General features: G+C 63.1%; 101 protein-coding genes and 1 pseudogene (2 of these 102 only partly in view). 51 read left to right on the plus strand and 51 right to left on the minus strand.

What is annotated here, in order from left to right:
• The 7 genes from hutG to hutC all read right to left on the minus strand — a co-directional run.
• Positions 1-200, minus strand: the 5' portion of a protein-coding gene (gene hutG, locus HU738_RS07010) for an N-formylglutamate deformylase (protein ID WP_186601746.1). 604 nt of this gene lie to the left of the window's left edge; only the first 200 of its 804 coding nucleotides appear in the window; the start codon lies at positions 198-200; its stop codon lies off the left edge, out of view.
• A gap of 10 nt (positions 201-210) precedes the next feature.
• Positions 211-1,416 (minus strand): imidazolonepropionase, encoded by a 1,206-nt coding sequence (gene hutI / locus HU738_RS07015; RefSeq protein WP_186601748.1) that lies wholly within the window; start codon positions 1,414-1,416, stop codon positions 211-213.
• Between the two features lie 15 nt (positions 1,417-1,431).
• Positions 1,432-2,823 carry an amino acid permease gene (locus HU738_RS07020; protein WP_186601750.1) on the minus strand — a complete coding sequence of 464 codons (1,392 nt, stop codon included), beginning with the start codon at positions 2,821-2,823 and terminating at the stop codon, positions 1,432-1,434.
• A gap of 104 nt (positions 2,824-2,927) precedes the next feature.
• Positions 2,928-4,460 carry a histidine ammonia-lyase gene (hutH, locus tag HU738_RS07025; protein WP_176508149.1) on the minus strand — a complete coding sequence of 511 codons (1,533 nt, stop codon included), beginning with the start codon at positions 4,458-4,460 and terminating at the stop codon, positions 2,928-2,930.
• Positions 4,461-4,530: 70 nt separating this feature from the next.
• On the minus strand, positions 4,531-6,204 hold the full coding sequence (gene hutU, locus HU738_RS07030) for a urocanate hydratase (protein WP_186601752.1): 1,674 nt from the start codon (positions 6,202-6,204) through the stop codon (positions 4,531-4,533).
• Positions 6,205-6,461: 257 nt separating this feature from the next.
• Positions 6,462-7,031 (minus strand): HutD/Ves family protein, encoded by a 570-nt coding sequence (locus tag HU738_RS07035; RefSeq protein WP_186601754.1) that lies wholly within the window; start codon positions 7,029-7,031, stop codon positions 6,462-6,464.
• Positions 7,028-7,738: a histidine utilization transcriptional repressor HutC gene (hutC, locus tag HU738_RS07040; protein ID WP_177408507.1), complete on the minus strand. Its 711-nt coding sequence runs from the start codon at positions 7,736-7,738 to the stop codon at positions 7,028-7,030. The genes HU738_RS07035 and hutC overlap by 4 nt, the downstream gene beginning before the upstream one ends.
• A 145-nt stretch (positions 7,739-7,883) precedes the next feature.
• Here hutC and HU738_RS07045 point away from each other — a divergent pair, with 145 nt between their 5' ends.
• Positions 7,884-9,248, plus strand: a complete 1,365-nt coding sequence (locus HU738_RS07045; RefSeq protein WP_186601756.1) for a formimidoylglutamate deiminase — start codon at positions 7,884-7,886, stop codon at positions 9,246-9,248.
• A gap of 35 nt (positions 9,249-9,283) precedes the next feature.
• Here HU738_RS07045 and HU738_RS07050 read toward each other — a convergent pair whose 3' ends face one another.
• Both HU738_RS07050 and bamE read right to left on the minus strand, forming a co-directional pair.
• Positions 9,284-9,856 carry a lipocalin family protein gene (locus HU738_RS07050; protein ID WP_186601758.1) on the minus strand — a complete coding sequence of 191 codons (573 nt, stop codon included), beginning with the start codon at positions 9,854-9,856 and terminating at the stop codon, positions 9,284-9,286.
• Complete coding sequence (gene bamE / locus HU738_RS07055) at positions 9,853-10,107, minus strand: outer membrane protein assembly factor BamE domain-containing protein (protein ID WP_027921036.1); 255 nt, start codon at positions 10,105-10,107, stop codon at positions 9,853-9,855. The genes HU738_RS07050 and bamE overlap by 4 nt, the downstream gene beginning before the upstream one ends.
• A gap of 224 nt (positions 10,108-10,331) precedes the next feature.
• Here bamE and HU738_RS26325 point away from each other — a divergent pair.
• Both HU738_RS26325 and HU738_RS26330 read left to right on the plus strand, forming a co-directional pair.
• Positions 10,332-11,369, plus strand: a pseudogene (locus HU738_RS26325) (HAMP domain-containing protein); the annotation flags it as partial.
• Positions 11,370-11,498: 129 nt separating this feature from the next.
• Complete coding sequence (locus HU738_RS26330; RefSeq protein ID WP_409519845.1) at positions 11,499-12,224, plus strand: methyl-accepting chemotaxis protein; 726 nt, start codon at positions 11,499-11,501, stop codon at positions 12,222-12,224.
• 33 nt (positions 12,225-12,257) lie between these two features.
• On the opposite strand, the gene HU738_RS07065 is transcribed toward HU738_RS26330, so the two are convergent.
• The 3 genes from HU738_RS07065 to HU738_RS07075 form a co-directional block, all read right to left on the minus strand.
• Positions 12,258-12,854, minus strand: coding sequence for a DUF924 family protein (locus HU738_RS07065; protein ID WP_176508144.1), 597 nt, complete (start codon positions 12,852-12,854; stop codon positions 12,258-12,260).
• A gap of 3 nt (positions 12,855-12,857) precedes the next feature.
• Entirely contained in the window at positions 12,858-13,868 is a 1,011-nt protein-coding gene (locus HU738_RS07070) for a class 1 fructose-bisphosphatase (RefSeq protein WP_016712457.1), read from the minus strand.
• A 255-nt stretch (positions 13,869-14,123) separates the two neighbouring features.
• Positions 14,124-16,574 carry a glycogen/starch/alpha-glucan phosphorylase gene (locus HU738_RS07075; protein ID WP_186601761.1) on the minus strand — a complete coding sequence of 817 codons (2,451 nt, stop codon included), beginning with the start codon at positions 16,572-16,574 and terminating at the stop codon, positions 14,124-14,126.
• A gap of 184 nt (positions 16,575-16,758) precedes the next feature.
• On the opposite strand from HU738_RS07075, the gene HU738_RS07080 reads away from it, so the two are divergent.
• Positions 16,759-17,163 (plus strand): YkgJ family cysteine cluster protein, encoded by a 405-nt coding sequence (locus tag HU738_RS07080; RefSeq protein WP_003249225.1) that lies wholly within the window; start codon positions 16,759-16,761, stop codon positions 17,161-17,163.
• Between the two features lie 173 nt (positions 17,164-17,336).
• Here HU738_RS07080 and HU738_RS07085 read toward each other — a convergent pair whose 3' ends face one another.
• Positions 17,337-17,909, minus strand: a complete 573-nt coding sequence (locus HU738_RS07085; protein WP_186601762.1) for a YjaZ family protein — start codon at positions 17,907-17,909, stop codon at positions 17,337-17,339.
• Between the two features lie 548 nt (positions 17,910-18,457).
• Here HU738_RS07085 and HU738_RS07090 point away from each other — a divergent pair.
• On the plus strand, positions 18,458-18,739 hold the full coding sequence (locus HU738_RS07090; protein ID WP_152955594.1) for a hypothetical protein: 282 nt from the start codon (positions 18,458-18,460) through the stop codon (positions 18,737-18,739).
• Positions 18,740-18,779: 40 nt separating this feature from the next.
• A complete protein-coding gene (locus HU738_RS07095; RefSeq protein ID WP_152955593.1) occupies positions 18,780-19,040 on the plus strand; it encodes a DUF3077 domain-containing protein in 261 nt (86 codons plus the stop codon).
• A gap of 9 nt (positions 19,041-19,049) precedes the next feature.
• Here the strand turns inward: HU738_RS07095 and HU738_RS07100 are convergent, their stop codons facing one another.
• From HU738_RS07100 to thiI, 4 genes are all read right to left on the minus strand, one after another.
• The gene (locus tag HU738_RS07100) at positions 19,050-20,474 is read right to left on the minus strand and encodes a PhoPQ-activated pathogenicity-related family protein (protein ID WP_186601763.1); all 1,425 of its coding nucleotides are present in this window, start codon (positions 20,472-20,474) and stop codon (positions 19,050-19,052) included.
• A 121-nt stretch (positions 20,475-20,595) separates the two neighbouring features.
• Positions 20,596-22,020 carry a PhoPQ-activated protein PqaA family protein gene (locus HU738_RS07105; protein ID WP_186601764.1) on the minus strand — a complete coding sequence of 475 codons (1,425 nt, stop codon included), beginning with the start codon at positions 22,018-22,020 and terminating at the stop codon, positions 20,596-20,598.
• Between the two features lie 124 nt (positions 22,021-22,144).
• Entirely contained in the window at positions 22,145-23,965 is a 1,821-nt protein-coding gene (gene typA, locus HU738_RS07110) for a translational GTPase TypA (protein ID WP_054884261.1), read from the minus strand.
• A gap of 127 nt (positions 23,966-24,092) precedes the next feature.
• The gene (thiI, locus tag HU738_RS07115; RefSeq protein WP_186601765.1) at positions 24,093-25,547 is read right to left on the minus strand and encodes a tRNA uracil 4-sulfurtransferase ThiI; all 1,455 of its coding nucleotides are present in this window, start codon (positions 25,545-25,547) and stop codon (positions 24,093-24,095) included.
• Between the two features lie 471 nt (positions 25,548-26,018).
• On the opposite strand from thiI, the gene glnA reads away from it, so the two are divergent.
• The 4 genes from glnA to ntrC all read left to right on the plus strand — a co-directional run bounded on the left by glnA (position 26,019) and on the right by ntrC (position 30,898).
• Complete coding sequence (gene glnA / locus HU738_RS07120) at positions 26,019-27,425, plus strand: type I glutamate--ammonia ligase (RefSeq protein WP_054884259.1); 1,407 nt, start codon at positions 26,019-26,021, stop codon at positions 27,423-27,425.
• Positions 27,426-27,577: 152 nt separating this feature from the next.
• On the plus strand, positions 27,578-28,114 hold the full coding sequence (locus tag HU738_RS07125; RefSeq protein WP_186601766.1) for a chorismate mutase: 537 nt from the start codon (positions 27,578-27,580) through the stop codon (positions 28,112-28,114).
• Between the two features lie 265 nt (positions 28,115-28,379).
• Positions 28,380-29,465 carry a nitrogen regulation protein NR(II) gene (gene glnL, locus HU738_RS07130; protein WP_060509823.1) on the plus strand — a complete coding sequence of 362 codons (1,086 nt, stop codon included), beginning with the start codon at positions 28,380-28,382 and terminating at the stop codon, positions 29,463-29,465.
• Entirely contained in the window at positions 29,462-30,898 is a 1,437-nt protein-coding gene (gene ntrC / locus HU738_RS07135) for a nitrogen regulation protein NR(I) (protein ID WP_054884256.1), read from the plus strand. The genes glnL and ntrC overlap by 4 nt, the downstream gene beginning before the upstream one ends.
• Positions 30,899-31,340: 442 nt before the next feature.
• Here the strand turns inward: ntrC and HU738_RS07140 are convergent, their stop codons facing one another.
• Entirely contained in the window at positions 31,341-31,778 is a 438-nt protein-coding gene (locus HU738_RS07140; protein ID WP_099814486.1) for a hypothetical protein, read from the minus strand.
• On the opposite strand from HU738_RS07140, the gene trmL reads away from it, so the two are divergent.
• Positions 31,777-32,238, plus strand: coding sequence for a tRNA (uridine(34)/cytosine(34)/5-carboxymethylaminomethyluridine(34)-2'-O)-methyltransferase TrmL (gene trmL, locus HU738_RS07145; RefSeq protein ID WP_054884254.1), 462 nt, complete (start codon positions 31,777-31,779; stop codon positions 32,236-32,238). The two genes, HU738_RS07140 and trmL, sit on opposite strands and share 2 nt — an antisense overlap.
• Positions 32,239-32,312: 74 nt before the next feature.
• On the opposite strand, the gene secB is transcribed toward trmL, so the two are convergent.
• The 3 genes from secB to HU738_RS07160 are packed head-to-tail and all read right to left on the minus strand — an operon-like array spanning position 32,313 to position 33,508.
• Complete coding sequence (gene secB, locus HU738_RS07150; protein WP_054884253.1) at positions 32,313-32,798, minus strand: protein-export chaperone SecB; 486 nt, start codon at positions 32,796-32,798, stop codon at positions 32,313-32,315.
• Positions 32,799-32,838: 40 nt separating this feature from the next.
• Positions 32,839-33,093, minus strand: coding sequence for a glutaredoxin 3 (grxC, locus tag HU738_RS07155; RefSeq protein WP_054884252.1), 255 nt, complete (start codon positions 33,091-33,093; stop codon positions 32,839-32,841).
• Between the two features lies 1 nt (position 33,094).
• A complete protein-coding gene (locus tag HU738_RS07160) occupies positions 33,095-33,508 on the minus strand; it encodes a rhodanese-like domain-containing protein (protein WP_054884251.1) in 414 nt (137 codons plus the stop codon).
• Positions 33,509-33,714: 206 nt separating this feature from the next.
• Between HU738_RS07160 and gpmI the strand changes: the two genes are divergently transcribed.
• The 5 genes from gpmI to HU738_RS07185 all read left to right on the plus strand — a co-directional run bounded on the left by gpmI (position 33,715) and on the right by HU738_RS07185 (position 40,354).
• On the plus strand, positions 33,715-35,250 hold the full coding sequence (gpmI, locus tag HU738_RS07165; protein ID WP_186601767.1) for a 2,3-bisphosphoglycerate-independent phosphoglycerate mutase: 1,536 nt from the start codon (positions 33,715-33,717) through the stop codon (positions 35,248-35,250).
• 141 nt (positions 35,251-35,391) lie between these two features.
• A complete protein-coding gene (locus HU738_RS07170) occupies positions 35,392-36,687 on the plus strand; it encodes a murein hydrolase activator EnvC family protein (protein WP_176508136.1) in 1,296 nt (431 codons plus the stop codon).
• A gap of 79 nt (positions 36,688-36,766) precedes the next feature.
• A complete protein-coding gene (locus tag HU738_RS07175; protein WP_176508135.1) occupies positions 36,767-38,101 on the plus strand; it encodes a S41 family peptidase in 1,335 nt (444 codons plus the stop codon).
• An 8-nt stretch (positions 38,102-38,109) separates the two neighbouring features.
• Positions 38,110-38,877, plus strand: a complete 768-nt coding sequence (locus HU738_RS07180) for a divergent polysaccharide deacetylase family protein (protein WP_186601768.1) — start codon at positions 38,110-38,112, stop codon at positions 38,875-38,877.
• Between the two features lie 79 nt (positions 38,878-38,956).
• Positions 38,957-40,354 carry a trypsin-like peptidase domain-containing protein gene (locus tag HU738_RS07185; RefSeq protein WP_186601770.1) on the plus strand — a complete coding sequence of 466 codons (1,398 nt, stop codon included), beginning with the start codon at positions 38,957-38,959 and terminating at the stop codon, positions 40,352-40,354.
• A 132-nt stretch (positions 40,355-40,486) separates the two neighbouring features.
• Here HU738_RS07185 and HU738_RS07190 read toward each other — a convergent pair whose 3' ends face one another.
• A complete protein-coding gene (locus HU738_RS07190; RefSeq protein WP_367616160.1) occupies positions 40,487-42,433 on the minus strand; it encodes a BCCT family transporter in 1,947 nt (648 codons plus the stop codon).
• 533 nt (positions 42,434-42,966) lie between these two features.
• Between HU738_RS07190 and betI the strand changes: the two genes are divergently transcribed.
• From betI to trxC, 7 genes are all read left to right on the plus strand, one after another.
• Entirely contained in the window at positions 42,967-43,623 is a 657-nt protein-coding gene (betI, locus tag HU738_RS07195) for a transcriptional regulator BetI (protein ID WP_176508131.1), read from the plus strand.
• A gap of 37 nt (positions 43,624-43,660) precedes the next feature.
• Complete coding sequence (gene betB, locus HU738_RS07200; protein WP_186601774.1) at positions 43,661-45,133, plus strand: betaine-aldehyde dehydrogenase; 1,473 nt, start codon at positions 43,661-43,663, stop codon at positions 45,131-45,133.
• Positions 45,134-45,209: 76 nt separating this feature from the next.
• Positions 45,210-46,907 (plus strand): choline dehydrogenase, encoded by a 1,698-nt coding sequence (gene betA, locus HU738_RS07205; RefSeq protein WP_186601776.1) that lies wholly within the window; start codon positions 45,210-45,212, stop codon positions 46,905-46,907.
• 263 nt (positions 46,908-47,170) lie between these two features.
• Positions 47,171-48,913: a potassium/proton antiporter gene (locus HU738_RS07210; protein ID WP_186601778.1), complete on the plus strand. Its 1,743-nt coding sequence runs from the start codon at positions 47,171-47,173 to the stop codon at positions 48,911-48,913.
• 35 nt (positions 48,914-48,948) lie between these two features.
• On the plus strand, positions 48,949-52,257 hold the full coding sequence (mscK, locus tag HU738_RS07215) for a mechanosensitive channel MscK (protein WP_186601780.1): 3,309 nt from the start codon (positions 48,949-48,951) through the stop codon (positions 52,255-52,257).
• 45 nt (positions 52,258-52,302) lie between these two features.
• Positions 52,303-53,763 (plus strand): protein adenylyltransferase SelO, encoded by a 1,461-nt coding sequence (gene selO / locus HU738_RS07220; RefSeq protein ID WP_186601782.1) that lies wholly within the window; start codon positions 52,303-52,305, stop codon positions 53,761-53,763.
• A gap of 15 nt (positions 53,764-53,778) precedes the next feature.
• A complete protein-coding gene (trxC, locus tag HU738_RS07225) occupies positions 53,779-54,213 on the plus strand; it encodes a thioredoxin TrxC (RefSeq protein ID WP_176508125.1) in 435 nt (144 codons plus the stop codon).
• 90 nt (positions 54,214-54,303) lie between these two features.
• On the opposite strand, the gene HU738_RS07230 is transcribed toward trxC, so the two are convergent.
• Both HU738_RS07230 and HU738_RS07235 read right to left on the minus strand, forming a co-directional pair.
• Positions 54,304-55,077 carry a ParA family protein gene (locus HU738_RS07230; protein ID WP_186601784.1) on the minus strand — a complete coding sequence of 258 codons (774 nt, stop codon included), beginning with the start codon at positions 55,075-55,077 and terminating at the stop codon, positions 54,304-54,306.
• Positions 55,078-55,171: 94 nt separating this feature from the next.
• Entirely contained in the window at positions 55,172-56,071 is a 900-nt protein-coding gene (locus tag HU738_RS07235) for a LysR family transcriptional regulator (protein WP_186601786.1), read from the minus strand.
• Positions 56,072-56,235: 164 nt separating this feature from the next.
• Between HU738_RS07235 and HU738_RS07240 the strand changes: the two genes are divergently transcribed.
• Positions 56,236-57,423: an MFS transporter gene (locus HU738_RS07240; protein WP_189660547.1), complete on the plus strand. Its 1,188-nt coding sequence runs from the start codon at positions 56,236-56,238 to the stop codon at positions 57,421-57,423.
• A gap of 32 nt (positions 57,424-57,455) precedes the next feature.
• On the opposite strand, the gene hemE is transcribed toward HU738_RS07240, so the two are convergent.
• The 10 genes from hemE to pilM form a co-directional block, all read right to left on the minus strand.
• A complete protein-coding gene (hemE, locus tag HU738_RS07245; protein ID WP_186601790.1) occupies positions 57,456-58,520 on the minus strand; it encodes a uroporphyrinogen decarboxylase in 1,065 nt (354 codons plus the stop codon).
• A gap of 151 nt (positions 58,521-58,671) precedes the next feature.
• Positions 58,672-60,090: an FAD-dependent oxidoreductase gene (locus HU738_RS07250; RefSeq protein WP_186601792.1), complete on the minus strand. Its 1,419-nt coding sequence runs from the start codon at positions 60,088-60,090 to the stop codon at positions 58,672-58,674.
• Positions 60,091-60,196: 106 nt separating this feature from the next.
• Positions 60,197-64,642 carry a glutamate synthase large subunit gene (gene gltB, locus HU738_RS07255; protein ID WP_186601793.1) on the minus strand — a complete coding sequence of 1,482 codons (4,446 nt, stop codon included), beginning with the start codon at positions 64,640-64,642 and terminating at the stop codon, positions 60,197-60,199.
• A gap of 374 nt (positions 64,643-65,016) precedes the next feature.
• A complete protein-coding gene (locus HU738_RS07260) occupies positions 65,017-66,633 on the minus strand; it encodes an AAA family ATPase (protein WP_186601796.1) in 1,617 nt (538 codons plus the stop codon).
• Positions 66,634-66,648: 15 nt separating this feature from the next.
• Complete coding sequence (gene aroB / locus HU738_RS07265) at positions 66,649-67,746, minus strand: 3-dehydroquinate synthase (protein WP_176508117.1); 1,098 nt, start codon at positions 67,744-67,746, stop codon at positions 66,649-66,651.
• 94 nt (positions 67,747-67,840) lie between these two features.
• Positions 67,841-68,359 carry a shikimate kinase AroK gene (gene aroK / locus HU738_RS07270; protein ID WP_054884228.1) on the minus strand — a complete coding sequence of 173 codons (519 nt, stop codon included), beginning with the start codon at positions 68,357-68,359 and terminating at the stop codon, positions 67,841-67,843.
• Positions 68,360-68,363: 4 nt separating this feature from the next.
• A complete protein-coding gene (locus HU738_RS07275; protein WP_176508219.1) occupies positions 68,364-69,611 on the minus strand; it encodes a type IV pilus secretin PilQ in 1,248 nt (415 codons plus the stop codon).
• Complete coding sequence (locus tag HU738_RS07280) at positions 69,556-70,575, minus strand: pilus assembly protein PilP (RefSeq protein ID WP_186601798.1); 1,020 nt, start codon at positions 70,573-70,575, stop codon at positions 69,556-69,558. Before HU738_RS07280 ends, HU738_RS07275 begins: the two co-directional genes overlap by 56 nt.
• Positions 70,572-71,108: a PilN domain-containing protein gene (locus HU738_RS07285; protein ID WP_186601800.1), complete on the minus strand. Its 537-nt coding sequence runs from the start codon at positions 71,106-71,108 to the stop codon at positions 70,572-70,574. The genes HU738_RS07280 and HU738_RS07285 overlap by 4 nt, the downstream gene beginning before the upstream one ends.
• On the minus strand, positions 71,108-71,959 hold the full coding sequence (pilM, locus tag HU738_RS07290; RefSeq protein ID WP_186601802.1) for a type IV pilus biogenesis protein PilM: 852 nt from the start codon (positions 71,957-71,959) through the stop codon (positions 71,108-71,110). Before pilM ends, HU738_RS07285 begins: the two co-directional genes overlap by 1 nt.
• A gap of 176 nt (positions 71,960-72,135) precedes the next feature.
• On the opposite strand from pilM, the gene HU738_RS07295 reads away from it, so the two are divergent.
• A complete protein-coding gene (locus HU738_RS07295; RefSeq protein WP_186601804.1) occupies positions 72,136-74,589 on the plus strand; it encodes a penicillin-binding protein 1A in 2,454 nt (817 codons plus the stop codon).
• A 146-nt stretch (positions 74,590-74,735) separates the two neighbouring features.
• Here HU738_RS07295 and HU738_RS07300 read toward each other — a convergent pair whose 3' ends face one another.
• From HU738_RS07300 to rpmE, 3 genes are all read right to left on the minus strand, one after another.
• Positions 74,736-76,004 (minus strand): malic enzyme-like NAD(P)-binding protein, encoded by a 1,269-nt coding sequence (locus tag HU738_RS07300; RefSeq protein WP_186601806.1) that lies wholly within the window; start codon positions 76,002-76,004, stop codon positions 74,736-74,738.
• 179 nt (positions 76,005-76,183) lie between these two features.
• Positions 76,184-77,005: a thermonuclease family protein gene (locus tag HU738_RS07305; protein WP_186601808.1), complete on the minus strand. Its 822-nt coding sequence runs from the start codon at positions 77,003-77,005 to the stop codon at positions 76,184-76,186.
• 2 nt (positions 77,006-77,007) lie between these two features.
• Positions 77,008-77,223, minus strand: coding sequence for a 50S ribosomal protein L31 (gene rpmE / locus HU738_RS07310; RefSeq protein WP_027920990.1), 216 nt, complete (start codon positions 77,221-77,223; stop codon positions 77,008-77,010).
• A 167-nt stretch (positions 77,224-77,390) separates the two neighbouring features.
• On the opposite strand from rpmE, the gene HU738_RS07315 reads away from it, so the two are divergent.
• The 3 genes from HU738_RS07315 (at position 77,391) to HU738_RS07325 (ending at position 82,158) form a co-directional block, all read left to right on the plus strand.
• Complete coding sequence (locus HU738_RS07315) at positions 77,391-79,610, plus strand: primosomal protein N' (protein WP_186601810.1); 2,220 nt, start codon at positions 77,391-77,393, stop codon at positions 79,608-79,610.
• A 108-nt stretch (positions 79,611-79,718) separates the two neighbouring features.
• Positions 79,719-81,455, plus strand: a complete 1,737-nt coding sequence (gene argS / locus HU738_RS07320; RefSeq protein ID WP_176508110.1) for an arginine--tRNA ligase — start codon at positions 79,719-79,721, stop codon at positions 81,453-81,455.
• 1 nt (position 81,456) lies between these two features.
• Entirely contained in the window at positions 81,457-82,158 is a 702-nt protein-coding gene (locus HU738_RS07325; protein WP_176508109.1) for an SPOR domain-containing protein, read from the plus strand.
• Between the two features lie 41 nt (positions 82,159-82,199).
• Here the strand turns inward: HU738_RS07325 and HU738_RS07330 are convergent, their stop codons facing one another.
• Positions 82,200-82,634 carry an NINE protein gene (locus tag HU738_RS07330; protein WP_186601812.1) on the minus strand — a complete coding sequence of 145 codons (435 nt, stop codon included), beginning with the start codon at positions 82,632-82,634 and terminating at the stop codon, positions 82,200-82,202.
• A 165-nt stretch (positions 82,635-82,799) separates the two neighbouring features.
• Here HU738_RS07330 and HU738_RS07335 point away from each other — a divergent pair, with 165 nt between their 5' ends.
• Positions 82,800-83,429: a C40 family peptidase gene (locus HU738_RS07335; protein ID WP_176508107.1), complete on the plus strand. Its 630-nt coding sequence runs from the start codon at positions 82,800-82,802 to the stop codon at positions 83,427-83,429.
• Positions 83,430-83,494: 65 nt separating this feature from the next.
• On the opposite strand, the gene HU738_RS07340 is transcribed toward HU738_RS07335, so the two are convergent.
• Complete coding sequence (locus HU738_RS07340) at positions 83,495-84,493, minus strand: type IV pilus twitching motility protein PilT (RefSeq protein WP_186601814.1); 999 nt, start codon at positions 84,491-84,493, stop codon at positions 83,495-83,497.
• 66 nt (positions 84,494-84,559) lie between these two features.
• Here HU738_RS07340 and HU738_RS07345 point away from each other — a divergent pair, with 66 nt between their 5' ends.
• From HU738_RS07345 to HU738_RS07385, 9 genes are all read left to right on the plus strand, one after another.
• Positions 84,560-85,246, plus strand: a complete 687-nt coding sequence (locus tag HU738_RS07345) for a YggS family pyridoxal phosphate-dependent enzyme (protein ID WP_186601816.1) — start codon at positions 84,560-84,562, stop codon at positions 85,244-85,246.
• Between the two features lie 38 nt (positions 85,247-85,284).
• Complete coding sequence (gene proC, locus HU738_RS07350; protein WP_186601818.1) at positions 85,285-86,103, plus strand: pyrroline-5-carboxylate reductase; 819 nt, start codon at positions 85,285-85,287, stop codon at positions 86,101-86,103.
• A gap of 10 nt (positions 86,104-86,113) precedes the next feature.
• Positions 86,114-86,704, plus strand: coding sequence for a YggT family protein (locus tag HU738_RS07355; protein ID WP_027920981.1), 591 nt, complete (start codon positions 86,114-86,116; stop codon positions 86,702-86,704).
• 98 nt (positions 86,705-86,802) lie between these two features.
• Positions 86,803-87,942, plus strand: coding sequence for a homoserine O-succinyltransferase MetX (gene metX / locus HU738_RS07360; RefSeq protein WP_176508103.1), 1,140 nt, complete (start codon positions 86,803-86,805; stop codon positions 87,940-87,942).
• A gap of 7 nt (positions 87,943-87,949) precedes the next feature.
• Entirely contained in the window at positions 87,950-88,570 is a 621-nt protein-coding gene (metW, locus tag HU738_RS07365; RefSeq protein WP_054884211.1) for a methionine biosynthesis protein MetW, read from the plus strand.
• Positions 88,571-88,592: 22 nt separating this feature from the next.
• On the plus strand, positions 88,593-89,027 hold the full coding sequence (locus tag HU738_RS07370; protein WP_176508102.1) for a DUF4426 domain-containing protein: 435 nt from the start codon (positions 88,593-88,595) through the stop codon (positions 89,025-89,027).
• Positions 89,024-89,620 (plus strand): RdgB/HAM1 family non-canonical purine NTP pyrophosphatase, encoded by a 597-nt coding sequence (gene rdgB, locus HU738_RS07375; RefSeq protein WP_186601820.1) that lies wholly within the window; start codon positions 89,024-89,026, stop codon positions 89,618-89,620. The genes HU738_RS07370 and rdgB overlap by 4 nt, the downstream gene beginning before the upstream one ends.
• The gene (gene hemW / locus HU738_RS07380; protein WP_186601821.1) at positions 89,617-90,792 is read left to right on the plus strand and encodes a radical SAM family heme chaperone HemW; all 1,176 of its coding nucleotides are present in this window, start codon (positions 89,617-89,619) and stop codon (positions 90,790-90,792) included. Before rdgB ends, hemW begins: the two co-directional genes overlap by 4 nt.
• Before the next feature lie 9 nt (positions 90,793-90,801).
• On the plus strand, positions 90,802-91,128 hold the full coding sequence (locus HU738_RS07385) for a DUF3392 family protein (RefSeq protein WP_186601822.1): 327 nt from the start codon (positions 90,802-90,804) through the stop codon (positions 91,126-91,128).
• Positions 91,129-91,757: 629 nt separating this feature from the next.
• On the opposite strand, the gene trmB is transcribed toward HU738_RS07385, so the two are convergent.
• The 4 genes from trmB to HU738_RS07405 all read right to left on the minus strand — a co-directional run bounded on the left by trmB (position 91,758) and on the right by HU738_RS07405 (position 94,030).
• Positions 91,758-92,480: a tRNA (guanosine(46)-N7)-methyltransferase TrmB gene (gene trmB, locus HU738_RS07390; RefSeq protein WP_186601823.1), complete on the minus strand. Its 723-nt coding sequence runs from the start codon at positions 92,478-92,480 to the stop codon at positions 91,758-91,760.
• Positions 92,481-92,489: 9 nt separating this feature from the next.
• Positions 92,490-93,302 (minus strand): thiazole synthase, encoded by an 813-nt coding sequence (locus tag HU738_RS07395; protein WP_027920973.1) that lies wholly within the window; start codon positions 93,300-93,302, stop codon positions 92,490-92,492.
• A gap of 52 nt (positions 93,303-93,354) precedes the next feature.
• The gene (gene thiS / locus HU738_RS07400; RefSeq protein WP_186601824.1) at positions 93,355-93,555 is read right to left on the minus strand and encodes a sulfur carrier protein ThiS; all 201 of its coding nucleotides are present in this window, start codon (positions 93,553-93,555) and stop codon (positions 93,355-93,357) included.
• A 103-nt stretch (positions 93,556-93,658) separates the two neighbouring features.
• The gene (locus HU738_RS07405; RefSeq protein ID WP_186601825.1) at positions 93,659-94,030 is read right to left on the minus strand and encodes a DUF423 domain-containing protein; all 372 of its coding nucleotides are present in this window, start codon (positions 94,028-94,030) and stop codon (positions 93,659-93,661) included.
• Between the two features lie 64 nt (positions 94,031-94,094).
• Between HU738_RS07405 and mtgA the strand changes: the two genes are divergently transcribed.
• Entirely contained in the window at positions 94,095-94,805 is a 711-nt protein-coding gene (gene mtgA, locus HU738_RS07410) for a monofunctional biosynthetic peptidoglycan transglycosylase (protein WP_176508218.1), read from the plus strand.
• Between the two features lie 61 nt (positions 94,806-94,866).
• Here mtgA and rpoH read toward each other — a convergent pair whose 3' ends face one another.
• The 4 genes from rpoH to ftsY form a co-directional block, all read right to left on the minus strand.
• Positions 94,867-95,721, minus strand: coding sequence for an RNA polymerase sigma factor RpoH (gene rpoH / locus HU738_RS07415; protein ID WP_054884203.1), 855 nt, complete (start codon positions 95,719-95,721; stop codon positions 94,867-94,869).
• A 111-nt stretch (positions 95,722-95,832) separates the two neighbouring features.
• Entirely contained in the window at positions 95,833-96,861 is a 1,029-nt protein-coding gene (ftsX, locus tag HU738_RS07420) for a permease-like cell division protein FtsX (RefSeq protein ID WP_186601826.1), read from the minus strand.
• Positions 96,858-97,529, minus strand: coding sequence for a cell division ATP-binding protein FtsE (gene ftsE / locus HU738_RS07425; RefSeq protein WP_009684915.1), 672 nt, complete (start codon positions 97,527-97,529; stop codon positions 96,858-96,860). Before ftsE ends, ftsX begins: the two co-directional genes overlap by 4 nt.
• Positions 97,530-97,531: 2 nt before the next feature.
• On the minus strand, positions 97,532-99,049 hold the full coding sequence (ftsY, locus tag HU738_RS07430; protein ID WP_186601827.1) for a signal recognition particle-docking protein FtsY: 1,518 nt from the start codon (positions 99,047-99,049) through the stop codon (positions 97,532-97,534).
• A 232-nt stretch (positions 99,050-99,281) separates the two neighbouring features.
• Between ftsY and HU738_RS07435 the strand changes: the two genes are divergently transcribed.
• The 6 genes from HU738_RS07435 to HU738_RS07460 all read left to right on the plus strand — a co-directional run bounded on the left by HU738_RS07435 (position 99,282) and on the right by HU738_RS07460 (position 106,527).
• Positions 99,282-100,637, plus strand: a complete 1,356-nt coding sequence (locus HU738_RS07435; RefSeq protein ID WP_186601829.1) for a M16 family metallopeptidase — start codon at positions 99,282-99,284, stop codon at positions 100,635-100,637.
• Positions 100,630-102,114: a M16 family metallopeptidase gene (locus HU738_RS07440; RefSeq protein WP_186601831.1), complete on the plus strand. Its 1,485-nt coding sequence runs from the start codon at positions 100,630-100,632 to the stop codon at positions 102,112-102,114. The genes HU738_RS07435 and HU738_RS07440 overlap by 8 nt, the downstream gene beginning before the upstream one ends.
• Positions 102,114-102,716 (plus strand): 16S rRNA (guanine(966)-N(2))-methyltransferase RsmD, encoded by a 603-nt coding sequence (rsmD, locus tag HU738_RS07445; protein WP_186601833.1) that lies wholly within the window; start codon positions 102,114-102,116, stop codon positions 102,714-102,716. Before HU738_RS07440 ends, rsmD begins: the two co-directional genes overlap by 1 nt.
• A gap of 93 nt (positions 102,717-102,809) precedes the next feature.
• On the plus strand, positions 102,810-104,111 hold the full coding sequence (locus HU738_RS07450; protein WP_186601834.1) for a M16 family metallopeptidase: 1,302 nt from the start codon (positions 102,810-102,812) through the stop codon (positions 104,109-104,111).
• Positions 104,104-105,474 (plus strand): M16 family metallopeptidase, encoded by a 1,371-nt coding sequence (locus tag HU738_RS07455; protein ID WP_186601836.1) that lies wholly within the window; start codon positions 104,104-104,106, stop codon positions 105,472-105,474. Before HU738_RS07450 ends, HU738_RS07455 begins: the two co-directional genes overlap by 8 nt.
• Before the next feature lie 60 nt (positions 105,475-105,534).
• On the plus strand, positions 105,535-106,527 hold the full coding sequence (locus tag HU738_RS07460) for a hydrolase (protein WP_186601838.1): 993 nt from the start codon (positions 105,535-105,537) through the stop codon (positions 106,525-106,527).
• Here HU738_RS07460 and HU738_RS07465 read toward each other — a convergent pair whose 3' ends face one another.
• Both HU738_RS07465 and HU738_RS07470 read right to left on the minus strand, forming a co-directional pair.
• Positions 106,528-107,382, minus strand: coding sequence for a sulfurtransferase (locus HU738_RS07465; protein ID WP_186601840.1), 855 nt, complete (start codon positions 107,380-107,382; stop codon positions 106,528-106,530). It abuts the gene before it with no gap.
• A gap of 34 nt (positions 107,383-107,416) precedes the next feature.
• Complete coding sequence (locus HU738_RS07470) at positions 107,417-108,082, minus strand: TetR/AcrR family transcriptional regulator (protein WP_176507610.1); 666 nt, start codon at positions 108,080-108,082, stop codon at positions 107,417-107,419.
• Between the two features lie 151 nt (positions 108,083-108,233).
• Between HU738_RS07470 and HU738_RS07475 the strand changes: the two genes are divergently transcribed.
• From HU738_RS07475 to HU738_RS07495, 5 genes are all read left to right on the plus strand, one after another.
• Positions 108,234-109,664 (plus strand): coniferyl aldehyde dehydrogenase, encoded by a 1,431-nt coding sequence (locus HU738_RS07475; protein WP_186601842.1) that lies wholly within the window; start codon positions 108,234-108,236, stop codon positions 109,662-109,664.
• Entirely contained in the window at positions 109,664-110,149 is a 486-nt protein-coding gene (locus tag HU738_RS07480; RefSeq protein WP_186601844.1) for a twin-arginine translocation pathway signal protein, read from the plus strand. Before HU738_RS07475 ends, HU738_RS07480 begins: the two co-directional genes overlap by 1 nt.
• A gap of 17 nt (positions 110,150-110,166) precedes the next feature.
• Complete coding sequence (locus tag HU738_RS07485; protein WP_186601846.1) at positions 110,167-111,765, plus strand: GMC family oxidoreductase; 1,599 nt, start codon at positions 110,167-110,169, stop codon at positions 111,763-111,765.
• Between the two features lie 111 nt (positions 111,766-111,876).
• Entirely contained in the window at positions 111,877-112,356 is a 480-nt protein-coding gene (gene coaD, locus HU738_RS07490; protein ID WP_014861498.1) for a pantetheine-phosphate adenylyltransferase, read from the plus strand.
• Between the two features lie 108 nt (positions 112,357-112,464).
• A complete protein-coding gene (locus HU738_RS07495) occupies positions 112,465-112,716 on the plus strand; it encodes a YfhL family 4Fe-4S dicluster ferredoxin (RefSeq protein ID WP_054885521.1) in 252 nt (83 codons plus the stop codon).
• A gap of 10 nt (positions 112,717-112,726) precedes the next feature.
• Here HU738_RS07495 and mutM read toward each other — a convergent pair whose 3' ends face one another.
• Positions 112,727-113,539, minus strand: coding sequence for a bifunctional DNA-formamidopyrimidine glycosylase/DNA-(apurinic or apyrimidinic site) lyase (gene mutM, locus HU738_RS07500; protein ID WP_186601848.1), 813 nt, complete (start codon positions 113,537-113,539; stop codon positions 112,727-112,729).
• Between the two features lie 3 nt (positions 113,540-113,542).
• Complete coding sequence (locus tag HU738_RS07505; protein ID WP_186601961.1) at positions 113,543-114,361, minus strand: HDOD domain-containing protein; 819 nt, start codon at positions 114,359-114,361, stop codon at positions 113,543-113,545.
• A gap of 201 nt (positions 114,362-114,562) precedes the next feature.
• Here HU738_RS07505 and HU738_RS07510 point away from each other — a divergent pair, with 201 nt between their 5' ends.
• Positions 114,563-115,343: the 5' portion of a class I SAM-dependent rRNA methyltransferase gene (locus HU738_RS07510; RefSeq protein WP_186601850.1), read on the plus strand. 416 nt of this gene lie beyond the right edge of the window; only the first 781 of its 1,197 coding nucleotides appear in the window; it begins with the start codon at positions 114,563-114,565; its stop codon lies off the right edge, out of view.

A 115,343-nucleotide genomic window follows, 5' to 3' on the forward strand; every position in this document is an offset into this window, starting at 1 on the left:
GAATACTCCGCCGCCACCACGCTGGCGCCCAGCTCACGAGCGAAATCGTACAGGCGCGGAATGTGCCAGTCAGTGTCGGGCAGGCTACGGGCCTGCTCGACCAGGCCACGGTCCACGGCCGGGGTCAGCTTGAGGCCGGCATGGGGCATGCTGATCAGCAGCGGCAGGCGGCCCTGGTGAAAACTCAATACCTTGTCCATCGTGCCTCGCTCAGTTCAGTATTTCGTGGCCCTTGCGCACCACGCGCTTGGGCAGGTCGCCGCCGAGCCAGTAGGCCAGGTCGGCGGGGCGGGCGATCTGCCAGGCGACGAAGTCGGCGACCTTGCCGATCTCCAGCGAACCGTGGCTGTCACCCAGGCCGAGTGCCGTGGCGGCGTGCAGCGTGACGCCGGCCAGGGCTTCTTCCGGAGTCATGCGGAACAGCGTGCAACCCATGTTCAGCATCAGGCGCAGCGACAACCCCGGCGAGGTACCTGGGTTGAGGTCACTGGCCAGGGCAATCTTCACGCCGTGACGACGCAGGGCATCCATCGGTGGCAGCTGGGTTTCGCGCAGGAAGTAGAAAGCGCCCGGCAGCAGCACGGCGACGGTGCCGGCCTTGGCCATGGCGATGGCGTCTTCCTCGGTCATGAACTCCAAGTGATCGGCCGATAGCGCCTGGTAGCGCGCCGCCAGGCTGGAGCCGTGCAGCGAAGACAACTGCTCGGCATGCAGCTTCACCGGCAAGCCCAGTTCGCGCGCCTTGATGAACACCTTTTCGACTTGCGCCGGGGAGAACGCCAGGTGTTCGCAGAACGCATCCACCGCGTCCACCAGGCCTTCGGCGGCCAAAGCCGGCAGCATCTCGTCACAGATATGCGCGATGTAGTCATCCGCCCTGCCTGCATATTCCGGAGGCAAGGCGTGGGCAGCCAGGCAGGTGGTGCGCACTGCCAGCGGCAGCTCGTCGGCCAGGCGCCGGGCCACGCGCAGCATCTTGCGCTCGTTGGCCAGGTCCAGACCGTAGCCGGATTTGACCTCAATGGTCGTGACACCATCGCGCATCAACGCCTGAACCCGCTGGCGAGCGCTGGCGAACAGCTCGTCCTCGCTGGCCGCACGGGTGGCACGCACGGTGCTGGCGATACCACCGCCCTTGGCGGCGATTTCGGCATAGCTCATGCCTTGCAGGCGCTGTTCGAACTCACCGCTGCGGTTGCCGCCGAACACCGCATGAGTGTGGCAGTCGATCAGCCCTGGGGTGACCCAGGCGCCGCCCAGGTCCACCGTGCGGTCAAGCGCGAATGGCTGCAGCTCGGCGCGGGGGCCGATCCATTCGATCAGCCCGGCGCTGGTGACAATGGCCGCGTCCTCGATGATCGAGTAACGGCCATCGGACAGGGTTGCCGCGTGGCAGTGCTGCCAGAGGGTTCTCATATGCGATCTCCTTGACTAGCGGTGCAGCTCGACCGGCACGTGCTTGCCTGCGCGCGGCTTGCACCACAGCAGGTAGGACGCCACCAGGAACACCACCCAGACCACCCCGACCAGCAAGGCCGCCTGGGTATCGGGGAAGTAACCGAGCACACCGAAAATGAACACCATGAAGGCAATGGCCATGGCCGGACCGTAAGGCCAGAACGGTACCGGAAACTTCAGCTGGGCCGTCTCTTCAGCGCTCATGCTGCGGCGCATGGCCACCTGGGTGACCAGGATCATCAGCCACACCCACACGGTCGCGAAGGTGGCGATGGAGGCAATCAGCAGGAACACGTTTTCCGGGATCAGGTAGTTGAGCAGCACACCGACCAGCAGCGCTGCGCCCATCACGACCACGGTCATCCATGGCACGCCGTGCTTCGACAACTGGCCGAAGCTGCGCGGCGCATGGCCTTGCTGGGCCAGGCCGTACATCATGCGGCCGGCGCCGAAGATATCGCTGTTGATGGCCGAGATCGCCGCCGAGATCACCACGATGTTCAGCACGGCAGCGGCCGAGCCAATACCGAGGTGGCTGAAGATCTGCACGAACGGGCTGCCTTCGCTGCCGATCTGCGGCCACGGGTACAGGCACATCAGCACGAACAGGGTCAGCACATAGAACAGCAGGATGCGCAGGGGCACGGCATTGATCGCTTTGGGGATGACGCGCTGCGGGTCCTTGGCTTCACCGGCGGTGACGCCGATGATTTCGATGCCACCGAAGGCGAACATCACCACGGCGAACGAGGCGATCAGGCCGCCGATGCCATTGGGCATGAAGCCGCCATGTTCGAACAGGTTGCTGATGCCGGCAGCGTGTTCGCCGCTCACCTGGCTGAAACCGAAGGCCATGATGCCGAGGCCGGCCAGGATCATCGCCACGATGGCGCCGACCTTGAGCAGCGACAGCCAGAACTCCATTTCGCCGAATACCTTGACGTTGCACAGGTTGAGGCCGCCGATCACGAAGACGATGCCCAGCACCCAGATCCAGCGGGCCACTTCCGGGAACCAGAAGCCCATGTAGATGCCGAAGGCGGTGATGTCGGCGATGGCCACGATGACCATTTCGAAGGCGTAGGTCCAACCGAGGATGAAGCCGGCCATGGGGCCGAGGTAGGTGGTGGCGTAGTGGCCGAAAGAACCGGCCACCGGGTTGTGCACGGCCATTTCGCCGAGGGCGCGCATGACCATGTATACCGCAGCGCCGCCAATCAGGTAGGCCAGCAGCACAGCCGGGCCGGCCATCTGGATCGCCGAGGCGGAGCCGTAGAACAGGCCGGTACCGATGGCGGAGCCAAGGGCCATGAAACGGATGTGGCGGGCCGTTAGCCCGCGCTTGAGACCTTGAGCTTGTTGCATGTCACGTCCTTAAATTGTTTTTGTGGTCGTGAGATCGAAGGGGGCTGCCTTGCAGCCTGCGCGGGCGTGCCCGCGAAAGGGCCGCAAGGCGGCCCCGGGGGGCATCACAGGCTAGGCAGCACACCCGCAGGCAGCAGCCCGGTCAGGCAGCCCTTGGCCAGCAGCTCGACAGCTGCCTCGATGTCCGGTGCAAAGAAGCGGTCACGGTCATAGTGCGGCACTTCCCGGCGCAGCGCCTGACGCGCCTGCTCAAGCTTCGCCGAAGTCTTCAGGCCTTTGCGCAGGTCCAGCCCCTGACACGCACCCAGCCATTCGATGGCCAGCACGCCACGGGTGTTCTCGGCCATTTCCCACAGGCGCTTGCCAGCGGCCGGGGCCATCGACACGTGGTCTTCCTGGTTGGCCGAGGTCGGCAGGCTATCGACACTGTGCGGGTGCGACAAGGCTTTGTTCTCGCTGGCCAGGGCGGCAGCGGTGACCTGAGCGATCATGAAGCCGGAGTTGACCCCGCCATTTTCCACCAGGAACGGCGGCAGCTGGGACATGTGCTTGTCCATCATCAGCGAGATGCGGCGCTCGCTCAGCGAACCGATTTCGGCGATCGCCAGGGCGATGTTGTCGGCGGCCATGGCGACCGGCTCAGCGTGGAAGTTGCCACCGGAAATCACGTCGCCTTCGGCGGCGAACACCAACGGGTTGTCCGACACGGCGTTGGCTTCGATGCCCAGCACCTCGGCAGCCTGGCGGATCTGGGTCAGGCAGGCGCCCATGACCTGTGGCTGGCAGCGCAGCGAGTACGGGTCCTGGACCTTGTCACAGTTCTTGTGCGACAGCGACACTTCGCTGGAGTCGCCGAGCAGGTCACGGAAGCAGGCAGCGGTGTCGATCTGCCCACGCTGGCCGCGCACTTCGTGGATACGCGCATCGAACGGCGAACGCGAACCCAGCGCTGCTTCGACGCTCAGCCCACCGCAGGCGATGGCGGCGGCATACAGGTCTTCAGCCTGGAACAGGCCGCGCAGGGCATACGCGGTGGACGCCTGGGTGCCGTTGAGCAAGGCCAGGCCTTCTTTGGCGGCGAGGGTCAGCGGCTCGAGGCCGGCAACAGCCAGGGCTTCGGTAGCCGACAGCCACTGGCCCTGGTGACGGGCCTTGCCTTCGCCCAGCAGCACCAGCGACATGTGCGCCAGCGGTGCCAGGTCGCCAGAAGCGCCAACCGAGCCTTTGAGCGGGATGTGCGGGTAGACTTCGGCGTTGACCAGGGCGATCAGCGCATCGATGACCTTGCGGCGGATACCGGAGAATCCACGGCTCAGGCTGTTGATCTTGAGGACCATGATCAGCCGCACCAGGGCGTCATCCAGCGGCGCGCCAATACCGGCGGCGTGGGACAGCACCAGCGAGCGCTGCAGGTTTTCCAGGTCGTGGCTGGCGATGCGGGTCGAAGCCAGCAGGCCAAAACCGGTGTTGATGCCGTAGGCGGTACGGTCTTCGGCAATGATCTGCTCGACACAGGCGACGCTGGCGTCGATGGCCGGCGCGGCACTGGCGTCCAGCTGCAGGCGCACCGGCGCGGCGTGGATGGCACGCAGCTGGGCCAGGGTCAGGGTACCGGGCTTGAGGGTCAGTACGGTCACTTCGCTACTCCAATTCTGTCAGGGGCCCGCAGGCCCCTCTTCTTGTTCAGTATCACTCAAAGCGCAGCGATCAGCCCGTGATCATCGGCAGGTCGAGGCCCTGCTCCTTGGCGCAGTCGATGGCGATGTCGTAACCGGCATCGGCGTGGCGCATCACGCCGGTCCCCGGGTCGTTGGTCAGCACCCGAGCGATACGCTCGGCGGCTTCATCGGTGCCATCGCAGACGATGACCATGCCCGAGTGCTGGGAGAAGCCCATGCCTACGCCACCGCCGTGGTGCAGCGATACCCAGGTGGCGCCGCCTGCGGTGTTGAGCAGGGCGTTGAGCAGCGGCCAGTCGGAGACGGCATCGGAGCCATCGCGCATGGCTTCGGTTTCGCGGTTGGGGCTGGACACCGAGCCGGAGTCCAGGTGGTCACGGCCGATGACCACGGGTGCCGACAGCTCGCCGCTGCGGACCATTTCGTTGAAGGCCAGGCCCAGCTTGGCGCGCAGGCCCAGGCCAACCCAGCAGATACGTGCCGGCAGGCCCTGGAAGCTGATGCGCTCGCGAGCCATGTCCAGCCAGCGGTGCAGGTGGGCGTCGTCCGGGATCAGTTCCTTGACCTTGGCGTCGGTCTTGTAGATGTCTTCAGCGTCGCCGGACAGCGCCGCCCAGCGGAACGGGCCGATGCCACGGCAGAACAGCGGACGGATGTAGGCCGGGACGAAGCCTGGGAAATCGAAGGCGTTGGCTACGCCCTCTTCCTTGGCCATCTGGCGGATGTTGTTGCCGTAGTCGAAGGTCGGGATGCCTTGCTTCTGGAAGTCGAGCATGGCCTGTACGTGCACGGCCATCGACTGTTTGGCAGCCTTGACCACAGCAGCCGGCTCGGTCTGCGCGCGGTCGCGGTACTGCTCCCAGGTCCAGCCGGCAGGCAGGTAGCCGTTCAGTGGATCGTGGGCGCTGGTCTGGTCGGTGACCATGTCCGGGCGCACGCCACGCTTGACCAGCTCTGGCAGGATTTCGGCGGCGTTGCCGTGCAGGGCGATGGAGATCGCCTTGCCTTCGGCGGTGTACCTGGCGATGCGGGCCAGGGCGTCGTCGAGGTCAGTTGCCTGCTCGTCGACATAGCGGGTTTCCAGGCGGAAGTCGATGCGGCTCTGCTGGCACTCGATGTTCAGCGAGCAGGCACCGGCCAGGGTTGCGGCCAATGGCTGGGCACCGCCCATGCCGCCGAGGCCGGCGGTCAGCACCCACTTGCCTTTCAGGCTGCCGCCGTAGTGCTGGCGACCGGCTTCGACGAAGGTTTCGTAGGTGCCCTGGACGATGCCCTGGCTGCCGATGTAGATCCAGCTGCCGGCGGTCATCTGGCCGTACATGGCCAGGCCCTTGGCGTCCAGTTCGTTGAAGTGCTCCCAGTTGGCCCAGTGCGGTACCAGGTTGGAGTTGGCGATCAGTACACGCGGCGCGTTGCTGTGGGTCTTGAACACGCCGACCGGCTTGCCCGACTGCACCAGCAGGGTTTCGTCGTCTTCCAGGCGGGTCAGGGTCTCGACGATCTTGTCGTAGCACTCCCAGTTGCGTGCGGCGCGGCCGATGCCGCCATACACCACCAGCTCTTTCGGGTTTTCCGCGACCTGAGGGTCGAGGTTATTCATCAGCATGCGCAGTGGCGCTTCGGTCAGCCAGCTCTTGGCGGTCAGCTTGTTGCCACGGGGGGCACGGATTTCAACGTCACGGTATTTGTTGTTGTCGGTCACGGGAAGGTCCTCGGCGGTTGTCCGCGGGCAGGTGTGTCGTGGTCAATATACAAACACATCTTTACTTGTATGTACAAGCATGGACAAGCAAAATTGTCGGACGATTCCGCTAAACGGCCGAAAAAGCCAGGGCCGCTGCGCAGCCCTTTCGCGACACAAGGCCGCTCCCACAGGTACAGCGCCAGCCTGAGCCATCGCGCTGTACTTGTGGGAGCGGCCTTGTGTCGCGAAAGGGTCGCGAAGCGGCCCCAGCTATTTCAATTTCGAATAAGCTCGATCAGGCAAAACCGCCCCTGCACATCCAGCCCCAGCAACCCGTCATTGCCATCCAGCCGCAAGCAGTCGTACAGCCCCAACTGGTGCGTCTCCCCTGCCATCGCCACTTCAACCTGGTTGCTCGCAGCAAACAGCAACACCGTCGACGCCGAGCTGTACAAGCGGCTGGTGCCGTCGAACCACTGCAAGCGCGCCCGATAGCGCTGCGGTGCATAGATCAGGTTGAAGTCGCGGATCGGCCCACCGAGCAGTTTGCAGCTGACCTGGCTCTCGCCGCTGAAAGCGAACGCATCGAACGGCAACAATGGCCGGGTGGCCTGATCGTCGACCAGCAAACGCATGCCATCTCCCTGCAGCACGGTGATGATCCGCTGGTAGCCGGCAAACACGGAAAACCCACCCGACTCCTCGATATCGGCAATCGACAGGCGCCAACCGAAGCCATCGAGCCCCTCGCCGTTATCGCGGGTAATCTCTTCGGTGAAACCACCACCGTTCTTCCACGGCATGCGCGGGTAATCCTGCGCACGCAGCAACTGCAACTGGGTCATTTACTGAAACGTCCTTCAAGGCGGTGACGGGAACCGGGGTGGATCAGCCGCGCGGCAGTCACGGGCTGACGACCCGACCAAGTGCGACGACGGATCAGCAGGCACGGTTCGCCGCGCTCGATCTGCAGAAGGCGGCACTCTTCGGGCTCGGCGAGAATCGCCTCGACCACGTGCTCGCCCTCGGTCAGCGGCGCCACCTGGGACAGGTAGGCGTACGGCGTCTGCCGGGTGAAATCCTGCTTGAGGTATTCCGGGGCGATGGCGGCGTTGACGTAGCGGTCCTCGATCTGCACCGGCACGCCATTCTCGTAATGCACGATCAACGAGTGGAACACCCGCTGCCCTTCACGCATGTCCAGGGCCAGGGCGCGCTCGGAACCAGCGGCCTCTTCGGCCAGCTTGATCACCTGGCAGCTATGCTGGTGGCCACGGCCGGCGATCTCGTCGGCGATGTTGTTGACTTCGAACAGCGCCGAGCGGGTCTTGGGCTCGGCGACGAAGGTGCCTACGCCCTGCATCCGCACCAGCAGGCCTTCAGCGGTGAGTTCACGCAGGGCGCGGTTGATGGTCATGCGGCTGAAGCCCAGCTCGCTGACCAATTCGCTCTCTGAAGGTACCCGGTGATGCGGCGGCCAGCTGCCGTTTTCGATCTGCTGGATGATCATCTGCTTGACCCGGGCATACAGCGGCGCCGGGCCCTCGCCCATCTGGGCAACCAGCGCGGAGACAGGAGGTGTCGGCACGGCGTTGAGTCCTTAGGCAATGGAATGAGCGGTAGCTTGCCGCAGTTTACCCGGCAGGCAAACGCCTGTATATGTATATACAAGTTAAACAATAACAGGATTTTTGCCGATGTCCGCCTATTTTGCCGAACGCGCCCTGCTACCGACGGGTTGGGCCAGTAACGTCCGCTTCGAAGTATCCAGTGACGGCTTGCTCAGCCGCATCGAAGCCGACGCCTCGGCCGAAGGCGCCGAGCGCCTGGCCGGGCCGTTGCTGCCCGGCATGCCCAACCTGCACTCGCATGCGTTCCAGCGCGCCATGGCGGGGCTGGCGGAAGTCGCGGGCAACCCCAACGACAGCTTCTGGACCTGGCGCGAGCTGATGTATCGCCTGGTCGGCAAGATCACCCCGGAGCAGCTGCAGGTCATCGCCCGCCAGCTGTACATCGAGATGCTCAAGGCCGGCTACACCTCGGTGGCCGAGTTCCACTACGTGCACCATGACCAGGCAGGCAAAGCCTACGCCGACCCGGCCGAGCTGTCCCGACGCATCAGTGCAGCTGCGTCCAGCAGCGGCATCGGCCTGACTTTGCTACCCGTGCTTTACAGCCATGCCGGTTTTGGCGGCCAGGCGCCGAACGAAGGGCAGCGGCGCTTCATCAACTCCACCGAACAGTACCTGCAGCTGCAGGCGCAACTGGCGCCAATTTTGGCAGCGCAACCTGCGCAGCAGCTGGGCCTGTGCTTCCACTCGCTGCGCGCGGTCACGCCCGGCCAGATCGCCGAGGTACTGGCTGCCGGCAACCCGCAGTGCCCGATTCATATCCACATCGCCGAACAGCAGAAGGAAGTCGACGACTGCCTGGCCTGGAGCGGGTTGCGGCCGCTGCAATGGCTGTATGAACACGTTGATGTGGACCGCCGCTGGTGCCTGGTGCACGCCACCCACGCCGAGGCCGACGAAGTCACGGCCATGGCACGCAGTGGCGCGGTGGCCGGGCTGTGCCTGACCACCGAAGCCAACCTGGGCGATGGCATTTTCCCGGCCGTGGAGTTCCTCGCCCAGGGCGGGCGCATGGGCATCGGTTCGGACAGCCATGTGTCGCTGAGCGTGGTCGAAGAGCTGCGTTGGCTGGAATACGGCCAACGTCTGCGGGATCAGCGGCGCAACCGGCTATACCGTGGCGACCAGCCGATGGTCGGGCGCACGCTGTATGACGCAGCACTGGTCGGCGGCGCGCAGGCGCTGGGGCAGCCGATTGGCGAACTGGCGGTCGGCAAGCGCGCCGACTGGCTGGTGCTGGATGGGCAAGACCCGTACATCGCCATGGCCGAGGGTGACGGGATTCTCAACCGCTGGCTGTTCGCGGGCGGCGACCGTCAGGTACGCGATGTGATGGTCAATGGTCAGTGGGTGGTGCGTCAGGGGCAACATGCCCATGAAGAGCAGAGCCGGCAGGCGTTTGCCGCAGTACTGCGAACGCTACTGGGTTGAATGCAGAGGGGGCCGCAACAGCGGCCCCCTTCATCTCAATGCATCTGCACGATCTGCTTGTCCGGGGTACGCCAGATCAAGCGGCTGGTGTCATAGCCCTGCTGGCGGGCCTTGGACATCAGGCTCTCACGCTCCCACACCGGCAGGGTCGGCGTGCGCGACAGGATCCACAGGTACTTGCGGTCCGGGCTGCCGACGATCGCGGTACGGTAGCGGTCGTCCACGTACAGGATCCAGTACTCGCCCTTGGCCACGCCTGGGACCAGGCGGGTGAACCAGTTGTCGAACTCCACCCACAGCCTGTCGGTATGCCCCGGCTCCTGGATGTAGGCGTGCCCCTCGGCGCGCAGCCACTCATCGCCCATCGTGCGGCAGCGGTTGAGCACACCGTAGGAGCCATCGGGCTTGAGGTTGTAATGCGCTTCGGACTGCGCACAATCGGCCTGGTACTTCATCGGCAGGCGCGCCAGTTCATACCATTTGCCCTGATAGCGCTTGAGGTCGACATCACCCGCCGTCTTCGGCGCCAGCGGATCGTTGGCGGAAGTGGCACAACCACCCAGCAGCATCACCAGGCACAGCCCCAGCAGAACGTGCAAACGCCTCATTTGAGGCCCTGCCCGGAGTAGATCAGTACCTTGTCGGCCGCGTATTGCACGCTGATGAAGCTCTTCTCGTCCCCCCAGGTACAGCTGCTCATGCCCAGTGCGCCAGAGCACTCGGTGGGCGTGCCGAGCAGTTGCTCGACCTCGGCCTTGTTCATACCGGCCTTGAGCTTGGAATAGTTTTCCTGATTGATCTTGCTGCACGCGGTCAGGACGACGCACAAGGACAACAGGGCGAGGGAACGCAACGACATGAAGGGACACTCCTGGGAAATAGACACAGGCGAGTGGCCTGCAGTGACCTTCGACGGGAAAATCCCTCCCTGGTTCCCTGCTAACACCGCTTTCGTCGTACACCGTTGGTCGGCTGGCCCTGCGCAAACGATTAATGTTTCAGCCCACCGCGACGACACAGCGAGCACGCTGTGGCGCATTGCCACAGTCCCCTCCTACGCCTTGCCTTGTGCAGACCAGAAAAATGACCAAGAACCTCAAGTTCAGCCACAAGATCCTGCTGGCCGCCGCCCTCGTGGTGGCCGTTGCCTTCACCTGTTTCGTGCTGTTCAACGACTACCGACAACGCCAGTCCCTGCGCAGCGACACGCAGACCACGCTGCAGGACCTGGGCAGCCTCACCGCCGGCAACATCCGCAACTGGCTCGACAGCCGGATCCAGCTGCTCGACTCGCTGGCCCAGCAAGTTGCGGTCGATGGGCCAGGCAAAGCCAGCCTGGACCGCAGCCTGGCCTTGCCGGTCTACGGCAAGAACTTCCAGCTCACCTATTTCGGCGGCCAGGACGGCAGCATGCAGTCGGTGCCGGTGGGCAACCGCGCCGCCGACTACGACCCGCGGGTGCGGGGCTGGTACAAGGCGGCCCTTGCCAGCGGCCAGACCATCGTCACCGAGCCGTACATCTCGGCCTCGGCCGGCAAGCTGGTGATCACCCTGGCCACCCCGGTGCAGCAAGCCGGCAGGCTGATCGGCGTCAGCGGCGCCGACACCGACCTGCAGACCATCAGCAACCTGATCAACGCCCTGAACTTCGACGGCCAGGGCCATGCTTTCATCGTCAATGGCGAAGGCAAGATCCTCATCCACCCGCAAGCCGACCTGGCCCTGAAAACCCTGGCCGATGTCTACCCGCAGGACACGCCGCGAATCGGCAGCGGCCTCAAGGAAGTCGAAGTCGACGGCCACAAGCAGTTCATCAGCTTCACCCATGTCGATGGCGTGCCGTCGGCAGACTGGTACGTGGCCCTGGTGCTCGACCAGGAGGCAGCGTTCGCCATGCTGGGTGAGCTGCGCACCTCGGCCATCATTGCCACCTTGATCGCGGTGGTGGCGATCATCGCCCTGCTCGGCCTGCTGATCCGCGTGCTGATGGCCCCATTGCACCTGATGGGCCGCGCCATGCATGACATCGCCGAAGGCGAAGGCGACCTGACCCGGCGCCTGACCATCCACGCCCAGGATGAATTCGGCAGCCTTGGCCAATCGTTCAACCGCTTCGTCGAACGTATTCACGAGTCGATCCGCGAAGTGGCCTCGGCCACCGGCCAGGTCAACGCCGTGGCGGCCCAGGTGGTGAGCGCTTCGAATGCCTCGATCAACAACGCCGACCAGCAGTCCAGCCGCACCAACAGCGTGGCGGCAGCCATCAATCAGCTGGGCGCCGCCGCCCAGGAAATCGCCCAGAACGCCGCGCTGGCCTCGCAACACTCCAGCGAAGCCCGTGGCCTGGCCGAGGATGGCCAGCAGGTGGTCGGGCGCACCATCGATGTGATGAACCAATTGTCGGCACGGATCAGCGACTCGTGTGGCAACATCGAGACGCTCAATGCCCACACCGCCAACATCGGCCAGATCCTCGATGTGATCAGCGGTATTTCCCAGCAGACCAACCTGCTGGCGCTAAACGCCGCGATTGAAGCGGCCCGCGCCGGCGAGGCAGGACGTGGTTTTGCCGTGGTTGCCGATGAAGTTCGCAACCTCGCGCACCGTACCCAGGAGTCGGCACAGCAGGTTCAGCGCCTGATCGAAGAGCTGCAGGCCGGCGCGCAAGTGGCGGTCAGCACCATGAACCAGAGCCGCGCGCACAGCGACCACAGCGTGGGCATTGCCAACCAGGCCGGCGAGCGGCTGGGCAGCGTGACCCAGCGCATTGGCGAAATCGATGGCATGAACCAGTCGGTGGCCACCGCCACCGAAGAGCAGACGGCCGTGGTCGAGTCGATCAATGTCGACATCAACGAGATCAATACGTTGAACCAGGAAGGGGTGCAGAACCTGCAGAGCACCTTGCGTGCCTGCACCGACCTTGAGCATCAGGTCGAGCGGTTGAAGCATCTGGTGGGCAGTTTCAGGATCTGAAAATGTTGGGGCTGCGTTGCAGCCCCACTGGCACTAGAACCTGGACCCAGGCTCCAGCAAAAAATCCATCTCTTCGCTGGTGCTCGGCCGCCCCAGCACCAGGTTGCGGTGCGGGAAGCGGCCGAAACGGGCAATCACCCGCTGGTGCTGTTCGGCATAGTCGAGGAAGCCTTCGAACAGCCGGCGGTGACCTTCCGGCTGCTCTTCCAGCAGCACCTGGTAGCGCTCGACGCACAGGTTTTGCCAGTCCAGCACCTCGGCATGCTCCAGCACCAGCAGCACGAATACCCGCTGGATCGGCAGCAACTGGTAATCCCAGTTCTTCTGCAGCCCCTGCATGGCCACTACCTGGGCACGCCGATCGCCTTCGAAGGCGCGCGGCGTGTCGCGGTAGAGCATGCGTGGCAGCTGATCCAGCAGGATCAGCAGGCCAAGCCAGCCCTGTGGGCTCTGCTGCCACTCGTCGAGCCCACCCGCCAGGGCCTGCTCGACCAGCTCGCCAAACAGCGCCTGGGCTTCGGCATCGTGATGCTTGCCGAACCACAGCGTGCTCTTCTCGTCAGCCACGGCCTGGGGACTGGTGCCCCAACCGAACCACCACTCCAGCAACGGCTGCCAAGGTGCGAGCATGACTTACTCCTTGTGGTAGGCGGTGACGCGCTCGACCTCTTCCTTCGAGCCGAGGATCACCGACACACGCTGGTGCAGGCTCTCTGGCTTGATGTCGAGGATGCGATCGTAACCGTTGGTGGAGGCGCCGCCGGCCTGCTCGATGATGAACGACATCGGGTTGGCTTCGTACATCAGGCGCAGCTTGCCCGGCTTGCTCGGCTCACGGGCATCGCGCGGGTACATGAACAGACCGCCACGGGTCAGGATACGGTGCACGTCGGCCACCATCGAGGCGATCCAGCGCATGTTGTAGTTCTTCTTCAGCGGGCCGGTCTCGCCAGCCAGGAGTTCACCTACGTAGCGCTGCACCGGTGCTTCCCAGTGACGCTGGTTGGACATGTTGATGGCGAACTCGGCGGTGCTTTCCGGCACGCGGATGTTCTCGTGGGTCAGGACGAAGCTGCCCAGTTCGCGGTCCAAAGTGAAGCCCTTGACGCCGTTGCCCAGGGTCAGGATCAGCATGGTCTGCGGGCCATAGATGGCATAACCGGCGGCGACCTGCTGGGTGCCTGGCTGCAGGAAGGCGTTCTCGTTCAGGGTTTCGTTCTGGCTCAGGTACTCGTTAGGGCAACGCAGTACCGAGAAGATGGTGCCGACCGACACGTTGACGTCGATGTTGGACGAACCGTCCAGCGGGTCGAAGACCAGCAGGTAGGCGCCTTTCGGGTACTTGCCCGGGATCTGGTAGGCGTTGTCCATTTCCTCGGACGCCATGCCGGCCAGGTGGCCGCCCCACTCGTTGGCTTCGAGCAGGATATCGTTGGAGATCACGTCCAGTTTCTTCTGGACTTCGCCCTGCACGTTTTCCGTGCCCATGCTGCCCAGCACGCCGCCGAGGGCGCCCTTGGACACGTGATGGCTGATTTCCTTGCACGCACGCGCCACCACTTCGATCAGGAAGCGCAGATCGGCAGGGGTATTGTTGCTGCGGGTCTGCTCAATCAGATAGCGACTCAGGGTAACGCGGGACATGTATGGCTCCGAAAGGATAGGGGGTGAAAAACCCCCGCAGTTTACAGGGAGAGTTGCAGCCTAGCGAGCAAAGAGACTCGCCTGGGCTGTCAGACGGCACATTAGGTCGGTAGTTCAGCCGGCGCCAGGCCGATGGTCGGGGCCGGCCCCATTCGCGGGTAAACCCGCTTCCACAGGGAACTGCGCAGCTCTCCAAGCCCGTGAAGATCCCTGTAGGAGCGGGTTTACCCGCGAAGAGGCCAGGACAGGCTTACATCAATCCAAGGCCTTCCAGATCTCGGTGGCATATTCGCGGATGGTCCGGTCCGAGGAGAACCAGCCCATCCGCGCCGTGTTCAGCACCGCCATGCGCCACCATTCCTGAGGTGTATGCCACAGCTCCTCGACCCGCCGCTGGGCATCCCAGTAGGCATCGAAGTCGGCGCACACGAGGAAGCGGTCATAGGCCACCAACCCGTCGATCAGCCCGGCATAGCGCGAGGGATCATCCGGCGAGAACACCCCGCTGCGAATCGCCTGCAGCACATCGTTCAGGCGACTGGACGCGGCAATCGCCGCATTCGCACCGAAGTCCCCCGCCTTGCGCCGCGCCTCCACCTGCTGCGCGGTAAGGCCGAAGATGAACATGTTGTCCGCCCCCACCTGCTCGCACATCTCGACGTTGGCACCGTCGAGCGTACCGATGGTCAATGCGCCGTTGAGGCCGAACTTCATGTTGCTGGTGCCGGACGCTTCGTAGCCGGCGGTGGAGATCTGCTCCGAGAGATCCGCCGCCGGCATGATGCTTTCGGCCAGGCTGACGTTGTAGTTGGGCAGGAACACCACCTTGAGCAGGCCGCGCACGGTCGGGTCGTTGTTCACCACCCGGGCGATGTCGTTGGCCAGCTTGATGATCAGCTTGGCCTGGTGGTAACTGGCCGCCGCCTTGCCGGCGAAAATCTTCACCCGCGGTACCCAGTGAGTAGCGGGGTCGTTGCGCATGGCCTGGTACAGCGCCACGGTGTGCAGCAGGTTGAGCAACTGGCGCTTGTATTCGTGGATGCGCTTGACCTGAACATCGAACAGCGCCTCCGGGTTGACCGTGACGCCGACGCGGTCCTGGATGATGCTGGCCAGGGCACGCTTGCTGTGCAGTCGCTGGGCGGCGAACTGTTTGCGGAAGCCCGCCTTGTCGGCGAATGGCACCAGCCCGGCCAGGCGGCCCTCAGGGTCGTCCTTGAGCTCCGGCCCGAGCGCCTCGACCAGCATCTCGGTCAACTGCGGGTTGGACTGGTACAGCCAGCGTCGGAAGGTGATGCCATTGGTCTTGTTGTTGATCCGCTGCGGGTAGAGCTTGTGCAGATCGGCGAACACCGTGCTCTTCATCAGTTTGCTGTGCAACGCCGATACGCCGTTGACGCTGTGTGAGCCGAGAAATGCCAGGTTGCCCATGCGCACCCGACGGCCGTTGTCCTCTTCGATCAGCGAGACTGCGCGCAGCACGTCGAAATCGTGCAGGCCTTTGGCGCGCAGGCTATCGATATGGTAGGCATTGATCAGGTAGATGATCTGCATATGCCGGGGCAACATGCGCTCCACCAACGCCACTGGCCAGGTTTCCAAGGCTTCAGGCAACAGCGTGTGGTTGGTGTAGGCAAGGGTGCCGACCGTCAGCTCCCAAGCGGTATCCCAGGGAATTTCGTGCTGGTCGACCAGCAGGCGCATCAGCTCGGCCACGGCGATCGACGGGTGAGTGTCATTGAGCTGGATGGCTGCCGCATCCGGCAGGTTGAGCAGGTTGTCATGCATGTTGAGGTGGCGACGCAGCAGGTCCTGCAGCGAGGCCGACACGAAGAAGTACTCCTGGCGCAGGCGCAGCTCCTGGCCGGCCTCGGTGCTATCGGCCGGGTACAACACCCGCGATATGCTCTCGGCCCGCGCGACTTCGGCGACCGCGCCGAGGTGGTCACCGGCATTGAAGCGCTCCAGGTGCAGCTCTTCCAGCGCCCGCGCCCGCCACAGGCGCAGGGTGTTGACACTGGCTCCCCGCCAGCCGACCACGGGCGTGTCGTAGGCCACGGCCCGCACCGTCTCGCCCGGCCACCACACCTGGCGTTGCTGGCCATGGGTATCGTGCACCGTTTCGACACTACCGCCGAAACTGATCGGGTAAATCACCTCGGCGCGCTCGAACTCCCAGGGGTTACCGAAGTCCAGCCAGTTCTCGGTCTGCTCCTGCTGCCAGCCATCGACCAGCGCCTGGCGGAACAGCCCGTGTTCGTAGCGAATGCCGTAGCCATGGGCGGCGATGCCCAGGGTCGACATGCTCTCCATGAAGCAGGCCGCCAGACGGCCGAGGCCGCCATTGCCCAGCGCGGCATCCGGCTCGAGCAGGCGAATGCGCTCCAGGTCAACGTTCAGGCCTTCGAGCGCATCGCGGGCGATGTCCAGCAAGCCGAGGTTGCTCAGGCTGTCGTAGAGCAGACGGCCGATGAGAAATTCCAGGGAAAGGTAGTAGACCCGCTTCTGGCTACGTCGGTAGGCCCGGCGAGTGTGGTCCATCCAGTGGTCGACCATGTGATCGCGCGCGGCCAGGGCGATGGCTTCGAACCAGTCATGGTCGAAGGCATGCTCTGGGTCCTTGCCGACCGCGTAGGTCAGCTTATCCAGTACAGCAGCGCGAAATTCCGCGACTTCGGCGTCACGAGCTTCAGGTTCCTGGGACATGGGGCATCCTCGGGCAAGTTGACGAAAGCGGAGGCAGATTGATCAGCCTAGACGCTTCGACCAAGAGCGACAGCCAGTGTTCGTGGTTTTCATGAACCTTTGCGCATTCGCTCAAAAGGTTGTTCAAAAATTGAGCAATTCCGGTATGATCGCGCCCCCGAGACCGTGATACACCCCCATAACGATGAAAACGACCCTGATCGCCGCAGCCGAAGTCGACCGCCTGGAGACCTGGCAGCGCTATACCAGCAACATGTGCCATGGCTGCCATTCGACCTGTTGCACCCTGCCGGTGGAGGTGAAGATCAAGGATCTGATCCGCATTGGCGTAGTGGACGAGTTCGAGAAAGACGAACCGCCGAAGAACGTGGCCAAGCGCTTGCAGAAGGAAGGCATCATCGAGCGCTTCAACCAGAAGTCGGGGATCTTCACCCTGACCCGGATGAGCAACGATGACTGCATGTACCTGGATCGCAAGAGCCGGCTGTGCACCATTTATGACAAGCGGCCGGATACCTGCCGGAATCATCCGAAGGTCGGGCCGCGGCCGGGGTATTGTGCTTACAAGCCGAAGGTGGTCGGGCGTTGACGGTCTCGCCAGGACTCAATAGACTTTCACCTGTCTCGATGTACACGGAGCTTCAGTCAGGAAGTGTCTAGACGCCGCCACCTGGTTCCGGCCGTGCCGGTTGATGGGATTACTCCCTAAGGGCATCCGCGATACGACCCCCTTCATTGGGGGTTTCGTATTTTTACAGACTGCTATCGCCTTACAGGCCGCTGAATCGGCTCATTTCTCAGCTTCTTCAGTATCAGCAACCAGCCTTTGATCTTTTCGTGCCGTTTCAGCGCCGTAGGCCGATTCGAAGGATGGCCACGGTCACGCACGTAAGCGCTTTCGACATAGAGTTTCAGACTACGGGGCGAGTCTCGACGCAAGTTGAAATACACCTCATATCGGCTGCCTTCCGGATACCCGAATTGATTACCCTCGATGGTCAACCAGTTGCTATGCCCAGTAAACAGGCACTGCCGCTCAGGCAAAGAAGCAATAATCGAAGGCAACTGAACTGACAGCTTGTGACGGTTAGGGCAGAAGGCACGACGAATTCCTCGATGATCGATCAGCAAGTGATCGTGCCCCAAATGATCGAAGTCCAGTTCAGTACCTTGCTTGGGGCCATAGCTGACGCAGTGACTTGAGTACTCGACCGCCAGCGCTACTTCCCCCATTCCCTGACCAGCCAGGCCCGGGATCTTCAACTGATGTGAGATTGGGCGCAAATGGAGCAGACTCAGCGAACTGCCTGCGACCTCGATTTGGCCACGAGCCAAGTGTTACTTCCACCCCTTGCCCTTCATTTTCTGCCTCAATCAAGTGCCAACAGGCAGCGTACTGAGGCCATCGGCTATTGCCAAAGACAGCTTGGTAAGTAATTGAGTAGTAAGAAACATGCTGTAACCGACACTGGAAATATCGGTCTTCTAGAATGCCCAAAATCTAAGCTATAAACCTCCCAGCCAAAGCAACTGAAAAACTGTTCATCTAAGCACCAAGAAACTTTCCCACTCTTGATGCAGATAATTCCTACAAATATTGGCTGGCGACTTCAGGCCTCGGGAAATACCCTACAAACCCTGTCGACTCGCGTCTGATTGTTAGTGGAAACCTGTCCCCCTAGGCTGTCCAGGTCGCTGAATGGTTCAGCGATCGGGTGTGGAAACCCGGCAATTCATGAGAACTGCGACTGTCGTCATGGCGGTTGTACGCGGAAGGCCGCAAGGCCTGCCGGGGTTCTCATGCCTGGTTTTCCACTCCGTGTACAACCGCCACCCTTTCGTGTGGAAACGAACGGGTGAGGTCAATGACATGAGAGCCAGCCATGAAAAAGATCGTCCCCGACCCACCCCACCACTTCGACCTCCCAGACGGCACGACCCTCACCCACGCCATCTGCGAAAACCTCGTCCCTCTCGACCACGTCGTGGTCAACATCACCCACTACCTGATGATCGCCTACAACCACAGCCACCGCGCCCTCGATGGCATAGAGGATGACCGCACGCGGGAGACGCTGGTGAATGGCTTGCGGGCCATGCAGTTGGCCTGGGGGCAGGCGGATGCCTTGTCGCTCGCCTTGGAGCGTGCCGGCAGCACGCATTGATGTTCGCCGCTTCCACCACAAGACTCAGGGAGAGAAATCAATGACCGACAACAACCAGACCACCCCCGGCAAAACCTGCTTCTACCAGGGCGAAGAGCACAAACAACCCCTGTTCCAGGTCTGCGCAGGCATCCCTTGCCAGGACGCCCGCGACCAAGCCTCCGAACTGCTAGGCTGCGTGCGCGACCTGACCCTCACTGCCGTCATGGACAACGACCCGCAACTGATCTGGGCCGCGCATTACCTCAGCGCATTGGCCAAAGCCCTGCTGGACGACGCCGAACTGGGCATGCCGCACTGAGCCAGCTGCTCACGCACCGCCCGCCGGGAAGCTGCGGCAAGCACCACCGTGATCGGTCGGCGGATGCTCGGGGTATGCCTGCGGCAGCACGCTGACCGGGCTGGTGGCGACGAAGCCATCAGCGAACTTTGCCTCGACGAACTGCGCCTGCCATCCCGTCGCGGGCGCCGTGCGTTGCAGGGTGAAGTGCTGCTGGGGCACCAGCGTCTCGGACTGGTAGCGCACCCCGCAGGCATAGCGGAAGTCGCGATCCTGCCTGTTGCTTGCCGTCCATACCCTGACCGCCACGGGAGGCTCGGAGAAGTGGAAAGCCATCTGCCCTTGCTGCCCGCCCGCCGACACCTGCACGCTCGGCAGCGGTTTGCCATCGCGCAGGCGCGTCACCGCCGGCACCAGGGTACTGACCACCTGCTGACGCACCCCGCCATGGTCCGAGTTAGGCAACACTCTCAGGCTCGTCTGGCCCGGCAGGCGCTGCTGATAATCGGTGACCGGGTCCGGCGCGAAGAAGTCATCGCCGCTGGCAGACACCAGGTACTTGGGAATCGTCAAGCGCTGCCCCTCCTCGTTCAGGTACTGCATCGGGTCCATCATCGCCATCAGCCGCTCGAATGCCGGGGTGCCCAGTTGTTGCAGCACCCCAGCCTGCTGATAGGAACCCAGGGCCAGGGGCCAGTGACCACCATAGCGTTTACGTAATCCAGCCAGCATGTCCGAGGTGTCCGCTACATCGATTACAGCAGGCACGATGGCCATCACCCGGTCATCGGCCAACGCTGTGAGCCAAGCACTCCAGCCGCGCTTGGAGGCTCCGGTAATGATGAAGCGGTCCACCGTGAGCCCCTGCTTTGTCAGCTCCTGCTCAGCCAGGTCCATCGCCCGGCTCGCTGCAGCAGCCATCGGTACATGCAGCGGCAATTCCGGCGCGGCCCCACGAAGCGAATGCGCCCAGGTATGGGCCACGGCGTCGTCCTCGCGCAAAGGCTTGTCGACATCGCTGAAAGTCACGTACTGGTTGGGCGCATCGCTCATCATCACGACAGCCATCTGCGACTTGAGAGCGACTTCACGCAACGCTTCGCGGGAATAGTCCGGGGTCTGCGCCGGCCCATGCCTCACGCCGTTGTTCACCACCAGCAAGGCTTTACCAGGCACGGCATTGCGCGGTATGTGCAGCTCGACATCGTGCTCCCAGCGACGCGGTTCAACCACCGGCACTGGATCCCACACCTGCGAAACCATCTGCAGGCGACGAAATTCGTAGCCAGGTTCGGAGGCTTGTTCGAGCAGTCGAGCCTCCAGAGGTGCCTGGCGGACATTTTCGATATGGCAGCGGGCGACTTCCTGAGGACGCAGGCCGCTGCAATCCTGCTGGGCGCTGGCATGAACACTGGCCACAAGGCAGGGAATGACTAGCGCAAATCGGAACTTCATGGGCGTGCTTCCTTTTGAATGAAGCACGTCACGCTAGGCAGGGCATGGCACCCGCGCAAGGCATGAACAGCCCTGAAAGAGGCAGCCTACAACACCTTCAGAGTTCAGCCACACCCTGTTCCTAGTCCGCAGGAACACTCCGGCACGCCCCGCCAAGGTCTGCCGGCGGATGATCCGGGAAGGTTTGCGGCCAGACACTGACCGGGCTGGTAGCGATGAAACCGTCAGCGAAGGTGGCCTCGATGAACTGCGCCTGCCAACCCGCGCTGGGTGCAGTTCGCTGCACGGTAAGCCGCCGCTTCGGCTTGATCGTCCGGGACTCGTAGCGCACCCCACAGGCATAGCGGAAGTCCCGATCCCGACTGTTGCTGGCCGTCCACACTTTGACGGTCGATGGCCGCTCGGAAAATCTGACCTGCATCGTTCCTGCGCGCTCATCGGCGAACAGCTGCACCTTCGGCAGCGCCTTGCCCATACGCAGGCGCTTCACCACAGGCACCAGCGTACTGACCACCGTCTCACGCACTCCGGCATGGTCCGAATTCGGCAATACCCTCAGGCTGGTCTGCCCCGGCAGGCGCTGCTGGTAATCGGTAACCGGGTCGGGGGCGAAGAAATCATCGCCACTGGCGGATACCAGGTACTTGGGGATCGCCAGACGCTGGCCAGGCTCATCGAGGTACTGCATCGGATCGATCATGGCTGCCAGGCGCGCAAATCCCGGACTGTCCAGCTGCTTCAAGACCCCAGCCTGCTGATAAGGCAGCAACGCCAGGGGCCAGCGGCCACCGTAGCGCTGACGCAAGCCGGCCAGCATGGCGGCGGTATCCTCCACCTCGATCACGTTGGGAACGATGGCCATCACCCGGTCATCGGCCAGCGCCGTCAACCATGCCCCCCAACCACGCTTGGAGCCGCCCGTGATGATGAACCGGTCGACCTTGTGCCCGATCTTTTTCAACTGATCCTGCGCAAGGTCCATCGCACGGCTGGCCGCAGCGGCCATCGGCACCTGCAAGGGCAGCTCAGGCGCGGCAGCCTGGTCATTCAGCGCATGCGCCCAGGTATGGGCGACAGCTTCATCTTCACGCAGGGGTTTCTGGACGTCACTGAAGGTCAGCGCCTGATTGGGCACATCGCTGACCATCACCACCGCGATGCCTGCCTTCAGGGCCACCTCACGCAATATCTCGCGGGTATAGCTCGGGGGCTGCGCCGCACCAAAGCGCACGCCATTGTTCACGACCAGCAACGCCTTGCCGGGCGCGGCATGGCGGGGCACGTGCAACTCGACATCGTGCTTCCATTCACGCGGCTGCACGACCGGGGCCGGCGCCCATTGCTGGGAGGTCATGTGAAACGCCAGGAAGCGATAGTCAGGCGATGACGTCTGCTCGAACAACTGGGCATCCAGTGGCGTCTGTCGAACATTGCCGATGTGGCACCTGACCACTTCCTGTGGCCGCAGGCCGGCGCAGTCCTGCTGGCCGCTGGCATGGAAACTGGCGAACAGACAGGAGATCGCGAATAGCCAGCGAACATTCATGAAGCGCTCTTCCTTGAGAACCAAAGCTCCCCAGCCTAGACACCACTTGGCCAGGCCGCCAGCGGCATAAACAAAAACGCCCCCGGCCTTTCGACCGGGGGCGTTTCATTCAGCCTGAGCTAACTCAGTTCTTGGCTTTCTTGGCAGCGCGGGTACGCTCGCCTTCGTCCAGGATCTTCTTGCGCAGGCGGATCGACTTAGGCGTGACTTCGCACAGCTCGTCGTCCTGGATGAATTCCAGGGCCTGTTCGAGGGTGTGGCGAACTGGTGGAACCAGGGCGATGACTTCGTCTTTGCCCGAAGCACGCATGTTGTCGAGCTTCTTGCCTTTGGTCGGGTTCACGCCCAGGTCGTTGTCACGGCTGTTCAGGCCGATGATCTGACCGTTGTAGATCTCCTGGCCGTGCTCAACGAACAGCTTGCCGCGAGCCTGCAGGGTTTCCAGCGAATAGGTCAGTGCCTTGCCAGTCTCGACCGAAACCAGAACACCGTTCAGACGGCCGGACATCTGGCCCGACTTCATGGTGTCGTAGCGATCGAAGATCGAGGTCAGGATGCCTGCACCGTTGGTCAGGGTCAGGAACTGGTTACGGAAACCGATCAGACCACGGGCTGGAATGTTGTACTCCAGGCGAACACGGCCCTTGCCATCCGGCACCATGTTGGTCAGGTCGCCCTTACGCAGACCCATCTCTTCCATGACCTTGCCCTGGGATTCTTCAGGGATGTCGATGGTGACGTTCTCGAACGGCTCCTGCTTGACGCCGTCGACTTCGCGGATGATCACTTCAGGACGGCCCACGGCCATCTCGAAGCCTTCACGGCGCATGGTTTCGATCAGCACGGACAGGTGCAGCTCACCACGGCCCGATACCTTGAACTTGTCAGGGGAATCGGTTTCCTGAACGCGCAGCGCAACGTTGTACAGCAGCTCCTTGTCCAGACGGTCCTTGATGTTACGGCTGGTGACGAACTTGCCTTCCTTGCCGCAGAACGGCGAGTCGTTGACCTGGAAGGTCATCGAAACGGTTGGCTCGTCAACGGTCAGCGGCTTCATCGCTTCTACCGCATCCGGGGCGCACAGGGTGTCGGAGATGAACAGCTCGTCGAAACCGCTGATGCAGACGATGTCGCCAGCCTGGGCTTCTTCGACGTCGACGCGGTGCAGGCCGTGGTGGCCCATCAGCTTGAGGATACGGCCGTTACGCTTCTTGCCGTTGGTGTCGATGGCGACAACAGGGGTGTTCGGCTTGATGCGACCACGGGCGATACGGCCAACACCGATAACGCCGAGGAAGCTGTTGTAGTCCAGTGCCGAGATCTGCATCTGGAACGGGCCGTCACGGTCAACGGAAGGCGCCGGTACGTTGTCGACGATCGACTGGTACAGGGCGGTCATGTCTTCGCCCATGGCGGTGTGGTCCAGGCCGGCGATACCGTTCAGGGCCGAGGCGTAGACGACTTTGAAGTCCAGCTGTTCGTCGGTGGCACCGAGGTTGTCGAACAGGTCGAAGATCTGGTCCAGAACCCAGTCAGGACGCGCGCCTGGACGGTCGACCTTGTTGATCACGACGATCGGCTTCAGGCCGGCTTCGAAGGCCTTCTTGGTCACGAAGCGGGTTTGCGGCATCGGGCCGTCCTGGGCGTCGACCAGCAGCAGCACGGAGTCGACCATCGACATGACACGCTCAACCTCGCCACCGAAGTCGGCGTGGCCGGGGGTGTCGACGATGTTGATGTGGTAGCCGTTCCAGTTGATGGCGGTGTTTTTCGCCAGAATGGTAATACCGCGCTCTTTTTCCTGGTCGTTGGAGTCCATGACGCGCTCGTCGTTGAGCTCGTTACGCTCCAGGGTGCCGGACTGACGCAGGAGTTTGTCGACCAGGGTGGTTTTACCATGGTCAACGTGGGCGATGATGGCGATGTTACGCAGATTTTCGATCACAACTGTATCTCGATCAGAGGATTCGGTTGCCGCCAGTGTAGGCGGCGAATATGTACGGTTTGCGGCTCAGCGGGCCCGAGGGTCGGGAGGGCGATGGCGGATACTGCCGCCATACAGCCCTGGCGTCTTATGTCGGACGATAAACACGCACATTGGCATGTCCCTCACTGAGCAGGTGGTGTGCGTGCAAACGGCTCATCACACCTTTGTCGCAATACAGCAGGTACTGGCGCGTAGGGTCCAGGTGTTTGAACTTGCTGTTGATCGCGTAGAACGGCATGGCCTGGATTTCGATACCTTCCAGTGCCAGAGGTTCGTCTTCCTGGGCATCGGGGTGGCGAATGTCGATGACGATCTGGCCAGGCAGCGCCTCGGTCACTTCCTCGACCTCGATGTCCTTGCCCAGCTCATCGATCACGTGGTCGATGGAGATGAACTTGGCACGCTCCAGGGCACGCTCCAGTACGGCCATGTCGAACTGCTTTTCTTCGTGCTCCATGCGGTGGCGCTTGGCATGGGTGGTCGGGTTCACCGAGATCACGCCGCAGTATTCCGGCATGTGCTTGGCGAAGTCGGCGGTGCCGATTTCGGTGGCCTGGTCGATGATGTCCTGCTTGTGGCTGGCCAGCAATGGACGCAGCACCAGCTTGTCGGTGGCCGAGTCGATGATCGACAGGTTCGGCAGGGTCTGGCTGGAGACCTGGGAGATCGCCTCACCGGTGACCAGGGCATCGATCTGCAGGCGGTCGGCCATGTGCGCGGCGCCACGCAGCATCATGCGCTTGAGCGTCACACCCATGTAGCTGTTGTCGACCTTGTTGAGGATCTCGCCGACCACTTCTTCGAAGGGCACGCTGATGAACAGCACGCGCTGGCTGCTGCCGTACTTTTTCCACAGGTAGTGGGCGACTTCCATCACGCCCAGCTCGTGGGCACGGCCGCCGAGGTTGAAGAAGCAGAAGTGGGTCATCAGGCCACGGCGCATCATCTGGTAGGCCGCCACGGTGGAGTCGAAACCACCGGACATCAGCACCAAGGTCTGCTCCAGCGCGCCCAGCGGGTAGCCGCCGATGCCGTTGTGCTGGTTGTGGATCACATACAGGCGCTGATCGCGAATCTCGATGCGCACCACGACTTCAGGCGTCTTCAGGTCGATGCCGGCTGCGCCGCACTGCTGGCGCAGCTGGCTGCCGACGTAGCGGTCGACGTCCATCGAAGTGAAGTCGTGATGACCGCCGCGCTTGCAGCGCACCGAGAAGCGCTTGCCGGCCAGCAGGTGGCCGAAGTGGTGCTTGCACTTGGCGACGATATCGTCGAAGTCACCCAGCGGGTATTCCTCGACCTGCAGGAAGTGGGTGATGCCTGGCGTGCAGGTGAGGCGCTCGATCATCTCGCGCTGGACCTTCTCGTCCTCGACGCGGGTGACCACTTCGAGATTGTCCCAGACACCATCGACCGCGAGCTCTGGATCAAGGTCCTTGAGCACGTTGCGGATGTTCTTGCCGAGCTGGCGGATGAAGCGCTTGCGCACCGGCCGGCTCTTGATGGTGATTTCTGGGAAGACTTTGACGATAAGTTTCATTGGGTTAACAGCGCGCGCAAGGCCTGCCGAAAATGAGGGGCGCGAATTATAGCGGAAATTGCTCAGGATTTGACCAACTTTTGATCAGAAGCTTTGAGATAAATGTGGGAGGCAGGATTTGCAGCGCCTGTGCCGGCCTCATCGCGGATAAATCCGCTCCTACAGGGACTGCACAGCTGGTAGGCGCGGATTTATCCGCGACGAGGCCCTCAAAACATGCACACCCTCCATGCCATGCACTCATTTGGTGCTCTACACTCGATTCATGCCTCGTAAGGGTGCACCTTTTCCCGCAGACAGCCCGGCAAATGCCCGCAGACGCCCCTTTTTATCCAGCCCTCGCCATTTTCGGGCACTGGCATGCAATTTGCTCCCTTGTGAGGCAGGTAAGCTTGGCCGACTATCCGCGCCCGGCAACACCCTTTTTCCAGAGCAGCGGCCCACCGCGCTCTAGACCCTCCGGAGGACAACATGTCGAAGTCGGTTCAACTCATCAAAGATCATGACGTCAAGTGGATTGATCTGCGTTTCACGGACACCAAAGGCACTCAGCATCACGTGACCATGCCGGCGCGTGATGGCCTGGACGAAGACTTCTTCGAAGTCGGCAAGATGTTCGACGGTTCCTCCATTGCTGGCTGGAAAGGCATCGAAGCTTCCGACATGATCCTGATGCCGGTCGACGAGACCGCTGTTCTGGACCCGTTCACCGAAGAGCCGACCCTGATCATCACCTGTGACATCGTCGACCCGTCGAGCATGCAGGGCTACGATCGCGACCCACGTGCGATCGCCAAGCGCGCCGAAGAGTACCTGAAGAGCACCGGCATCGGTGACACCGTATTCGCTGGCCCTGAGCCAGAATTCTTCATCTTCGACGAAGTAAAGTTCCAGTCGGACATCTCCGGTTCGATGTTCAAGATCTTCTCCGAGCAAGGCTCGTGGATGACTGGCGCTGACGTGGAAGGCGGCAACAAAGGCCACCGTCCAGGCGTGAAAGGCGGCTACTTCCCGGTTCCGCCGTTCGACCACGACCACGAAATCCGTACCGCCATGTGCAACGCTCTGGAAGAAATGGGCCAGACCGTTGAAGTTCACCACCACGAAGTGGCGACTGCCGGCCAGAACGAAATCGGCGTCAAGTTCAACACCCTGGTGAAGAAAGCCGACGAAGTTCAGGCCCTGAAATATGTCGTGCACAACGTTGCCGACGCTTACGGCCGTACCGCCACCTTCATGCCGAAGCCACTGTACGGCGACAACGGCTCGGGCATGCACGTGCACATGTCGATCTGGAAAGACGGCAAGAACACCTTCGCCGGCGAAGGCTATGCCGGCCTGTCCGACACCGCCCTGTACTTCATCGGCGGTATCATCAAGCACGGTAAGGCCCTGAACGGCTTCACCAACCCGTCGACCAACTCGTACAAGCGTCTGGTCCCAGGCTTCGAAGCCCCGGTAATGCTGGCCTACTCGGCTCGCAACCGTTCCGCCTCGATCCGTATTCCTTACGTCGGCAGCCCGAAAGCCCGTCGTATCGAAGCCCGCTTCCCGGATCCATCGGCCAACCCGTACCTGGCCTTCGCGGCCCTGCTGATGGCTGGCCTGGACGGTATCCAGAACAAGATCCACCCTGGCGACGCTGCCGACAAGAACCTGTACGACCTGCCGCCAGAAGAAGCCAAGGACATCCCGCAGGTTTGCGGCAGCCTGAAAGAAGCTCTGGAAGAGCTGGACAAAGGCCGTGCGTTCCTGACCAAGGGCGGCGTGTTCTCCGACGACTTCATCGATGCCTTCATCGAGCTGAAGAGCGAAGAAGAAATCAAGGTCCGCACTTTCGTACACCCGCTGGAATACGAGCTGTACTACAGCTGCTGATCTGATCGGCGCCTGGCGCCGATCTGAATCACCGAAAACGGCCTTCTTCTGAAGGCCGTTTTTTGTTTTACGCCCATCTGTTTCAGACGCTTCCTACAAGCGGGGCCCGTCTGACTGCGCACAATCACATCTCCGACAATAAGGAGATTGCCATGCGCCCCCTACCCTTCGCGCTTAGCTTCGCCATCACGCTAGCCGGCTGCAGCGCCCCCTCACAACCTGAATTCAACCCTTTGCTTTCGGCAATCGGGCAGCGCCTGGACTTGGCATACGCCGTGGCCGTGCACAAATGGGACAATGGCGTGCCAGTCGAGGCCCCCATGCGAGAACAAGAGGTTCTGCAGCAGGTTCAAGCTACAGCGCATGACTACGGCTTGCCTCCCGAAAGGGCAGCGGCCTTTTTCAGCGACCAGATCGAAGCCAACAAGATGATCCAGTACGGCCTGATCGACCGCTGGACTGCGCTGGGGAAGCGGCCCCCTCAGCAAGCCAGAGACCTTGCCGATGAACTGCGCCCGCGCCTGGACATGCTCCAGGCGACATTGCTGTTCGAGCTGGGCAACCTGGACCGCAAGCCGATGAACGACTGCCCTCGTCAATTGACCGAAGCATTGAACGGGCACGCCGGCGACCCGCTCCGGCACATGGCCCTGGTCCGCGCAACCGCACAATTGTGCGTAGGACGTTGACCCCAGCAATGCTCTATATTGGTGCATAAGCGTATCGAGCGCTTCTATCTGCAGCCCAAAACAGGTCACTTGAAACGATAAATCAGGGCAATCTGATCCGAATAAGCGCAATTCCAGGTCTTTATCAGGCAATTCCGCTTCTTTTCGGAGCCTTGGTTTGTTTCTTGCATTTTCCTGTGCAGAGACTGGCATCCGCGGATCCGCCGCCTGCCCGGCCATGGCCGTGCCTTGCCTGACAAGCGCCAAAAGAGGTCAACGACGCCTTATGACCATCAGCGATGCACAGCACCGTCTGCTTCTGGACAACCTGACCACCGCCACGCTCCTGCTCAACAGCGAGCTGCGGCTGGAGTACATGAACCCTGCGGCGGAAATGCTCCTGGCCGTGAGTGGCCAGCGCAGCCACGGGCAGTTCATCAGTGAATTGTTCACTGAATCGACCGAGGCGCTCAACTCGCTGCGCCAGGCGGTGGAACAGGCGCACCCGTTCACCAAGCGTGAAGCGCAACTGACCTCGCTGACCGGGCAGGCCATCACCGTCGACTATGCGGTGACACCGATCCTGCACCAGGGCAATACCTTGCTGCTGTTGGAAGTTCACCCGCGTGATCGCCTGCTGCGCATCACCAAGGAAGAGGCCCAGCTGAGCAAGCAGGAAACCACCAAGATGCTGGTGCGCGGCCTGGCCCACGAGATCAAGAACCCGCTCGGCGGTATCCGTGGTGCAGCACAGCTACTGGCCCGCGAGCTGCCTGAAGAGGGCCTGCGCGACTACACCAACGTGATCATCGAAGAGGCCGACCGCCTGCGCAACCTGGTCGACCGCATGCTCGGCTCGAACAAGTTGCCGTCGCTGGCCATGACCAACATCCACGAAGTACTGGAGCGGGTCTGCAGCCTGGTCGAAGCCGAAAGCCAGGGCTGCATCACATTGGTGCGCGACTACGACCCGAGCCTGCCAGACGTATTGATCGACCGCGAGCAGATGATCCAGGCCGTACTGAACATCGTGCGCAATGCGATGCAGGCGATCAGCTCGCAGAACGAGCTGCGCCTGGGCCGCATCACCCTGCGCAGCCGCGCCGTACGCCAGTTCACCATCGGCCATGTGCGCCATCGCCTGGCGGCACGTATCGAGATCATCGACAACGGCCCGGGCATCCCCGCAGAACTGCAAGACACCCTTTTTTATCCCATGGTCAGCGGGCGCCCGGACGGTACCGGGCTCGGCCTGGCCATCACCCAGAACATCATCAGCCAGCATCAGGGCCTGATCGAGTGTGAAAGCCACGCAGGGCACACCGCCTTCTCGATCTTCCTGCCCCTGGAACAAGGAGCCACCGCCTCATGAGCCGAAGTGAAACCGTATGGATCGTCGATGATGATCGCTCCATCCGCTGGGTCCTGGAAAAAGCCCTGCAGCAGGAAGGCATGACCACCCAGAGCTTCGACAGCGCCGATGGCGTCATGGGCCGCCTGGCCCGCCAGCAGCCGGATGTGATCATTTCCGATATTCGCATGCCCGGCGCCAGCGGCCTCGACCTGCTGGCGCAGATTCGCGAACAGCATCCGCGCCTGCCGGTCATCATCATGACCGCGCATTCCGACCTGGACAGCGCCGTGGCGTCCTACCAGGGCGGTGCTTTCGAATACCTGCCCAAGCCGTTCGACGTCGATGAGGCGGTGTCGCTGGTCAAGCGCGCCAACCAGCACGCCCAGGAACAGCAGGGCCTCGATGTTCCCCAGGCCTTGGCCCGCACCCCGGAAATCATCGGCGAAGCGCCGGCGATGCAGGAAGTGTTCCGCGCCATCGGCCGCCTGAGCCACTCCAACATCACCGTATTGATCAACGGCGAATCCGGCACCGGTAAAGAGTTGGTGGCGCACGCCCTGCACCGTCACAGCCCGCGCGCTGCTTCGCCGTTCATCGCCCTGAACATGGCCGCCATTCCCAAGGACCTGATGGAGTCGGAGCTGTTCGGCCACGAGAAAGGCGCCTTTACCGGCGCCGCCAACCTGCGCCGCGGTCGCTTCGAACAGGCCGACGGCGGCACCTTGTTCCTCGATGAGATCGGTGACATGCCCGCCGATACCCAGACCCGCCTGCTACGGGTTCTGGCCGATGGCGAGTTCTATCGCGTTGGCGGCCACGTGCCGGTGAAGGTCGATGTCCGCATCATTGCAGCGACCCACCAGAACCTGGAGTCGCTGGTCACGGCCGGCAAGTTCCGTGAGGACTTGTTCCACCGCCTGAACGTGATCCGCATCCATATCCCGCGCCTGGCCGACCGCCGCGAGGACATCCCGGCGCTGGCCCGCCACTTCCTCGGCCGTGCCGCTCAGGAACTGGCCGTCGAGCCGAAGCTGCTCAAGCCGGAAACCGAAGAGTTCATCCGCAACCTGCCGTGGCCAGGCAACGTGCGCCAGCTGGAAAACACCTGCCGCTGGATCACCGTGATGGCGTCCAGCCGCGAAGTGCTGATCGGCGACCTGCCGCCGGAGCTGCTGAACCTGCCGCAAGACGCAGCGCCAGTCACCAACTGGGAGCAGGCGCTACGCCAGTGGGCGGATCAGGCGCTGGCGCGCGGGCAGTCGAACCTGCTCGACAGCGCGGTTCCCAGCTTCGAGCGAATCATGATCGAGACCGCGCTCAAGCACACCGCCGGTCGCCGGCGTGATGCTGCGGTGCTGCTGGGTTGGGGCCGCAACACCCTGACCCGCAAGATCAAGGAACTGGGGATGAATGTGGACGGTGGGGATGACGATGAGGGTGAGGATCACTGACCTGCTGCGCCACCTGTAACACCCCTGGGGCTGCTTCGCAGCCCTTTCGCGGCTGAAGGCCGCTCCTACAGGAATTCGTGATCGCCTGTTGAAGCGGCCTTCAGCCGCGAAAGGGTCGCAAAGCGGCCCCAGCCCTATCTGCTCCATGCACCGATCCTGTGCCCGATGCACCTCGCAAAGGCACAAATCCCCCGAAATTCTGACCAAATCCCCCTCAAAGTCCAGTATTCGCGGGCTTTGCGAAACTGGCACGCCCCCTGCAATAGCTCATACATACCCAGTTTCGGGGGCCCTGGTACAGGCAGGCCGGGTGACCCCTCTTTTATTCGCAGTAACGCCAGTTTTGGGGACCTCGGTACAGGCAGGCCGGGCCATCCCCCCTTTAATTCGCTGTAAACCCTTTTGGGGACCTTGGTACAGGCAGGCCGAGATATCCCCTCTTTTATTCGTGCAGTTTCACCTGCACCCGCCAACGTCCAGCGTCCTCTGCACCGGCCCATTCGCCGTGCAGGGGACGCGCGGCAATCACCGTCAGCAACAACCCCTTGTCGCTCTTCTGCAACCGCCAGCCGACCGGCTTGCCTTGCAGGTCCAGCTGACCACGCTGCGCCTTGCCCTCGGCCTCGAACAGCAGTGCCACGGTGCCTTCGACGTTTTCGCCATGCAGCTTGGGCGCTTCGTTGAACCACAGGTTCAGGCCATCCTGCACCACTTCGACCTGCTCCAGCACCCGTTCTTCAGGGGCAGTCAGACGGCCAATCATCAGCCCCAGCAAAACCCCGAACAGCGCCAGGGAAAGCAGCATGCGCGGCCAGGCCTTCGAACGCAGGTCGGGTTCAGGGGTAGAATGCTCGTCATCTTCACGTTTGGAGCCGTGCATGTTTCACGTCATCCTTTTTCAACCAGAAATTCCGCCGAATACCGGCAATATCATCCGCCTCTGCGCCAACAGCGGTTGCGCCCTGCACCTGATCGAGCCGATCAGCTTCGAACTGGACGACAAGCGCCTGCGCCGTGCCGGGCTGGATTACCACGAGTATGCCACGCTCAAGCGCCACGAAAGCCTGGCCGGATGCCTGGAAAGCCTGGGCAATCCGCGGCTGTTCGCCTTTACCACCAAAGGCTCGCACCCGTTCCATGAAGTGGCCTATCAGCCCGGCGATGCGTTTCTGTTCGGGCCTGAGAGCCGCGGGTTGCCAGCCGAGGTGCTGGACAGCCTGCCCGCCGAACAACGCCTGCGCCTGCCCATGCGGCCGGGGTGCCGCAGCCTGAACCTGTCCAATACCGTGGCGGTTACCGTTTATGAGGCCTGGCGGCAGAACGGGTTTGCCGGGAGCTGACCTTTAACCCGCGAGCAGGCCGGTACAGGCAACAAAAAAGCGCCCCGAGAGGCGCTTTTTCGATACCGGCAGAATTACTGCACGGTCGGCGTTTCGCCAGCTTCCTGCATGCGCTGCAGCTCTTGCGCGTACAGGGCGTCGAAGTTGACCGGCGACAGCATCAGGGCCGGGAACGAACCGCGGGTCACCAGGCTGTCCAGGGTCTCACGGGCATACGGGAACAGGATGTTCGGGCAGAACGCGCCGAGCGTGTGGCTCATCGACGAAGCGTCGAGGTTCTTGATCAGGAAGATGCCGGCCTGCTGAACTTCAGCGATGAAGGCCACTTCGTCGCCGTTCTTGACGGTCACCGACAGGGTAAGCACCACTTCATGGAAGTCGCCTTCCAGGGCTTTCTGCTTGGTGTTCAGGTCCAGCGCAACGCTCGGCTCCCACTGCTGACGGAAGATCTGCGGGCTTTTCGGGGCTTCGAACGACAGGTCGCGCACGTAGATGCGCTGCATGGAGAACTGAGGGCTGTTGTCTTCTGCAGCAGCGCCGTTGGTCTGTTGGTCAGTCATGGCAGATCCTTAATCCTAATGTTTTTGAATGCAGTGCAAATCAGACTGCCAGCAGCGCGTCGAGCTTGCCGGCGCGCTCCAGGGCGTAGAGGTCATCGCATCCACCGACGTGGGTGCTGCCGATCCAGATCTGCGGCACCGACGTACGGCCGGCCTTCTGGCTCATTTCGGCGCGCACCTGCGGCTTGCCATCGACCTTGATCTCTTCGAAGGCAACGCCTTTGCTCTGAAGCAGGTGCTTGGCGCGCATGCAGTAGGGGCAGTAGTCGCTGGAATAGACGATGACGGGCTTCATATCACTTCACCAAAGGCAGGTTATCGGCTTTCCAGCTGGAAACGCCACCGCTCAGCTTGGCGGCAGTGTAACCAGCCTTGAGCAGCTCGCCGCAGACCGCGCCGGACTGCTGGCCCATCGCGTCGACGACGATCAGGGTCTTCTCTTTGTGCTTTTCGAGCTCGGTCATGCGGTTGGCGAGCTTGTCCTGCGGGATGTTCAACGCACCGACGATGTGGCCGGCGGAATATTCCTTGGACGGGCGAATGTCGATGACCAGTGCCTTGTCGGCATTGACCAGCGCGGTCAGCTGGCCGTTGCTCAGGCTCTGGCCGCCACGGCGCAGTTCATTGACGAGCAGTGCAACCAGCAGAACCACGAAGATCGCCACCAGGATGTAGTGATCTGTCGCGAATTGAATCAGGTGAGCAACCATCAGCGGTGTTCCAGGCGATTGAAAATGCCGGCCAGTATACACACCCCCCCAGTGCCACCAAAGCCCGATGGGCCGGAGGTAAAGGTACCTTCATGTTACCGGGTTGCCCGCGCCGGTCGGGTGACAGGACGATTATTCGCCGTTGATGGCGCATTTGCCCTAAAATGCGTGTCTTTATCATCTTTGAACAACCGTGAGTTTGATTGATGACGAGCACGCCCAAACCTCTGGTCCTGATCATCCTGGATGGATTCGGCCACAGCGAAAGCCCCGAATACAACGCCATCTATGCCGCCAGCACACCGGTCTATGACCGCCTGCGCGCCACCCAGCCGCATGGCCTGATTTCCGGGTCGGGGATGGATGTCGGCCTGCCGGACGGGCAGATGGGCAACTCCGAGGTCGGGCACATGAACCTTGGCGCGGGCCGCGTCGTCTACCAGGACTTCACCCGGGTCACCAAAGCCATCCGCGATGGCGAGTTCTTCGAGAACCCGGTGCTCACCGGGGCGGTGGACAAGGCTGCTGGCGCCGGCAAGGCCGTGCACATCCTCGGCCTGCTGTCCGACGGTGGCGTGCACAGCCACCAGGACCACCTCGTCGCCATGGCCGAACTGGCCGCGCAGCGTGGCGCCGAGAAGATCTACCTGCACGCCTTCCTCGATGGCCGCGACACCCCGCCACGCAGCGCCCAGTCGTCGATCGAACTGCTCGACGCGACCTTCGCCAAGCTCGGCAAGGGCCGTATCGCGAGCCTGATCGGCCGCTACTTCGCGATGGACCGCGACAACCGCTGGGACCGCGTCAGCGCCGCTTACAACCTGATCGTCGACAGCGTTGCCGAATACACCGCCGACACCGCGCTGGCGGGCCTGGAAGCAGCCTATGCCCGCGAGGAGAACGACGAATTCGTCAAGGCCACGCGCATTGGCGAGGCGGTGAAGGTTGAAGACGGCGATGCGGTAATCTTCATGAACTTCCGCGCCGACCGCGCCCGCGAACTGTCGCGTGCCTTCGTCGAGCCGGACTTCAACGAGTTCCCGCGCGCACGCCTGCCGAACATGGCGGCCTACATCGGCCTGACCCAGTATTCGGCAAAAATCGCCGCGCCGGCAGCCTATGCACCGTCCAGCCTGGACAACGTGCTGGGCGAGTACCTGGCAAAAAACGGCAAGACCCAGCTGCGCATCGCTGAAACCGAGAAGTATGCACACGTCACCTTCTTCTTCTCCGGTGGCCGCGAAGAGCCGTTCGAAGGCGAAGAGCGCATCCTGATCCCGTCGCCGAAGGTCGCCACCTACGACCTGCAGCCCGAGATGAACGCTCCTGAAGTGACCGACCGCATCGTCGAAGCCATCGAGCAGCAGCGCTTTGACGTGATCGTGGCCAACTACGCCAACGGCGACATGGTCGGCCACACCGGCGTGTTCGAGGCTGCGGTGAAAGCCGTCGAGGCCCTAGATAACTGTGTCGGGCGCATCGTCGAGGCGCTGGACAAGGTGGGTGGCGAGGCCCTGATCACCGCCGACCATGGCAACGTCGAGCAGATGGAAGATGCGTGCACCGGCCAGGCGCACACCGCCCACACCAGCGAGCCGGTGCCGTTCATCTACGTCGGCAAGCGCAAGGTGCGGGTCCGCGAAGGCGGCGTACTGGCCGACGTGGCGCCGACCATGCTGAAACTACTGGGCCTGGAAAAACCGGCAGAAATGACCGGCACCTCGATCCTGGTCGACGCCTGATTCAGTGTCCCGGGGCCGCCTGGCAGCCCCTTTGCACATGAATTCCGGACAAACGCCCCGCTGCCCCGGCAGCGAGGCGTTTTTTTTGCCTGCCCGCACGGGCATACTAGGCCAGTCTCCATCCCCGGTACGCCAAACCCCATGCTACGCGCCCTGATCCTATTAGCCCTGTCCTGCCTGCTCAGCCCGGCATTCGCCGATGAGCGCGCGCAGACCCAGCAGCAACTGGACGCCACCCGCCAGGACATTGCCGAGCTCAAGAAGACGCTGAGCAAGCTCCAGGAAGAAAAAGCCGGTGTGCAAAAAGACCTCAAGGCCACCGAGACCGACATCGGCAACCTGGAGAAGCAGGTGGAGGCCCTGCAGCAAGAACTAAAAAAGACCGAGGGCGAGCTGGAGCGCCTTGATACCGAGAAAAAAAAACTCCAGAGCGCCCGCGTTGAACAACAGCGGCTGATTGCCATTCAGGCCCGTTCGGCCTACCAGAACAACGGCCGCGAGGAATACCTCAAGCTGCTGCTCAACCAGCAGAACCCTGAGAAGTTCGCCCGCACCCTCACCTATTACGACTACCTGAGCAAGGCGCGCCTCGACCAGCTCAAGGCCTTCAATGAAACGTTGCGCCAGCTGGCCAACGTCGAGCAGGACATTTCCCGTCAGCAGGAACAACTGCTGGCGCAGCGCGCCGACCTCGACACGCGCCGCCAGGCGCTGGATGCCGAGCGCAGCAAGCGCCAGCAGGTATTGGCCAAGCTCAACAGCGACGTGAAAGATGGCGACCAGAAGCTGCAGGCCCGCCAACAGGACCAGGCGGACCTGGCCAAGGTGCTCAAGACCATCGAGGAAACCCTGGCACGCCAGGCCCGCGAAGCCGAAGAAGCGCGCAAGAAAGCCCTGCTCGCCCAGCAGGAAGCCGAGAAACGCCGCCAGCAGGAGGCCCTGGCCGCCCGTGCGGACAGCGAAGACAGCGAGCCACCGAAAAAGGCCCGCACTACCCTCGGCCCACTGGTTTCCAGTGACGGCGCCAGCTACGGCGGTGCATTTTCTGCAGCCCGGGGAAAACTTCCCTGGCCGGTCAATGGTCGATTGCTGGCACGCTTCGGTGACGCCCGCGGCAGCGATGCCCGGGCCAAGTGGGACGGCGTGATGATCAGCGCCAGCCCCGGCACCCAGGTACGCGCAGTGCACGGCGGACGGGTGGTGTTTGCCGACTGGTTGCGTGGCGCTGGACTTCTGGTCATTCTCGACCATGGTAATGGTTACCTGAGCCTGTACGGCCACAACCAGAGCCTGCTCAAGAGCGCCGGCGACATCGTCAAGGCCGGCGAAGCCATTTCCACCGTTGGCGACAGCGGTGGCCAGGACAGCGCAGGCTTGTACTTCGCCATCCGCCAGCAGGGCCGGCCGACCGACCCTTCGCAGTGGTGCCGCGGCTGACACATTACATACGGCGTGGCGCCAGGCGCTGCGCCGATGCTCCGCAGGGAGCGCTTACAGGATCAGGAGTTCGTTCGACATGCTGCACTCGCCTCGCCTCACCCAGCTGGCCCTGACCATCGCCCTGGCGATTGGTGCGCCCCTGGCCAGCGCCGCGGAGCCGGCGAAAGCATCGCCAGCCAAGACTGCCGCAGTGCCCGCCACCGAGGTGACCGCCAAGGCACCGCTGCCGCTGGAAGAGCTGCGCACCTTTGCCGAGGTCATGGACCGTATCAAGGCGGCCTATGTCGAACCTGTGGACGACAAGACCCTGCTGGAGAACGCCATCAAGGGCATGCTCAGCAACCTTGACCCCCACTCGGCCTACCTCGGGCCTGAAGACTTCCAGGAGCTGCAGGAAAGCACCAGTGGCGAATTCGGTGGCCTCGGCATCGAAGTGGGCCAGGAGGACGGCAATATCAAGGTGGTATCGCCTATCGATGACACCCCGGCATCGCGAGCCGGCGTGCAGGCCGGGGACCTGATCGTCAAGATCAACGGCGCCCCGACCCGCGGCCAGACCATGACCGAAGCGGTCGACAAGATGCGTGGCAAGGTGGGCGAGAAGATCACCCTGACCCTGGTGCGCGATGGCGGCAGCCCGTTCGACGTAACCCTTGCCCGCGCGGTAATCCAGGTCAAGAGCGTGAAGAGCCAGCTGCTGGAAAGCGGTTATGGCTACATCCGCATCACCCAGTTCCAGGTCAAGACCGGTGACGAGGTCGGCAAGGCCCTGGCCAAGCTGCGCAAGGACAACGGCAAGAAACTGCGCGGGGTGATCCTTGACCTGCGCAACAACCCCGGCGGCGTGCTGCAATCGGCAGTGGAAGTGGCCGACCACTTCCTGACCAAGGGCCTGATCGTCTACACCAAGGGCCGCATCGCCAATTCCGAACTGCGCTTCTCCGCCGACCCGGCCGACGCCAGCGAAGGGGTGCCACTGGTGGTGTTGATCAACGGCGGCAGCGCTTCGGCCTCGGAAATCGTCGCCGGCGCCCTGCAGGACCAGAAACGCGCCGTGCTGATGGGTACCGACAGCTTTGGCAAGGGCTCGGTACAGACCGTGCTGCCGCTGGCCAATGACCGCGCACTGAAGCTCACCACTGCGTTGTACTACACGCCCAACGGCCGCTCGATCCAGGCCCAGGGCATCGTCCCCGACATTGAAGTGCGCCCAGCCAAGTTGACTGCCGATGCCAACGACAACGATACCTTCAAGGAAGCCGACCTGCAGGGTCACCTGGGCAACGGCAACGGTGGCGCCGACCGCCCGACCGGCAGCACCAAGCGCCAGGAACGCCCGCAGGACAGCGACTACCAGCTGAGCCAGGCGCTGAGCCTGCTCAAGGGCCTGAACATCACCAAGGGCGACTGACCCAGCCCATGCGTTATCTGCTGTATCTGTTGGTCTGCCTGATGGCCGGGGTCGCACAAGCGGCACCGGCCGGCAAGGCCTACATGAGCATCATCATCGACGACCTGGGCCAAAGCGCCGAGCGTGACAGCCGCACCCTCGCCCTGCCGGGGCCAGTGACCATGGCGATCATGCCCGACACCCCACACGCCACCGATTTCGCCCGCCAGGCCCACAAGGCCGGCAAGACGGTGATCCTGCACATGCCCATGGACCCGGCCACCGGACCCTATGCCTGGCACCCCGGCATCCCCCTGGACGAACTGGCCCGACGCCTCGAGGCTGCCCTGGCCAAGGTGCCGTATGCCGCCGGTATCAACAACCACATGGGCAGCCGCATGACCGCCCAGCGTGAGCCGATGGCCTGGCTGATGGGCGAATTGCAGCGTCGACACCTGTTCTTCGTCGACAGCCGCACCAGCGCGGCCACGGTCGCTGCGGCCGAAGCCCAGGCCCAGGGGCTGGCGCATGTATCGCGGGATGTATTTCTCGACGACGTACGCACCCCCGAGGCAATTACCGGGCAACTGCAGCAAGGCATTGCGCTGGCTCGCAAGCAAGGCTCGGCCGTGCTGATCGGGCATCCTTACCCGCAGACGCTGGATGTGCTTGAGCGCGAATTGCCAAGGCTGAAGAGCCAAGGCATCGAGTTGATCAGGCTCAAGCAGATGATTGCCGTGCGCAGCAACCTGGCAATGCCGGGTCACGGCAAGAACGGGCGCTACACCAACCGCTAGATAAGCCCGTCACCTATATACCGCCACACGCCTCGCCAGCCCCCTCATGCTTCGTCCCTCCCTATCGAGGAGGTACGACATGCGAAACTCAACGCGATTGGCAACATTGGGCCTGATGCTGCTCAGCCAGCTGGCTGACGCCGAAGACAGCTTGCCCACTGCACCGCTTACCCTTTACAACAATGCCGGCCAGAACGCTCAGTGGAGCGGTGTCGGCCGGCTGCTCTGGAAGAACCGGCTGTGCATCGGCACCCTGCTGGACAGCCGCGATGCCACCCTTGCCAGCAGCGGGCCTGCCTACGTGCTCACTGCCGGTCACTGCGCAGGCGGCGTCAATGGCAAAATCATCGTCAACCAGCCAATGACCGGCAGTATTGCATTCAATTATTTTGCCGATACCCAGGACCAGCGCCGTACCGTGCGTGTGAAGCAGATGGTATGGAGCAGCATGCAAGGTGCCGACCTGGCCCTGCTGGAGCTGGATGCCACACTCGAAGAGTTGCTGGCGCAAGGCATCACACCGGTCAAGATCGGCCCATCCCCCACATCGGCGAACGCGGTAAAGGTAATCGGCGAACCCAGTTCGCTCGGCCAAGGGCTGCGCCTGTCAACCTGCACGGAGCGCTTCCATAGCTTCTCCAGTGTCAACAACTGGGTGTGGCGAAACGTCAGGCGCAACGATTGCCAAGGCCTCGATGAAGGGGCGTCCGGCAGCCCAGTCGTCGACAGCGCCACTCACCGCCTGATCAGCGTCGTCAACAGCTTGCATGACAATGAGGTAGGCGCGATCCCCATCCACCGTGTGCAGGGATGCTTCAGGGCCGGGCAGGCAGACCTGGAGCTGGACGATTGCCAACTGCTGCCAGGCTTTCAACTGACGCCGCAGGGCAGTAGTTTCAAGACCATCGTCAAAGCCCGCACCCTGCCCGATGGCTCGCTTGAACAACCACGCTGGGGCTTCGAGTTCCTGATCGACACCCCACGCTACCGCTACAAGACCAGCACCGATGCGCTCGCCTGTGAAGACCCGGTTGGCTACAGCGGCACGATTGCTGCTGATGCGGCAAGAATTGACGACCCCATCGGCGCCACGCCTGGAACGCACTACCTGTGCCTCGTTGGTGTGCAGTCCCCTGATCAATCGGCTTCCCGAGCGCTCATGGCCAATAGCCTGAGCCTTGCAGTCGAGCTGCTGCCACCCGGCCGGCCCAAGGCTGAGGTGAGCACCGAACGGCTGCCGAACGGAGACATCCAGGTAAACTGGCTGCGAGCTGCCGATATCGTGTTCTATCGGGTAAAGCGCGGCCCGGCGGCCACTACCCATTGCGATGATCATTCCGGTTATCGCCTGCTGCGCAGCCAGAGCGTGGTGATAGCACACGCGTCGTTACCCTTGAAACTGTGCAGCGTTGCCATTGACGTCATACGCCAGAGCTCCGAGTTTCGCACCGACTTGCTCGAGGCCAACACCCCCTGACAGCCCCATGGCCGCGGCTGCGCTTGTGCAGGGAAGCACAGACGCAGCAGGCGGCGCCCCCCGCGACATAATGCTCGGGCACAAAAAAGGCCCTGCTCCGCGGAGCAAGGCCTTCAGTTCAGCGCAACGCTATCAGCTGTAGACACGCCCCAACAGCTGCCGGTGGCTTTCGAACTGATCCAGCACATCCCGCACGATCTGCTCCGGCGCGAAGCCCATCAGGTCGTACTCCTGGCTACCATCATGCAGATACACCTCGGCACGGTAGAAGCGCTGGCGCACTTCCGGCTCGCCTTCCACCGGCGCCTCGCTCGGCGCGGCCATGTAGCCGTCCAGGCTCACTTCGTAAACGAACGGGTTGCCCTCGTCCATCATCACCCGCAGGCCCATCATGTTGCGCGATTGGCCAACACGGGTTTCCACTTCGAAGCCCAGGGTCTGCAACTGCGCGGCGGCTTCTTTCAGCGCCGGGCTGACGTGCTTGTCCATGAAGCGCTGTACCACGGCCTGGGTCGGCTGCAGTTCCAGCTGGGTCAGACGCTCGGAGAAGCCGCGGCGACCACGGGCGGCCAGCTCGGCACGCTCCTGCTCGACGGCCACGTCCTGCTTCATGGCCTTGTACAGGCCGAACATGAACAGCACCAGCACTACCGAGAACGGCAGGCCCGCCAGCACCACCATGGTCTGCATGGCTTCGAAGTTACCGGCGAACAGCAGGCCGATGGTAACCAGGGTGATGACCACCGACCAGAACACCACCATCCAGTGCGGGGCGTCTTCGTCAACCTTGCCGCCTTTGCAGGACAGGTTGGCCATCATCACCGCGCCGGAGTCGGCCGGGGTGAGGAACAGCACGAAGCCAACGAATACCGCCACACCGATCACGATCTTGGCCGCCGGGAAGTATTCCAGCAGCTGGTAGATCGACATCGAGGGCTGTTCAAGCGCGGTCTTGCCCAGCTCGACCGCGCCCTGGTTGATGACCAGGTCCAGCGCGGTGTTACCGAAGATCGACAGCCAGGCCAGGGTGAAGCCCAGCGGGATCAGCAGCACGCCGCTGACCAGCTGGCGCACGGTGCGGCCCTTGGAGATACGGGCAATGAACATGCCGACGAACGGGCCCCAGGAGATCCACCAGGCCCAGTAGAACACGGTCCACAGGCCCAGCCAGCGCTCGGACTTGCCGGCTTCGCCTTCGTATACATAGAGGTCGAAGGTCTTCAGCACGATACCGTTGAGGTAGTCGCCGATGTTCTGCACGAAGCCGTTGAGCAGGTGCAAGGTTTCGCCGCCCAGCAGGACGAAGATCAGCAGGCCGCTGAACAGCATGATGTTCAGGTTGGACAGGCGACGAATGCCGTTCTCTACACCCGATACCGCCGCCACGGTGGCCACGCCAGCCATGACCAGAATCACCACCAGCAGGTTGGTCTTGCTATGGTCCATGCCGAACAGGTATTCCAGGCCGGAGGACACCTGCATCGAACCTATCCCTAAGTTGGTCACCAGGCCCAGCAGGGTGACGAACATGCCGAAGATGTCCACGGCATTGCCCGCAGCGCCTTTGACCCAGCGCTCACCCACCAGCGGATAAAGCGCCGAGCGCAGGGCCAACGGTTGATTGTGGCGGTAGGCGAAGTAACCCACGGCCAGGCCGACCAGGGCGTAGATCGCCCAGCCATGCAGGCCCCAGTGCAGGAAGGTCAGCTGCAGGCCCTGGCGCGCGGCTTCGAGGCTGGCAGAGGTGCCTTCTGGCGGGTTGAAATAGTGGTCCAGCGGCTCGGACGCGCCGAAGTACAGCAGCGAAATGCCGATACCAGAGGAGAACAGCATGCCGGCCCAGGCGCCGTAGCTGAAGTCAGGCTGGTCGTCCTTGCCGCCAAGCTTGAGCTTGCCGTAGCCGGAGAAGGCCAGGTAGACGACGAACAGCAGGTAACCGCCGATCACCAGCATGTAGTACCAGCCGAAGGTGCGCGTCAGCCATTTCTGGGCTACGCCCAGCACCTGGCCGGCAGTTTCAGGTACAGCGATCAACAAGGCAGTCAGAACGAGGATCATCAGCGCGGAGGTGAAGAACACCACGCGGTTGACCCGGACCCTCTCGGCGGGGGGCTTGGTAAGTGAGGCAGAACTCATTGCACGAATGCTCCGGGCAGTACGGCTTTGGAGGCTAATCAGTCTTTTCCCGAGCAATTGGTGGAATTCCGCCACTGCATCAGGTGTTATAAAAGCACCCTGGAAACCGCGATCCCGAATCGATACGTTGCAAAAAACAGACAGGTGGCCTGCTGCAAATGCCACGCCCTCCACTGGGGTGCGCGCATTCGTCACAGATCACCCCGCCCGCTCCAAGGGCCTGTCGCAGGCCAGTGACCGTACGGCAGAATCTGCATTTCGCCTCGCTCATGCCCGTCAACGCCTTGTATTCCGGGGGTTACGCGATTTCCTGGGGTGTCAATCCGTGCCTTCTCGACCGCCTGAAAGACTGTCAATGGCACAAATTGTCGCAGAGCTTATTCTTTATTGATTGAACGTTCAATCAAAACAAAATAGACTGGCCTTCGCCGAGTCAGCCGCCTGTCGTCTGCTCGCAGGCCTGAGGAGATAGCAAGATGCCCAAGGTCGGTATGCAACCCATCCGCCGCCAGCAGTTGATCGAAGCCACATTGCAGGCGGTCGATCAGGTCGGACTGGGTGACGCCAGCATTGCGCTGATTGCCCGTTTGGCCGGAGTGTCGAACGGCATCATCAGTCACTACTTTCGGGACAAGAACGGCCTGATCGCAGCGACGATGGGTTACATCATGAACATGCTCAACGAAGGCGTTAGAGCACGTCGCCAGGCACTGACGGACGACAGCCCGCGCGCCCACCTGAAAGTGATCATCGAGGGCAACTTCGATGCCAGCCAGGTGAACGGCCCGGCAATGAAAACCTGGTTGGCCTTCTGGGCTTCCAGCATGCACCAGCCCGATTTGCACAGGTTGCAGCGGATCAACGATCACCGCCTGTATTCCAACCTGTGCTGCCAGTTCCGCCGCGCCCTGCCGCTCTACCATGCGCGCAAGGCAGCCCGCGGCCTGGCAGCCCTGATCGACGGCCTGTGGCTGCGTGGTGCCCTGTCGGGAGATGCATTCGACACCGACCAGGCGATACGGATTGCATACGAATACATGGATCTACAACTGGCTAAACAGCACACCCTGGACACAGACGACCAGGCCGCTGATCAAGCGCGCACGGCCCTTGCCCACCCGGCAGGAGCGTGACGCGCAGCCAACCACACACTGCACTTGCGAGGACACTATGGCCCGTTTCGGAACGCAAAAACTCTACATTGATGGCGCTTACGTCGACGCTGGCAGCGATGCCACCTTCGAGGCCATCAACCCGGCTACCGGCGAAGTCCTCGCCCACGTGCAACGTGCCACCCAGGCCGACGTCGAGAAGGCTGTGGAAAGCGCCGAGCGCGGCCAGAAGGTCTGGGCCGCGATGACCGCCATGCAGCGTTCGCGCATCCTGCGCCGCGCCGTCGACATCCTGCGCGAGCGCAACGATGAACTGGCCATGCTGGAAACCCTGGACACCGGCAAGTCGTACTCGGAAACCCGCTATGTCGACATCGTCACCGGCGCCGACGTGCTGGAGTACTACGCTGGCCTGGTACCGGCCATCGAAGGCGAGCAGATCCCCCTGCGCGAATCGTCCTTCGTCTACACCCGCCGCGAGCCGCTGGGCGTAACCGTCGGTATCGGCGCGTGGAACTACCCGATCCAGATCGCCCTGTGGAAATCCGCCCCGGCCCTGGCCGCTGGCAACGCGATGATCTTCAAGCCGTCGGAAGTCACTTCGCTGACCACCCTGAAACTGGCCGAGATCTACACCGAAGCCGGCCTGCCGAATGGCGTGTTCAACGTCCTGACCGGCAGCGGCCGCGAAGTCGGCACCTGGCTGACCGAGCACCCACGCATCGAGAAAGTCTCCTTCACTGGCGGCACCACCACCGGCAAGAAGGTCATGGCCAGCGCCTCGAGCTCGTCGCTCAAGGAAGTCACCATGGAACTGGGCGGCAAGTCGCCATTGATCATTTGCGCCGACGCCGACCTGGACAAGGCCGCCGACATCGCCATGATGGCCAACTTCTACAGCTCCGGTCAGGTCTGCACCAACGGCACCCGCGTGTTCATCCCGGCGACGATGAAAGCAGCCTTCGAAGCCAAGATCGCCGAGCGCGTTGCCCGCATCCGCGTTGGCAACCCGGAAGACGAGAACACCAACTTCGGCCCGCTGGTCAGCTTCCAGCACATGGAAAGCGTGCTCGGCTACATCGCCAAAGGTAAAGAAGAAGGTGCCCGCGTGCTGTGCGGCGGCGAGCGCCTGACTGCCGGTGATTTCGCCAAAGGCGCCTTCGTGGCCCCGACCGTGTTCACCGACTGCACCGACGACATGACCATCGTCAAGGAAGAGATCTTCGGCCCGGTGATGAGCATCCTCACCTACGAAACCGAAGAAGAAGTCATCCGCCGCGCCAACGACACCGACTACGGCCTGGCCGCCGGTGTCTGCACCAACGACATCTCCCGTGCCCACCGCATCATCCACCAGCTGGAAGCCGGTATCTGCTGGATCAATGCCTGGGGCGAATCGCCAGCCGAAATGCCGGTTGGCGGCTACAAGCAGTCGGGCGTCGGCCGTGAGAACGGCGTCAGCTCGCTGGCTCAATACACGCGCATCAAGTCGGTCCAGGTCGAGCTGGGCGGCTACAACTCGGTCTTCTAAGGCCCTGTCCCGCCACGCCCGTGCCACCGCGCGGGCGTTTCCGCTCCCTGATCACCGCCAACACGAGGGTACTTTCATGTCCCAAGAATTCGATTACATCATCGTCGGAGCAGGCTCCGCCGGTAACACCCTGGCGACTCGCCTGACCGAAGACGCCGGCGTCACCGTACTGCTGCTGGAAGCCGGTGGCCCCGACTACCGCTTCGACTTCCGCACCCAGATGCCGGCCGCCCTGGCCTTCCCGCTGCAGGGCCGTCGCTACAACTGGGCCTACGAGACCGACCCGGAGCCGCACATGAACGGCCGCCGCATGGAGTGTGGCCGTGGCAAGGGCCTGGGTGGCTCGTCGCTGATCAACGGCATGTGCTACATCCGTGGCAACGCCATGGACTTCGACGGCTGGGCGAAACTGCCAGGCCTGGAAGACTGGACCTACCTCGACTGCCTGCCGTATTTCCGCAAAGCCGAAACCCGCGACATCGGCCCGAACGACTATCACGGCGGCGAAGGCCCGGTCAGCGTGACCACGCCAAAGGCCGGTAACAACCCGCTGTTCCACGCCATGGTCGAAGCCGGCGTGCAAGCCGGCTACCCGCGCACCGAAGACCTCAACGGCTACCAGCAGGAAGGCTTCGGTCCGATGGACCGCACCGTCACCAAGCAGGGCCGCCGTTCCAGCACCGCCCGTGGCTACCTGGACCAGGCCAAAAAGCGCCCGAACCTGACCATCGTCACTCACGCCCTGACTGACCGCGTACTGTTCGACGGCAAGCGCGCCATTGGCGTGACTTACCTGGTCGGCGACAGCGAAGAGCGCGTCGAAGCCCGCGCCCGCAAGGAAGTGATCGTAAGCTCCGGCGCCATTGCTTCGCCGCAGCTGCTGCAACGTTCCGGCGTTGGCCCGCGCGCCCTGCTCGAAAGCCTCGACATTCCGGTGGTACACGACCTGCCAGGCGTCGGCGAAAACCTGCAGGACCACCTTGAGCTGTACCTGCAGTACGCTTGCACCCAGCCGGTGTCGCTGTACCCGTCGCTGCTGTGGTGGAACCAGCCGGCCATCGGCGCCGAGTGGATGTTCAACGGTACCGGTATCGGCGCCAGCAACCAGTTCGAGGCGGGTGGTTTCATCCGCACCCGTCCGGAGTTCGAATGGCCGAACATCCAGTACCACTTCCTGCCGGTCGCGATTAACTACAACGGCTCCAATGGCGTGAAAGAGCACGGGTTCCAGGCGCACATGGGCTCGATGCGCTCGCCAAGCCGTGGCCGCATCCAGCTCAAGTCGAAGGACCCGCGCCAGCACCCGAGCATCCTGTTCAACTACATGGCCACCGAGCAGGACTGGCAGGAGTTCCGTGACGGCATCCGCCTGACCCGTGAAATCATGGCCCAGCCGGCGCTGGACCCGTACCGCGGTCGCGAGATCAGCCCGGGTGAGCACGTGCAGACGGATGAAGAGCTGGACAAGTTCATCCGCGAACACGCCGAAACCGCCTTCCATCCGTCCTGCTCGTGCAAGATGGGCACCGACGAGATGGCCGTGGTCGACGGCGAAGGCCGCGTGCACGGCATGAAGGGCCTGCGCGTGGTCGATGCCTCGATCATGCCGATCATCATCACCGGCAACCTCAATGCCACCACGATCATGATCGCCGAGAAAATTTCGGACAAGATTCGCAACCGCAAGCCGCTGCCGCGCAGCACCGCCAAGTACTACGTGGCCAACGGTGCACCGGTCAAAGGCAAGCCAATGCGTGAAGTGAAGCAGGCGTAAGCCTGCCCTGGCCCCTTCGCGGCTAAAGCCGCTCCCACAGGTAGCGCATCGCCCTTGGCCCTTGCGAACCCCTGCAGGAGCGGATTCACCCGCGAACGGGCCCGCATCGGCAACACCACAAAAGGCACCCTCCGAGGTGCCTTTTGCACATCTGCAGAAACGCTTTACAGCCTGCCAATTCATCAGGTTAGAATCAGTTGGCACGCGACTTGCCAAGTCAAGGAGCCAAGCCCCCTTCCCGCGATATCCCGGAGTACCTGCCTTTGGATGCAAGCACCATCAACAGCCTGTTCTTGATCGGCGCATTGCTGGTGGGCGCAAGCATCCTGGTCAGCTCGCTGTCATCGCGCCTGGGCATCCCCATTCTGGTCATCATTCTCGCCGTCGGCATGGTCGCCGGAGTCGATGGTGGCGGCATCATCTTCAACAACTACCCGACCGCCTACCTAGTGGGCAACCTGGCATTGGCCGTGATCCTCCTTGACGGCGGCCTGCGCACGCGGGTAGCGAGCTTTCGCGTGGCATTGTGGCCGGCGCTGTCCCTGGCCACCATCGGCGTGATGATCACCACTGCGCTAACCGGCATGGTAGCTGCCTGGCTGTTCAACCTCAGCCTGATCCAGGGCCTGCTGATCGGCGCCATCGTCGGCTCCACCGACGCCGCCGCGGTGTTTTCGCTGCTCGGCGGCAAAGGCCTGAACGAGCGGGTTACCGCCACCCTGGAAATCGAATCGGGCAGCAACGACCCGATGGCGGTGTTCCTCACCGTCACCCTGATCGACATGATCGCCAGCGGCCAGACTGGCTTGCACTGGAGCCTGCTGGGCCACTTGCTGCGCGAGTTCGGTATTGGCGGCCTGCTTGGCCTGGGTGGCGGCTGGCTGATGCTGCAGCTGGTCAACCGCATCAACCTGGCCGGCGGCCTGTACCCGATCCTGGTGGTCGCCGGCGGCCTGGTGGTGTTCTCGCTGACCAATGCCCTGCACGGCAGCGGCTTCCTTGCCGTATACCTGTGCGGCCTGGTGCTGGGCAACAAGCCAATCCGCAGCCGCCACGGCATCCTGCACATGCTCGACGGCATGGCCTGGCTGGCCCAGATCGGCATGTTCCTGGTGCTGGGGCTGCTGGTCACGCCCCACGACCTGCTACCGATCGCCCTGCCGGCGCTGGGCCTGGCGTTGTGGATGATCCTGGTGGCGCGCCCTCTGTCGGTAGTCGCCAGCCTGCTGCCGTTCAAGGCCTTCCATGGTCGTGAAAAAGGCTTCATTTCCTGGGTTGGCCTGCGCGGCGCGGTGCCGATCATTCTGGCAGTATTCCCGCTGATGGCCGGCCTGCCTGACGCCCAGCTGTTCTTCAACCTGGCGTTCTTCATCGTGCTGGTGTCGCTGCTGGTGCAAGGCACCAGCCTGCCGTGGATGGCCAAGCTGCTGAAGGTCACCGTACCGCCAGACCCGGCGCCGATTTCCCGCTCGGCCCTGGAAGTGCACATCACCAGCGAGTGGGAGCTGTTCGTCTACCGCCTGGGTGCGGAAAAATGGTGCATCGGCGCCGCCCTGCGCGAGCTCAAGATGCCCGAAGGCACGCGTATCGCCGCGCTGTTCCGGGGCGAACAACTGCTGCACCCCTCCGGCAGTACGGTACTGGAGGTAGGCGACATGCTCTGCGTGATCGGCCACGAACATAACCTTCCGGCGCTGGGCAAGCTGTTCAGCCAGGCACCGCAGCGCGGTCTGGACCTGCGTTTCTTTGGCGACTTCGTGCTCGAAGGCGATGCCGAACTGGGCGCGGTGGCCGCACTTTATGGCCTCAAACTGGACGGCCTGGACGCGAAAATGCCGCTGGCGCAGTTCATCCGACAGAAGGTCGGAGGCGCTCCAGTAGTAGGCGACCAGGTCGAATGGCACGGCACGATCTGGACCGTGGCGACCATGGACGGGAACAAGATCCAGAAAGTCGGCGTCAGATTCCCCGAAGGAACGCGACCCGGACCAGGATTGTTCCTCTAAACTCCGTTTCTGCCTGATCCACAAGTAGTCTGCCTATGTCCCTGCGCGTGTACCTTCGCACAGCCCTGCTGGGGTTGTGCCTGTCCATTTCTTTCGCGGTCAACGCGGCAGAAGCCCCGACCACCGCCAGCATCCAGAACAGCCTCGACAAGATCGCCGAGCGCAAGCTGCCCGAGGCCGACCAGAAGGCCCTGCAGCAGGTGCTCGAGCAGACCTTGAACCTGCTCAACAGCAAGGAAGACAGCGAGAAGAAGCTTGCCGCGCTCAAGCAGCAGTTGGCCAGCGCCCCCAAGGAAACCAGCGACAGCCAGAAGGAACTGGCCAAGCTCAAGCAAAGCAAGCCCCAGCCGGTTGCCCAGCGCTATGCCAGCCTGAGCGTGCCACAGCTCGAGCAGATGCTCAGCGAACGCAACACCCAGCAGGGAGATTTGCAGAAGGCGCTGTCCGAAGCCAACAGCCTGATCATCAACTCGCAGACCCGCCCCGAACGGGCCCAGGCCGAGATCAGCAACAACCAGACCCGCACCCAGCAGATCAACAGCAGCCTCAAGAGCGGCAAGGACGGCGGCAAGCCGATCAATGCCGACCAGCGTAACCAGCTCAATGCCGAACTGGCCTCGCTCAACGCGCTGACCCTGCTACGCCGCCAGGAGCTGGCCGGCAATGGCCTGCTGCAAGACCTCGGCAACGCCCGTCATGACCTGCTGATCGAACGCGCCGCGCGTCTGGAGCAGGAAATCCAGGACCTGCAGACGCTGATCAACGAAAAACGCCTGGCCCAGTCCCAGGAAGCCGTTACCCAGCAGTCGATCGAAGCGCAAAAGGCCGGCGGCAGCAGCCTGCTGGCCACCGAGAGCGCGGCCAACCTGAAGCTCTCCGACTATCTGCTGAAAAGCACCGACCGCCTCAACGAGCTGACCCAACAGAACCTGCGCACCAAGCAGCAGCTCGACAGCCTGACCCAGGCCGACCAAGCACTGGATGAGCAGATCAACGTGCTCAAGGGCAGCCTGCTGCTGTCGAAGATCCTCTACAAGCAGAAGCAAGCACTGCCGCACCTGAAGCTCGACCGCGACCTGGCCGACCAGATCGCCGATATCCGCCTCTACCAGTTCGAGATCAACCAGCAGCGCGAGCAGATGAGCAACCCGGTGACCTACGTCGACAAGCTGCTGGCCAGCCAGCCGCAGGAAGACGTCACGCCGCAACTGCGCAAGGCCCTGCTGGAAGTGGCGATCACCCGCAGCGACCTGCTCGAACGCCTGAACCGCGAGCTGTCGGCACTGCTCAACGAATCGATCACCCTGCAGCTCAACCAGAAGCAGCTGCTGGGCACCGCTCAGGGCCTGCGCAACACCCTCGACGAACAGATGTTCTGGATCCCCAGCAACAAGCCGCTGGACTGGGACTGGCTGCGCCTGGTGCCGGAACGCTTCCCTGAACAGGTTGCCAGCCTGCCCTGGGGTTCGGGCATCAAGGAACTGGCCGACGGCCTGAGCCAGCGGCCGCTGCTGTTCCTGCCGCTGCTGCTGGCGATCGGCGCCCTGCTGTGGCGGCGCAAGTACCTCTACCAGCGGCTGGTCAAGGTGCACCAGGACATCGGCCACTTCCGCCGTGACAGCCAGTGGCACACCCCCCAGGCCATCCTGATCAACATCCTCCTGGCGATGCCGGTGAGCCTGGGCCTGGCGCTGTGCAGCTATGCCCTGCAGATCGACGCCCGCGGGCAGAACGCCAACCTCGGCGCGGCGCTGTGGCAACTGGCCCAGGCCTGGTTGGTGTTCTACACCGCCTACCGCATCCTCGCGCCGGGCGGCGTGGCGGAAGTCCACTTCCGCTGGCACAAGCCGCAGGTCGAATTCCTGCGCGGCTGGGTACGCCGGTTGGGTACCGTGGTGCTGGCGCTGGTTGGCGTGGTGGCAGTCGCCGAGCACCAGCCTTCGGCCCTGGCCGACGACGTGCTCGGCATCGGCGTGGTACTGACCTGCTACGCACTGATGGCCTGGCTGCTCAGCCGTCTGCTGCTGAGCAGCCCGGCGCACCGCGACACGTCGCTGTTCCGCAGGGCTGTCGGGGTGGCCTTCACCGCACTGCCAATCGCGCTGTTCGTGGCCGTGTGCTTCGGCTACTACTACACCGCACTGAAACTGACCGACCGGCTGATCTATACCCTCTACCTGCTGCTGTTCTGGCTGGTCATCGAGGCCGCCTTTGTCCGTGGCCTGTCGGTCGCTGCGCGGCGCCTGGCCTACCAGCGCGCGCTGAGCAAGCGCCAGGCTGCCAAGGAAGGGCTGGATGGCGAAGTCATCACCGAAGAGCCGACCCTGGACATCGAACAGGTCAACCAGCAGTCGCTGCGCCTGATCCGCCTGGCCCTGCTCGGCGGTTTCATCGCTGGCCTGTACTGGGTCTGGTCGGACCTGATCTCGGTATTTGCCTACCTCAACAATTTCGTCCTGTACGAGTACACCAGCGGTACCGGGGCCGCCGCCAGCATGGTGCCGATCAGCCTCGGCGACCTGCTCGGAGCGCTGGTGATCGTCGGCATCACCTTCGCCCTGGCGGGCAACTTGCCGGGCCTGCTGGAAGTGCTGGTGCTGTCGCGCCTGAACCTGGCCCAGGGCAGCGCCTACGCCACCACCACGCTGCTGTCGTACACCATCGTCGGTATCGGCATCGTCAGCACCCTGTCGACCCTCGGGGTGAGCTGGGACAAGCTGCAGTGGCTGGTAGCAGCGCTGTCGGTGGGCCTGGGCTTCGGCATGCAGGAGATCTTCGCCAACTTCATCTCCGGCATCATGATCCTGTTCGAGCGCCCCGTGCGGATCGGCGACACCATCACCATCGGCAACCTGTCCGGCACCGTGAGCAAGATCCGCATCCGCGCCACCACCATCACCGACTTCGACCGCAAGGACATCATCGTCCCCAACAAGACCTTCATCACCGGCCAGCTGATCAACTGGTCGCTGACCGACACGGTCACGCGGGTGACGCTGAAGCTGGGCATCGACTACGGTTCCGACCTCGACCTGGTACGCGACCTGCTGCTCAAGGGTGCCCACGAGAACCCGCGCGTGCTCAAGGACCCGGAACCGATCGTGTACTTCCTGAACTTCGGCGAGAGCTCGCTGGACCACGAACTGCGCATGCACGTACGTGACCTCGGTGACCGCAACCCGACGCTGGACGAGATCAACCGCTACATCAACCGCGAGTTCAAGGCCCACAACATCAAGATCTCGGTACGCCAGGTCGAGGTGTTCCTGATGGACCCGAAAGGCGGCAAGCAGCAGCTGATCCCGACGGAGCAACCTAAACCGGATGGCACTGCACCGGCCTGAGTGGGCTCGAATGCTTTATTCTGTGCTGAATCCCAGGAGCAGCCCGTGAAAGCCCTCGACCAACTCACCTTCGACAACCGCTTCGCCCGCCTGGGCGATGCGTTCTCCACCCAGGTCCTGCCCGAGCCGATCGCCGAGCCGCGCCTGGTGGTGGCGAGCGAGGCGGCCATGAGCCTGCTCGACCTTGCGCCGGACCAGGCCGATCTGCCGTTGTTTGCCGAGCTTTTCAGCGGTCACAAGCTGTGGCAAGAGGCCGACCCGCGGGCGATGGTCTATTCCGGCCACCAGTTCGGTTCCTACAACCCGCGCCTTGGCGACGGCCGCGGCCTGCTGCTGGCCGAAGTGCTGAATGACCAGGGCGAGCACTGGGACCTGCACCTCAAGGGCGCCGGCCAGACGCCCTATTCACGCATGGGCGACGGCCGCGCCGTGCTACGCTCGTCAATCCGCGAGTTCCTCGCTTCAGAGGCCCTGCACGCGCTGGGCATCCCCACCAGCCGGGCACTGTGCGTGATCGGCTCAAGCACCCCGGTGTGGCGCGAAACCCGCGAGAACGCGGCAATGCTCACCCGCCTGGCGCAGAGCCATGTGCGTTTCGGGCATTTTGAGTACTTCTACTACACCAAGCAACCGGAACAGCAACGTGTGCTGCTCGACCACGTGCTGGAGCAGCACTACAGCGAATGCCGCGATGCCGAGCAGCCTTACCTGGCCATGTTCCGCACCATCGTCGAGCGCAACGCCGAGCTGATCGCCCGCTGGCAAGCCTACGGCTTCTGCCACGGGGTGATGAACACCGACAACATGTCGATCCTCGGTATCACCTTCGATTTCGGTCCTTACGCCTTCCTCGACGATTTCGACGCCAACTTCATCTGCAACCACTCCGACGACCGTGGCCGCTACAGCTATGCCAACCAGGTGCCGATCGCCCATTGGAACCTCAGCGCCCTGGCCCAGGCCCTGACCACGGTGATCGAGGTGGAGCCGCTGAAGGAAGCGCTGGGCCTGTTCCTGCCGCTGTATCAGGCACACTACCTCGACCTGATGCGTCGGCGCCTGGGTCTGACCACCGCCGAAGACGACGACATGGCGTTGGTCGAGCGCCTGCTGCAGCGCATGCAGAGCGGCGGCGTGGACTACAACCAGTTCTTCCGCACATTGGGTGACCAGACCGTGGCCGAAGCGCTGAAGCGCGTGCGCGATGATTTCATCGACCTTGCCGGGTTCGATGCCTGGGGCGCGGACTACCTGGCCCGCTGCGAGCGCGAGGCGGGCAATGCCGAAGGCCGTCGTGAGCGGATGCATGCTGTGAACCCACTGTACGTGCTGCGCAACTACCTGGCGCAGAACGCCATCGAAGCGGCCGAAGCGGGGGATTACAGTGAAGTGCGCCGCCTGCATCGGGTGCTGAGCAAACCGTTCGAGGAGCAGGCCGGCATGCAGGCCTATGCCGAGCGCCCGCCTGAGTGGGGCAAGCACCTGGAAATCAGCTGCTCTTCATAATCTCAAGGAGCCAACATGCCCGACCCATTGGTAATCCCCTGCCCCCACTGCAACGGCCTCAACCGCCTGCCGGCGGCGCGCCTGGGTGACGCGCCGAAATGCGGCCGCTGCAAACAGGATGTGCTGCTGAGCCAGCCTTTCGAACTCAGCGAAGCCAACTACACCAGCCAGATCAAGGGCGACCTGCCGTTGCTGATCGACGTCTGGGCCGACTGGTGCGGCCCCTGCAAGTCCTTTGCCCCGACCTTCGAACAGGCTGCCCGCCAACTCAGCGGCCGCTGCCGCCTGGCCAAGCTGGACAGCGAAGCCAATCGCAACCTCGCCGGGCAACTGGGCATCCGCTCGATTCCCAGCCTGATCCTGTTCAGGAACGGCCGCGAAATCAGCCGCCAGGCCGGGGCGTTTCCGCTGCAGTCGTTGCTGGAGTGGTTGCGTAGCCAGGGGGTTTAGAGGGGGATTCAGGTGCATGCCTTGGGTCAGGTAGCGCCTATGAGATCGAGCGCGGCGCGGGCGGCGCTCGATCATAGGCGCTGAAGAAATTCAGCCATTCTCCTCCAGCAAATCATGCAACTCGACAAACTGCTGCGTCAGCTTGTGCCGTGGCTCCAGGTGAATCAGCGGCAGGCTGGCGTGGTGCGACTCGCGCATCTTCACCGAGCTGCCCAGGTACACCGGTAGCACCGGCAGCCCTTCGGCCAGCAGCTCGTCAAGCATCTGCTGCGGCAGGCTGGCGCGGGACTGGAACTGGTTGACCACGATGCCTTCGACCACCAGGTCTTCGTTGTGGTCGTCCTTGAGTTCCTCGATTTCAGCCAGCAGGCCATACAGCGCCTGACGCGAAAAGCTGTCGCAATCGAAGGGAATCAGTACACGATCAGCAGCAATCAATGCGGAAACCGCATAGAAATTGAGCGCGGGTGGTGTATCGATGTAGATCCGCTCGTAGTCCTCGTCCAGCTCGTCGAGCAACTTACGCAGCTTGTTGATCTTGTGCTTGGCTTCCAGCTTGGGTTGCAGTTCGGCCAGCTCACCTGTGGCGGTGACCACATGCAGGTTGTCGAACGGGGTCTCGTAGATGTCGACCTTGTTCTTCTTGCTGAACGGTCCGCTGGACAAGCTCTGCTTGAAGAAATCGGCAATGCCCATGGGGATCTCGTCGCCAGTCAAGCCGGTCAGGTACTGGGTCGAGTTGGCTTGGGCATCAAGGTCGATCAGCAAGGTCCGATAACCTTCGCTGGCACTCACAGCCGCCAGGTTGCAAGCGATGCTCGACTTGCCCACGCCACCTTTCTGATTGAACACCACGCGCCGCATGATTGACCTCCGTGTATCAACGAATGCCCGAGTATGTGGCGGCTCAGCGGCAATGACCAGTGCCATTTGCCCATTCGCTGGCACCGCCCAAACATCACCCTTGGCCAGCCATCAGCCCCGTCAGCAACTCGGCAAACGCCCGAGCCATCGCCGAACTGCCGCGCTCGCGCTGCACCAGCCACACTGCCGACATCGCCCCTTCATCCAGCAGTGTGCGGTACACCACGCCTTCGATGCGCATGCGCTGGAACGATGCCGGCAGCACCGAGACCCCAAGCCCCGCCGACACCAGGCCAATGATGGTCATCGCTTCCCCCGCTTCCTGGGCGAAATGTGGGCTGAACCCGGCCTGGCGCGCCAGGCTCAACAACTGCGCATGCAGCCCGCTGCCATAGCTGCGCGGGAAGAACACGAACGGTTCATGGGCCAGGGCAGCCATGTGCACGCCCTGTTCCGTGCCTTTGGCCAACGGGTGAGAGGCATTGATCACCGCCACCAGCGGCTCGCGAAACAGCTCGGTGGCTACCAGCCCTTCCGGCAACGGCATCGGGCGCATCAGCCCAACCTCGATGGTTTCGTCGAACACCCCCTCGGCGACGTCCCGGCTGCTCATTTCCTTGAGGTTGAGGTGCACGGCGGGGAAGCGTTGGCGAAAGGCATGAATGGCCTTGGGGATCTTCGACGTGAACGGCGCCGACGAGGTGAAGCCAATTTTCATCTCGCCCAGTTCACCCAACTGTGCACGCCGCGCCACATCGGCGGCCTTCTCCACCTGCGCCAGTACCTGGCGCGCTTCTTCGAGGAACAGCCGGCCCGCCTCGCTCAGCTCGACCCGACGATTGGTCCGCTCGAACAGACGAGCGCCCAGCTCCTGCTCCAGCGCCTGAATTTGCTGGCTCAATGGCGGCTGGGAGATGCCCAGTTGCTGGGCCGCTCGGCCGAAGTGCAGCTCTTCGGCAACAGCGATGAAGTAACGCAGATGGCGCAGTTCCATGATCAGGCCCTATCAGGTCGCTAAACGTCTTAAATAGGTCGAACAATATATTGGATGTAATCATTAGCCAGCTATATGCTTTTTTCATTGCGTCAGAGGTACCGCCCGTGAAAACTGCTGTAGCCCCCCGTAGTGCCAGCCCAGAACCTGCCCCCCTGAACGAGATGTGGATCGAAAAAGGCACCCCCGCCTTCATGAAGACCGTGCTGGCCCTGTTCAGCGGCGGCTTCGCCACGTTCGCCCTGCTGTACTGCGTACAGCCAATGATGCCGCTGCTGTCGAAGGAGTTTTCCATCAATGCGGCGCAGAGCAGCCTGGTGCTGTCGGTATCGACTGCGATGCTGGCCTTCGGCCTGTTGATCACCGGTCCGATCTCCGACCGCATCGGCCGCAAGCCGGTGATGGTCTTTGCCCTGGCCTGCGCCGCCCTGTCGACCTTGGCCAGCGCGGTGATGCCGAGCTGGGAACTGGTACTGGCCACCCGCGCCCTGGTGGGCCTGTCCCTGAGCGGCCTGGCGGCGGTGGCAATGACTTACCTCAGCGAAGAAATCCACCCGCAGCACATCGGCCTGGCCATGGGCCTGTACATCGGCGGCAACGCCATTGGAGGGATGAGCGGGCGGCTGATTACCGGGGTACTGATCGACTTCGTCAGCTGGCACACGGCGATGCTGACCATCGGCGGCCTGGCCCTGGTGGCGGCGCTGGTGTTCTGGAAGGTACTGCCGGAGTCGCGCAACTTCCGCCCTCAGCTGATGAGCCCGCGTAGCCTGCTGGACGGTTTCGTCATGCACTTCAAGGATGCCGGGCTGCCTTGGCTATTCCTCGAAGCCTTCTTGCTGATGGGTGCCTTCGTCACCCTGTTCAACTACATCGGTTACCGCCTGCTGGCCGAGCCTTACCACATGAATCAGGCGCTGGTCGGCTTGCTGTCGGTGGTGTACCTGTCGGGTATCTACAGCTCGGCACAGGTCGGCGCACTGGCTGACAAGCTGGGCCGGCGCAAGGTGTTCTGGGCCAGTATCGTGGTAATGGCGGGCGGCCTGCTGATGACCCTGGCTACCCCGCTGGCGCTGGTGATCGTTGGCATGCTGGTGTTCACCTTCGGCTTCTTCGGGGCGCATTCGGTGGCCAGCAGCTGGATCGGCCGCCGGGCGCTGAAGGCCAAGGGGCAGGCTTCGTCGCTGTACCTGTTCAGCTATTACGCAGGGTCCAGCGTGGCGGGTACTGCGGGCGGGGTGTTCTGGCACCAGTGGGGCTGGAATGGCATCGGCCTGTTCATTGGCAGCCTGCTGGCGGTGGCGTTGCTGGTGGCACTGCACCTGAGCAGACTGGCGCCCAAGTCCGCTTGAAGTCGGGGCCGCAAAGCGGCCCCGATTTGCGCTTACGGGTGATACTGCGCCGACAGCTCGTGCACGGCGTTGATGAACACACCGGCATGTTCCGGGTCGACTTCCGGTGTAATGCCGTGGCCGAGGTTGAACACGTGGCCAGTGCCCTTGCCATAGCTGGCCAGGATACGCGCCACTTCCTGGCGGATGGCTTCGGGCTTGGCGTACAGCACGGTCGGGTCCATGTTGCCTTGCAGCGCAACTTTGTCGCCGACGCGGCGGCGAGCGTCGCCGATCTCACAGGTCCAGTCCAGGCCCAGCGCGTCGGCACCGGCTTCGGCGATGCTTTCCAGCCACAGGCCGCCGTTCTTGGTGAACAGAATCACCGGCACTTTGCGCCCTTCGTGCTCGCGGATCAGGCCGCTGACGATCTTGCGCATGTAGGCCAGGGAGAACTCCTGGTAGGCCGCCGCCGACAGGTTGCCGCCCCAGGTGTCGAAGATCTGCACCGCCTGGGCACCCGCGAGGATCTGGCCATTGAGGTAGCTGGTAACCGACTGCGCCAGCTTGTCCAGCAGCAGGTGCAGGGCTTGCGGGTTGTCGTAGGCCATGGCCTTGGTCTTGCGGAAGTCCTTTGACGAGCCGCCTTCGACCATGTAGGTGGCCAGGGTCCAGGGGCTGCCGGAGAAACCGATCAGCGGCACGCGGCCGTTGAGCTCGCGACGGATGGTGCTGACCGCGTCCATCACATAGCCGAGGTCTTTCTGTGGGTCAGGGATCGGCAGCGCTTCGATGTCGGCCGGGGTGGTGATGGTCTTCTTGAAGCGCGGGCCTTCGCCGGTTTCAAAGTACAGGCCAAGGCCCATGGCGTCGGGGATGGTGAGGATGTCCGAGAACAGGATCGCCGCATCAAGCGGGTAGCGGTCCAGCGGCTGCAGGGTCACCTCGCAGGCGAACTGCGGGTTCATGCACAGGCTCATGAAATCGCCGGCCTTGGCGCGGCTGGCGCGGTACTCCGGCAGGTAGCGGCCGGCCTGGCGCATCATCCAGACAGGGGTGACGTCAACGGGTTGCTTGAGCAGCGCACGCAGGAAACGATCGTTCTTCAGGGCAGTCATGTCGGCATCCGGAAAAATAGTGCGGGCATTTTCTCAGACGCCAGCGCAAAAGGCACGGTCAAGGCCATGCGTTTTGTCTATTGGGTGCCACAGATCAAACGATTTTGTATACAAAAATGCACTGGGGCCGCAAAGCGGCCCCAGCAATCGATCAGACTTCGAGGTAGTCCAGGATCCCTTCGGCAGCGTTGCGGCCTTCGAAGATCGCCGTCACCACCAGGTCCGAACCGCGCACCATGTCGCCACCGGCGAACACTTTCGGGTTGCTGGTCTGATGCTTGAACTTGGCTTTCTCCGGCGCCACCACACGGCCCTGGCTATCCAGCTGGATGCCATGCTGCTCGAACCACGGTGCCGGGCTCGGGCGGAAGCCGAAGGCGATGACCACGGCGTCAGCCGGCAGGATCTCTTCGGAGCCTGGGATCGGCTCGGGGCTACGACGGCCACGGGCATCCGGCTCGCCCAAGCGGGTCTCGACCACCTTCACGCCTTCGACCTTGTCCTCGCCGACGATGGCGATGGGCTGGCGGTTGTAGAGGAACTTCACGCCTTCTTCCTTGGCGTTCTTCACCTCTTTGCGCGAACCCGGCATGTTGGCTTCGTCACGGCGATAGGCGCAGGTCACCGACTTGGCACCCTGGCGGATCGACGTGCGGTTGCAGTCCATCGCGGTGTCGCCACCGCCGAGCACCACGACCTTCTTGCCCTGCATGTCGACGAAGTCTTCCGGCGACTTTTCGAAGCCGAGGTTACGGTTGACGTTGGCGATCAGGAAGTCCAGCGCATCGTGGACGCCTGGCAGATCTTCACCCGGGAAACCACCCTTCATGTAGGTGTAGGTGCCCATGCCCATGAACACGGCGTCGTATTCGGCGAGCAACTGTTCCATGGTGATGTCCTTGCCCACTTCGGTGTTCAGGCGGAACTCGATGCCCATGCCGGTAAAGACTTCGCGGCGATTGCTCAATACGGTCTTTTCCAGCTTGAACTCCGGGATGCCGAAGGTCAGCAGGCCACCGATTTCCGGGTTCTTGTCGAACACCACCGGGGTCACGCCACCCCGCACCAGCACGTCGGCGCAGCCCAGACCAGCCGGGCCGGCACCAATGATGGCAACGCGCTTGCCGGTTGGCTTGACCTTGGACATGTCCGGGCGCCAGCCCATGGCAAATGCCGTGTCGGTGATGTATTTCTCCACCGAACCGATGGTCACAGCGCCGAACCCATCATTCAGGGTGCAGGCCCCCTCGCACAGACGGTCCTGCGGGCACACACGGCCGCACACTTCCGGCAGGGTGTTGGTCTGGTGCGACAGTTCGGCCGCGGCCAGGATATTGCCTTCGGCGACCAGCTTCAGCCAGTTGGGGATGAAGTTGTGTACCGGGCACTTCCACTCGCAATACGGGTTGCCGCAGCCCAGGCAGCGGTGCGCCTGCTCCACGGACTGCTGCGGCTTGAACGGTTCGTAGATCTCCACGAACTCCTTCTTGCGCTGGCGCAGCAGCTTCTTCTTGGGGTCCTTGCGGCCCACTTCGATGAACTGGAAGTCGTTGTTCAGACGTTCAGCCATTTTTCAAAACCTCTTTACCGCAGTTGCCAGCCTCAGGCTGCAAGCTGCAAGACGATCACTTGAGCACGACAGGCCCCGCGCACGGGGCCGTCACTTGCAGCTGTTCTTACTGCGGGTTGGCACGGGTGCTGGACAGCAGTTGCTTGAGGTTGGCCGCCTTCGGCTTGACCAGCCAGAAGCGCCGCACGTAGTCGTCCAGGTTCTCGAAGAGCTCACGCCCCCACTCGCTGCCGGTCTCTTCCACGTATTCGCCAAGGACCCGCGCCAGGTGGCTGCGGTAGGCTTCCATCGCCTCACCACTGATGCGCTGGATTTCCACCAGCTCGTGGTTGAGCTTGTCGACGAAGCTGTTGTCCATGTCGAGCACGTAGGCGAAGCCGCCAGTCATGCCAGAACCGAAGTTGTAACCGGTCTTGCCCAGAACGCAGACAAAGCCACCGGTCATGTATTCACAGCAGTGATCGCCAGTACCCTCGACAACAGCGTGGGCGCCGGAGTTACGCACAGCGAAGCGCTCGCCTGCGGTACCTGCGGCGAACAGCTTGCCGCCGGTGGCGCCGTACAGGCAGGTGTTGCCGACGATGGCGCTGTGCTGGGTGGCGAACGGGCTGCCGGCTGGCGGCACGATGGTCACCTTGCCACCGGTCATGCCTTTGCCGACGTAGTCGTTGGCGTCACCTTCCAGGTGCAGGTTCAGGCCACCGGCGTTCCACACGCCGAAGCTCTGGCCAGCGGTACCTTTGAAGCGGAAGGTCACCGGCTTGTCGGCCATGCCCTGGTTGCCGTACAGCTTGGCGATTTCGCCAGAGATACGGGCACCAATGGAACGGTCGCAGTTGCAGATGTCGAGGCTGAACTCACCACCGGCCTGGTCGCGGATTGCCGGCAGGGCCATCTCGACCATCTTCTCGGCCAGCTCGCCCTTGTCGAACGGCGGGTTGTTGTCGACTTCGCAGAACTGCGGCTTGTCAGCCGGAATGTGCGAGCTGCCCAGCAGCGGGGTCAGGTCCAGGTACTGCTGGCGCTCGGTGTCGCCTGGCAGCACGTCGAGCAGGTCAGTACGGCCGATCAGCTCGCCGAGGCTGCGCACGCCCAGCTTGGCCAGCCACTCACGGGTCTCCTCGGCGACGAAGGTGAAGAAGTTGATCACCATGTCGACGGTGCCGATGTAATGGTCCTTGCGCAGCTTCTCGTTCTGCGTGGCCACGCCGGTGGCGCAGTTGTTCAGGTGGCAGATGCGCAGGTACTTGCAACCCAGGGCGATCATTGGCGCGGTGCCGAAGCCGAAGCTCTCGGCGCCGAGGATGGCTGCCTTGATCACGTCCAGGCCGGTCTTCAAGCCGCCGTCGGTCTGCACCCGCACCTTGCCGCGCAGGTCGTTGCCGCGCAGGGTCTGGTGGGTTTCGGCCAGGCCCAGCTCCCACGGGGCGCCAGCGTACTTGATCGAGGTCAGCGGCGAAGCACCGGTACCACCGTCGTAACCGGAGATGGTGATCAGGTCGGCATAGGCCTTGGCCACACCGGCGGCGATGGTGCCAACGCCGGCCTCAGCCACCAGCTTGACCGAAACCAGGGCCTGCGGGTTGACCTGCTTGAGGTCATAGATCAACTGGGCCAGGTCTTCGATCGAATAGATGTCGTGGTGCGGCGGCGGCGAGATCAGGGTCACGCCCGGTACCGCATAGCGCAGCTTGGCGATCAGGCCATTGACCTTGCCGCCTGGCAGCTGGCCGCCCTCACCGGGCTTGGCGCCCTGGGCAACCTTGATCTGCAGCACTTCGGCGTTGACCAGGTACTCCGGGGTCACGCCAAAGCGGCCGGTGGCCACCTGCTTGATCTTGGAACTGCGGACGGTGCCGTAGCGCGACGGGTCTTCACCGCCCTCACCGGAGTTGGAGCGAGCACCCAGGCGGTTCATTGCCTCGGCCAGGGCTTCGTGGGCTTCCGGCGACAGCGCACCCAGCGAGATACCGGCGGAGTCGAAGCGCTTGAGGATGGCCTCCAGCGGCTCGACCTGGTCCAGCGGCAAGGCCTGGTCGGCCACTTTCACCTTCAGCAGGTCGCGGATCATCGACACCGGACGCTGGTCGACCAGCGTGGTGTATTCCTTGAACTTGGCGTAGTCGCCTTGCTGCACGGCGGCCTGCAAGGTGTTGACCACATCCGGGTTGTAGGCGTGGTATTCGCCACCGTGGACGAACTTCAAAAGGCCACCTTGCTGGATCGGCTTGCGCGCGCTCCAGGCTTCGGCTGCCAGCAGCTTCTGGTCGCCTTCGAGGTCGACGAAGCGCGCACCCTTGATGCGGCTGGACACGCCCTTGAAGCTCAGGCCGACCACTTCCTCGGCCAGGCCCACGGCTTCGAACAGCTGGGCGCCACGGTACGAGGCGATGGTGGAGATGCCCATCTTCGACAGGATCTTCAGCAGGCCCTTGGAGATGCCTTTGCGGTAGTACTTGAAGACTTCGTCCAGATCACCGAGCACTTCGCCGGTGCGGATCAGGTCGGCCAGCACTTCGTAGGCCAGGTACGGGTACACGGCCGAAGCACCGAAGCCCAGCAGCACGGCGAAGTGGTGCGGGTCACGGGCAGTGGCGGTCTCCACGAGGATGTTGCTGTCGCAACGCAGGCCCTGCTCGGTCAGGCGGTGGTGCACGGCACCCACGGCCAGCGACGCATGCACCGGCAGCTTGCCCGGGGCGATGTAGCGGTCGCTCAGTACCAGCTGGGTCTTACCGCTGCGCACGGCTTCTTCCGCCTGGTCGGCGATGTTGCGGATGGCCGCTTCCAGGCCGACGCTCTCGTCATAGTTGAGGTCGATCAGCTGACGGTCGAAGCCCTCGCGCTCCAGGTTCATCAGCGAACGCCACTTGGCGGGCGAGATGACCGGCGAGCTGAGGATCACCCGCGAAGCGTGCTCCGGGGACTCCTGGAAGATGTTGCGCTCGGCGCCAAGGCAGATTTCCAGGGACATGACGATCGCTTCGCGCAACGGGTCGATCGGCGGGTTGGTCACCTGGGCGAACTGTTGGCGGAAGAAGTCGTATGGCGAACGCACGCGCTGCGAAAGCACCGCCATCGGCGTGTCGTCACCCATCGAGCCGACCGCTTCCTGGCCCTGCTCGCCGAGTGGGCGCAGCACCTGGTCACGCTCTTCGAAGGTGACCTGGAACATCTTCATGTACTGCTTGAGCTGGTCAGCGTCGTAACTGGCCACGCCCTGGTCGTCGGTCAGGGTCGCCTGGATGCGCAGGGCGTGCTGACGCAGCCAGCGCTTGTACGGGTGGCGCGACTTCAGACGGTTGTCGATGGCGTCGGTGTCGAGGATCTGGCCGGTCTCGGTGTCCACGGCAAGGATCTGGCCGGGGCCGACACGGCCCTTGGCCAGGACTTCCTCAGGCTTGTAACCCCACACGCCGATTTCCGAGGCGATGGTGATGTAGCCATTGGTCGTCGTCACCCAGCGCGCCGGGCGCAGCCCGTTGCGGTCGAGCAGGCACACCGCATGGCGGCCTTCGGTCATGACGATACCGGCCGGGCCATCCCACGGTTCCATGTGCATGGAGTTGTATTCGTAGAAGGCGCGCAGGTCGGCGTCCATGGTCTCGACGTTTTGCCAGGCTGGCGGAACCAGCATGCGTACGCCGCGGAACAGGTCGATGCCACCGGTGACCATCAGCTCCAGCATGTTGTCCATGCTCGAAGAGTCGGAACCGACGCGGTTGACCAGTGGACCCAGCTCTTCGAGGTCAGGGATCAGGTCATTGGCGAACTTGGTGCGACGGGCCATGGCCCAGTTGCGGTTGCCGGTGATGGTATTGATCTCGCCGTTGTGGGCGAGGAAGCGGAACGGCTGCGCCAGCGGCCATTTCGGCAGGGTGTTGGTGGAGAAGCGCTGGTGGAACACGCAGATCGCGGTTTGCAGGCGCTCGTCACCCAGGTCTGGATAGAACGCCGCGAGATCGCGCGGCATCATCAGGCCTTTGTAGATGATGGTCTTGTGCGAGAAGCTGCAGATGTAGTGGTCGGCGTCGTGGGCGTTGGCCACCGACGAGCGGCGACGAGCACTGAACAGCTTGATGGCGAATTCCTGATCGCTCAGGCCTTCACCACCGATGAATACCTGCTCGATCTGCGGCAGGCGCTCCAGGGCCAGGCGGCCAAGCACGCTGGTGTCGATCGGAACCTTGCGCCAGCCGAACAGCTTCAGGCCGGCCGCGACGATTTCGCGGTCCATGTTGGCGCGGGCAGCCTCGGCTTTGACCGGGTCCTGGTTGAAGAACACCATGCCGACAGCGTACTGCCTGGGCAGCTCGACGGCGAATTGTTGCTGGGCCACGGCCCGCAGAAACTGATCGGGCTTCTGCATGAGCAGACCGCAACCGTCACCGGTCTTGCCGTCGGCGTTGATACCGCCGCGGTGGGTCATGCAGGTCAGTGCCTGCATGGCGGTTTGCAGAAGGTGGTGACTCGGCTCGCCCGTCATATGGGCGATCAGGCCAAAACCACAGTTGTCCTTGAATTCTTCGGGATGGTACAGACCTGTTTTCATAGACACTTTCTCACCAGGTTCACCTCTCAACCGGAGGTAAATCTCTTTTATGTACAACCACTTACCATCCACGCCGATCAAACGCCAGCTTTTTTGCGGTGGCCATGGAAAACCATTGTTGCACAGCGACAGTCATACCCACAAATTTTCATGTCTCACCATTGAAAATTTATGTCGCAATTTTGAATGTTTTTACGCCATGCGCCGTGATAGCGGCTTGGCTTGAGTCTGAAGCGTTTCAGCCAGGTCTGCAACAGAGGCTTGTGGCCGGCAGGCTGGGACAGAAAAGCCTGCCGCGCTCAGGCGCAGCAGGCTAGTCGAATGTCGTTAATCGCTCAGCAACTGGGCGGCGGGGTGATGCCGCCCGGAAGGTATCAGCGGGCCGAGGCCAGCTCTTGTTGGACGCTAGCGACGGTACGTGGCCAAGGTTTACCAGCCTGGACCTTCGCTGGCAAGTTCTTGATTGCCGCAACCGCTGCGTCGCGGCTGGCAAAGTTGCCGTAGGTGACCACGTAGAGCGGTTTACCCTGCAGGTTTTTCTTGAAGTAGCGATAGTCGCCACCCTGTTCCTTGACGAAGGCCTGGGCCGACGCTTCGGAGCTGGTGCCGAGGATTTGCACCACGTAGTTGCCGGGTTTCTGCCCCGAATACCATCCACCACTGCCGCTGGCGCTGGCGACCGGTTTTTCCACCGGTTTGGCGGCTGGCTTGGCAACAGCGACCTGAGTTGGTGCCGGGGCCGGCTTGGCAGGCGCAACCGGCTTGACGGGCTGAGTGGCAACAGGCTTCGGCGCAGGCGCAACCGGCTGCACAGGCGTGGCCTGGGCCATGCTCGGCGCCGGGCCGGCAGGCACGCCCTGTGGCGGTGCGATCGTGGTCACGGTCGGCGGATTGCCAGGCTGCAAGGCGGTGTTGCCCGCCGGGCCACCTTCCTCGCCATCACCCATGCCGGCAGCTTGCGCCAGCGGCTCGCGCATCACGGGCTGGGACTGACCGACCAGCGGCAGCGGCATCGGCTGCGACTGGCCGGAGAATTCGATGGCCGGGCTGCCGTTGTTCGACTGGGCAGCGCCTGGCTGGCCCTCGCCCAGCGGCAGCTGGGCCTGGGCTACAGGTGCGTCGGCTGGTGCCTTGTCGCCTTTCTTGGGCATCAGAACTGCAGCACCTACGGCGACCACGACGACAGCGGACAGCGCGAGTACGTGTTTCTTAGGCATTTTGAACCCCATGGATGGTCGCTTGACCGTGGTACGGCTGGCGATCATGGCTTCGATCAAAGTATCGCGGGCGACCTGGTTGATGTTGCCAGGCCATCCGTCGGAGTTTTCATGAATATCGACCAGCTGTTCACGGGTGAACACCTCGATGCCCCGGCCAGCGCCTTCCAGGCGTTGCTCCAGGTACTCGCGGGTTTCTTCCTCGTTGTAGGGGGCGAGTTCAATGATATGGAAGCGCTCTTCCTCGACTTGAATCTCGTCCAACCCGGCAATCAGCGATGGCTCGCCGAACAGGAACACGTGCGGGCGCCCTTCCGGTAGCCCTGCCGCCAGTTCCAGCAACGCTTGGAGTGCCGACTCGTCGAGTTGTTCCGCATCATCCACCAGCAGATAGACTTCCTGACCGGTCAGTGCCAGCTGCACCACCTTGTTCAGGATCACCTGCACCTCAGGCTGAGCCACTTCAAGCGTTTGCGCCACCTGGCCGAGCACGCTGGCAGCGTCGCTGGCGCCACGGGCCGACACCACTACGCTCAGCACCGTCTGCTTGTTGGTGCTGGCCACCAGGGCCTGGCGCAGCAGGGTCTTGCCGCTGCCCACCGGGCCGGTAACCACCAGCATCAGCTGGCTGTAGCGGGCCAGGTGATGCAGTTGGCCCAGCACCGGCTTGCGCTGGGCGGGGAAGAACTTGAAGCCGGGCACACGCGGGGCGAACGGATCGTGGCTCAACTGGTAATGTTCGAGGAACGCCTCATCGGCATGCAAACTGGTCATTACGCTGTCACAACCTCAAAGCTGGGCCACGATCGCGCGGTAATCCGCCGACAGCGTGGCCTGAAGAATCTCTTTCGGATAGTCGTCGGTGATCACGGCCTCGCCCAGCTGGCGCAGCAGCACCAGCCGCAGGCGGCCATCGAGCACCTTCTTGTCGACCGCCATATGCTCCATGAAATGCGCCGGGGTCATTTCCTGTGGTGGCACCACCGGCAAACCTGCGTCCTGCAGCAGGCGGATTGCCCGATCACGCTCGGCCTGGTCGATCCAGCCCAGGCGCATGGACATTTCCAGGGCCATGACCGTGCCTGCGGCCACGGCTTCACCGTGCAGCCAGACGCCATAGCCCATGTGCGTTTCGATGGCATGGCCAAAGGTGTGCCCCAGGTTCAGCGTGGCACGCACGCCCGATTCACGCTCGTCGGCGCCGACAACGGCTGCCTTGGCCGCGCAGGAGCGACGGATCGCTTCGGTCAGGGCAGCGGGTTCGAGGGCGCGCAGGGCCTGGATATTGTCTTCGAGCCAGCCTAGGAATGGCTTGTCGCAGATCAGGCCGTACTTGATCACTTCGGCCAGGCCCGCCGATAGCTCGCGTGCGGGCAGGGTCTTGAGGCTGGTGGTATCGATCAGTACCGCGTTGGGCTGATAGAAAGCACCGACCATGTTCTTGCCCAACGGGTGGTTGATGCCGGTCTTGCCCCCCACCGAGGAGTCAACCTGAGACAGCAGGGTGGTGGGCACCTGGATGAAATCGACGCCACGCTGGTAGCAGGCTGCAGCGAAGCCGGCCATGTCACCGATCACGCCGCCGCCGAGGGCGACCACGGTAGTACGGCGGTCATGCCGCGCCGTCAGCAAACCGTCAAAGATCAGTTGCAGGGTTTCCCAGTTTTTATGGGCTTCGCCGTCCGGCAGGATCACCGGCAGCACCGAGTAGGCGCCAAGGGTCTTGCTCAAGCGTTGGAGATACAGAGGCGCGACGGTTTCGTTGGAAACGATGGCGACCTGCCGCCCGCGGATATGCGGCGCCAGCAGTTCGGCCTGGTCCAGAAGGCCTTCGCCAATGTAGATCGGGTAGCTACGCTCGCCGAGGTCGACCTTAAGTGTCTGCATGTATCCCCACAATGTTCTTGGGCGCGGCGCCGGCTGTTCGACCCGCGCGGTAACGTTGAACCTCGCCTCGGCGCTGGCCGAGAATAGTCCCCGCTTAGCGGGGCGGCAACTGCTGCAGGCGCTCCAGAATATCGAGCACCACCATGCGCGGCGGCCGTTCGTCGGTTTCCACCACCAGGTCGGCGATTTCGCGATAAAGCGGGTCGCGCGCCTCCAGCAAGGCGCGCAGGGTCGCCTCGGGGTTGGCCGTGCGCAGCAACGGGCGATTGCGATCGCGCGCGGTGCGCCCGACCTGCTGCTCCACCGAGGCGTGCAGGTAAATGACCCGGCCGCCCCTGTGCAGGGCCTGGCGGTTCTCCGCACGCATGACTGCACCGCCACCGGTCGCCACGACCACGCCGTCGAGCGCGCAGAGCTCGGCGATCATCGCCTGCTCACGGTCACGGAAGCCCGGTTCGCCTTCTTTGTCGAAGATCCACGGGATATTGGCACCGGTCCGCAGTTCGATTTCCTTGTCGGAATCTTTGAACAGCAGGCGCAGCTCTTTGGCCAACAGGCGCCCGATGGTGCTTTTACCAGCGCCCATGGGCCCTACAAGTATCAAATTTCGCACAGAATCAACGACTCACAGCAATCGCCTGGTCACTCATGATACGCGGAGTCAGGAAGACCAGCAGCTCGGATTTTTTCTCTTGTAATGCATCGCGTCGAAACAGCCGCCCAACATACGGCAGATCGCCGAAAAATGGCACCTTGTCGACCACATTGTTTTGCGTGGTCGAGTACACGCCACCGATGACGATGGTTTCACCGTCCGCCACACGGACCTTGGCATTCACCTCGTTCTTGCGAATCGGCGGCACGTCGTTCAGGGCATTGACGAAGTCAGGCTCGTCCTTGGTCACCTTGACGGTCATGATGACCTTGCCGTCCGGGGTGATTTGCGGCGTGACCTCCAGCGACAGCGAGGCCTCACGAAAGGCGACCGAGGTAGCGCCACTTTTGCTGGTCTCCTGATAGGGCACCTCGGTGCCCTTGAGAATCCTCGCGGTTTCCTTGTCAGCCGTCACCACCTTGGGCTGGGAGATGATTTCACCGTTGCCGCTCTTTTCCATTGCGCTGAGTTCCAGGTCCAGCAGCAGGCCTCCGCGCAACAGGCCGACGCCGATGCCGGCACTACCTCGCTCCACGCCCAGGTCGACGAACAGGTCCTTGCCCAATTGCGGCGCTTCCCCATACAGCTGCCGCCCCCAACGCACGCCCAGGCCTTTTTCATAGTCGACGTTGGCCTCCACGATGCGCGCCTCGATCTCCACCTGCCGCACCGGCACGTCCAGCTGAGCGACCAACTGCCGCAAGTCGGCAAGGCGATCCGCAGGCTGGTGGGCGACCAAGGTGTTGGTGCGAGCGTCGACGCTCAGGCTGCCACGGCCCGTGAGAATGCCATCGTCCGTCAGGGTTGCCAGCAACAGCTCCGCCAGGTCGGCAGCCTGGGCGTGATGGATCGGCAGCAGCTCACGTTGCAAGGGTTGCAGCTGCGCATCCAGCTCTTGCCCGATACGGGCTTCGCGGGACTGTTCGGCCAACTCGGCGGCTGGCGCCACCAGCAGCACATTCCCTTCCTCGCGCCGAGCCAGCCCTTTGCTACGAAGGACCAGCTCCAGCGCCTGGTCCCATGGGACTTCGTGCAAGCGCAGGGTAACATTGCCCTGCACCGTGTCGCTGGCCACCAGGTTGATCCCGGCGAAGTCCGCCAGCACCTGAAGCACCGAGCGTACCTCGACATCCTGAAAATTCAGCGAGATGGGCTCACCCCGATAGGGCGCTGCCATGCACAACTGACTGGTGAGTAGCGCCACCGTCATCCATTTCAACAGCCATTTCACCACCGTCCCTGGCCTCCACCGTCACGCTCTTCCTGAGCGTCAGCATTACCGTGCGCTCACGCCACACGCCCCCGAGGAAAAGCCGCTCACGCACGTTCAGCTGGCGCTCGCCGACTTCCACCACAACACCTCCATCGCGCCCCAGTCGATCACCGGAGCGCACGCGATACAAGCGGCCTGCCGCAGACAGCAACGCTTCGCGCTGCGGCCCCCGCTGCAGGCTGCCGACCATCTGCAGCTGAGCCAGCGGCACGCTGGCAAGCCCCGCCTGGGCAATGCGCGTAGCCCATTCGGAAAACGGATCGAGAACCACCGGCAACGGCTCTCCTCGAGCAGGTGTATCAGCCAAGGTTAAAGGTTCAGGCACGTCACCATCGGCTTGATAAGCATGCACGCGCATGCCAAGGCGCAACAGCCCGGGCCTGTCCTCGGCAGGTGCCAGCCACAAGGCTTCGGCGCGCAACAGACGAACCTGGCCGAGCCAGTCGTCCAACCACATCCGCAGCCCCGAATAGCGCCCAACGACCTGCACGTCCAGTGATGTCTGGCAATAACCGGGCTGGTGGTTTACCTGATCAAGTACATCGAGTCGTTCGAAATGCAGGCCATGCGCATGCCCCGAGGCTGCCAGCTGGTCCAGCAAATCGCTCATGTCGGCCCCGGCGGCAAGGCGCCAGCGAGCATCCTGCAAGAGCTGCCGTGCAGCATCGAGGCCCTCGCGCATCCGTGACAACGCCAGCACTTCGGCAGCCCTGGTCTCATGCACCTGAAGCAGGCGAACTTGCCTGGCGTGCTCTTCCTCCTGAAGCTGCAACCAGTACGGCAAACGAAACAGGCAACCGAACCCCACCACGATAAGGCCTACGGCGAATGGCAGCGTGCGGCGAACGAGCTGCGAACGCTCGATGAGGGCCAGCCATTCACCTTTCTGCAGAATATTCACGACCAGAGCGCCGACAGGCGGGCCAACAATATGAACGTGTCGCCACCCGGCTCGCTCTTCAGGCTTTTGAGCTCCAGTTCACGCAGCACACCGGAACGTTCCAGTTCACGCATCAGCTGGGCCACGACTGCGCCGGAGGCAGCCACGCCGACCATGCGTAACTGTGAACCCTGCAGTTCGAGCCTGAGCAGCTGGACGCCTTCCGGCAGCGCCTGCTCCAGATCCGCAAACACGGCCGTCACCCGCCCTTGTCCGGCACGCAAGTCAGCCAAGGTCGCCGTCTGCGCTCGCACTTCCTCGTAGAATTGCCGGATACGGTCATGCTCAGTCCGCTGCGTTTCAAGCACATCGATAGCGGCTTGCTGGCTATTGTTGGCTACAGCTTGCTGACGAGCTCGCTGGCGGGCCAGTTGATCCATTAGCAACACCGCAGACAACGCCACGACAGCTGCCCCCACCACCATCAGGCGCAAACGCCTGAGCGCTGCCAGGCGCTGCCGCTCTCGCCACGGCATCAGATTCAGGCGCAACATCAATGCACGCTCCCCATTGCCAGCGAAAACGCCAAGGCCATGCGGCCGTCGCGGCAATCCACCCCTGCCACGGCCGGCAAAAGCCGGCACGGCAAGCCGAGACGCTCGCTCAGTCGGCCAAGCGGGCAGTGCCCGGCCTCCGGCGCACCGACCACAAGCACTTCTTCCGGCCCCACCCCTCCTGCGAAAACCTCCCCAGGCAAGTCAGCTAACGCCCCCGGGGTCAACTCCCGCCTTAAAGGTAGCGTATCGTCAAGCCAGCCATGCAGCGTCGAACCGCCCGGCTCGATCCGCAGCAACGCTGCCTGGCCTTTGCTCTGGCAGGGCATCAGGCGACGCAAGGCAATGCTGTCTACCTCTGCGACTTCAAGCTCAAGCCCGGCTGCTTCGAATGCAGCTTGCATGGGCTGCAGTGCACTCTGCCGACTGGCCGCGACCAAGACATCCAGGCTACCGGGATGCCGCGACGAGGCACCCAGCACCTGAAAATCCAGTACCAGGTCTTCAAGGGGGAAGGGGAACAGCCGGTCTGCTTCTGCCAGCAGTTGCGCCTCCATTTGACTTGGCGCCTGGCCGCCTGGCAGTTGGCACAGCTTGCAGATCACTTGTGAGGCGGGCAGCGCTACGGCTGCCCGGCGCTCGCGGCTGCCGGATTGCCGACAAGCGCTGCGCAGGGCAGCGACAATACGCTCAGGGTCCTGCCAGCCGTTGCCGGGAGCCAACGGCTCGACCGCCCAGACCAGTGGCTTATAGCGCCCCCTGCGGCGCTGCAGCTGGGCAATACGTATGGAGTCGAAAGCGATTTCCACTCCAAGCAGTGAACTGGCATCCTTGCCAAAACGTCCGAGCATGGCGACTTCCTTGTTACAACCATGAACCGCCGCATTGCCGGGCCTGACCGGCCAGACGGTGCCGCGGGCCGCCTGGCCGGTCACCCGGCGAGGCGAAAAATGCTTATAATGCCCAGCGTTTTTTCGTCCGCCGGCCCCGTGCGCAATTCACCTCTCAATCTGGACACCGAAAAGCCTTGATACGCCTGCTGAAGTTCTTCTGGTGGTCTCTCGTCGCAGTCATCTGCGCGCTCGTACTCGGTGTGAGCGGTGCGTTTCTGTATCTTAGCCCCAACCTGCCGTCGGTCGATTCGCTCAGAAGCGTTCAGTTGCAGATTCCCCTCAGGGTGTATAGCAGCGATGGCAAGCTGATCGCGGAATTCGGCGAAATGCGCCGCTCACCGATCCGCTTCGCGGAAATTCCGCCACAGTTCATTCAGGCGCTTCTGTCAGCCGAGGACGACAATTTCCTCAATCACTACGGGGTCGACCCGAGCAGCCTGATGCGCGCCGCGACCCAGCTGGTGAAAACCGGTCATATCCAGACGGGTGGCAGCACCATCACCATGCAGGTGGCGAAGAACTTCTTCCTCACCAGCGAGCGCAGCTTCTCGCGCAAGACCAACGAGATTCTTCTGGCCTTGCAGATCGAACGTGAGCTGACCAAGGACGAGATCCTCGAGCTGTACGTCAACAAGATCTACCTGGGCAACCGCGCCTACGGTATCGATGCGGCTGCGCAGGTGTATTACGGCAAGTCGATCCGTGACGTAAGCCTGGCGCAAATGGCGATGATCGCCGGCCTGCCCAAGGCACCGTCGCGCTTCAACCCATTGGCCAACCCGGTGCGCGCCAAAGAGCGTCGCGACTGGATCCTCGGTCGCATGTACAAGCTCGGCAAGATCGACGAGGCGAGCTATCAGGCCGCCCTGGCCGAGCCGCTGAATGCCAGCTACCACGTGCCGACCCCCGAAGTTAACGCGCCGTACGTCGCCGAAATGGCCCGTGCCGAAATGGTTGGCCGCTATGGCAGCGACGCCTATACCGAAGGTTTCCGTGTCACCACCACGGTGCCGAGCGACATGCAGGAAATGGCCAACAAGGCCATCCTCAATGGCCTGTCCGAGTACGACGAGCGCCACGGCTACCGCGGCCCTGAAGCTCGCTTCCCGGGCAAGACCCTGGCCGCCTGGCAACAGGAGCTGAGCAAGCAACGCACTTTGGGCGGCCTGGAACCGGCCATTGTCACGCGCGTGGAAAAGAGCGGCGTGAAAGTGCTGACCCGCGCAGGCAGCGAAGAAGAGGTTAGCTGGGACACCATGAAGTGGGCCCGCCCGTTCATCAACAGCAATTCGCAGGGCCGCGCTCCGCAATCGCCTGCCGACGTTGCCCAGGTCGGTGATCTGGTACGCCTGCAGCGCCTGAATGACGGCAAGCTCAAGTTCAGCCAGGTACCAGGAGCACAGAGTGCGCTGGTCTCCCTCGACCCACAGAACGGCGCCATCCGCGCCCTGGTCGGCGGCTTCTCGTTCGAGCAGAGCAACTACAACCGTGCCATGCAGGCCAAGCGTCAGCCAGGCTCCAGCTTCAAGCCGTTCATCTATAGTGCTGCACTGGACAGCGGCTACACCGCGTCCAGTCTGGTCAACGATGCGCCGATCGTGTTCGTCGACCAATACCTGGACAAGGAATGGCGCCCCAAGAACGACACCAACACCTTCCTCGGCCCGATCCGCCTGCGCGAAGCGCTGTACAAGTCTCGCAACCTGGTGTCGATCCGCCTGCTGCAGGCGATGGGTGTGGACCGTACCATCGACTACATCGCCAGGTTCGGTTTCAACAAGCAGGACCTGCCACGCAACCTTTCGCTGGCGCTGGGCACTGCAACCCTGACGCCGATGGAAATCGCCACTGGCTGGAGCACCTTTGCCAACGGCGGTTACAAGATCAATCCGTACCTGATCGATCGCATCGAGAGCCGCAGCGGCGAGACCCTGTTCACCGCCAACCCGGCGCGCGTGCCGCAGGGCGCCGAAGACCATGCCGGCCTTGCCGCTCCGGAACAGCCGATCAGCACCGCGGCCCTGCCTGGCGAGGCCCCGTCCGCCCTGGGCCAGATCGCCCCGCCACCGCAGACGCCAGCTGTTGCCGAACAGATCGTCGATGGCCGCACCACTTACATCCTCACCAGCATGCTGCAGGACGTGATCAAGCGCGGCACAGGCCGCCGGGCACTGGCCCTGGGCCGTACCGACCTGGCCGGCAAGACAGGCACCACCAACGAGTCCAAGGACGCCTGGTTCTCCGGCTACAACGCCGATTACGTCACCACCGTGTGGGTCGGTTTCGACCAGCCTGAAACCCTCGGTCGCCGTGAGTACGGCGGTACGGCAGCCTTGCCAATCTGGATGAGCTTCATGGGTGCGGCACTGAAGGACAAGCCGAGCCATGCACCAGCGGAACCGGAAGGCATCCTCAGCCTGCGAGTCGACCCGGTCAGCGGCCGTGCAGCTTCGCCAAGCACGCCAGATGCCTACTTCGAACTGTTCAAGGCCGAGGATTCACCGCCGTCGGTGGATGAGCTGGGCAACGGCACGGCGCCGGGCAGCCCGCTCCCAGCAGACGAAGCAGCGCCGATGGATCTGTTCTGAAGGAGAGCGCCTGGTTCGGGTTTTGCGTGGGCGCGTAAATCGAGCGCCGCCCGCGCGGCGCTCGATCCCACAGGCGCTGACAGGCTCTCGGCAAACAAAAAGCCCCGGCTCTCACGAGCCGGGGCTTTCTTATGTCGCAGCTGCTATCAGCCGTTGAACACGTCATCCACGCTGGTCAGCGGGTAGTGCTTCGGATACGGCAGGGTAGCTACGCCGGACTCGATGGCAGCCTTGGCCACAGCGTCGGAAACGACGGTAATCAGACGAGCGTCCAGTGGCTTCGGAATGATGTACTCACGGCCGAACTCCAGGCCTTCAACACCGTAGGCTTCGCAGACTTCTTTCGGCACTGGCAGCTTGGCCAGGTCTTTCAGCGCGATGGCGGCAGCGATCTTCATTTCTTCGTTGATGCGCTTGGCGCGAACGTCCAGAGCACCACGGAAGATGAACGGGAAGCCCAGTACGTTGTTGACCTGGTTCGGGTAGTCGGAACGACCGGTCGCCATGATCACGTCGCTGCGAGTGGCGTGAGCCAGCTCTGGGGAGATTTCCGGATCCGGGTTCGAGCAGGCGAACACGATCGGGTTGGCAGCCATCGACTTCAGGCCTTCCGGGCTCAGCAGGTTCGGGCCGGACAGGCCTACGAACACGTCAGCACCGTCCAGGGCATCGGCCAGGGTGCGCTTGTCGGTCGCGTGGGCGAACTGGGCCTTGTACTGGTTCAGGTCGTCGCGGCCAGCGTGGATCACGCCGCTGCGGTCGATCATGAAGATGTTCTCGACCTTGGCACCCATGCTGACCAGCAGCTTCATGCAGGAGATGGCGGCAGCGCCGGCACCGAGGCAGACGATCTTGGCGTCTTCCAGCTTCTTGCCGGCGATTTCCAGGGCGTTGATCATGCCGGCCGCGGTGACGATCGCGGTGCCGTGCTGGTCGTCGTGGAACACCGGAATATCGCACTGCTCGATCAGCGTGCGTTCGATTTCGAAGCACTCTGGGGCCTTGATGTCTTCGAGGTTGATGCCACCGAAGGTAATGGAGATGCGGCGAACGGTGTCGATGAAAGCCTGTGGGCTTTCCGACTCGACTTCGATGTCGAACACGTCGATACCGGCGAAACGCTTGAACAGAACACCCTTGCCTTCCATCACTGGCTTGGAGGCCAGTGGGCCGAGGTCACCCAGACCGAGGATGGCGGTGCCATCGGAAATCACAGCGACCAGGTTGCCCTTGCCAGTGTATTTGTAGGCCAGCTCAGGATCACGGCCGATTTCGCGCACGGGCTCTGCAACGCCTGGGCTGTAGGCCAGGGCGAGATCGCGGGCGGTGGCGGTGGGCTTGGAGAGCTCGACGCTCAGTTTCCCCGGACGAGGTTGAGCGTGGTATTCGAGAGCGGCGGTTTTCAGGTCTGACATGGTGGGCATTCCGCTATTTACTGTTCTGACGGACCGCCGAGGATACGCAAAGAGCCGGGGAGCCACAAGACTGGTCAGTCACTTGTGTCAAGGCCTTTGGCCTACGACTTTAAGCTATCACGCACGGGGGCATTCGGCTCACAGTGTGTACAATCTGATAGCGAAATGTCTACATCTTTTCAGCCTGAAGTGCGCTCCAGCATCCCGGGATCGGTCAACGGCAATACCCAGCGTCGCTGCCCCGGCTTGAGCCTTCCCTTGCGGGAACGATCCAGCACCCAGCCGCGCGCCTCGACCTGGCGTCCTTTGAGATTAGTGAAGAAGCTGGCGGGGAAGGTGCGTTGCAGACGAGCGGGGATCTGCAGCACAACGGCATCGTCCAGTTCGAGCCAGATGCCGCCACGATTGCGCTCGATGCTACGGACGGTGCCGCTGACAACGGCAAACCCGGATTGCCGCACATCGGCAGCGCTGCGCACTGGCGAGCTGCGCCACAGCCCGACCCGCGCCTGGCGCGCCACCCGCTCGGCTGCTTGCTGGCAACCTGCCAGGCGCACATTGGGCGCAACCGCTACGTGATAGCCAAGGCCCTCGCTGAGCAGCCGTGCCTCCAGATTGTCGCCATTACGGCCATAGATGTGCGCCAGGGTGCGCCCATACTTGTCCTTGCCCTCGACACCGGGCACCAGCCCGACACGACCGTCACTGGCTTTAACCAACGCTTGCAGTCGCTGCCTGGCAGCCTCGGCATAAGGTTCACTGGTGCGCCCCCTGCGCCCGATTTCCGGGGCATTGATGCCGATCATGCGGACACTGCGACCGTCGGTCAGGCGCAACGTGTCGCCATCCACCACCCGGCGCACCGCCACCTGCTGTGGCTTGTCTGGCACCGGGCAGAACGCCAGGGCCGGTAGCTGCCAGATTGCGCCCACAAAAAAGGCGCCCACGAGGGGCGCCTTTTTCAGCAACAACGCGAAGCCCGAAGGATTCGCCATGCGCATGATTACTTCTTGGTACCGAACATACCGAAGCGATCGGCGAACTTCTGTACGCGACCACCGGTGTCCAGGACTTTCTGCTTACCGGTGTAGAACGGGTGGCACAGGTTGCAAACGTCGATCGCCAGGGTGTTGCCCAGGGTCGAACGAGTTTCGAACTTGTTACCGCAGCTGCAGGTGACTGCAACTACTTCGTAGTTCGGGTGGATACCTTCTTTCATGGTCACTTCCTCGAGCTGCGTGCCGCCACCCAACACCTATTGTTGAATACCGCACGTAATTAGGCGGCGAATAATACCAGAGCATGGCGCCAACGCAAGTTGTCGCTTGCACCGACCGTCGTCTGCTAGGCTCGCCAGTCTTTGAAACACCCTCTGAGACCTTACGCGTGTCCGACGTCATCCTGCGCCTTGCCCTGCCCTCCCCGTTGCGCCGCCTGTTCGATTACCGGGCGCCAGCGAGCATGGCGCGCCAGGTGTTGACCCCGGGCATGCGCATCCGCGTGCCCTTCGGGCGCCGCGAAATGATTGGCGTACTGGTGGAAGTGTGCGAGCACAGCGAGGTGCCCGCCGAGAAACTCAAGCCTGCCAGTGCCTTGCTCGACCCGGTCTCGCCGATCCCGGCATCGCTGTTCAAGTTCTGCCTGTGGACTGCCCAGTACTACCAGCACAGCCTGGGCGACACCTTGAGCTGGGCCCTGCCCACGTTGCTGCGCCAGGGCGAACCTGCCGAGATGCGCCAGGAGCGCTTCTGGCACGTGGCACCCGGCGCACGCCTGGAGGACCCGCGCATCGCCCGCGCCCCCCGCCAGCGCGACGCCCTCAAGACCCTGGCCCAGCACCCCCACGGCGTAGCGCACAGCCTGCTGGGCAAGCTCAACCTGAACAAGGACAGCCTTGACCTGCTGCTGGCCAAGGCGCTGGTTCAGGTCGAGGTACGCCGCCACCTGCCGGCGCACCGCCACGAGCACTGGCTGGCGCAGCCGGAACTGCCACTCAATGAAGAACAGCGCCAAGCCTTCGACGCGGTGCGCGAGGGTTTTGGCGGCTTCGGCGCCTTCCTGCTGGCCGGCGTCACCGGCAGCGGCAAGACCGAGGTGTACCTGCAACTGATTCGTGAAACCCTCGAAGCCGGCAAGCAGGCGCTGGTGCTGATCCCGGAGATCAATCTCGGCCCGCAGACCCTGGCGCGCTTCGAGCAGCGTTTCAACGCCCGCATCGCCCTGCTGCATTCGGCCGTTAGCGACCGCGAGCGCCTCGATGCCTGGCTGGCTGCCCGCGACGGCGAGGCCGACATCATCATCGGCACCCGTTCGGCGCTGTTCACGCCAATGAAGAACCCCGGCCTGATCATCATCGACGAAGAGCACGATGGGTCCTACAAGCAACAGGAAGGCCTGCGCTACCACGCCCGCGACCTCGCGCTGGTGCGCGCCCATCAGGAAAACATCCCGATCCTGCTCGGCTCCGCCACGCCGTCGCTGGAGACCCTGCACAACGCGCTCACCGGCCGCTACCGCCTGCTGCGCATGAACCAGCGCGCGGGCGGCGCACGCCCACCGCGCATGCTGCGCCTGGATGTGAAAAGCCTGCCGCTGGACAGCGGTATCAGCGGCCCGTTGCAGCAGGCCATCCGCCAGACCCTGGAAGCCGGCCAGCAAGTCCTGGTATTCCTCAACCGTCGTGGCTTCGCCCCGACCTTGCTGTGCCATGACTGCGGCTGGCTGTCCGAATGCCCACGCTGCGATGCCCGCATGACCGTGCACCAGCGCTCTGGCGTGCTGCGCTGCCACCACTGCGGCTACGACGAGCGCCTGCCGCAGCAGTGCCCGCAGTGCAACCATGTCGACCTGCGGCCGGTAGGCGCCGGCACCGAACGCGCCGAAGAGCGACTGAACGTGTTGTTCCCGGGCTACCCGATCCTGCGCGTTGACCGCGACAGCACGGCGCGCAAGGACGCCATGCAGCATTTGTTCAGCACCATTCAGCGAGGCCAGCCAAGCATCCTGGTCGGCACCCAGATGCTGGCCAAGGGTCACCACTTCCCGCGGGTGACACTGGTCGCCATTCTCGACGCCGATGGCGGGCTGTTCTCGGGGGATTTTCGCGCCAGCGAGCGCATGGCCCAGCTGATCGTCCAGGTTGCCGGGCGAGCCGGGCGCGCTGAAGAACCTGGCAAGGTGATCATCCAGACCCACCTGGCCGACCATCCGCTGCTGGTGCAACTGACCGAGCAAGGTTACTTCGCCTTCGCCGAGCAGGCCCTGGACGAACGCCGCAACGCCGGACTGCCGCCATTCTCCCACCTGGCCCTGCTGCGCGCCGAAGCGCACAAGCCCGGCCAGGCCGAAGGCTTCCTCGACGAAGCCTGCGCCGCTGCCGAGCGCCTGGTCGCCGAACAGCGACTGCCCGGTATCGAACTGCTGGGGCCGGTGCCTGCACCCATGGAGCGGCGCGCCGGACGCTTCAGGGCGCAATTATTGATTCAGGCTAACACCCGAGCCCCCTTGCATCGACTGATCAGTGCCTGGTTGCTAGTGTTGGAGCAACTGCCGAGCGGGCGCCAGGTACGCTGGTCTCTGGATGTCGACCCGGTTGACCTTTATTAAGCTTCGGCCCCAAAGGTTGGCAACCCGCCCCTGGCAACGGATAATGCCCAGTTTTTCCACCTGCGCATCCAGGCGCTCCACCGCGCTTGCGGTCGAAAAGAGATCCCCATGAAAGACACCATTCGCCAGCTGATCCAGCAAGCCCTCACCCAACTCGTCACCGACGGTGTGCTGCCTGAAGGGCTGTCGCCGGCGATCCAGGTGGAAAACGCCCGGGACAAGACCCACGGCGATTTCGCCAGCAACATCGCCATGATGCTGGCCAAGCCGGCCGGCATGAAGCCGCGCGACCTGGCCGAAAAGCTGATCAACGCCCTGCCGGCGAGCGCCGACATCAGCAAGGTCGAAATCGCCGGCCCAGGCTTCCTGAACTTCTTCCAGAACACCGATGCCCTGGCCAACCGCCTGGATGCCGCCCTCGCCGACGCCCACCTGGGCGCACGCAAGGCCGGGCCCAAGCAGAAGGTGGTGATCGACATGTCGGCGCCGAACCTGGCCAAGGAAATGCACGTCGGTCACCTGCGCTCGACCATCATCGGTGACAGCGTCGCCCGCGTCCTGGAATTCCTCGGCGACGAGGTGATCCGCCAGAACCACGTAGGCGACTGGGGTACCCAGTTCGGCATGTTGCTGGCCTACCTGGAAGAAAACCCGATCACCAGCGACGAGCTGTCGGACCTGGAAAACTTCTACCGCGCCGCCAAGAAGCGCTTCGACGAATCCGAAGCGTTCGCCACCCGTGCCCGTGGCCTGGTGGTCAAGCTGCAGGCCGGCGACCCGGAATGCATGGCCCTGTGGACGCGCTTCAAGGACATTTCGCTGTCGCACTGCCAGAAGACCTACGAGCTGCTCAACGTCAAGCTGACCATGGCCGACGTGATGGGCGAAAGCGCCTACAACGCCGACCTGGCCAATGTGGTTTCCGACCTCAAGGCCAAGGGCCTGCTGGTCGAGGACCAAGGCGCGCAGTGCGTATTCCTCGAGGAATTCAAGAACAGCGAAGGCGAGCCTCTGCCCGTGATCGTGCAGAAGGCTGATGGCGGCTACCTGTACGCCACCACCGACCTGGCTGCCGTGCGCTACCGCAGCAACGTGCTCAAGGCCGACCGCGCCCTGTACTTCGTCGACCAGCGTCAGGCCTTGCACTTCAACCAGGTGTTCGAAGTTGCCCGCCGCGCCGGCTTCGTCGGCCACCCGATGCAGATGGAGCACATGGGCTTCGGCACCATGAACGGCGCCGATGGCCGCCCATTCAAGACCCGCGACGGCGGCACCGTGAAGCTGATTGACCTGCTCACCGAGGCCAAGGAGCGCGCCTACGCGCTGGTCAAGGAAAAGAACCCGAGCCTGGCCGAAGACGAACTGCGGCACATCGGTGAAGTGGTAGGTATCGGCGCGGTGAAATACGCCGACCTGTCCAAGCACCGCACCAGCGACTACAGCTTCAACTTCGAACTGATGCTCAACTTCGAAGGCAACACTGCGCCTTACCTGCTGTATGCCTACACCCGTGTGGCCGGCGTATTCCGCAAGCTGGGCAAGGGCTTCGACGAGGTCGACGGCAACATCGTGCTGCAGGCCGCTCATGAGCAAGACCTGGCTGCGCGCCTGGCACAGTTCGGCGAGATCCTCAACAGCGTCGCCGACAAGGGTACCCCGCACGTGCTGTGCAGTTACCTGTACGATCTCGCCGGCCTGTTCTCGAGCTTCTATGAAAACTGCCCGATCCTCGCCGCCGAGACCGCGGAACAGCAGCAAAGCCGCCTGCGCCTGGCTGCGCTGACCGGTCGCACCCTCAAGCAAGGTCTGGAACTGCTCGGCCTGGAAACCCTGGAGCGCATGTAAGTTGGCTGCCAAGAAAAAACCTGCCCCCAAACGCGGCGCCAGCCGTCAGACGGCCCCCGCGAAGCAGCCGATCCCCGGCTGGGTATGGCTGGCGGTCGGCCTGACAGTCGGTGCATTCATCGTTTTCTTGATGAAACTCGAGCCCGGTGGCGGTGACATCAAGCGCACCAAGCCCGAGCAGCAGAAGCCAGAGAAGGTGGCCGAAGCCAGCAAGTCGGCCACCCCTGCAACGCCACAAGCGCCGGTGAAGCCGAAATACGACTTCTACACCCTGCTGCCGGAATCCGAGGTAATCGTGCCGCCTGAGGCCGTGCCGGAAAAGACCCCGCCGGTGCCTGCGCAGCCGGTGACCCCGGTCACGCCAGCCGAAGCGGCAAAAATCGACACCGCTCGTGCCCAGGCCGCGCTGTTGGGCCAGACTCCGCCACCCGCCCCTCCGGTGATCAAGCCGGCAGCGACCACGCAGTACTTCCTGCAGGCCGGTTCGTTCCGCAAGCAGGCCGATGCTGACAAGGTCCGCGCGCAGATCATCCTGCTCGGCCAGGTGGTCAAAGTCGAGTCGGGTACCGTCAAGGAAGAAACCTGGTACCGCGTGCTGGTCGGGCCATTCAGCAACCGCGAGCAGCTGACCGTGGCGCAGAAGCAGTTGGCGGGGGCGGGGTTCAGCAACCTGCTACTGCAGCAGCGACAGACCCGCCAGTAATGAAAAAGGCCTTGCCGCACAGCGCGACAAGGCCTTTTTTGTCAGTGGCCGTTGCCTTGGCGACTGCGAGCGTTGGCTTCGGAAATCTGGCTGTTCAAGGTCCAGAAGTCATACAGCACACCCACCAGGAACAGGCCGCCAGTGAAGAAGTAGATGATCGCCGAGATCCACTTGCCCTGGTACAGGCGGTGCGCGCCAAAGATGCCGAGGAAGGTCAGCAGGATCCAGGCGATGTTGTAGTCGATGCGCCCGGACTGGAAGCGCATGTCCGCCTCACGGTCCATCGACGGGATCAGGAACAGGTCGATCAGCCAGCCAATGCCGAGCAGCCCCAGCGTGAAGAACCAGATCGTCCCGGTGATCGGCTTGCCGTAGTAGAAGCGGTGCGAGCCGGTGAAGCCGAAGATCCACAGCATATAGCCGATGACCTTGCTGTGGGTGTCGTGATACGGCGTCCCCTGTTGATAACTGTTCATTCATAGCCCCCGTGGGTTATCCGAAAATTTTCTAAATAAAAATGTGACTTTTCCGTCGCAGGCCGACGTACGGCAGCATGACAATCGACCAACGGCCCTGAAAGGGAGCAAAAAGCTGTTATAAAGTTGCGCGCCAAACACATAACATTCACAAGAGCTTCATCTATGCCGCCTTTATTCAAGACATGGCTGACCCTCTGCCTATTATTGCCCCTGGCCGCCCACGCCACCAATCGTGAGCAACGTCTTCCCAACGGTTTCACCGGCTATACCAGCAATGCCTCGGTGAGACACGCGCCCGCCAAGCAGAGCACGCTGCATGCCCGCTCGAACTATTCGGGCAAGGGCCACAACCTGCCTGCCGTTGCGGCGATGTCGCCCAAGCAGAGCAGCGATGTGCTCAGCCGTGCGGTCAACGTGCTCGGTACCCCTTATGTTTGGGGCGGCAGCAACCCGAAAAAAGGGTTCGACTGCAGCGGGCTGGTCAAGTACGCCTTCAACGACGTGGCAGACGTCGACCTGCCGCGTACATCCAACGCCATGGCCCAGGGCCACGGGGTAAAAGTCGCCAAGAGCGAGCTCAAGCCAGGCGACCTGATCTTCTTCAACATCAAGAGCCGCCGGGTCAACCACGTTGCCATCTACCTGGGCAACGACCGCTTCATCCATGCGCCACGCACGGGCAAGCGGGTGAGCATCGACAGCCTGAGCAAGCCGTACTGGCAACAGCATTATGTGGTTGCCAAGCGGGTACTGCCGAAAGAGCAGCAACAGCTGAGCCTGGCCAAGCGCTGATCCTATCGGCGCCTGCCTGTTCCGGCCTTTTCGCGGGTTGACCCGCGAACAAGCCGGAACAGGCACTAAAGATCGCTGATCAGCCCCTTCTCCCTCAGCCCCCGCATCGCCCCCTCCATCGTCCGCATTCCTTCTGCCGCCCCGGTCTGCATCACCGAACACAACTGTGCCATCCTGCCCTCGCGCAGCAGATTGCGCACCGCAGGTGTCGCCACCAGCACTTCGCGCGCGGCCACTCGGCCGCCGCCCCCACGTTTGACCAGCACCTGCGCCACCACCAACCTCAGCGACTCCGACAGCATCGCCCGCACCAAGGGCTTCTCTTCTGCCGCGAATACCTCCACCAGCCGGTCAATACTGCTTGCCGCCGACCGCGTATGCACCGTTGCCAGCACCAGATGCCCCGTCTCCGCTGCGCGCAACGCCAGGCGGACGGTTTCCAGATCGCGCAGTTCGCCGATCATGATCACATCCGGGTCCTGACGCAGGGCGCTGCGCAGCCCCTGAGCGAAGTCACGACAATGCCGGCCGATCTCGCGCTGATTGACCAGGCTGCGCTGGCTGCTGTGGACAACCTCGACAGGGTCTTCGAGCGTGATGATGTGCAGTGCCTGCTCACGATTAAGTCGGTCGATCAGAGCCGCCAGGGTACTCGACTTGCCACTACCGGTCGGGCCGCCTACCAGCACCAGGCCATCCTGATGCTGCGCAACGGCTTGAAACACTTCTTCAAGTTCGAGTTCATCGACACTGGCAATACGTTTCGGAATCAGACGAAACGTGGCAGCCAGGCCGTTCATCTGTCGAAACAGACTGAGACGAAAACGCCCCAGAGATGCCAACTCCAGGGCCAGATCCAGTTCATCACCCTGCAACCATTGCCGGCACTGGCCCTCGTCAAGCAGCGCTGACAGCGCGTCGTTCAATGCGGCGCAGGTCACGCTCGGCAGCGCCATGCGGCGCAGCTCGCCATCCACGCGCAGCATCGGTATCTCGCCCGCCGCCAGATGCAGGTCGCTCGCGCCTGCATCCACGGCCCGGGCCAACAGGTCGGTCGCGTCCATGAGACTCCCCAATAGCCATCAAGCAGGTAGAATGCCGAAGATCTACAGAGCCGACGGCATCGATCCATGTCCACCATAGCAGACAACCTTTCCGCCCTCGCCGCGCGCATCCACAACGCCGCCCAGGCTGCCGGACGTGATCCGGCCAGCGTCCGGCTGCTGGCCGTAAGCAAGACCAAACCAGCCAGCGCCATACGCGAAATCTACGCTGCCGGTGTGCGTGATGTGGGTGAAAACTACCTGCAGGAAGCCCTGGCCAAGCAGCAAGAACTGGGTGACCTGCCCTTGATCTGGCACTTCATCGGCCCCATTCAGTCGAACAAGACCAAAGCCATTGCCGAACATTTCGACTGGGTACACTCCGTGGACCGCCTGAAGATCGCCCAACGCCTGTCCGAACAGCGCCCTGCGGGCCTGCCACCGCTGAACATCTGCCTGCAGGTGAACGTCAGCGGCGAAGACAGCAAATCCGGTTGCGCCCCGGCCGATCTGCCTGCATTGGCCAAGGACGTGGCGGCACTGCCAAACCTGTGCCTGCGCGGGCTGATGGCGATCCCTGAGCCGACCGAAGACCGTGCCGCCCAGGAGGCCGCCTTCGCCAGCCTGAAACAGCTACAGGCCAGCCTGGGCCTTGGCCTCGACACCCTGTCGATGGGCATGAGCCACGACCTGGAAGCGGCCATCGCCCAGGGAGCGACCTGGGTACGTATCGGTACCGCCCTGTTCGGCGCACGCCATTACGGCCCCGTCTGATTCCATGCTTTACTCACTCTTTCCTTCAAGGACCTGACATGAGCAAGACACGTATTGCCTTTATCGGCGCCGGCAACATGGCCGCCAGCCTGATCGGCGGCCTGCGTGCCCAGGGCATGGACGCGGCGCAGATCCGTGCCAGCGACCCCGGCGCCGAAACCCGCACCCGCATCCAGGCCGAGCACGGCATCGAAGCTTTCGAAAACAACGCCCAGGCGATTGCCGGTGCCGACGTGGTCGTGCTGGCGGTTAAACCGCAAGTCATGAAGGCCGTGTGCGAGTCACTGAAGCCTGACCTGGCTGCTGGCCAGCTGATCGTCTCGATCGCCGCCGGCATCACCTGCGCCAGCTTGCAGACCTGGCTCGGCGCCCGTCAGGTGGTGCGCTGCATGCCCAACACGCCAGCGCTGCTGCGCCAGGGTGTCAGTGGCCTGTACGCCACCGCTGAAGTGTCCACCGAACAACGCCAGCAGGCCGAACAGCTGCTCTCGGCAGTCGGTACCGCCCTGTGGCTCGAGCAAGAGCAACAACTGGACGCCGTCACTGCGGTCTCCGGTAGCGGCCCGGCCTACTTCTTCCTGCTGATCGAAGCGATGACCGCCGCTGGCGAAAAACTCGGCCTGCCACGCGAAACCGCCTCGCAACTGACCCTGCAAACCGCCCTGGGCGCCGCGCGCATGGCCGTGGCCAGCGATGTCGACGCCGCAGAGCTGCGCCGCCGCGTCACCTCGCCAGCCGGCACCACCGAGGCGGCGATCAAGTCGTTCCAGGGCAATGGTTTCGAAGCCATCGTCGAGCAGGCGCTGCAAGCGGCGTCGAAGCGTTCCGCCGAGCTGGCCGAACAACTGGGCAAATAAGGAGCTGTTGATGAATGCATTGTCCGGCGCCGCGATCTTCGTGGTGCAAACCCTGGTCAGCCTGTACCTGGTGATCGTCCTGCTGCGCTTCGTGCTGCAACTGGTCAAGGCCAATTTCTACAACCCGCTGAGCCAGTTCGCCGTGCGCGCAACCCAGCCATTGCTCAAGCCGATCCGCCGGGTGATTCCGAGCATCGGCGGCCTCGATACCTCGTCGCTGCTGCTGGCGATCGTCATCCAGGCGCTGCTGATGGGCTTCGTGCTGATGGTCACCTACGGCACCTTCGGCGACGTGCTGCACCTGCTGATGTGGGCCATCATCGGTATCACCTCGCTGTTCCTGAAAATATTCTGGGTGGCGATGATCGTCATGGTGATCGTGTCCTGGGTCGCACCGAACAGCCACAACCCGGCTGCGGAGCTTGCCTGGCAGATCAGCGAACCGGTGCTGGCACCGTTCCGCCGTATCGTGCCCAACCTGGGCGGCATGGACATCTCGCCGATCTTCGCCTTCCTGGCGATCCAGGTGATCCAGTCATTCGTCATGCCGCCGCTGGCCGCGTATGCCGGCATGCCACAGGAACTGTGGCGGATGATCTGAGCCCAGGCACTGCTGCTGACCTCCCGTGGCAAGCCTTCGCTTGCCGCTGGGGGGAGTGCTCTTTAGACTTACGCCTCCGTCAAGCGTGAGCAGGGTCGATGTCCACTGTCCTTCCCGAAGATTCCGTCGGTCTGGTTACACCGCAAATTGCCAGCTTCGATGAACCGCTGGCCTTGGCCTGCGGCCGTTCGCTGAACAGCTACGAGCTGGTCTACGAGACCTATGGCACCCTGAATGCCAGCGCGAGCAATGCCGTGCTGATCTGCCATGCCCTGTCCGGCCATCACCATGCCGCAGGCTACCATGCCACCACCGACCGCAAGCCGGGCTGGTGGGACAGCTGCATCGGCCCCGGCAAGCCGATCGACACCAACCGCTTCTTCGTGGTCAGCCTGAACAACCTCGGCGGCTGCAATGGCAGCACCGGCCCGAGCAGCGTCAATCCGGCCACCGGCAAGCCTTATGGCGCCGAGTTCCCGGTACTGACCGTTGAAGACTGGGTGCATAGCCAGGCGCGCCTGGCTGACCGCCTGGGCATCCAGCAGTGGGCGGCCATCGTGGGCGGCAGCCTGGGGGGCATGCAGGCCCTGCAATGGACCATCACCTACCCTGATCGTGTGCGTCACTGTGTGGATATCGCCTCGGCCCCCAAACTGTCGGCGCAGAACATCGCCTTCAACGAAGTGGCACGCCAGGCCATCCTTACCGACCCTGAGTTCCACGGCGGCTCGTTCCAGGACCAGGGCGTGATCCCCAAGCGCGGCCTCATGCTGGCGCGCATGGTCGGCCACATCACGTACCTGTCCGACGACTCGATGGGTGAGAAATTCGGCCGCGAGCTGAAGAGCGACAAGCTCAACTACGACTTCCACAGTGTCGAGTTCCAGGTCGAAAGCTACCTGCGCTATCAGGGCGAGGAGTTTTCCGGCCGCTTCGACGCCAACACCTACCTGCTGATGACCAAGGCCCTGGACTACTTCGACCCGGCCGCTGCCAATGGCGGCGACCTGGCGGCGACCCTGGCCCACGTCAAGGCGGATTACTGCATCATGTCGTTCACCACCGACTGGCGCTTCTCGCCGGCCCGCTCGCGGGAGATCGTCGACGCGCTGATGGCGGCCCGCAAGAACGTCTGTTATCTGGAGATCGATTCGCCTTACGGCCACGATGCCTTCCTGATACCCACGCCTCGCTACATGCAGGGTTTCGCGAACTACATGAACCGCATCGTCATCTGAGGACAGCATGAGAGCCGATCTGGAAATCATCCACGACTGGATTCCCGCCGGCAGCCGGGTACTCGACCTGGGCTGCGGCAGTGGCGAGCTGCTGGCCTCGCTGCGTGACCGCAAGCAGGTCACCGGCTATGGCCTGGAAATCGACCCCGACAACATCGCTGCCTGCGTGGCGAGGGGCGTGAACGTCATCGAGCAGGACCTCGACAAGGGCCTGGGCAACTTTGCCAGCAACAGCTTCGACGTGGTAATCATGACCCAGGCCCTGCAGGCCGTGGAGTACCCGGACCGCATCCTCGACGAGATGCTGCGGGTGGGCCGCCAGTGCATCATCACGTTCCCCAACTTCGGCCACTGGCGCTGCCGCTGGTACCTGGCCACCAAGGGGCGCATGCCGGTCTCGGACTTCATGCCGTACACCTGGTACAACACGCCGAACATCCACTTCTGCACCTTCGCCGACTTCGAAGAGCTGTGCCATGAGCGCCGCGCCAAGGTCCTTGACCGCCTGGCCGTCGACCACTTGCACCGTAACGGGTGGGGCGGGCGGCTTTGGCCTAATCTTCTAGGTGAAATCGGCATCTATCGCGTCAGCAGCCCGGGCCTGCAGGAGCATCAACTGGCGGTCTGACGCCCACCGGAGGACTCGCACCATGCGTCGCCTAGCCCTGTTCCTGATCAGCCTGTGCCTGGCCCTGCCAGTGATGGCGGCCGATGCCGCCCGACCTGAGCGCAAGGAAGTCTTCGGCGACGTGACGGTGCACTACAGCGCCTTCACCTCAAGCCTGTTGCAACCGGACATCGCCGCTGCCACCGGGCTCAACCGGAGCAAGAACCAAGGCGTGCTCAACATCGCTGTGCTCAAGGCCGACAAGCCCGCCATGGCGGTGGTCAGCGGCAAGGTGAAGGACCTGACCGGGCGCACCAGCCCGCTGTCGTTCAAGCAGATAACCGACCAGGGTGCGGTGTATTACATCGCCCAGTTCAAGATCGAGCAGGCCGAGACCCTGACCTTCGAGCTGACTGTCGAAACCGGCGGGGTCAGCCATCAACTCAGTTTCAACCAGGAAGTGTTCCCAGGCGAATGATGAATTTCCAGCAACTCGTATTGGCCAGCCACAACGCCGGCAAACTCAAGGAACTCCAGGCCATGCTCGGCCAGTCCGTGCAGCTGCGCTCGATCGGTGAGTTCAGCCAGGTAGAACCTGAAGAGACCGGCCTGTCGTTCGTCGAGAACGCCATCCTCAAGGCCCGCAACGCTGCGCGCATCTCCGGCCTGCCGGCGCTGGCCGACGATTCCGGCCTGGCAGTTGACTTCCTCGGCGGCGCGCCAGGCATCTACTCGGCGCGCTATGCCGACGGCAAAGGTGATGCGGCGAACAACGCCAAGCTGCTCGAAGCCTTGAAGGACGTGCCGCCAGAGCAGCGCGGTGCCCAGTTCGTCTGCGTACTGGCCCTGGTGCGCCATGCCGACGACCCACTACCGATCCTTTGCGAAGGCCTGTGGCACGGCAGCATCCTGTTCGAGGCCAGCGGCGAGCATGGCTTCGGTTACGACCCGCTGTTCTGGGTGCCGGAGCGCAAGTGCTCCAGCGCAGACCTTGCGCCTGCGGATAAGAACCAGCTCAGCCACCGCGCCCGCGCCATGGCCCTGCTGCGTCAACGTCTGGGCCTGGCATGATCGCATCGCTGTCCGAAGCCGGCGCGGTGGCGCTCACCCGCCTGCCGCCGCTGGCCCTGTACATCCACATCCCGTGGTGCGTGCGCAAATGCCCGTACTGCGACTTCAACTCCCATGCTGCCGGGCCAGAGCTGCCGGAAGAGGCTTACGTCGACGCGCTGCTGACGGATCTCGACCTGGAGCTGGCCGCGGCCCAAGGCCGGACCCTGTCGTCGATTTTCTTCGGCGGCGGTACCCCGAGCTTGTTCAGTGCCAATTCCCTGGGGCGCCTGCTGCGTGGCGTGGAGCAACGCATCCCGTTCGCAGCAGACATCGAGATCACGCTCGAGGCCAACCCAGGCACCTTCGAGCAAGAGAAGTTCAAGGCCTACCGGCAGACCGGTATCAACCGCCTGTCCATTGGCGTACAGAGCTTCCAGCCGGCCAAACTCGAAGCGCTGGGCCGCATCCATAACGGCGACGAAGCGATCCACGCCGCTGGCATGGCGCGCGCGGCCGGCTTCGACAACTTCAACATGGACCTGATGCACGGCCTGCCTGACCAGTCGCTGGACGACGCGCTGGGTGACCTGCGTCAGGCCATCGACCTCGGGCCGACGCACCTGTCGTGGTACCAGCTGACGGTCGAGCCGAATACGGTGTTCTGGAACCAGCCTCCGGAGCTGCCTGAAGATGACATCCTCTGGGATATTCAGGAGGCCGGCCAAGCGCTGATGGCGGCCAACGGTTTCAGGCAGTACGAAGTTTCGGCCTATGCCCAGGCTGACCGCGCTGCCCGGCACAACCTCAACTACTGGCGCTTCGGTGATTTCATCGGCATCGGTGCCGGGGCCCACGGCAAGCTGACCTTTGCCGATGGCCGCATCCTGCGTACCTGGAAGACCCGCCTGCCCAAGGACTACCTGAACCTGGCCAAACCGTTCAAGGCCGGCGAGAAGCTGCTGCCGGTGGATGAGCTGCCGTTCGAGTTCCTGATGAACGCCCTGCGCCTCACCGATGGCGTGGAAGCCGAGCTGTTCACCCAGCGCACCGGGCTGCCCCTGGCGCAGCTGGCCGAAGCCCGCCGCGCCGCCGAACAAAAGGGCCTTTTGCAGGTCGAACCGGATCGACTGGTGGCCACGCCACGCGGCCAGCTGTTCCTCAATGACCTGCTGCAGTATTTCTTGACCTAAGGATGACCCATGGATCTGGTACTTGATCTGCTCGCCACGGTTTCGCGCTGGAGCCGCAGCAATCTGTCTGAGATATCCCTGGCCCTGGTAGGCTGCCTGCTGGTGCTGTTCGGCACCGACATCAAAGGCTGGGTGGACCAGCGCCTGGGGGCTTTGGCGGGTGCGCTGCGGGTGCCGGTGATGGCTGCCCTGGTGATGATCGGCAGCGGTGCGGCGCTGATCTATGCCACGCCCTGGGTGGTGAAGGGATTGGCGCAATTCAACAACTACGCGTTGGCGCCAGTGTTGCTGGTAGTGCTGGTGTTGATTGGCGTGGTAGCCGATCGCCGCGGTTAAGCCTGCTAAAAGCTGCCCCGGAGAACCAGGGCAGCCCTACCACCTGACTAGCCCTTACTGGGCATCATCGAAGTGGTCGCGCATGAAGTCTCTTGCGGTCTTGAGCACAGTCAAGATCCGGATGAGCTTCCAGACGCGGCTCAGCGCATCAAGCAAACGCTTCATATGCCTTGGCCTCCGTGTTGGCGGGCCAATCTTCCAGCATCTAACCGGCGCTTCGATGCCTTCGAAAACCGTGTGACAGCATTCGGTGAAGTGGCCAGGTCAATGGCCCTTCGAACAATTCACCGGCACGGTTCTCAGGCCGTGTCGAAGGGGCCGGAAAGCAGAATTCTTCGCCTACCCGGCCCATCACCGAAATTATCCACACTGGAGCAGCGCAATGATACTTGGGATACGCGTTCGAAGCTGTTAACCACTCCGACACACTTGATGCTGAATATGTCTCATCATTGACCCATCGTCTCAGGCTGCCTATGATCCCCTGACCGTGTGGCGGCTTTCGGTGAAGCCCCGGAGCGAAGGATACTCAGTCCTGTCGCTCCCATAAAAAAACCGCTCTTCTCAGAGCGGTTTTTTTCGCCTGCATTTCTACAGGCCTCAGCGTATCGAAAGGCTCAATCCGCCAATCAATCCACCTTTTCGAACTTCAAATCCCACACCCCATGCCCCAGCCGCTCGCCACGGCGTTCGAACTTGGTGATCGGGCGCTCTTCAGGGCGTGGCACGTAGGTGCCGTCTTTAGCACGGTTGCGATAGCCCGGGGCGGCGCTCATCACTTCCAGCATGTACTCGGCATACGGCTCCCAGTCGGTCGCCATGTGGAACACGCCACCGGGCTTGAGCTTGCGGCGCACCAGCTCGGCGAACTCCAGCTGGACGATGCGGCGCTTGTGGTGACGCGCCTTGTGCCATGGGTCCGGGAAGAACAGCATCAGGCGGTCGAGGCTGTTGTCGGCCACGCAGCGGTTGAGCACTTCGATCGCATCGCAGTCATACACCCGCAGGTTCTTCAGGCCTTGGGTCAGCACGCCGTTGAGCAGCGCGCCGACACCCGGACGGTGTACCTCGACACCGATGAAGTCCTGTTCAGGCGCGGCAGCGGCCATTTCCAGCAGGGAATGGCCCATGCCGAAGCCGATCTCCAGGGTACGCGGCGCCGAACGGCCGAATACCTGGTCGTAGTCCACCGGGCTGTCGGCCAGCGGCAGGATGAACTGCGGGCCGCCCTGGTCGAGGCCACGTTGCTGGCCTTCGGTCATGCGCCCGGCGCGCATCACGAAGCTCTTGATGCGGCGGTGTGGGCGCTGGTCGCCGTCGGTGGAAATCGGCGTATCTTGCGAGTCAGTCATCAGGGGCTCTTACTTGATCAGACCATCCAGCGGCGAAGAGGCGCTGGCGTAAAGTTTTTTCGGCATGCGGCCGGCCAGGTAGGCCATGCGGCCAGCGAGGATGGCGTGCTTCATGGCCTCGGCCATCAGCACAGGCTGCTGGGCGTGGGCGATGGCGGAGTTCATCAGCACGGCTTCACAGCCCATTTCCATGGCGATGGTGGCGTCGGAAGCCGTACCAACACCCGCGTCAACCAGCACCGGCACCTTCGATTCTTCAAGGATGATCTGCAGGTTGTAGGGGTTGCAGATACCCAGGCCAGTGCCGATCAGACCGGCCAGCGGCATCACCGCGATGCAGCCGGCTTCGGCCAGCTGGCGGGCGATGATCGGATCGTCGCTGGTGTAGACCATCACGTCGAAGCCGTCCTTGACCAGCACTTCGGCGGCCTTGAGGGTTTCGATCACATTGGGGAACAGGGTTTTCTGGTCGGCCAGCACTTCCAGCTTCACCAGGGTGCGCGATTCGTGGGACTTGTGGCCATCGAGCAACTCGCGGGCCAGACGGCAGGTACGCACCGCCTCGACAGCATCGAAACAACCTGCGGTGTTTGGCAGGATGGTGTATTTGTCGGGCGACAGCACGTCGAGCAGGTTCGGCTCGCCCGCATTCTGGCCAAGGTTGGTCCGGCGCACGGCCACGGTGACGATCTCGGCACCCGAAGCCTCGGTGGCCAAGCGGGTTTCTTCCATGTCACGGTACTTGCCGGTGCCGACCAGCAGGCGCGACTGGAAAGTGCGCCCGGCCAGGATGAAGGGCTTGTCGCTACGAACGTTGCTCATCGTTGTTCCTCGGGAAAAGATTGCTGGGCTTGCAGGTAATCGCCGGCCCGTTTCAGCCGCCACCAATGGCGTGGACCACTTCGACCTGGTCGCCTTCGCTCAGCTGCGTGCTGTCGTGCTGGCTACGCGGCACGATATCCAGGTTGAGTTCCACCGCCACCCGGCGCCCGGTCAGTTCCAGGCGGGCCAGCAGGGCCGCGACGCTTTCGCCAGCGGGCACTTCGTAAGGTTCACCGTTCAGTTGAATGCGCATGCGCACGGCCACCATTGTTCTTTGGGGGCCCGCATTCTAGCGCCGATCCACGCACGAACCCAAGGGCGCTGCACGCCATTAGTCGCGATTGTGGACCGCTTGGTCAGCCCAGGCGCCAGGCAGCCAGGCCCAGGCACAGCCAACCGGCAAGGAAGCACAGGCCGCCGAAAGGGGTGATGATGCCCAGTTTGCCCAGGCCGCTGAGCGTCAGCAGGTACAAGCTACCGGAGAACAGCACGATCCCCAGGGCGAACAGACCGCCAGCCCAGCCGACCAGGCGCCCCGGCAGGTGCGCCGAAAGCACGGCGACACCAAAGATCGCCAGGGCATGCACCAGCTGATAGGTCACCCCCGTTTGGAAAATGGCCAGGTAATCAGCCGTCAGACGGCTCTTCAAGCCATGTGCGGCGAACGCGCCCAGGGCGACGCCGGTAAAGCCGAAGAAGGCAGCGAGCATGAGGAAGCTGCGAAGCATGGGACGACTCCTTGTATCGGGTCTGTATAATGGCCCGTTCCACCGGTCCGGCCAAGCCATCGCCATGCTGTCATCCATTCTCCGCCGCCTCGCCCGCGCCCTGCTCTGGTTCGCTGCCGGCAGCATCGTGCTGGTGCTGGTGTTTCGCTGGGTACCACCGCCTGGCACGGCCTTGATGCTCGAACGCAAGGTGCAATCATGGGTGAGCGGCGAGCCGATTGACCTGCAACGCGACTGGGAGCCGTGGGAGAACATCTCCGACGAACTCAAGGTGGCAGTCATCGCCGGTGAAGACCAGAAGTTTGCCAGCCATTGGGGCTTCGACATTCCGGCCATCCAGGCGGCGCTGGCGTACAACGAGCGTGGCGGCAGCATTCGTGGCGCCAGCACCCTGACCCAGCAGGTAGCCAAGAACCTGTTCCTGTGGTCGGGCCGCAGCTGGTTCCGCAAGGGGCTGGAGGCCTGGTTCACGGGGCTGATCGAACTGTTCTGGTCGAAGGAGCGGATTCTTGAGGTTTACCTGAACAGCGCCGAGTGGGGCAAAGGCGTATTCGGCGCCCAGGCCGCGGCGCGTTATCACTTTGGTGTCGATGCCAGCCGACTGACCCGCCAGCAGGCCGCACAACTGGCCGCCGTGCTACCGAGCCCGATCAAATGGAGTGCCAGCCGGCCCAGCGCCTATGTGGCAAGCCGGGCGGGCTGGATTCGCCGGCAGATGAGCCAGCTCGGCGGGCCCAGCTACCTGATGCAACTGGACAGCTCGCGCAGGCCGTAAACCCGACAAAAAAGCCGCTCACCCTCTCGGGTCAGCGGCTTTTCGATGCAGGCAGGTCAGGTCAGACGGTGATCAGTGCCTTGACCTTGTTCATTGCATTCTTCTCCAACTGGCGAATACGCTCAGCCGAAACGCTGTACTTGTCAGCCAGCTCATGCAGCGTGGCCTTTTCTTCCGCCAGCCAGCGCTGGTAGAGGATATCGCGGCTACGGTCATCCAGGCCTTGCAGTGCTTCGTGCAGGTTGCTGGTGGAGTTGTCGCTCCAGTCGGCATCCTCCAGCTGCACAGCCGGATCGTAGCGGTGGTCTTCCAGATAATGCGCTGGCGACTGGAAGGCGCTGTCGTCATCCGCTTCGGCTGCCGGGTCGAAGGCCATGTCCTGGCCACTCAGGCGGCTTTCCATCTCGCGCACTTCACGCGGCTCGACGCCGAGGCTTTCCGCCACACGATGCACTTCGTCGTTGTTCAGCCAGGCCAGGCGCTTCTTCTGGCTGCGCAGGTTGAAGAACAGCTTGCGCTGGGCCTTGGTGGTGGCCACCTTGACGATGCGCCAGTTGCGCAGGATGAATTCGTGGATCTCTGCCTTGATCCAGTGCACGGCGAAGGACACCAGGCGCACACCCATCTCCGGGTTGAAACGCTTGACCGCCTTCATCAGGCCGACGTTGCCTTCCTGGATCAGGTCAGCCTGCGCCAGACCGTACCCTGCATAGCTACGTGCGATATGCACAACGAATCGCAGGTGGGCCATCACCATTTGCCGAGCGGCCTCAAGATCCTGCTCATAGTAGAGACGCTCGGCCAGATCACGCTCCTGCTCGACAGACAGCAGCGGGATGCTGTTGACCGTGTGCACGTAGGCTTCCAGGTTTGCACCGGGCACCAGGGCATAGGCAGGTTGCAACGATGTGGTCATTCAAGAACCTCCGACTTACAAAACTCGCGCCTTGTGAGCGCTGCCTACATTGACCCGGAACGAGCGTACAAGTTCCATCGTGAAGGAAATGTCAATGCTGGCACGTAAAAACTATCGCGGCGCCAGCTCGTTCAAGTGGCGGGCGACTGCGATCCATGCACCGATATACCCCAACAGCACCGCTCCGATCAAGAGCGACAGACCATCGGACGCCGGCACCCCGCCCAGGGCGAAGTCACTGCCATACAGCCCGGAAAGCCCTACCACGGCCTCGTTGAGCCAGTTCAGGCCAAAGGCCAGGATGGCCCAGGCCAGCACCCCCGCACCCAGGCCGTACAAGGCGCCCATGTACAGGAAAGGCCTGCGGACGTAGCTGTCCGTACCGCCCACCAGCTTGATCACTTCGATCTCGATGCGGCGGTTTTCGATATGTAGACGAATTGTGTTACCGATTACTAACAGCAGCGCGGAAATCAGCATTACCGCCAGGCCGAAGACAAAACGGTCGCCCAGCTTGAGAATCGCCGCCAGCCGCTCGACCCATACCAGGTCCAGTTGTGCATTCTCTACCCTTGGCAACTCAGAGAGACGTTGACGGAGGGCTTCCAGGGCCGGTTTATCGACTTCGGTCGGGGTCACCACCACCACACCGGGCAACGGGTTGTCAGGCAGTTCGCGCAGGGCCTCGCCCAGCCCGGACTGCTGCTGGAACTCTTGCAGGGCCTGCCCGGGGCTGACGTATTGGGCGTCGGCGACCCCCGGCATGCGCTTGATGTCATCACGCAGGGCTTCACCCTGCTGGCTACCTGCATCGAGCTTCAGGTACAGCGAAATCTGTGCGGCGCGTTGCCATGAGCCACCCAGCACCTCGATATTCTTCAGCAGCAGCGACAGCCCCATGGGCATGCTCAGGGCCACGGCCATCACCAGGCAGGTGAAGAAGCTGCCGATCGGCTGCTTGCCCAGCCGTCGAAGGCTGTCGGCCAGGCTGGCGCGATGGCTTTCCAGCCAGGCGTGCAGCAGGGTGCGGAAATCCGGGCCGTCGTCATCGTGATCGCCGCCCTTCTTCCTCGCCGGCTGCGGGTCGGCAGCCTTGGGCGCAACGCGCTCGGAAACCTTTGGTGTACGTGTAGTGCTCATTGCCCGGCCTCCCCATCGCCGATCAGACGACCGCGCTGCAGGGTCAGCATGCGGTGGCGCATGCGCGCAATCAGTGCCAGGTCGTGACTGGCGATCAGAACCGTGGTGCCCAGGCGGTTGATATCCTCGAACACGCCCATGATCTCCGCGGCCAGCCGCGGGTCGAGGTTACCGGTGGGCTCATCCGCCAGCAGCAGTGCCGGCTGGTGAACGATGGCGCGGGCAATACCGACCCGCTGCTGCTGGCCGGTGGACAGGTCGGCCGGGAACAGCTCGCCCTTGTCGGCCAGCGACACCCGCTCCAGCGCCGAATCCACGCGTTTGGCGATCTCGGCCTTGGACAAGCCGAGAATCTGCAGCGGCAGGGCGATGTTGTTGAACACGGTGCGGTCGAACAGCAGCTGGTGGTTCTGGAACACCACGCCAATCTGCCGACGCAGGAACGGGATCTGCGCATTGCTGATCTGGCCCAGGTCCTGCCCGGCCAGCATCAGCTTGCCACTGGTCGGGCGTTCCATGGCCAGCAACAGGCGCAGCAAGGTGCTCTTGCCCGCACCCGAGTGCCCGGTGACGAACAGGAACTCGCCCCGGCGCGCGCGGAAACTCAGCTCGTGCAAGCCGACATGGCCGTTGGGGTAGCGCTTGGCAACCTGTTCGAATCGGATCATGGTCAGTCTCGCTCGGCGAACAGAGCCTTGACGAACGGCTCGGCTTCGAATGTGCGCAGGTCGTCGATGCCTTCACCGACCCCGATGAAGCGGATCGGCAGCTTGAACTGCTTGGCCAGGGCGAAGATCACCCCACCTTTGGCAGTGCCATCCAGCTTGGTCAGCGCCAGGCCGGTCAGCTCGACGCTCTGGTGGAAGTACTTGGCCTGGCTGATAGCGTTCTGCCCGGTACCGGCGTCGAGCACCAGCAGCACCTCGTGGGGCGCCTCGGCATCAAGCTTGCCGATGACCCGGCGGACCTTCTTGAGCTCCTCCATCAGGTTGTCCTTGGTGTGCAGCCGGCCAGCGGTGTCGGCGATCAGCACATCGATACCACGGGCTTTGGCAGCCTGTACCGCGTCGAAGATCACCGAGGCGGAATCGGCGCCGGTGTGCTGGGCAATCACCGGGATCTGGTTACGCTCGCCCCAGACCTGCAATTGCTCCACGGCAGCGGCACGGAAGGTATCACCGGCAGCCAGCATGACCTTCTTGCCTTCCAGTTGCAGCTTCTTGGCCAGCTTTCCGATGGTGGTGGTCTTGCCCGCACCGTTCACGCCGACGACCAGAATCACGTAGGGCTTGTTCTGCGCCTGGACCTTGAGCGGCTGCTCGACAGGGCGCAGCAGGGCTGCCAGTTCCTCCTGCAGCGACTTGTACAGCGCGTCGGCGTCGGCCAGCTGCTTGCGGGCGACCTTCTGGGTCAGGTTCTGAACGATGGCCGAGGTGGCTTCGACGCCGACGTCGGCCGTCAGCAGACGGGTTTCGATCTCGTCGAGCAGGTCGTCATCGATGACCTTCTTGCCCAGGAACAGGCTGGCCATGCCCTCGCCGATGCTGGCGCTGGTCTTCGACAGGCCCTGCTTGAGGCGGGCGAAGAAACCGGGCTTGGACTGCTCGGTGGCAACCGGGGCAGCGACCTCGGGAGCGGGTTGCGGCTCCACAGGCGCAGGGGCCACGACTGGCGTCACGGCTACCGGTTCTGGTGCAGGACGCTGCGGAATCACCGGCGGCGCCTTCGGCTGCAGGTCCGGTACCAGCGCCACAGGCTCTTCGGCTACCGGCAGCACCAGGTTGCTGACAGGGGCTGTGTGCTCGACCACCGGGGCAGTCTCGACCGGCGCTGCTTGTACAGGCAGGGAAGCGATTGGCTCGGGCACCGGAGCGACCAGCGGCTCGGAAGCGACCGGTTCAGGCTCGGGCGCCACTACTGGCGTGGAAGCGACTGGCGCTGGCGCAGGCGCTTCGACCACCGGTGGCATAGGCTCGACCGGCGCAGGCGGCTGTCCTTCGACACGTGGCTGCTCGGCGGCGGGCTGCGGCGTTGCCGGCTCGGCTGGCTGCACCTCGGGCGCTGGTGGCTCAGGCGTTTGAGGCTGTTCGGCGACAGGTTGCTGCGGTTTCTTGCGAAACCAGCTGAACAGGCCTTTTTTCTCGCCAGCCTCGGCCGGCGCTTTTTTGTCGTCGTTGGAACCAAACATGGAAGACGGCTATCTCAGGGTAGCGATGGGCCAGCAACTGGCACATCAGGAATTCTCTAAACGCAGAACAGACTATTTTGAATCCGACTGGTTCATGCGCAATGTTTTGTCTTAATGGGCCTGCGGGCCAGAACGGCGACAGGCATGGTCGCCAGGCAACCGGATCAGTATCCTAGCACCTCCTGGCCCGCCGACGCTAAACCAGCGGGCCGCCGAACAGGTTAATCACCGTATGAATGCTCTAGCCCGCCGCGCCGCTGGCCTGTTGCTCGGCACGCTCTGCCTGCCGCTCGCGGCATTCGCCGCCGACGTGCAACCGACCCACGAATTCATCCTCGACAACGGCCTGAAAGTGGTCGTGCGCGAAGACCACCGCGCCCCAGTGGTCGTCTCGCAGATCTGGTACAAGGTCGGCTCCAGCTACGAGACCCCAGGCCAGACCGGCTTGTCCCATGCCCTGGAGCACATGATGTTCAAGGGCAGCGCCAAGATCGGCCCTGGCGAGGCCTCGCGCATCCTGCGTGATCTCGGCGCGGAAGAAAACGCCTTCACCAGCGACGACTACACCGCCTACTACCAGGTGCTGGCCCGCGACCGCCTGCCGGTGGCCCTTGAGCTCGAAGCCGACCGCCTGGCCAGCCTGCGCCTGCCTGCCGACGAGTTCGCCCGTGAAATCGAGGTGATCAAGGAGGAGCGCCGCCTGCGTACCGATGACCAGCCAAGTTCCAAGGCCTTCGAGCTGTTCCGTGCCATGGCCTTCCCGGCCAGCGGCTACCACACCCCGACCATCGGCTGGATGGCCGACCTCGAGCGCATGAAAGTCGAGGAACTGCGTCACTGGTACGAATCCTGGTACGCACCGAACAACGCCACCCTGGTGGTGGTCGGCGATGTCACCGCCGATGAGGTCAAAGGCCTGGCACAGAAATACTTCGGCAACATCCCCAAGCGCGCCGTGCCACCTGCCAAACTGCCGCTGGAACTGGCCGAACCGGGCCAGCGCCAGCTGACCTTGCACGTACGCACCCAGTTGCCGAGCCTGATCTACGGCTTCAATGTACCGGGCCTGGCCACTGCCAAGGAGCCACGCACCGTGCATGCCCTGCGCCTGATCTCGGCCCTGCTCGACGGCGGCTACAGCGCGCGCATGCCGGCACGCCTGGAGCGTGGCCAGGAGCTGGTGGCCGGTGCTTCGTCCAGCTACAACGCCTTTACCCGGGGCGACAGCCTGTTCCTGATCTCGGCCACGCCGAACGTGCAGAAACAGAAAACCCTGGCTGACGTCGAAAAAGGCCTCTGGCAGCTGCTCGACGAACTCAAGACCACTCCGCCAAGCGCCGAAGAGCTGGAGCGCGTGCGCGCGCAGGTCATCGCAGGGCTGGTCTACGACCGCGACTCCATCAGCAGCCAGGCCACCACCATCGGCCAGCTGGAAACCGTCGGCCTGTCCTGGAAGCTGATCGACAGCGAGCTGGACGAACTCAAGCGCGTCACCCCGGAAGACGTGCAAAACGCCGCACGCACCTATTTCACCCGCGAACGCCTGAGCGTTGCCCACGTACTGCCCGAGGAGTCCGCTCATGAGTGATCGCAGCGCACCACGCTACACCCTGATCGGTACGGGCATCATCGCGCTGGTAGTGGCCGTGGCCGCCGTGCTCGCCCGGCCGGCACATTCCGAGGCCGAAAACAGCGCCGCCCGCCCGGCCAACACCCTGCAATCGCTGGCCGAGCTTGATGGCAAGGCACCCAGCAGGCGCCAGTTGAACATCCAGAACTGGACCACCGCCGAAGGCGCCCGGGTCCTGTTCGTCGAGGCCCGCGAGCTGCCGATGTTCGACCTGCGCGTGACTTTTGCCGCCGGCAGCAGCCAGGACGGCAACGCCCCTGGCCTGGCCAGCCTGACCAACGCCATGCTCAACGAGGGCGTGGCCGGCAAGGACGTGACGGCCATCGCCGAGGGCTTCGAGGGCCTGGGTGCCGACTTTGGCAACGGTTCCTATCGCGACATGGCCGTGGCCTCGCTGCGCAGCCTGAGTGCCCGGGACAAACGCGAGCCCGCCCTCAAGCTGTTCGCCGAAGTGACCGGCAAGCCAACCTTCCCGGAAGACGCCCTGAAACGCATCAAGAACCAGCTGCTGGCCGGTTTCGAGTATGAGAAACAAAACCCTGGCAAGATCGCCGGCAAGGCACTGTTCAGTAAGCTCTACGGCGATCACCCCTACGCTCAGCCAAGCGATGGCAGCGCCGAGAGCGTACCAGGCATCACCCTTGAGCAGCTGCGCGCCTTCCACGCCAAGGCCTATGCCGCTGGCAACGCGGTGATCGCCCTGGTCGGCGACCTTAGCCGCGAGGAAGCCGAGGCCGTCGCCGCCCAGGTCTCCGCTGCCCTGCCCAAAGGCCCGGCACTGGCCAAACCGGCCCAGCCGGTCGAGCCCAGGGCTGGCGTCACCCATATCGACTTCCCGAGCAAGCAGACGCACCTGATGCTCGCCGAGCTTGGCATCGACCGTCAGGACCCGGACTGGCCGGCCCTTTCGCTGGGCAACCAGATCCTCGGCGGCGGCGCCTTCGGCACCCGCCTGATGAGCGAAGTCCGCGAAAAACGCGGCCTGACCTACGGTGTGTATTCGGTATTCAGCCCGATGCAGGTGCGTGGGCCGTTCATGATCAACCTGCAGACCCGCGCCGAACTCAGTGAAGGCACGCTCAAGCTGGTACAGGACATCCTTGCCGACTACCTCAAGAGCGGCCCGACCCAGCAGGAGCTGGACGACGCCAAACGCGAATTGGCCGGCAGCTTCCCGCTGTCCAATGCCAGCAACGCCAGTATCGTCGGCCAACTGGGCGCCATCGGTTTCTACAACCTGCCCCTGACCTGGCTGGAGGACTTCATGCAGCAGTCCCAGGCGCTGACCGTCGAACAGGTCAAGGCGGCGATGAACAAGCACCTGGCAGCCGATAAACTGGTGATCGTCACCGTTGGCCCGAAAGTGCCACAGAAGCCACTGCCTGCCCCCACTGACAAACCGTCCGAGCAGCCGCTCGGCGTACCGGAGCACTAATGCCTAGATCCACCCCTCCCGCCCGCCCGCAGCAGGGCCAAAGCAAGGGCCAGGGTCACCTGCGCATCATCGCCGGCGAGTGGCGCAGCCGCCGCCTGGCGGTACCCGAAGGCGAAGGCCTGCGGCCAACCCCTGACCGTGTGCGCGAAACCGTTTTCAACTGGCTGGCGCCCCACATCGAAGGTGCCCAGGTGCTGGATGCCTTCACCGGCAGCGGCGCCCTGGTGCTGGAGGCGCTGTCCCGTGGCGCCGAGAATGCCGTGGCGCTGGACAGCAATTCGGCGGCCATCGCCAACTTGAAGAACAATCTCGAGATCCTGCGCTGCCCGCGTGGACAGATTCTGCAGACCGACGCCCTGCGCTACCTGCAGAACCCGGCCAAGCAGCAGTTCGACGTAGTGTTCCTCGACCCGCCGTTCCACCAGGACCTGCTGGCCAATACCTGCAACCTGCTGGAGCAGAACCAGTGGCTGCGCGAACAGGCGTGGATCTACACCGAGAGCGAGGCCGCCCCGTCGACGCTGCCAATGCCTGGCAACTGGCGCCTGCACCGCGAGAAGAAGACCGGCCAGGTGCACTATGCACTGTGGCAACGGGGCTGAACCCCTGACGCTGGGTAACCTTACTTATCTACCGCAAACCCGCCGCCGCCATGGTTGAAGCTGCTCCTACATTCTCGCAGGAGTACTTCAACCATGACCGAACGCCCTCCGACGACCATCCTGGGCAGCAACGTACAATCGTTCACCCTTGCCAACGGCCTGCGCATCTACCTGCGTGAAGACCATCGTGCGCCGCTGGTCAGTGTGCAGCTGTGGTATCACGTCGGGTCAAGCTACGAGCCAGCAGGCCACTCAGGCCTTTCCCATGCCCTGGAACACTTGCTCTTCGAGGGCAGCAGCAAACTGGCAGCTGGCCAATATTCGGCCCTCATGACCCGTCTTGGCGGCGAACCGAATGCGTTCACTTCCACCGACGCCACGTTCTTTCCGCTGACATTGCCAAGCAGTCGACTGGAGGTTGCCCTGGAAGCGATGGCCGATGTCATGGCGAGCGCCACACTCAGCGATACACCTTTCGCTCGCGAACTGAGCGTGGTGATGGCAGAGCGCCGGGAACAAGTCGACAACAACCCCTTGGCACTGGCACTGGAACATCACCAGATACTGGCTTACGGTACCGGCGGCTATGGCACCCCCGTCGTTGGCCACAAGGCTGATCTTGAGCACCTGACGCCTGCTGCAGCGCGAACTTGGTACCAGACCTGGTACCACCCCAACAACGCCACACTTGCTGTAGCAGGCGACATGACCTTGTCACAGCTGCAAAGCCTGGTCATGCGGCACTTTGCAACGATCCCGGCCAACCGCCTGCCAGCACGAGAAACACCTTCTGCTCCCCCGCTGCAGAGTCGACGTCATCAAACGCTGCGACAACCGGGCCAGTACACAGGCACGATTCTCAGTTTCAACCTCCCCAGCCAATGTACGGCCCAGTCCGGCGAACAAGCTTATGCATTGCGGCTCCTGCCCGAGCTGCTTGCCGATGGGCTCAGCAGCCCCCTGCAAAGACGACTGGTTCTGGAAGACCGCACCCTGCTGGCCCTGCGCTCAGCATACGAACCCTGGCAGCGCGGCGACAGCATGCTGGCGCTCTATGCTTTTTGCAGCCCGCAGGTTACGCCGCAGATCGCCGCCGAAAGGCTGCTGGTGGAAATTGAATCCTTTCGTCACTCGGCACCTTCCAGAGAAGACCTTCAACGCGCCAAGGCGCGCCTGCTGGCCAGGCAGATGTTCGAGAGGGACGACATCGATATACAGGCACGGGCCATCGGCAAACAAGCCGCCTGCGGCCTGGACCCCATTGCACTGGAAAACGAGCGACAAGACATCGAAGCCGTGACAGCCGAACAGGTCGGCCAGGTCGCCCTTGAGTTCCTGATCGATTCCCGCGCTGCCATTACCTTCATGCACAACAAGGAGAGCGCACATGCGTGATTTGACTGCGACCTCAAAGCCTACCGAAACCAACAGCATCTACGGCGGCCTGATCAGCGCCCAAGGGCTCGACCTGGGCCAGTTCGAATCCATCCAGACGCGGGTGCAAGCCTGGAAGACCGAAGCAGGTACAGCCGTAAAATTCGTCGAAGCCCGTGGATTACCTGTCGTTGACGTAGTACTGAGGTTCAGGGCCGGCACTGTTCAGGACACTGAGCACCCTGGCCTGGCAGCCTTGACGCTGTCCATGCTCGATGAGGGTAGCCAGCAGTACACGGCCACCGAACAAGCCAGTCATCTCGAACGCCTGGGGGCGGTTTTCGACAAGCAGATACGCCTGGAACATGCGACATTGAGCCTGCGCAGCCTGAGCACCCCGGCCGTGCTGGGGCCGTCCCTGGCGCTGTTCACCGACCTTGTGGCACGCCCCGCATTCCTCGCCCCCGCTCTGGACAAGATCAAGCAGCAGTTGCTGCAGAGCAACGCCTCACGCGAGCAGCGTCCTGTATCGAGGGCGCGCAGCGAAACTTTGCGCCACATGTTCAGTGGCCATCCTTATGGCAGCTCACTGGGCAGCTCGGAAGAGGCTCTGGCGGCGGTTACCCCAGACGATTTGCGGACATTCCACCAACGCGCCTACTCCGCCAGCAACCTGGAGTTGGTCGTGGTCGGCGACCTTTCTTTCGCGCAAGCCCAAGCACTCTCCCATCAAATCAGCCAAGCACTGCCACAGCGTTGGTCGGCAACAGATCTGCCAGCTGTCCCAGCCGCTACCGGCACGACCCTAAAAGTCGAACAGCCTGGCGCGAGCAGCGCTGTCTTGCTGGCACTTCCGTTGAACGTGCCCGCCAATGATCCGCAGTTCCCAGCCCTGGAGTTGGCCAGCGAAATACTGGGAGAAGGGCTCGAATCGCGCTTGATGGTCGAACTGCGCCAACGCCGTGGCCTGACCTACGGCGTGCAAACCCGCGTATCGCCATTACGGGCGGGCGGACTGTTCACCATCGAATGGCAAATCGCCCCCGCGCATGTGGAAGGCTCCCTGGAACTGGTAGTGGACCTGCTGCGCGATTTCATTGAACAAGGGCCAACCCAGGCAGAACTGCAAGTGGCTCGCAAGCAGCGGGAAGGGCAATTGCTGCGCAGTGTCGCGCAGAACAAAGGCCTGGCAGCATTGCTCGCGGATCTGACCCATAAACGCCAACCTGACGATTATCTGAACACCTACATCGAGCGCATCAACCGTTTGACGCCGGCCAATGTCCGTGCCGCCATGCAGCGCCATCTCGACCTAAGCTGTATCGTACAGGTCAGTGTCGGCCCAAGCGTCGAGCAACAACCTCTGCCAGCCCCCGACCAATAGCGCAGGTACAGTGGCGGGGTTTCATGGCACTCTACGCAGGCAAATCACGAGTCGCCCAGCATGCCCAGTCTCACCGCCACGTTCCGCCCGGCCATCGGCCTGTCAAACCCTCACCTGCAAACCTTGTGGGGGCCACTGTGGCGCAAGCTGCCAGAGCTGGAACGAAGCCGCGAACGCCTGTGGCTGGCCGATGGCGATTTTCTCGACCTCGACTGGCATGGGCCGCATAGCCCGGATGCGCCGCTGGTGCTGGTGTTGCATGGGCTGACTGGCTCTTCCCACTCCCCCTACGTCAAAGGTTTGCAGAAATCACTGCAAGCCTTGGGCTGGGCCAGCGTCGCGGTGAACTGGCGCGGCTGTTCGGGCGAGCCCAACCTGTTGCCGCGAAGCTACCACTCCGGGGCCAGCGAAGACCTCGCCGAGGTAATCGCGCACCTGCACGCCCAACGCCCTCAGGCGCCACTGTATGCAGTCGGCTATTCGCTGGGCGGCAATGTACTGCTCAAATACCTGGGGGAAAGTGGTGCAGGCAGCCAGCTGGAAGCCGCAGTAGCCGTCTCGGTGCCGTTTCGCCTGGACCAGTGTGCCGACCGCATCGGCCTAGGCTTTTCCAAGGTGTATCAGGCGCATTTCATGCGCGAGATGATGGCCTATGTGCAGGTGAAGCAACGGCATTTCCGTGACCGCGGGCTCCACGAAGGCCTTGCCGAGCTCGACCGCCTGGGGCCCTTGGGCAGGCTGAAGACCTTCTGGGATTTCGATGGCAAGGTCACTGCGCCGCTCAATGGCTTCAGCGATGCCCACGATTACTATCGCCGTTCATCAAGCCGGTTTTATCTGGGGGAAAACCGCACACCAACGCTGATCATCCACGCCGCCGATGACCCGTTCGTGTTCGGCCACAGCCTGCCCACCGCCAGTGAGCTGGCAGCACAGACGCAGTTCGAGCTGCATGAACGGGGTGGGCATGTCGGGTTTGTCGACGGCAGCCTGCGGAATCCGGGCTATTACCTCGAGCGGCGGATCCCGCAGTGGCTCATCGACGGTCAGTGATTATTCGCCCGTCGCCACGCCATGCTTGGGATCATTGATCCACTCACTCCACGAGCCAGCATACAACTTGCCCAAGGGATACCCCGCCAGCGCCATGGCAAACAGGTTATGGCAGGCCGTCACCCCTGATCCGCAATAGGCCACCAGTTGTTCAGGAGCACGCCCGGCCAGCTTCTCGGCAAAGCGCTGCTTGAGCTGTTGCGGCGCCAGGAAACGGCCATCGGCACCGAGGTTCTCGTTGAAGGCGGCGCACTGGGCGCCCGGAATATGCCCTGCTACGGGATCGATCGGCTCGACTTCGCCCCGGAAGCGCGGCAACGCACGGGCATCGATCAGGGTCAGGTCAGGGCTGCCCAGGCGCTTGGTCAGGTGCTCGGCGTCGATCAGCAACTTCGCGTCCGCCTCGCCGCTGAACGTCCCCTCGCGCTTGGCCGGCGGATCCAGGCTCAGCGGCAGGTGCGCTGCATGCCAGGCCTTGAGGCCACCATCGAGGATGGCCACGTCGCTGCGCTTGCCCAGCCAGACCAGCAACCACCAGGCCCTGGCAGCGAAGGCGCCCGGGCCATCGTCGTACAGCACCACGGCGCTGTCATCGTCCAGCCCCCACTCACGCAGGCGCTCGACCAGCCGATGCGGGTCCGGCAGCGGGTGGCGGCCGGTGCGGCCCTTGATGACCGGCCCGCTCAAGTCACGCTCCAGATCAGCAAAATGTGCCCCGGCGATATGCCCCTCGGCATAGCTGCGTTGGCCGTAATCCACATCCTCCAGGGCAAAACGACAGTCGAGGATCACCAGCTTGGGCGAGTCCAGACGCTCTGCCAGCTGTTGCGGGGTGATCAATTGCGCAAGGGGCATGACAATCTCCTGATCGATGGCACGAAGGCCCTGGCTACTGTTCCAGAGCCTGGTTGAACGGAACGTGGAATTCCTGGCACAAGGCGTCCACCGCGCCGCGGGCATTGCTGGTGACAAAACCCAGCTCCAGCACCAGTACCTGATAGACGCCACGTTTGAAGGCTTCTTCACCCAGATGCGCTGAATGCTCGCGCGTGGTGCTGAGAAAACGTACCCATGAAGTCAGCACGATCCAGGCATTGATGGTCAGCGACTCGATCTGCGCAGGCTCCATGGTCAGGATCCCGGCATCGACGAAGCCACGGTAGATTGCCTGGCCCTGGCGCAGGCAACGCTCGGAAAAACGCCGGTAGCGGGCGGCCAGTTCAGGGTCGCTGTCCAGCAGGTGTTCCAGGTCACGGTGCAGGAAACGGTAGTTCCACATCGCCGCGAGCAAGGCCTTGAGGTAGAAGCGTTTGTCTTCGACCGTGGCTGCTCGCCCCTGCGGCGGGCGCAGGAAACTGTCCACCAACTCTTCGTACTGGCTGAACAGCAGGGCGATGATCGCCTGCTTGTTGGGGAAGTGGTAATACAGGTTGCCAGGCGAGATTTCCATATGCGCGGCAATGTGATTGGTACTGACGCTGCGTTCGCCCTGCTGGTTGAACAGCTCCAGGCTGTTCTGCACGATGCGCTCTCGGGTCTTCATGCGCGGGGACATGCTCAGCTCCCAGTCTGCGGGCTTTCGATAAAGGGTCATCTTACGGTGAATCACAGCGCTGGTGCACGGGTCTCGCCTGTTAAAAAAGTCGCACCATGGTACGAATTAGAGTATAGGCTCTAAGCACTCCAAGCCCAGACGGGAGACCACCGTGACCTCGCCCATCGCCTTGCCCCCTGTGCAATCCGACACCGACCTTGCAGCGACGTTCGCCACTCAGCGCCAGGCCTTTGCCGGTAACCCCATGCCCCCAGCGGCACAGCGGCGGCAGTGGCTGAAGAGCCTGCGCGAGGCACTGCTGGCGGACCAGCGAGCGCTGATCGAAGCGATCGATGCCGACTTCACCGGCCGCAGTGCCGACGAAACGCTGTTGGCCGAGCTGCTCCCGTCGGTGCAAGGCATTCGCCATGCCGAGCGCCACCTGCAACGCTGGATGCGTCCAGCCCGGCGCGCGGTGGGCCTGGCTTTCCAGCCGGCCAGCGCACGGGTGCTGTACCAGCCATTGGGCGTGGTTGGCATCATCGTGCCGTGGAACTACCCGCTGTTCCTCGCCATCGGCCCGCTGACCTGCGCCCTGGCTGCCGGCAACCGGGTCATGCTCAAGCTGAGCGAAGCCACACCGGCCAGTGGCGCAGCCCTCAAAGCACTCATTGCCAGGGTTTTTCCCGAAGACCTGGTCAGCGTGGTGCTCGGCGAAGTCGAGGTCGGCCAGGCATTCGCCCGCCTGCCGTTCGACCACCTGCTGTTTACCGGTGCCACCCGTATCGGCCGCCAGGTCATGCTGGCTGCCGCGCAAAACCTGACCCCGGTAACCCTGGAACTGGGCGGCAAGTCCCCGGCCATCGTGTCTGCCAGCGTGCCGCTGGACACCGCCGCCGAGCGCATCGCCTTCGGCAAGACCCTCAATGCTGGCCAGACCTGCGTCGCACCCGACTATGTGCTGGTGCCCCGTGAGCGCCTTAACGACTTTGCCGCGGCCTATCGCAACGCGGTGAAGCGCATGTACCCACGCATCGCCGACAACCCCGACTACAGTGCCATCATCAACCCCCGCCATTTGCAGCGCCTGCAGCACCTGCTGGAGGACGCCCGCGGCAAGGGCGCCCAGGTGCTCGACCTGTACCCCGACGAGACGCGCCAGGGCCGACGCCTGCCGCCCCACCTGCTGACCGGGGTGAACGACAGCATGCAGGTGATGCAGGACGAGATCTTCGGCCCGCTGCTGCCGCTGGTGCCTTACGACCACCTCGACGAGGCCTTGGCCTATATCAATCAACGCCCGCGTCCCTTGGCGCTGTACTACTTCGGCTACGACCGCAGCGAACAGCAGCACGTGCTGCAGCACAGCCATTCCGGCGGCGTGTGCCTGAACGACACCCTGCTCCACGTGGCTCAGGACGACTTGCCGTTCGGCGGTATCGGCCCCTCCGGCATGGGCCACTACCATGGCCACGAAGGCTTCCTGACCTTCAGCAAGGCCAAGGCAGTGCTCGCCAAGCAGCGCTTGAATGTCGCGCGGCTGATCTACCCGCCCTATGGCAAGGCCTTGCAGCGCTTGGTCTACAAGCTGTTCATCCGCTGATGCAGCGCCGCGACCTGCTGCGTTTCAGCTTTGGCGCCAGCCTGTTCCTGAGCACCGCCAGCCTGGTCGGCTGCAGCGCGCAAACGCCCGCAGCCGGCTACCAGGTGCTGCGCGACGATGATTTGCCAGCCCTGCTTGCGCTGATTCCGGTGGTGCTCGCCGGCACCTCGGCGGACGACGAACTGGTGCTGCACAGCCTCGATCACAAGTTGGCTGCGCTGTCGCCGGAGATGCTCAAACTCACCCGGCAATTGTTCGACGTACTCAACCTGCCGCTGACCCGCGGCCCTTTGACCGGCGTCTGGGGGGCCTGGGAGCAGGCCAGTGGCACGCAGGTAACCGCCTTCCTGCAGCGCTGGCAGGACAGCTCGCTGAACCTGCTGCGCATGGGCCATGCCTCACTGCTGCAACTGCTGCAAATGGCCTGGTACGAGCGCCCGGAAGCCTGGGCCGCGTGCGGCTACCCCGGCCCTCCCAAGATCTGACAAAAAGAGCATCCTCAATGCCAGTAACCGACCCGTTTCGCCAAGGCCTCGAACGCGGCTGGATCACCCATGACGGCTCACGCCTGGAACACGACCTGACACTGGAGGCCGATATCGCCGTGATTGGCAGTGGTGCCGGCGGCGCCACCAGTGCGCAGATGCTCAGCGCCGCCGGCTACAAGGTCTTGCTGATCGAAGAAGGCCCGCTGAGGACCAGCTCTGACTTTCATCTATTGGAAGACGAGGCCTACGCCAGCCTCTATCAAGAAGGCCTGGGGCGAATGAGCAAGGATGGCGCCATCACCATCCTGCAAGGCCGCGCTGTAGGCGGGACCACGCTGATCAACTGGACGTCGAGCTTTCGCACGCCACCGCAGACGCTGGAGCACTGGGCTGCAGCACATGGCGTCACAGGCTTGGGCGAACAGGAGATGCAGCCTTGGTTCGAGCGTATCGAGCGCGACCTGGGTATCACGCCCTGGGCAATCCCGGCGAATGCCAACAACGACGTACTGCGGCGCGGCTGTGAACGACTCGGCTACCGGTGGGCGGTGATCCCGCGCAATGTGCGTGGCTGCTGGAATCTTGGCTACTGCGGCATGGGCTGCCCGGTGAATGCCAAGCAGTCGATGCTGGTCACGCGCATCCCGGCAACCCTCGACAAGGGCGGTGAACTGCTCTACCTCGCCCGCGCCGAGCGCTTCGAACACGATGGCGAGCGTATCGCCGGGCTGCAGTGCCAGGCGCTGGATGCTCACGGCGTGCACCCTACCGGCCGGCAGGTCAGCGTGCGCGCCCGTCATTACATCGTCGCCGGTGGCGGTATCAACAGCCCGGCCTTGCTGCTGCGTTCCAAGGCCCCCGACCCGCATGGCCGCCTGGGCAAACGGACTTTCCTGCACCTGGTCAACTTCAGCGCTGCACGTTTCGACGCGCGTATCGACCCTTACTACGGCGCTCCGCAATCGATCTACAGCGACCACTTCCAGTGGCAGGGCGGTGTCGACGGGCCGGTGGGCTACAAGCTGGAAGTGCCGCCCCTGCACCCGGCCCTGGCCAGCACCCTGCTCGGCGGATACGGCATCGACAATGCCCAGCGCATGGCCGAGCTGCCGCACACTCACGTCATGCTGGCCCTGCTGCGCGACGGCTTTCACCCCGACAGCACGGGCGGGGCGGTGGAGCTGCGCGGTGACGGCTCACCCGTGCTGGATTACCCGCTCAGCGACTATTTGCGCGACGGCCTGCGCCGCGCCTATCACAGCATGGCGCAGATCCAGTTCGCTGCAGGTGCCACGCAGGTCACGCCGGTGCACAGCGACGCGCGCGCCAGTGCCAGCCTGGTCGAGGCCCAGCGTGTGATCGACGCCTTGCGCCTGGAACCGTTCCGCACCCGGCTTGGTAGTGCCCATGTCATGGGCGGCTGTGCAATGGGCGACGATCCGCGGCAGGCGGTCTGCGACAGCCTGGGCCGCCATCATCAGCTGGAAAACCTCTCTGTCCACGATGGCTCGCTGTTCCCGACCAGCATCGGCGCCAACCCGCAGTTGTCGGTGTACGCCATCAGCGCCCGGCTGACCGAGGCCTTGGCTGCCCGCCTGGCACAGAGTGCATGACAACAAATGCACGCCCTGTCTATAGTGCCATCAGCCGGCCGCATGACTTGGCCGGGCGCAAGCGCTGCGCTACCATCCGACTCCCCAACGCACTCCAGCCAGGATGACGCGATGAACCGAGTGTTGTACCCGGGTACTTTCGACCCCATTACCAAAGGCCATGGCGACCTGGTCGAGCGCGCTTCGCGCCTGTTCGACCACGTGATCATCGCAGTGGCGGCCAGCCCGAAGAAAAACCCCCTGTTCCCGCTGGAACAACGGGTCGAGCTTGCCCGTGAGGTCACCAAGCACCTGCCCAATGTCGAAGTCATCGGCTTCTCGTCGCTGTTGGCGCACTTCGCCAAGGAACAAGGCGCGAACGTGTTCCTGCGCGGCCTGCGCGCAGTATCGGACTTCGAGTACGAGTTCCAGCTGGCGAACATGAACCGGCAATTGGCGCCCGACGTCGAAAGCCTGTTCCTCACGCCTTCGGAGCGCTATTCGTTCATTTCCTCGACGCTGGTGCGGGAAATAGCTGCGCTGGGCGGCGATATCAGCAAATTCGTCCACCCTGTGGTGGCCGAGGCGCTAACCGAACGCTTCAAGAAGTAACCTCGAACGCCTGATCGTCGCGCCCGCGTGCACTGCGGGCGCGAATGCGGCACAATTGTGCCCAAAGCGTTGAACATGCCCGGGCGATGCGCCCCGGCCGGAGTCCCCATGTCCCTGATCATCACCGACGATTGCATCAACTGCGACGTCTGCGAACCCGAGTGCCCGAACGAGGCCATCTCCCAAGGCGAAGAGATCTACGTGATCGACCCGAACCTGTGCACCCAGTGCGTGGGTCACTATGACGAGCCGCAGTGCCAGCAGGTCTGCCCGGTCGACTGCATCCCGCTGGATGAAGCGCACCCGGAAACCCAGGAAGAACTGATGGCCAAGTACCGCCGCATCACCGGCAAGGCCTGATCGCAGGCGGCTAGCGCTGGCAGCGCGGGCAGAACACGCTCGCCCGCTGCCCCAGCTTGACCTCGCGCAAGGTCGTGCCGCACAGCTTGCATGGCATTGCGCCCCGCCCGTAGACGAACAATTCCTGCTGGAAGTAGCCCGGCTGCCCGTCGCCACCGATAAAATCGCGCAGAGTCGTACCGCCTTGCTCGATGGCCGCGGCCAACACCCGTTTGATCTCGATCGCCAGCTTCAGGTAACGCGCGCGGGAAATCGCGCCCGCCTCGCGGCGCGGGTCGATGCCGGCGGCAAACAGCGCCTCGGTCGCGTAGATATTGCCCACCCCGACCACCACCGCGTTGTCCATGATGAACGGCTTCACCGCCATCGAACGCCCGCGCGACAGCTGGAACAGCCGCTCGCCGTCAAACAGCTCGGTCAACGGCTCTGGCCCCAGCCGCAGCAAAAGCTCATGGTTGAGCGGGTCGAGGCTCCAGAGCATGGCCCCGAACCGGCGTGGGTCGGTGTAGCGCAGCATCAGCCCGGATTCCAGTTCGATATCGACATGCTCGTGCTTGGCCGCTGGCAAGCCCAGCTCCACCAGGCGCAGGTTGCCCGACATGCCCAGGTGGCTGATCAAGGTGCCCACCTCGGCGTTGATCAACAGGTACTTGGCCCGCCGCTCGACGCTGACGATGCGCTGCCCGGACAGGCGTACGTCGAGGTCCTCGGGTATCGGCCAGCGCAGGCGAGGGTCTCGCACCACCACGCGGCTGACACGCTGGCCTATCAGATGAGGCGCAATCCCGCGCCGGGTAGTTTCGACCTCTGGTAATTCCGGCATGGCTCAGTGCCCGCCCAGCTCGCGAATGTTCTGTTTCAAGGTCTCGAAGTCGTACTCCGACAAACCGATATAGTCCAGCACCAGCGGGCCAACCACATTCCACTCATGATCGACGCTCTGATTGCCCAGCACACGGTACGAAGCGCAGATGTTCTCGGCCATCTTCAATACGGCCAGCAGGTTCTTCAACTGGCTCTGGGTATTGCGCGACGAGTCTTCGCGGAAGACCGCCAGGGCATTGTGGTGGTTGGCGATGGCCCCGCTGATGTGCTCCGGCAGGCGCCACGACTTGGCCGTGAAATAGCCCACCACGGCATGGTTGGTGTTGAAGGCGCGGTTCTCGGTATCGACCACGCGTGTTTCCTCGCCAGCCTTGGCGTAGGCTTCTTCCAGCACTTGCATGTACTCGGGGAAGCGCTTGAGCATCAGCGGTACGCCGCAATCATGGAACAGCCCGAGGGTATAGGCCTCGTCGGCGGCCTGGATGCCGGTGCGCTTGGCCAGCGTCAGGCAGGTCATGGCCACGTCCTGGGCGGTATCCCAGAAGCGGTTGAGGGTGACGATGGTATCGTCGCTCATCTCGCCCTTGATCGACTGTGCATTGATCAGGTTGATGATCGAACGGCTGCCCAGCAGATTCACCGCTCGCTGGATCGAACCGATCTTGTTCGACAGGCCGAAGTGCGGCGAGTTGACCAGCTTGAGCAAGGCACCGGCGAGGCCTGGGTCCTGGGAAATCAGCTTGGCGATGGTTTCCAGGTCCGGGTCAGGCATGTACTGCTCAAACTGCAGGTCTACCAGGATCTGCGGTTGCGGCGGAATGGTGATGCCTTGCAAGGCTTGCTGGATCTGTTCGGCGCTGAGTTCTTGGGACATACGTGCATACTCGTTGAGGACGAGCGAGTTTAACCCCCTGAGGCTCGCCTTGACAGGTGCAGCGCCTGGGAGATCGAGCGCCACTCCTCTAAAGGCGAAAATAAGGCAGACACGCTATAATCCCGCTCTTTTTCCCGGAGCGACGTCATGTCCCTGCCCAGCCTTCGCCTCAAAGCCAATGCCGACCGCCGCCTGCGCGCCGGCCACCTGTGGGTCTACAGCAACGAAGTCGACGTCTCCGCAACCCCACTGCAAGGCTTCCAGGCCGGCCAGCAGGCCGTGCTCGAGGCTGCCAACGGCAAGCCGCTGGGCATTGTCGCGCTCAGCCCGAACAACCTGATCTGCGCTCGCCTGCTGTCGCGTGACATCAAGCTGCCGCTGGACAAGTCGCTGCTGGTGCACCGCCTGAACGTCGCCCTGTCCCTGCGCGAGCGCCTGTTCGACCAGCCGTGCTACCGCCTGGTGTACGGTGATTCCGACCTGCTGCCGGGCCTGGTGGTCGACCGCTTCTACGACATCCTCGTGGTGCAGCTGGCCTCGGCCACCATGGAAGCACACAAGGACGACGTGATCGCGGCACTGATCCAGGTGCTCAAGCCTGGCGGCATCCTGTTCAAGAACGACTCCGCCGCCCGCGACGCCGAAGGCCTGCAGCGCTACGTCGAAACCGTCTACGGCGAAGTGCCGGACTGGGTCCCGCTGGAAGAGAACGGCGTCAGGTTCGAAGCTCCGGTACGTGAAGGCCAGAAGACCGGCTGGTTCTACGACCACCGCATGAACCGCGCGCGCCTGGCACCGTATGTCAAAGGCAAGCGTGTGCTCGACCTGTTCAGCTACATCGGTGGCTGGGGCGTGCAGGCTGGCGCGTTCGGCGCCAGCGAAGTGTTCTGCGTCGATGCCTCGGGCTTCGCCCTGGACGGCGTCGAAC

It is taken from the genome of Pseudomonas vlassakiae (genome assembly GCF_014269035.2).
Taxonomy (GTDB): domain Bacteria; phylum Pseudomonadota; class Gammaproteobacteria; order Pseudomonadales; family Pseudomonadaceae; genus Aquipseudomonas; species Aquipseudomonas vlassakiae.

Coding starts and splice junctions, on each gene's coding strand:
- hutI (WP_186601748.1), bottom strand. CDS start 1,416: ATGAGAACCCTCTGGCAGCACTGCCACGCGGCAACCCTGTCCGATGGC.
- HU738_RS07020 (WP_186601750.1), bottom strand. CDS start 2,823: ATGCAACAAGCTCAAGGTCTCAAGCGCGGGCTAACGGCCCGCCACATC.
- HU738_RS07035 (WP_186601754.1), bottom strand. CDS start 7,031: ATGACCCAGTTGCAGTTGCTGCGTGCGCAGGATTACCCGCGCATGCCG.
- hutC (WP_177408507.1), bottom strand. CDS start 7,738: ATGGGCGAGGGCCCGGCGCCGCTGTATGCCCGGGTCAAGCAGATGATC.
- HU738_RS07045 (WP_186601756.1), top strand. CDS start 7,884: ATGTCCGCCTATTTTGCCGAACGCGCCCTGCTACCGACGGGTTGGGCC.
- HU738_RS07050 (WP_186601758.1), bottom strand. CDS start 9,856: ATGAGGCGTTTGCACGTTCTGCTGGGGCTGTGCCTGGTGATGCTGCTG.
- bamE (WP_027921036.1), bottom strand. CDS start 10,107: ATGTCGTTGCGTTCCCTCGCCCTGTTGTCCTTGTGCGTCGTCCTGACC.
- HU738_RS07065 (WP_176508144.1), bottom strand. CDS start 12,854: ATGCTCGCACCTTGGCAGCCGTTGCTGGAGTGGTGGTTCGGTTGGGGC.
- HU738_RS07070 (WP_016712457.1), bottom strand. CDS start 13,868: ATGTCCCGCGTTACCCTGAGTCGCTATCTGATTGAGCAGACCCGCAGC.
- HU738_RS07075 (WP_186601761.1), bottom strand. CDS start 16,574: ATGTCCCAGGAACCTGAAGCTCGTGACGCCGAAGTCGCGGAATTTCGC.
- HU738_RS07080 (WP_003249225.1), top strand. CDS start 16,759: ATGAAAACGACCCTGATCGCCGCAGCCGAAGTCGACCGCCTGGAGACC.
- HU738_RS07090 (WP_152955594.1), top strand. CDS start 18,458: ATGAAAAAGATCGTCCCCGACCCACCCCACCACTTCGACCTCCCAGAC.
- HU738_RS07095 (WP_152955593.1), top strand. CDS start 18,780: ATGACCGACAACAACCAGACCACCCCCGGCAAAACCTGCTTCTACCAG.
- HU738_RS07100 (WP_186601763.1), bottom strand. CDS start 20,474: ATGAAGTTCCGATTTGCGCTAGTCATTCCCTGCCTTGTGGCCAGTGTT.
- HU738_RS07105 (WP_186601764.1), bottom strand. CDS start 22,020: ATGAATGTTCGCTGGCTATTCGCGATCTCCTGTCTGTTCGCCAGTTTC.
- thiI (WP_186601765.1), bottom strand. CDS start 25,547: ATGAAACTTATCGTCAAAGTCTTCCCAGAAATCACCATCAAGAGCCGG.
- glnA (WP_054884259.1), top strand. CDS start 26,019: ATGTCGAAGTCGGTTCAACTCATCAAAGATCATGACGTCAAGTGGATT.
- HU738_RS07125 (WP_186601766.1), top strand. CDS start 27,578: ATGCGCCCCCTACCCTTCGCGCTTAGCTTCGCCATCACGCTAGCCGGC.
- glnL (WP_060509823.1), top strand. CDS start 28,380: ATGACCATCAGCGATGCACAGCACCGTCTGCTTCTGGACAACCTGACC.
- ntrC (WP_054884256.1), top strand. CDS start 29,462: ATGAGCCGAAGTGAAACCGTATGGATCGTCGATGATGATCGCTCCATC.
- trmL (WP_054884254.1), top strand. CDS start 31,777: ATGTTTCACGTCATCCTTTTTCAACCAGAAATTCCGCCGAATACCGGC.
- HU738_RS07140 (WP_099814486.1), bottom strand. CDS start 31,778: ATGCACGGCTCCAAACGTGAAGATGACGAGCATTCTACCCCTGAACCC.
- secB (WP_054884253.1), bottom strand. CDS start 32,798: ATGACTGACCAACAGACCAACGGCGCTGCTGCAGAAGACAACAGCCCT.
- grxC (WP_054884252.1), bottom strand. CDS start 33,093: ATGAAGCCCGTCATCGTCTATTCCAGCGACTACTGCCCCTACTGCATG.
- HU738_RS07160 (WP_054884251.1), bottom strand. CDS start 33,508: ATGGTTGCTCACCTGATTCAATTCGCGACAGATCACTACATCCTGGTG.
- gpmI (WP_186601767.1), top strand. CDS start 33,715: ATGACGAGCACGCCCAAACCTCTGGTCCTGATCATCCTGGATGGATTC.
- HU738_RS07170 (WP_176508136.1), top strand. CDS start 35,392: ATGCTACGCGCCCTGATCCTATTAGCCCTGTCCTGCCTGCTCAGCCCG.
- HU738_RS07175 (WP_176508135.1), top strand. CDS start 36,767: ATGCTGCACTCGCCTCGCCTCACCCAGCTGGCCCTGACCATCGCCCTG.
- HU738_RS07180 (WP_186601768.1), top strand. CDS start 38,110: ATGCGTTATCTGCTGTATCTGTTGGTCTGCCTGATGGCCGGGGTCGCA.
- HU738_RS07185 (WP_186601770.1), top strand. CDS start 38,957: ATGCGAAACTCAACGCGATTGGCAACATTGGGCCTGATGCTGCTCAGC.
- betI (WP_176508131.1), top strand. CDS start 42,967: ATGCCCAAGGTCGGTATGCAACCCATCCGCCGCCAGCAGTTGATCGAA.
- betB (WP_186601774.1), top strand. CDS start 43,661: ATGGCCCGTTTCGGAACGCAAAAACTCTACATTGATGGCGCTTACGTC.
- betA (WP_186601776.1), top strand. CDS start 45,210: ATGTCCCAAGAATTCGATTACATCATCGTCGGAGCAGGCTCCGCCGGT.
- mscK (WP_186601780.1), top strand. CDS start 48,949: ATGTCCCTGCGCGTGTACCTTCGCACAGCCCTGCTGGGGTTGTGCCTG.
- trxC (WP_176508125.1), top strand. CDS start 53,779: ATGCCCGACCCATTGGTAATCCCCTGCCCCCACTGCAACGGCCTCAAC.
- HU738_RS07230 (WP_186601784.1), bottom strand. CDS start 55,077: ATGCGGCGCGTGGTGTTCAATCAGAAAGGTGGCGTGGGCAAGTCGAGC.
- HU738_RS07235 (WP_186601786.1), bottom strand. CDS start 56,071: ATGGAACTGCGCCATCTGCGTTACTTCATCGCTGTTGCCGAAGAGCTG.
- HU738_RS07240 (WP_189660547.1), top strand. CDS start 56,236: ATGTGGATCGAAAAAGGCACCCCCGCCTTCATGAAGACCGTGCTGGCC.
- hemE (WP_186601790.1), bottom strand. CDS start 58,520: ATGACTGCCCTGAAGAACGATCGTTTCCTGCGTGCGCTGCTCAAGCAA.
- HU738_RS07250 (WP_186601792.1), bottom strand. CDS start 60,090: ATGGCTGAACGTCTGAACAACGACTTCCAGTTCATCGAAGTGGGCCGC.
- gltB (WP_186601793.1), bottom strand. CDS start 64,642: ATGAAAACAGGTCTGTACCATCCCGAAGAATTCAAGGACAACTGTGGT.
- HU738_RS07260 (WP_186601796.1), bottom strand. CDS start 66,633: ATGACCAGTTTGCATGCCGATGAGGCGTTCCTCGAACATTACCAGTTG.
- aroB (WP_176508117.1), bottom strand. CDS start 67,746: ATGCAGACACTTAAGGTCGACCTCGGCGAGCGTAGCTACCCGATCTAC.
- HU738_RS07275 (WP_176508219.1), bottom strand. CDS start 69,611: ATGACGGTGGCGCTACTCACCAGTCAGTTGTGCATGGCAGCGCCCTAT.
- HU738_RS07285 (WP_186601800.1), bottom strand. CDS start 71,108: ATGTTGCGCCTGAATCTGATGCCGTGGCGAGAGCGGCAGCGCCTGGCA.
- pilM (WP_186601802.1), bottom strand. CDS start 71,959: ATGCTCGGACGTTTTGGCAAGGATGCCAGTTCACTGCTTGGAGTGGAA.
- HU738_RS07300 (WP_186601806.1), bottom strand. CDS start 76,004: ATGTCAGACCTGAAAACCGCCGCTCTCGAATACCACGCTCAACCTCGT.
- HU738_RS07305 (WP_186601808.1), bottom strand. CDS start 77,005: ATGCGCATGGCGAATCCTTCGGGCTTCGCGTTGTTGCTGAAAAAGGCG.
- rpmE (WP_027920990.1), bottom strand. CDS start 77,223: ATGAAAGAAGGTATCCACCCGAACTACGAAGTAGTTGCAGTCACCTGC.
- argS (WP_176508110.1), top strand. CDS start 79,719: ATGAAAGACACCATTCGCCAGCTGATCCAGCAAGCCCTCACCCAACTC.
- HU738_RS07330 (WP_186601812.1), bottom strand. CDS start 82,634: ATGAACAGTTATCAACAGGGGACGCCGTATCACGACACCCACAGCAAG.
- HU738_RS07335 (WP_176508107.1), top strand. CDS start 82,800: ATGCCGCCTTTATTCAAGACATGGCTGACCCTCTGCCTATTATTGCCC.
- HU738_RS07340 (WP_186601814.1), bottom strand. CDS start 84,493: ATGGACGCGACCGACCTGTTGGCCCGGGCCGTGGATGCAGGCGCGAGC.
- HU738_RS07345 (WP_186601816.1), top strand. CDS start 84,560: ATGTCCACCATAGCAGACAACCTTTCCGCCCTCGCCGCGCGCATCCAC.
- proC (WP_186601818.1), top strand. CDS start 85,285: ATGAGCAAGACACGTATTGCCTTTATCGGCGCCGGCAACATGGCCGCC.
- HU738_RS07355 (WP_027920981.1), top strand. CDS start 86,114: ATGAATGCATTGTCCGGCGCCGCGATCTTCGTGGTGCAAACCCTGGTC.
- metX (WP_176508103.1), top strand. CDS start 86,803: ATGTCCACTGTCCTTCCCGAAGATTCCGTCGGTCTGGTTACACCGCAA.
- metW (WP_054884211.1), top strand. CDS start 87,950: ATGAGAGCCGATCTGGAAATCATCCACGACTGGATTCCCGCCGGCAGC.
- HU738_RS07370 (WP_176508102.1), top strand. CDS start 88,593: ATGCGTCGCCTAGCCCTGTTCCTGATCAGCCTGTGCCTGGCCCTGCCA.
- rdgB (WP_186601820.1), top strand. CDS start 89,024: ATGATGAATTTCCAGCAACTCGTATTGGCCAGCCACAACGCCGGCAAA.
- hemW (WP_186601821.1), top strand. CDS start 89,617: ATGATCGCATCGCTGTCCGAAGCCGGCGCGGTGGCGCTCACCCGCCTG.
- HU738_RS07385 (WP_186601822.1), top strand. CDS start 90,802: ATGGATCTGGTACTTGATCTGCTCGCCACGGTTTCGCGCTGGAGCCGC.
- trmB (WP_186601823.1), bottom strand. CDS start 92,480: ATGACTGACTCGCAAGATACGCCGATTTCCACCGACGGCGACCAGCGC.
- HU738_RS07395 (WP_027920973.1), bottom strand. CDS start 93,302: ATGAGCAACGTTCGTAGCGACAAGCCCTTCATCCTGGCCGGGCGCACT.
- thiS (WP_186601824.1), bottom strand. CDS start 93,555: ATGCGCATTCAACTGAACGGTGAACCTTACGAAGTGCCCGCTGGCGAA.
- HU738_RS07405 (WP_186601825.1), bottom strand. CDS start 94,030: ATGCTTCGCAGCTTCCTCATGCTCGCTGCCTTCTTCGGCTTTACCGGC.
- mtgA (WP_176508218.1), top strand. CDS start 94,095: ATGCTGTCATCCATTCTCCGCCGCCTCGCCCGCGCCCTGCTCTGGTTC.
- rpoH (WP_054884203.1), bottom strand. CDS start 95,721: ATGACCACATCGTTGCAACCTGCCTATGCCCTGGTGCCCGGTGCAAAC.
- ftsX (WP_186601826.1), bottom strand. CDS start 96,861: ATGAGCACTACACGTACACCAAAGGTTTCCGAGCGCGTTGCGCCCAAG.
- ftsE (WP_009684915.1), bottom strand. CDS start 97,529: ATGATCCGATTCGAACAGGTTGCCAAGCGCTACCCCAACGGCCATGTC.
- ftsY (WP_186601827.1), bottom strand. CDS start 99,049: ATGTTTGGTTCCAACGACGACAAAAAAGCGCCGGCCGAGGCTGGCGAG.
- HU738_RS07435 (WP_186601829.1), top strand. CDS start 99,282: ATGAATGCTCTAGCCCGCCGCGCCGCTGGCCTGTTGCTCGGCACGCTC.
- HU738_RS07440 (WP_186601831.1), top strand. CDS start 100,630: ATGAGTGATCGCAGCGCACCACGCTACACCCTGATCGGTACGGGCATC.
- rsmD (WP_186601833.1), top strand. CDS start 102,114: ATGCCTAGATCCACCCCTCCCGCCCGCCCGCAGCAGGGCCAAAGCAAG.
- HU738_RS07450 (WP_186601834.1), top strand. CDS start 102,810: ATGACCGAACGCCCTCCGACGACCATCCTGGGCAGCAACGTACAATCG.
- HU738_RS07455 (WP_186601836.1), top strand. CDS start 104,104: ATGCGTGATTTGACTGCGACCTCAAAGCCTACCGAAACCAACAGCATC.
- HU738_RS07460 (WP_186601838.1), top strand. CDS start 105,535: ATGCCCAGTCTCACCGCCACGTTCCGCCCGGCCATCGGCCTGTCAAAC.
- HU738_RS07465 (WP_186601840.1), bottom strand. CDS start 107,382: ATGCCCCTTGCGCAATTGATCACCCCGCAACAGCTGGCAGAGCGTCTG.
- HU738_RS07470 (WP_176507610.1), bottom strand. CDS start 108,082: ATGTCCCCGCGCATGAAGACCCGAGAGCGCATCGTGCAGAACAGCCTG.
- HU738_RS07480 (WP_186601844.1), top strand. CDS start 109,664: ATGCAGCGCCGCGACCTGCTGCGTTTCAGCTTTGGCGCCAGCCTGTTC.
- HU738_RS07485 (WP_186601846.1), top strand. CDS start 110,167: ATGCCAGTAACCGACCCGTTTCGCCAAGGCCTCGAACGCGGCTGGATC.
- coaD (WP_014861498.1), top strand. CDS start 111,877: ATGAACCGAGTGTTGTACCCGGGTACTTTCGACCCCATTACCAAAGGC.
- HU738_RS07495 (WP_054885521.1), top strand. CDS start 112,465: ATGTCCCTGATCATCACCGACGATTGCATCAACTGCGACGTCTGCGAA.
- mutM (WP_186601848.1), bottom strand. CDS start 113,539: ATGCCGGAATTACCAGAGGTCGAAACTACCCGGCGCGGGATTGCGCCT.